Raw genomic sequence first — 109,499 nt, 5'->3', positions numbered from 1 at the left:
AGAAACACTTGCGCTGCAAACACCATCATGTTGCGCTGTCGCCCTTCATCCCGTTTGCTCGTTCTTTGCCCTGCAAGACGCTTGCTCCTGCTTCGCTTCGTGCACAAAACGGGCGCTCTGAAGGGGCAGAACTACTGGGCGACGCCTGGCGGAGGGCTGGAGCCAGGGGAAACTTTCGCAGAGGCCGCCGTGCGCGAGTTGATGGAAGAGACGGGCATACAGGTCGCGGATGTGGGGGACCCGATTGCCCGACGCGAGTTCGTGTTGCAGCTGCCAGATGGTGTAGAGGTCATTGCCGATGAACAGTTCTTCGTCGTCACCGTACCGGACCAGACCTTGCACCGGGATCGCTGGAGTGCTCAGGAAGTCGACGTCATCAACGACCACAAATGGTGGTCTGCGTCGGAACTCCAGTTGACCAGCGACGTCTTGTGGCCAGCAGACTTGCCGGAATTGCTGATGTCTCGAGGGTGTTGGGTGCGCAACTGATTTCAGCCGTCTGACGGGTGACTTTTGAGAAAGAAGAACAGTCACTCAGGGGCCAGATCCGAGCTTGTGGCGCACGTTACATTCTCGCCAGCCCAAGCTTTGCATCCTGCTTCGTTGCCCGGTTGCCGCGAAAGCGGGGCCACACAAGGCCACCCCCTATCCCTCATCAGCAAGGAAACCCATGCGTCTCATCTCCACTTTGGCTCTCGCAACGGCCGTGTTCTTGACCGGGTGCGCCGCCACAGTCACCCGCGACGCCAAGGCGCCCGCCGCTTCAGGCGCTTCGCCTGCCGCTGCCAAGACGGTGGTGCTGGAGGTTTATGGCGCACGCAACATCGGCTCTGGTGAAGACTGGGACGCTTTGCTGGAAGAGTGGCAGACCTCCATGTCTGCCGCCGCGGCCAGCAAGGGTGCCCAGTTCAAGCTCGCCAAGGCGGAGGCTGCGCGCCCCTCCGGGCCAGCCGTCCTGGTGAAGATGAAGGTGAACGACTTCCGGTATGTCTCGCAAGCCAAGCGCTACGCGGTGGGCGTGTTTGCGGGCAACGCGTTTATGGACCTCGATGTGGAGTTCGTCGAGTTGCCGCAGCTCAAGACGTTTGCCAACCGGAAGTTTCAAACCTCTTCAAGCGCGTGGCAGGGCGTGTTCTCAGCGATGACGCCCAAGCAGGTGGAAGCAGTCTCGAAGGAGATCATGTCCGAGGTCGCCGGGGACTGATGCGAACGCGGCCTGACCCAAGGCCCGGCCGTGCTCAGGTCTTGTACCCCGCATCCAGCTTCTCCACCTTGCGCAGCAGCGCCGGCCAGGCCAGTTGCGCGCCTTGTCCGGCGGTGGCGATGCGCATCACATCCGCCATGCCGGCGAGGATCTTCGGGTCGACCTGGGTGAGTTCGGTGCCGCCAGCCATGGCGTCGATCTGGATGCGGCAGGTGTTTTCGAACGTGTACATGGCCAGGAAGGCTTCGGCGATGCCGCGGCCCACGGTGAGCAGGCCGTGGTTGCGCAGCACGAGGTAGTTGGCCTTGCCCAGGTCGGCCTGCAGGCGCGGCTTTTCTTCGGGGCGGAAGGCCACGCCTTCGTAGTCGTGGTACGCGAGCGAGGCGAGCACGAAGGTGCTTTGCTGGCTGATGGGCAGGATGCCGGCCTTCTGTGCGCTCACGCCCACGCCGGCGTGCGTGTGGGTGTGCAGCACGCAGCCGGCTTCGGGCCGCGCTTCGTGCACGGCGCTGTGGATGACGAAGCCGGCGGGGTTCACCGGGAACGGCGAGTCGTGCAGCTTGTTGCACGCCATGTCGACCTTCACCAGGCTGCTGGCGGTGATCTCGTCGAACATGAGTCCGTAGGGGTTGATGAGGAACTGGTGTTCGCCGCCGGTCACGCTGTCGGGCAGCTTGGCGCTGATGTGGGTGAAGACGAGGTCGCTCCAGCCGTAGGCGGCCACGAGCCGGTAGCAGGCGGCGAGGTCGCAGCGCAGCGCCCATTCTTCGGCGCTGACGACTTCTTTCAGGGAGGGGATGTGCATGGGGTGTCTCCTGTGGCGCCCCGGGCGGGCGCGGTGTCCTGCACTGTATGCCGCTGCGGCGCGCGTGTCGTGTCCCTGTCAAGACAGCGGCGCGCGCGGGCTCACTTTTTCAGGGCGCAGGTGTTGAAGCCGAGCAGCGCGTAGGGCGGGCACCAGCCCACCAGGCCGGTGAGCAGGGGCATCACGCCCAGGTAGCCCCACAGGCCGACGGTGCCGGTGGCCGCGGCGGCCATGAGGCCGAGGCCGACGAGGATGCGAAGGGTGCGGTCGATGCCGCCGACGTTTTGGGTCATGGTGTGCTCCGGTTGGGTGGATCGCCCCGGGGCGGGGCGTGCGGCCATTGAACGCCGTTGTGCCGCGCGGGTATGTGACCTGGGTCACACAGCGGTTTCAGCGCGAGGCTGATGCGGCGGGCGAGGCGATGGCGCGCAGCGCGGCGCTGTTGCAGATGGTGATGCACTCGCGCGAGAGTTCGATGAGCCCGTCGCGCTCGAAGCGGTGCAGCAGCCGGGTGACGATTTCGCGCACGGTGCCCAGCTCGTCGGCCAGGGCCTGGTGGGTGGCGTGCACCTGTGTGCCGTGGCCGAGCAGGGTGGCGGCCAGGCGGCTGTCGAGCCGCTGGAAGGCGATGGCTTCAATGAGCGCGGTGAGGTCGGCCATGCGGGTGGCAAAGAGGCCGAGCACGAATTCGCGGAAGTCGGCCTGCGCGAGCGCGGCGCGAAAGGCGTCGGGGGCGAGCAGCGTGAGGCGCGTGGGCTTTACCGCCACGCCGTGCGCGCTCAGGGGTTGCTGCGCAAACAGGCACGACGACGACACCAGGCAGAGTTCGCCGGGCACCACGCGGTAGAGCTCGAGCTCGCGCCCGCTGCTGGCCGAGCGGGACACGCGCACTTCACCGCTGAGCAGCAGCGGGAAGCCGGCGCAGGGCGAGTGTTCATGAAACAGGGTGGTGCCGGCGGGCACCTCCATGACGGGCAGGGCCTGCGCGTCCAGCGGCGCCAGCGCGGTGCGCAGCGCGGGGTAGAGCTGGGCCAGGGTCTGCTGGTCGGCGGGGTTCATGTGGCGTGGGGCCGGGTGGCGGTTTCCAGGCGGGTGAGCCAGGCCATGGCGTGTTCGCGGCTGCTGCCGCACATCTCGGGCCCGGGGACGAGGGAGCTGCACACGGCGGGGCGTTCGGGCTGGCCAAAGAGGCAGCAGCGCAGGGCGCCGTCCAGGTGGGGGCACGGCATGCCGGCGGGCTTGCCCTGGGGCAGGCCGGGCAGGGGGCTGCTGATGGACGGGGCCGTGCAGCAGGCGGCGCAGCCGGGGCGGCAGGCCGTGGCAAGGGGGGCGGTGGGCATGGTGATGCATTGTCGCGCTGCACCCGGGCCCTACACTGTTTGCATCTCTGCCTTTTGCACCATGGCCATCACGTCTCCTACCCCTTCCACGGCTTCCGCCCCGGCGCCCGCCAGCCCCGAGACCCTCATTTCCCGGCTGAGCCAGTGGCGCCTGTGGGTGTATGCGGCGCTGGCCGTGTTGCTGGGTGCGCTGGTGGTGCAGGCGGCCCACAAGCTCATGACCGAGATGAGCTACGAGCAGATCGTGGAGGTGGTGCGCGGCACGCCGGCCACAGCGCTGCTGCTCTCGGTACTGGCCACGGCAGCGAGTTACTTCGCGCTCACCTTCTACGACCGCACGGCGCTCGCCTACGCGGGTGCGCAGCTGCCGCAGCGCGTCGTGGCCAAGACGGCGTTCATTGCGTATGCGCTGTCCAACACGATTGGCCTGGGCGTGCTCACGGGCGGTGCGGTGCGCATGCGGCTGTATGGCGCGGCGGGGCTGGAAGCGGGGTTGATTTCGCGGGCCATCGTGTTCAACGCGTTCGGCTTTGGCATCGGCATTGTGGTGGTGGGCGCGGCGGCGCTGGTGTGGGGCGCGGGCACGGTGCAGACGGTGTTTGGCACGCCGCCGGGCGTGTTGCGCGGTGTGGCGGTGGTGGTGTTGCTGGCGGCGGGTGCGTTCATCGGCTTTTGCCAGCGTGGCGGTGTGCAGCCTGTGTGGCGCGGTGTGTCGCTGCGCCTGCCGAGTGCGCCGCTGGCCGCGCAGCAGCTGCTTATTTCTGCGCTGGACGTGGTGGCCGCGGCCGCCGCGCTGTGGTTTCTGCTGCCCTCGGGCGCGATCGCGTTCCCGGCGTTTGTGGGCTTCTTCGCGCTGGCGATTGCGCTGGGTGTCATCAGCCACGTGCCGGGCGGCCTGGGCGTGTTTGAGGCGGTGATGTTGCTCGCCCTGGGCCAGCATGTGCCGGCCGAGCAGATTGCCGGTGCGCTGGTGCTGTTTCGGGTGATCTACTTTCTGCTGCCCCTGGCGCTGGCTGTGGCGATGCTGGCCGGTGCCGAGTGGCAGCGCGGCGCGGCCACGCCGGTGGTGAAGGCGGCGGCGAGCCTGTCGCCGCTGTTGTTGTCGGCGTTCACCTGGGTGGTGGGTGTGGTGCTGCTGGTGTCGGGCGTGACGCCGGCCACCGACGACGCCACCGAGCTGCTCACGCTGTACATGCCGCTGCCGGTGGTGGAGGCGGCGCACTTTCTGGGCAGCATCGCCGGGCTGGCGCTGCTGTTTGTGGCGCGCGGCATGTTCCTGCGGCTCGACGCCTCGTGGTGGGCTGGCCTGGGGCTGGCGCTGGTGAGCCTGGTGCTGTGCCTGCCCAAGGGCATTGCGGTGTCGGAAGCGGTGTTGCTGCTGGTGCTGGCGGGCGCCCTGGCGCTCTCGCGCAAGCAGTTCAACCGGCGCGCGGCGCTGTTCTCGCAGGCCTTTACCTGGGGCTGGCTGGGGGCGGTGGTCGCGGTGGTGGCGGCGGTCACGGCGCTGCTGTTTTTTGTGTACCGCGACGTGGACTATGTGGACCAGGTGTGGTGGCAGTTCGAGTTCGACGGCTACGCACCGCGCTCGCTGCGCGCGCTGGTGGCGGTGGCGCTGCTCACGCTGATGATCGCGCTGGGCCAGCTGCTGCGCCGCCCGCAGGGTGTGCTGGTGAAGCCCGACAACGGCGCGCTGGACCAGGCCGCGCGCATCGTGCGCGCGCAGCCCTCGGCGGGTGCGGGGCTGGTGATGATGGGCGACAAGAGCCTGATGGTGTCGGATTCGCAGCGCGCGTTCATCATGTTTGGGCGGCGCGGGCGCTCGTGGGTGGCGCTGTACGACCCGGTGGGGCCCGCCAGCGAGTGGACGGAACTCGTGTGGCGCTTCGTGGAGCAGGCGCGCGAATCGGGCGGGCGCGCGGCTTTCTACCAGGTGCGCCCCGAAGGCCTGCCGGTGTACCTCGACGCGGGCCTGCGCGTGCACAAGCTGGGCGAATGCGCGCTGGTGGACCTGCCCGGCTTCAGCCTGCAAGGCAAGGCGCGCTCGAACCTGCGCCACGGCGTGGCCCGGGCCCAGCGCGAGGGGCTGAGCTTCGAGGTGCTGGCGCCCGCGCAGGTGGCCGAGGTGTTTGACCAGCTGCAAACCATCTCGGATGCGTGGCTGGCCGAGCACCACACGGCCGAAAAGTCGTTTTCGCTGGGTGCCTTCAAGCGCGACTATGTGCTGCGCCAGCCGGTGGCGGTGGTGCGCCAGGGCGAGCGGCTGGTGGCCTTTGCCACGCTGCTCTGCACCGACGTCAAGCTCGAAGCCAGCGTGGACCTGATGCGCCAGCTGCCCGACGCGCCGCGCAGCGCCATGGACTTCCTGTTTGCGCAGACCATCCTGCACTTTCAGGCGCAGGGCTACCAGCGCTTCAACCTCGGCATGGTGCCGCTCTCGGGCATGGCGCAGCACCCGCTGGCGCCCAACTGGCACCGCCTGGGGCGCCTGCTGTTCAACCACGGCGAAAACTTCTACAACTTTCAGGGCCTGCGGGCGTTCAAAGAAAAGTTCGACCCCGTCTGGGAGCCGCGCTACCTCGCGTCGCCCGGCGGCTTTGCCCCCTTTTTCATCCTGACCGACGTGGCCGCGCTGATCGCCGGCGGCCTGCGCCGGGTGATCACCAAATGAAGACACTGCTCATCACCGCCAGCCTGCTCGGCGCCCTGTGGTTGCCCGGCCTGGCCAGCGCGCAGGCGCCGGCCAAAAGCCCGGCCCCGGCCGCCGCCTTCGAGACACTGTCGCACGGCAACTTCAAGAACGTGGCGCTCTACCGGCCGCAGGGCGAGGCGAAGTCGTTTGTGTTGTTCCTCTCGGGCGACGCCGGCTGGACGCCGGCCCTGGGCGCCCAGGCGCAGGCGCTCGCCGCCAACGGCGCGCTGGTGGCCGGCCTCCACACGCCCCGCCTGCTGGCCGCGCTTACCAAAGACGGCGGCGACTGCCTGTTGCCCGATGGCGACCTGGAAAACCTCTCGCACTTTCTGCAGGGCTATGCCCGTTTGCCGGGGTACTTTCCGCCGCTGCTCGTGGGCCAGGGCCTGGGCGGCACGCTGGCCTACGCCATGCTCGCGCAGGCGCCGGCCGACACGTTTGGCGGCGCGATCTCCATGGACTTCTGCCCCACGCTGGTCGTGAAGCGCCCGCTGTGCAAGGGCGACGGCGTGAACTTCAAGCGCAACGCCCCCGGCGCGGGCATCACGCTGCTGCCCTCTTCACACACGAAAGCGCCCTGGGCGGTGTTGCAGCCCGCCGAGGCCACCGCTTGCGCCCCCGCGCAGGTGCAGGACTTCGTGGCGCAGGTGCGCGGTACCGAGCTGGTGAGCGTGCCCGTGGCCGACGCCACGGCCGCGCTGCTGGAGGCGCAGCGCAAGCTCAGCCGCGCGCCCACCGCCGCGCCGCCCGCGCCCGACACCGGCGTGGCCGATCTGCCGCTGGTGCCGGTGCCGTCGGCCCGGGTGTCCGACACGTTTGCCGTGCTGCTCTCGGGCGACGGCGGCTGGGCCGGCATCGACAAGGAACTGGCCGCCAAGCTCTCGGCGGCGGGGGTGCCGGTGGTGGGTTGGGATTCGCTGCGGTATTTCTGGTCGGCGCGCACGCCCGATGGCCTGGCGCTAGACCTGGACCGCGTGGTGCGCAGCTACGCCACGCAATGGAAGAAAACGCGCGCCCTGCTGATCGGCTATTCGCAGGGCGCGGACGTGCTGCCGTTTGCGGTGAACCGGCTGCCGGCGGCGTCTCGCGGGCTGGTGGCGCACACGGTGCTGATCGGGCCGGGGGAAAAGGCGTCTTTCGAGTTCCGCCTGGGCAACTGGCTCACGCGCGACAAGAGCGGCCTGCCGCTCAAGCCCGAGCTGGCCAGGCTCACGGCTGCCCACACGCTGTGCGTGTACGGCAAGGACGACCGCGACACCATCTGCCCGCGCATCCCGGTGGAGCACGTGACGCCCGTGCCCATGGCCGGCGATCACCACTTTGACGGCATCTACCAGAAGCTGACCGAGCAGATCCTGCAGCGCACCCGCTCACCGTCGCCCTGAGTCTCGCTGAGTCGCGCTGAGGGCGCGGGTCTTCAGCCCTGGAAGCGCTGCGCCGCCCAGAGCGCCTGCTCGACCACGCCTTGCACGCCCTGGCGCGCGGGCTCCGCCACCAGATGGCCGCTGGCGTCGAAAGCGTCACCGGCCTTGCTCAGTGCAAACTGTTTCGGCGCCACCCAGCACTGCAAATTTGATAGCAATGGTGCCAAGTGAGACAAGCTCCGCAGGCCGCCCAAGGCGCCTGGTGAGGCGCTGAGCAGGCCCACCACCTTGCCGGCGAAAGGCTTGGTGCCGCTGCCCCAGGTGGCGTCGCCCTTGACGGGGCTGGACACCCAGTCGATGGTGTTTTTGAGCAGGCCGGTGTAGCTGCCGTTGTACTCGGGCGAGCAGATCACCCAGGCCGGGTGCGCGTGGAAGATTTCCTTGAGGCGGATGGCGGCGGCGGGTGTGCCGCGCGCCTCCAGGTCGGCGTTGTAGAGCGGCAGGTCGAAGTCGGCCAGCTCCAGGTGCGTGACCTGCGCGCCTTGGGCACGCGCCAGGTCGGCGGCCACGTGGGCAAGCCGGCGGTTGAAAGACTGGGCGCGTGTGCTGCCCGCGAAGACGAGGAGGGAGGGGGTGGTCATGCCGGGATTTTGGCACCCGCGCTCGTGCGCGCCCCGGCTTCAGGGGATTTCGCCGAACCCGCCGTCGGGCGGTGGGGGCGGCGTGATCACGGGCGCCGGTGGTGGCGGAGGAGGGGGCGGGCAGCGCGTGCTGGTGATGCCCCAGGCCATCTGGTAGCGCTCGTTGAGCAGGTCACGCCCCACGGTGACGGTGGTGCGCGTGAAGTTGTAGCCCACGCCCACGTCCAGACCGAGGCGCTGCGGGAAGAAGTTCACGCCCGCCGCGAGTACGGGCTTGTGGCGTTTGTCGGATGACAGGATCTTGAAGGTGACGCCGGTGTCGCCGCCGAAGTTGTGGCTGATGCCGAACATGAAGGCGGCGCCCGCGTGGGCATTCAGACAAGCCAGTGCGGCGGAGCCGGCCACGAGCCATGGGGTTTTCATTGCGGTTCCTTCCTGTGAACACCCAACGGTGGGTGGGCTCAGGTTAGGAAAAGGAGGTCCGCTCGCCCATCGGCGCGGCGCGTTAGCGCCGGCGCCGCAAGGCCCTGGTGCGATGGCGGGCAGGACACAGATCGCGCAACGGTGGGACAATCGCGGGTTGCCCGGGGCGCCGGGCGGCAGCACCCTTGAAGCGATCACCACCATGTTGTACCCACAGGAATTCGATGTCATCGTCGTCGGCGGCGGGCACGCCGGCACCGAGGCCGCGCTGGCCGCCGCGCGCATGGGCAGCACGACGCTGCTGCTCACGCACAACATCGAGACGCTGGGCCAGATGAGCTGCAACCCCAGCATTGGGGGCATCGGCAAGGGGCACCTCGTGAAAGAGGTGGACGCGCTGGGCGGCGCCATGGCGCTGGCCACCGACGAAGGCGGCATTCAGTTCCGTATCCTCAACAGTTCCAAGGGTCCGGCCGTGCGCGCCACCCGCGCCCAGGCCGACCGCGTGCTCTACAAGGCCGCCATTCGCCGCACGCTGGAGAACCAGCCCAACCTGTGGCTGTTCCAGCAGGCGGTGGACGACCTGATGGTGGAGGGCGACCGCGTGGTGGGGGCGGTAACGCAAGTGGGCATCCGCTTCCGCAGCCGCACGGTGGTGCTCACCGCCGGCACCTTCCTCGACGGCAAGATCCACGTCGGCCTGAACAACTACGCCGCCGGCCGCGCGGGCGACCCGCCGGCGGTGTCGCTCTCGGCCCGCCTGAAGGAGCTGAAGCTGCCGCAAGGCCGGCTGAAAACCGGCACGCCGCCGCGCCTGGACGGCCGCAGCATCGACTACAGCAAGTGCACCGAACAGCCCGGCGACGGCGTGCCCGGCGGCATGAACGCCGACCAACCCGTGCCGGTGTTCAGCTTCATGGGCAGCACGGCGATGCACCCGCGCCAGGTGCCTTGCTGGATCACGCACACCAACGAGCGCACGCACGAGATCATCCGCAGCGGCTTTGACCGCAGCCCCATGTTCACCGGCAAGATCGAGGGCGTGGGCCCGCGCTACTGCCCGAGCGTGGAAGACAAGATCAACCGCTTCGCCGACAAGGACAGCCACCAGATCTTTCTGGAGCCCGAGGGGCTGACCACGCACGAGGTCTACCCCAACGGCATCTCCACCAGCCTGCCGTTTGACATCCAGTACCAGCTGGTGCGCAGCATGGCCGGCCTGGAGAACGCGCACATCCTGCGGCCGGGCTACGCCATCGAGTACGACTACTTTGACCCCCGCTCGCTGAAGAACAGTTTCGAGACGCGGCAGATCCAGGGCTTGTTTTTCGCCGGCCAGATCAACGGCACCACCGGCTACGAAGAAGCGGCGGCGCAGGGCCTGTTTGCCGGCATCAATGCCGCGCTGCAATGCCGGGGCGAGCAGGCCTGGCTGCCCCGCCGCGACGAGGCTTACCTCGGTGTGCTGGTCGACGACCTCGTGACCCAGGGCGTGACCGAGCCCTACCGTATGTTCACCAGCCGGGCCGAGTTCCGCCTGCAGCTGCGCGAGGACAACGCCGACATGCGCCTGACCGAAGCGGGTCGCCGCATGGGGCTGGTGGGCGATGCGCAGTGGGACGCCTTCTGCCGCAAGCGCGACGCGGTTTCACGTGAAACCGAGCGCCTGAAAGCCACCTGGGTGAACCCGCGCAACCTGCCCGCCGAAGAAAGCGAGCGGGTGCTGGGCAAGGCCATCGAGCACGAACACAACCTGTTCGACCTGCTGCGCCGCCCGGGTGTGGCATATGCATCGCTGGTCGGCATGGACGGCGGCAAGTACCAGGCGGCCGATGTTTCACGTGAAACGCTGGCCGATCTGCTGGAGCCGGTGGTCGAGCAGCTGGAGATTGCCGCGAAGTATTCCGGCTACATCGACCGCCAGAAAAACGAGGTGGAGCGCGCTGCCCACTACGAGGGCCTGAAACTGCCCGCCGACCTGGACTACCTGCAGGTGACGGCACTTTCTTTTGAAGCCCGGCAGAAGCTGGCCAAGCACCGGCCCGAGACGCTGGGGCAGGCCTCGCGCATTTCGGGCATCACGCCGGCCAGCATTTCGCTGCTGCTGATCCACCTGAAGAAGCGTGGCTTCAAGGGGTTTGCCACGCTGCCGGTGGCGGCAGATGTGTCCTCCGACGTCGCGGCATGAGCGACCTGAAGACCACCTTGCAGGCCGGCCTGCAGTCGCTGGGGCTCGGACTCGATGCGCGGCAGGTCGATCTGCTGCTGGATTACCTGGGCCTGCTGCAGAAGTGGAACAAGGTCTACAACCTCACGGCGGTGCGCGACCCGGCCGAGATGATGACCCATCACCTGCTCGACAGCCTCGCGGCCATCCGGCCGCTGCTGGCGCAGACGCAGGGCAGGGCGCTGCAGCTGCTGGACGTGGGCTCGGGCGGCGGCCTGCCGGGTGTGGTGATCGCCATCGCCTGCCCCCACATCAACGTGACCTGCGTGGACACCGTGGCCAAGAAAGCCGCGTTCATCCAGCAGGCGGCGGCCACCCTGAAGCTGCCCAACCTGCGCGGCCTGCACGCCCGGGTGGAGACCCTCAACGCGCTTTCGGGCCCGGGTTACGACGTGGTGTGTTCGCGCGCCTTTGCCTCGCTGGTGGACTTCGTGCACTGGTCGCACGACGCCCTCAACCCCGGTGGCGTGTGGATGGCCATGAAGGGCAAGCACCCTGGCGACGAGCTGGCGGCGCTGAAAAAAGACGCAGAGGCGGTCGATGTGTTTCACGTGGAACCGCTGCATGTGCCGGGGTTGGACGCCGAGCGTTGCATCGTCTGGATGCGCCCGGGCCCCGGACCTGTTGCCTGAGCATCACAGCCGGCGGGCTGGCGGGACGATGGGGGCAGGGCGCTGAACCCCTTCACGTAAACTCGACCCTCCACTTTTCGGGGGCACCTCCATGTTCGGCATTGCAGATTACGGCGCTTTTGTGGCCGCCATCGTCGTCTTTTTGCTCATTCCCGGGCCGGGCAATCTGGCGCTGATCACCTCCACCGGCAAGGGTGGCGTGCGCGGTGGCCTGGCGGCGACCTTCGGGGTGATCGCTGGCGACCAGGTGCTGATGTGGCTGGCGGTGGCGGGCGTGGCCGCCCTGTTGACGGCTTACCCCGCCGCGTTCAGCGCGGTGCAATGGCTGGGCGCGGCCTATCTGGCCTGGCTGGGCTGGAAGATGCTGACCGCCAAACCCGGTGATGCGCCCGTGCTCAATATCCGCCCGCGCCAGTACTTCCAGCAGGCGTTCGCGATCACCTTGCTCAACCCCAAGGCCATCGTCTTCTACATGGCGTTTTTCCCGCTCTTTGTCGACCCGGCCCGCCACCAGGGCCTGCTGACGTTCGGCGCGATGGCCGTCACCGTGGCCTTTCTCACCTTTCTCTATGGCCTGACCGCCGTGCTGCTCACCCACTTTCTGGCGGAGCGCATGCGCGCCAACCCGCGGGTGGTGCGCGCGCTGGAGAAGCTGGCGGGCGTCTTCCTCATCGGCTTCGGCATCAAGCTGGCCATTTCCAAGTAAGCACCCATGGCCAAGATCTTTTGCGTTGCCAACCAGAAGGGCGGGGTCGGCAAGACCACCACCACGGTCAACCTGGCCGCCGGCCTGGCCAAGGTCGGTCAGCGGGTGTTGATGGTCGACCTGGACCCCCAGGGCAACGCCACCATGGGCTCGGGCGTGGACAAGCGCCAGATGGCGTTGTCGGTGTACGACGTGCTGCTGGAGTCCGCCTCGGTGGCCGAAGCGGCGGTGTATTCGGAGAAGTGCGGCTACCACGTGCTCGGCGCCAACCGCGAACTCGCGGGCGCCGAGGTGGAGCTGGTGGAAGTGGAGCGGCGCGAGAAGCGCCTGAAAACCGCGCTGGCCGAAGTGGCCGACGCCTACGACTTTGTGCTGATCGACTGCCCGCCGTCGCTCAGCATGCTCACCCTCAACGGCCTGTGCGCCGCGCACGGCGTGATCGTGCCGATGCAGTGCGAGTACTTCGCGCTCGAAGGGCTGACCGACTTGGTCAACACCATCAAGCAGGTGCACGCCAACCTGAACAAGGACCTCGCCATCATCGGCCTGCTGCGGGTGATGTTCGACCCGCGCATCACCCTGCAGCAACAGGTGAGCGACCAGCTCAAGGCCCACTTTGGCGACAAGGTGTTCGACACCGTGATCCCCCGCAACGTGCGCCTGGCCGAAGCGCCCAGCTACGGCCTGCCCGGCGTGGTGTTCGACCCGGCCGCGCGGGGAAGCCAGGCCTTTGTGACGTTCGCCAAGGAAATGGTCGAACGCATCGACCGCCTCTGACGCGAAGGTGTTTCACGTGAAACCCGAGAACGTCCTCATCCTCCCCGGCTGGCAGAACAGCGGCCCCGAGCACTGGCAAAGCCGCTGGGAGCGCACCCACGGCTACCGTCGCGTGGACCAGCACGACTGGATGCGCCCCAAGCGCGGCGACTGGATCGCCCGGCTCGAAGAGGTGCTGCTGGACTGCGACGAGCCGGCCGTGCTGGTGGCGCACAGCCTGGGCTGCCTGCACACGGCGGCCTGGGCCTCGCATTCGCAGAACACCGCGCGCGTGAAGGCAGCGCTGCTGGTCGCCCCCGGCGATGCCGAGCGCGAAGACATGCGCCCACTGCTGCCCAGCTGGTCGCCCATCGCCCTGCAGCGATTGCCTTTCCCCAGCGTGCTGGTGGGCAGCCGCAACGATCCGTACTGCAGCTTCGCGCGGGCACACACCCTGGCCACCGCCTGGGGCTCACGCTTCGTGGACCTGGGCGACGCGGGCCACATCAACGCCGAATCCGGCCTGGGCGACTGGCCCATGGGCCACGCGGTGTTGGCCGAACTCCTGAATCTCTGACTTTCGAAAGACGACCCATGGTCACCAAAAAACCCAAGGGCCTCGGCCGTGGACTCGAAGCCCTGCTGGGCCCCAAGGTGCAGGAAGGCGCGCCCGGCGACGCCGAGCCGCAACTCCCTTCCAGCCTGGCGCTGGACCAGCTCGTGCCCGGCATGTACCAGCCGCGCACCCGCATGGACGAAGGCGCTTTGTACGAGCTGGCCGAGAGCATCAAGGTGCAGGGCGTGATGCAGCCGATTTTGGTGCGCCAGCTGGCCGATGGGCCGAATGCGGGGCTGTACGAAATCATTGCCGGCGAGCGGCGCTTTCGCGCCTCGAAGCTGGCGGGCCTGGAGCGCGTGCCGGTGCTCGTGCGCGACGTGCCCAACGAGGCCGCCGCGGCCATGTCGCTCATTGAAAACATCCAGCGCGAAGACCTGAACCCGCTGGAAGAAGCCTTGGGTTTGCAACGCCTGGTGAAAGAGTTTGGGCTCACTCACGAACAGGCGGCGCAGGCCGTGGGCCGCTCGCGCAGCGCCGCGAGCAACCTGCTGCGCCTGCTGCAACTGGCCGAGCCGGTGCAGACCATGCTGATGGCGGGCGACCTGGACATGGGCCATGCGCGGGCGCTGCTCGCGCTGGACAAGGCGAACCAGATCACGGCTGGCAACCAGATTGCCGCGCGCAAGATGTCGGTGCGCGAGGCCGAGAGCCTGGTGAAAAAGCTCAGCGCCGAATTTGCGCTGGCGCCGCAGAAGCTCAAGAAAGAGAAGTCGCGCGATATCCGCCGCGTGGAAGAGGAGCTGGCCGACCTGCTCACCGCCGAGGTGGAGGTGCGGGTGAAGAAACGCGTGAAACGCCATGGCCGCTTCGAAGAGATGGGCGAGGTGGCGATCCAGTTCGGTTCGCTGGACGCGTTGAACGGCATCATCGAGCGGCTGCGCGCGGCGGGGCAGTAGTCCCTGGCGAAACAGGCCGGTTTCCCCCGTCTTTTCACCGTATTGACACGGGGCGCGCCCGCTTAACCTGCTGGGGCTCGGTCCGGCGGTGGTCTGACGGTTCTCTGTAAGTGGTTGCTGGACTTGGGCTCTGAGGAGATACCCATGTCACGACGCTCACAACTCGGGCAGCGGCTGCTGCTCATCAACACGTCTCTCATCGGGCTGCTGCTGCTCGTGGCCGGCACGGTCTGGACCATGATGGGCCAGCTGTCCACCGAGACGGACGAGATCAACCACACCAATGTGCCCCAGCTGCAGGTCATTGCCGAGCTGGAGCTCAATGTCACCCGCGCGTCGCTGCAGGTGCGCCATGCGATCCTCTCGCGCAACCCGACCGAGCTCGACACCACGCTGGCCGATCTCGGCCACAAGAAGCAGTTGCTTTACGAGCGCCTGAAGCAGTTTGGTGCGGCCATGACGGACGACGACGGACGCAAGGCCTTTGCCCCATTGCCGGCGTTGATGGACGAGTTCTGGCGCCACGGCGATGTCAACGTGGGCCTCATCACCGCGGGGCGCAAGGACGAGGCGTTTGCCTACTTGGTCGACAAGACCATTCCTGCGCGCAACGCGTTGCTGGGGCCTCTGGCAAGTGAGAAGAAGCGCCAGGGCGACTTGCTGGCCACGCGCATTAACGAAGTGAAATCGCTCGCGTCGATGGATCGCAACATCGTGATCGGTGCAGTGGCGTTGGTCGCGCTGGGCCTGTTCGGCTTGTCGGTGTACCTGCGCCGCGTGGTGCGTTCGCTGGGGGCCGACCCCGAGGAGCTCAAGCGCATCGCCGAGGCGGTGGCCGCTGGCGACCTGGGCGTGCAGATGCAGGTGCGCAGCGGCGACGCCGACAGCACGCTGGTGGCGCTGCGCAACATGACCGAGCGGCTCACGGCTTCGGTGCAGGCGGTGCGCGTGGGGGCCGATGCCGTCTCGCACGGCAGCGCCGAAATTGCGTCGGGCAACAGCGACCTGTCGCGCCGCACCGAGAGTCAGGCGAGTGCGCTGGAGCAAACGTCGGCGTCCATGGAACAACTCGGCAGCACCGTGAGCCAGAACGCGGACCATGCCCGCACGGCCAACCAGCTCGCGCAAGGCGCGTCCACCGTGGCCCAACAAGGCGGCGATGTGGTCAACCGCGTGGTCGACACGATGCGCGGCATCGAGACCAGCTCAAAGAAGATTGCCGACATCATCTCGGTGATCGACGGCATTGCGTTCCAGACCAACATCCTGGCGCTGAATGCCGCCGTGGAAGCGGCGCGCGCGGGCGAGCAGGGCCGCGGGTTTGCGGTGGTGGCGGGCGAGGTGCGCAACCTCGCGCAGCGCTCGGGTCAGGCGGCCAAGGAAATCAAGGACCTCATTGGTGAAAGCGTGGGCCGTGTGGAGCATGGCGTGGCGCTGGCGGACCAGGCGGGCACCACCATGCAGGAGGTGGTCGCCAGCATTCGGCGTGTCACCGATCTCATGGGCGAGATCAGCAGTGCCAGCGTCGAGCAAAGTGCGGGCGTTGCCCAGGTGGGCGAAGCGGTCACACAGATGGACCAGGCCACGCAGCAGAACGCGGCGCTGGTCGAACAGATGTCGGCATCGGCCGCCAGCCTGCGCCAGCAGGCACAGGAACTGGTGGACGCGGTGGCGGTGTTCCGGCTGCGCGCGGGCTGAGGTTTATTGCCCGGTCTTGAGCTGACCGCCCCGGCCCAGGCCGCCCTTGATCTCCTGCGCTTTGTAGTTTTTCAGGGCGCGCACCATCTGGTTGTACGAGTCCATGAAAGCGGCGGTCAGCACCTTGCCTTCCGGGGTGTTGGTGAAGGCGCTGGCGGAGCCCAGGGTTCCGCCGCCGAACAGCCCGCCAAACAGGTTGAAGTCGGTGTTGCGCGAGCTGCCTTCGGCCGCGGCCAGCTGCACGCCCGAGCGGTTGTCCACCAAGGTGAGCATCGTCGAGGCGTCGTTGAACTTCATGCCACCGGCCACCTGGCCAAACATGCCGCCCGCGAAGGACGACAGCGCCGCGCCCATGCCGCCCGTGCCTTTCTGGCTGAAGGTGACAGAAGGGCTCATCGTGTAGTCGGCCGACACCATCTGGCCCCTGCCGAAATTGCTGCCGCTGCGCATTTCGCCAGTGCGCTCCAGATCGCGCTCCTGCTGCATGTTGCGCAGGCCGGCGCCACGCTCCACCACCACGAAGCAGTTGGATTGCTGCACCAGCAGGCGCAACACGGGGATGGTGGATTGCAGCTGGTGGCTGCGCAGGGTCTGGTACCAGCCGGCCTGCTGGTCTTCGACCATGGCGATGGTGCCCAGGGTCTCGCTGCAGCGCTCCAGCTTGCTGTTGACGTTGTCGGTCTGGCTGCCTCCAGCGGAGCCCGTGGCAACGGTCCGTGCGCTGCTGTCTCCGATGCTCGGCATGGTTCCGACACAGCCCGCCAGGAACAGGCTGGAGACGAGTGCAAAAGTGTGCTTTATAAAGATATTCACCCTTCAGATTAAATCGAAGGTGTGAATATACCTGCGCCCCCTCGGCGCTTGCGGGCCGTGGCGCCGCCTGGCGCAGCGGCTAGATCGCGAAGATCTTGCCCGGATTGAGGATGTTGTCGGGGTCGAGCGCGCGCTTGATGGTGCGCATCATGTCGACCGCGCCCGCCCCGGCTTCGGTGAGCAGGAAGTCCATCTTGTGCAGACCCACGCCATGCTCGCCCGTGCAGGTGCCCTCCAGGCGCAGCGCGCGTGCCACCAGCTTGTGATTGAGCTCTTCGGCCAGCGTGTGTTCGTCGGGCTGGGTCGGGTCGATCAGGTAGCCAAAGTGGAAGTTGCCGTCGCCGACATGGCCCACCAGGAAGTAGGGCAGGCCGGCGGCGTCGGCCTCGGCCACGGAGTCCAGCAGGCAGTCGGCCAGGCGGCTGATGGGCACGCAGGTGTCGGTGGAGATGGCGCGGCAGCCGGGCTTGCTCTGGATCGCGGCGAAGTAGGCGTTGTGCCGCGCGGTCCACAGGCGGGTGCGCTCTTCGGGCGTGTCGGCCCATTCGAACGCGTTGCCACCGAAGTCGTTGGCGATCTCCTGCACGGTCTCGGCCTGCTCTTTCACGCTGGCGGGCGAGCCGTGGAACTCCATGAGCAGCATGTTTTCTTCGCGCAGGCCGAGCTTGCTGTGCGCGTTGACCATGCGCACGGTGTTGTGGTCGATCAGCTCGCAGCGCGCGATCGGCACGCCCAGCTGGATCACCTGGATCACGCAGCGCACGGCGGCTTCGATGCTGGGGAACGAGCAGGTGGCGGCCGAGATGGCTTCGGGCAGTGGGTAGAGCTTGAGCGTGATCTCGGTCATGACGCCCAGGGTGCCTTCGCTGCCCACCATGAGGCGCGTGAGGTCGTAGCCGGCGCTGCTTTTCTTGGCGCGTGTGCCGGTGCGGATCACCTCGCCGCTGGCGGTGACCACTTCGAGGGCCAGCACGTTTTCGCGCATGGTGCCGTAGCGCACGGCGTTCGTGCCCGAGGCGCGCGTGGCGGTCATGCCGCCAATGGAGGCGTCGGCGCCGGGGTCGATCGGGAAGAACAGGCCCTCGCTCTTCACGGCCTCGTTCAGCGCCTTGCGGGTCACGCCGGGCTGCACGGTCACGGTGAGGTCTTCGGCGTTGATGGTCAGCACCTGGTTCATGCGGCTGACGTCGATGCTGATGCCTCCCTGCACCGCGAGCAGGTGGCCTTCGAGCGAAGAGCCCACGCCAAAGGGGATCACCGGCACGCGGTATTGCGCGGCCAACTTCACCGCGTCGGCCACGTCTTGCGTGGCCTGCGCAAACACCACGGCCGCGGGCGGCGGCACCTCGTACACCGACTCGTCACGCCCGTGCTGCTCGCGCACCACCAGGGCGGTGGAGCACTGCGCGCCAAAGCGCGCCTGCAGGGCGGCGAGGAACTCGGCCGGTATGGCGCGCTGGGTGACTTGCGGGGCGAGGTGGCTGAGGGCGGTCGGGGCGTTCATGGCTTGTCTCCGGGCGGCAGGGTGAGCGGCCGGTCAGTTTAAGCCTTGGGGTGGGACTTGTGCGCCCCGGGTTGTGGGGCCTTCAGCGGCGTTCGGCGCCCTTGAGCGAGGTGGGCACCGTGTCCAGGCGGGTGGGGCGCGGTGCGTCGCTCAGGCGCGAGGGCGTGCACACGGAGAGCGCGTGGCGCGTGGGCGGCGACACCTGCGCGGTGGCCAGGCCGGCCAGCCCCAGGGCGCAGGCGGCGATGAGCTTCACGCTGCTGGCTTCGAAGTCGGAGAGGCGCTGTGCGGCTCGTGAACGGGACATCGGAGGACTCCTGACGCGTGGTGGAACAAGCCCGCATTACCACCCGCCTTGCCGGCACCGGCCAGCACTTTTGCCACCCGTTGCCTCCATGACAAGACCTTTGCCTGAGTCACATTTCCCAGCACCTCGTTACCCGTGCGCGGGCTTTCGCTGACAATCCCTGCACGCCGGCAGGCGCCGTCTGCCCGCCGATCGATCAGAGGAACTCCATGGGCAACCGACTCACCCAGATCGCCACCCGCACCGGCGACGCCGGCACCACCGGGCTGGGCGACAACACCCGCGTTTCCAAGGACAGCCTGCGCGTGCACGCCATGGGTGATGTGGACGAGCTCAACTCGCACATCGGCGTGCTGCTCTGCGAAGACATGGGCGACGACGTGCGCGCCTTGCTGGTGGAGATTCAGCACCAGCTCTTCAACCTGGGCGGCGAGCTGTCCATTCCCGGCTTCGAGCTGCTCAAGCCCGAGGCCGTACTCGCGCTGGACGAAGCGCTGGCCACGCACAACGAGGCGCTGCCCCGGCTGCAGGAGTTCATCCTGCCCGCGGGCACCCGGGCCGCCAGCCAGGCCCACGTGTGCCGCACCGTGGCGCGCCGCGCCGAGCGTTCGGTGGTGGCGCTGGGCAAACAGGAAGCGCTCAAGGACACGCCGCGCCAGTACCTCAACCGCCTGAGCGACCTGATGTTCGTGCTCGCGCGCGTGCTCAACCGCATGAACGGTGGCGACGACGTGTACTGGAAAAGCGAGCGCATGGCCAAGGGGGACGCGTCATGAGGCTGCGTGCGTTGGGCTGCGCAGTGGTGCTGGCCGCTGCCGGTGCGGCAGGCCCTGCCGCAGCACAGGGCAAGAAGGCGAACCCACCGACGGGCGAGGTGACGCTGGTGTGTGAAGCGTCCTACCAGCCGGCGCGCACCACCTGGACGCGCACCGTGCGCATCGGCTACGACAAGACGCGTGTGCGCTCGGTGCTCGTTGACGGTGTGCCGGTCTACACCTTCTCGGTGCGCGACACCGTGATCCTCACCGCCGTGGACAACGAACGCATCCAGATCGACACCGCCGCGCAAACCTGGACGAGCGACTTCCGCGGGCAGGCCACGGGCGAGGGACGCTGCGAGCGGCAGTGAGGATGCTACCCGTTTCTGGGTACTAAAGTGCTCAGCATCCGGGGAAAATCCAGCCCGTTGGTTTATATTTCGCCGCTTCTGCTGCGGGGCGGTGCCGCGATGCCAGCCACCTGCTCACGCGAGAGGGCCATGTCGCGTCGCTGACGACGCAACCGCCCCGTTTCCCGCCTGACCTGAACCTGGAGCGTCTGCATGGAGTCCGCCATACCCGAACACCTGCGCCGGACGCGCACGCGGCAAACCAGGATCAGCAGCAGCCACCGCCCCTTGGGCCGTGGCGTGGTGCCCCGCTTCGACGACGCACAGACACACGTCTGCACGGCTTACCTCGGCATTCAACATCGACACGGCGCATGGCCGCAGGCCGCCGACGAAGCGTGGCGGTGGCTGCTCGACAGCCTGCGTGCCGATGGTGGCGCCTTCACGATCGACAGCGCCGTGTTCGTTGACCGGACGGGCCACGGCCATCGCTTGCTCGCCTGCTACTCGGCGGGAGAGGTGTTCGATCGCTGGTGGCGACGCACGGGACACCGGTGGACGGCAGACGCCCACAGCACGCCGCAGGTGGGGCGCTTCGCCGAGATTTTTCGCCCGACCATGGACCGCCTTGAAGCGATCGCCGAAGGCGCGGTCTGGCACGGGTTGACCCGATTGGCGGGCCGTGTCAGCGGCCCGGTGCAGGAACAAGGCTACTGGGGAGCCATGCGGGATCGGCTCGCCTTGTCGCAAACCGATGCGATGGCACCAGAGGGTGAGTTCAAGTGTTGGGTGGAGGGATCGCTGATCCGGGTCCGGCCGCCCTCGAACCTGTGCCTGATGCGCACCGGACAGGACTGGTCGCAAGGCGGCGCACAGGAGCGGCAGTCGTACCTCGCCCATATCGAACCCACCATGAAAGCGAGCATGGATCTGCTGGACGCATCGGGCCCGAACCTGGGATGTCTGTGCAACCGCTATGCCTGGGTGCTGGGTGAGGAGGGGCGCACGCGCTCCGAAACGTTTGGCATGAGCGTGTGGCGCAGCCTGGAGCACCTTGAGCGGTGGGCCGAGGTGCATTACAGCCACCTGGCCTCCTACCTGGGCGCCGTTCGGCATGCCCAGCAGTTTGGTGACGATGCCGCGTTCTCGCGCTACCACGAGGTGATCGTGCCCGCCGCAGACCAGGTCACGCTCGAGTACCGCAACTGCCACGAAGAGACGGGCCTGCTGCCCGCTGCGTTGGCCGGATCGCGGCCACCGGCAGAGTGAGCGGCAGCCAGCGTCAACGCGGCGCCAGCACCGCCATCGTGATGCGCGAGACGCAGGTGAGCTCACCCGCGTCGTTGGTCAGGTCGATGTGCCAGACCTGCGTGGTGCGGCCCACGTGCACCGGACGGGTGATGCCCGTCACCCAGCCGCTGGTGGCGCCCTTGAGGTGGTTGGCGTTGATGTCCAGCCCCACCGCGCGGTGGCCCTCGGGGCAGCTGTAGGCCGCACCGCACGAGCCCAGTGTCTCGGCCAGCACCACGCTCACGCCGCCGTGCAGCAGGCCATAGGGCTGGCGGGTGCGTGTGTCCACCGGCACGCGGGCGCGAATGAAGTCGGGGCCGACTTCCAGGAACTCGATGCCCAGCCGCTGCACCGCGGTGTCATGGTGGATGGCGGTGAGTTCTTCGACCGAAATGGGTTTTTTCCAGAGGCTCAAGCGGTTTCTCCTGTCGTTGATGCCGCGACTATAGAAAACATCCGGCCCGCGTGCCCTGCAACCCACCGGACGCGGCCACCGCCTACAGACGGCGCGCCCTCTGGCGCTCACCATGGCGTCAAACGCACGCCATCCCATGACCCACCCACGCCGCTGGACCCTGGCCGCAGCCGCGCTTGTCGCGCTGCTGGCCGCGGCATGGCTGGCGCTGTGGGCATGGCTGCCGGGCGAGGACGCGCTCGCGCGGCGGATCGAAGCGGAATTTGAAGCGCGGCTGGGCCAGCCACTGAAGGTGGGCGCGGTGCACTGGCGGCTGTGGGGCGCTCCCATGCTCGAGGTGCGCGACGCCCACACCGTGCAGCCCGAGCCGATCCGCGTGCGGCGCATCGCGCTGTACCCACAGCTCCTGCCCCTGTTGCGCGGCGCGCTGGTGTTGGATCGGGTGGAAGTCGACGGCGCCTGGGTGCCGCGCGACGCCCTGGCCGCCTACCGGGGTCGGGGTGCGGGCGAAGCAAAGCGGGTGCAGGTGCGCGCCGTCGCCTTCACCGACGCGACGTACGTCTCCTACAGCGGCATCCCGGTGGCCTACGACGGCGAGATTCAGTGGGATGAAGACCGGCTGCCCGCGCGCGTGCGGCTCAGCCGCCCTGACGCCGCCGCCGAGGCTTCGCTGGAGGCCACGCGCAACGGACGCACCGAGGACGGTGCCGATCGTTATCAGCTGCGCCTGCAAGCGGGCGGGGGCTCGGCGCTCGGTCAGGCGCGCCTGACCACCACGGACAACGGAGGCATGCGGCTCACGGGCGAGCTCGAACCGCGCGAGGTGGAGATCAGCGCCCTGCTGGCCACCTTTCACCGACGTTCGCCACTGGGTGGACTGGCGTCGGGCCAGACCGAACTGCGCGCCGAGGGCGACACGCTGCAGCAGCTCTTTCGCTCCCTGCGCACACGCAGCGAGCTCCAGGTGGAAAGCGCCCGCCTTCTGCGCTTAGACCTGGACAAAGCCGTGAAGTCCCTCGGCAAGGACCGCGCGGGCGAGACGCCGCTGGAGAGCCTGCGCGGCGTGGTGGCCACACAGAACACGGCCCAAGGTCTGAGGAGCGAATTCACCGAGGTGAAGGCGGTGGCCGGCCCCTATACCGGCACCGGCCAGGCGACGCTGTACCGGCAGCAGATCGAGGCGCAGGGCGTGCTCGCACTGGCGGGCGGTGTGGTCGATGTGCCGTTTGCCGCCAAAGGCCCCACGCGGGCACCCGACGTCGATATCGCCTGGGGCAGCCTGGCGGGGGCGGCGGTGGGCACCGCCGTGTTGCCGGGCATCGGCACCGTCATCGGGGCCAAGATAGGTGGTGTCCTGGGCGGGCCACCCCAGCCAGGCCAGGGCAAGGCCTCCGGGGAGCGCGTGCGGCGCTGAGGGCATCCGCTGCCAGCGTGGCGCGGACGGCCTAGGGCTGGTTGGCCGCGGGGTGTGCGGTGTCGCTGAGGGCCGCCGGGTCCAGTTGCCCATCGCGTCCGGCAGCACGAGCGTAGGCGCTCAGGATGGCGTCGATCTTCTTTTCCCAGTCGAACTCTCGCTCGACTTTCATACGTCCCTGCGCGCCCAGCTGGTGCCGCAACACCGGATCGCGCGCCAGCGTGACCAGGGCCTTTGCCATCTCCTGTGTCAGGAACTGCGCGTTCTGCGGTGCGATCAGGATGCCGCACGATGGATCGAGGTAGTCCGCGGGGCCGCCCCAATCGACCGCAATCACGGGCAGGCTTGCCGCCATGGCCTCAAGCACCACCGCTCCGCCGCATTCGCGAATGCTGGGCAGCACCAGGCAGTCCTGCATCTTGAGGCGCCGGGCCGCATCGAGTTGGGTCATCCAGCCCGCGAAATGCACACCCGTCGCGGATTCGCCATCGGGGGCCAGAATGCCCAGCGCTGCGGCCTGCTGCTTCAGTTCGGGGAGCAAGGGGCCGTCGCCAATCACCAGCAGCGACATCGGTTGCTCGCGGGAGGCCTGTGCAAACGCCTCCAGCAAGAGGTCGACCCGCTTCACATCGACCAGCCGACCCATGAACACATAACGGGTCGGGCCTGCCGCGACCGCTTCCTGCGCGGGTTCGCGCGGTTGCCACAGCTGCAGGTCAACGCCGTTTTCGACCATGTATTCCACCCGGGGGGCATGCCCCGCGGGCAGTGCCAGCCGGGTTCTTTCATTGGCCACGAGGATCAGGGCCGCCTTGAGCTTGCCCGGGGCCAGCACATTGAGCCCGTGGGACAGCCAGCGCAGACCGCGCAGCAGGGAGCGCCCGAACACGGAGTCTGTTGACTTGAAGGCCGGAGGGAAATCCATGCCACCGTTCAGCGGGCCGATCACGACGGGCGCGCCGAGGCCGTACAACAGCGAGGGCTCTTTGGGGGAGACCGGCATGGGCTGATGAACGACATCGATCGCCAGCGACTTGACGAGCTGCCGGATCTGCCGGCGCTGGTTGATCTGCGTGGACAGTCGCGAGAGGTAGCCCGTGGTGAGGGTCTCGATTCGCGAGGGCAGCCGCTGACTCAGCCACCAGAGCACGCGATGGGACCACCGCTCTTCGACGTAGAGCACCTGGTCGGCATGCGCGTTGCCCTCGAACTCAAGCTTCACGCGCTCGTGTGTCAGCAGCCAGGCGGCAACGCCGCGCCGACGCAGATACTCGTAGTAGTGCATCGGCAAGGCCGCTTCTCCGCCGTACCGGCGCGAGGCATGCTCTGCCACGACAAGAACGCGCAACGCGGAATGGGGTGGTTGCGTCGTCATGGCGGATGGATGGGGTCAGGCGGAGGGGACTTGCGGCGGGGTCGATCAGTCGACCCGACGGATCATAGGTTCTTCGTTGTGCCTTGCGTTGCATGGCACGTGCGCAGGCGTCGCAAGCGTGGCAAACAGCGCAGATGGGGCACAGACGTGACGGCGAAAAGCCGCACCGGATGGCAGGGCGTGGCTCATTCAGCTGTGGTCCACCATGAGCAGGCCGTTGGCCGCCACCACCATGGCCAGACACAGCGCACGTTGGAAACTGCCGTCAAACCGGAAGGTTTTGAGATCGCGGTCTTCGAGGTGGGCCAGGTACTCGTGCGAACGGTTGTCTTTCAGGAGCTGTTCGTCCTCGTGGGGTACCAGCTTGTTGGTGTGAAAACCCGTCTCGCCCAGCAGGCGCTGCCACTCCGACAGGCGCAGGCGGTTGACGTAGCTGGAGCGGTTCCAGGCCATCCAGCGCCACAGGCTGGAGGAGTGCCGCAGGCAGTCGTACTGGCGCCCGCTCACAAACATGTGATAGTGGTCGCGCAGGTCGACACGGCAGATGAGCGTGCCACCCGGGCGAAGCGCGCGGTGGATTTCCTTGAGCATGGCCTGCGGGTCGCGGAAGTGCTGCATGCAGTAGCAGGCCCACACCACGTCGACGCTGCCGTCCGGCACCGGCAGGCGAACGCCGTCGAACAGCCGGTAGTCCACGCCACGGCGGTGGGCCGATTCGGGCGAGTGGTAATTGATGATGTCGGCGGCGATCACGTATTTCGCGCCGCGTTCGCGTGCGAACTGCAGCGTCTCCAGCGTCTTGCCCGGGCCCAGCTCCAGCACCACGGCGTCCTTGATGTCGGCCATGCCCTCAAAGAAGTTGAGCAGCTGGCGCGCCTGTTCTTCGTCGCCGTCGATGCCGGTGACGTGCTTGACGGTGACCAGGCGGCGCATCAGCGGGACCGCGAGCATCAGGTTGATGGCCATCGAGCGGGCGATGCCTTTCAGGTGTTGCCATCGGGACAAAGGGGGGTGCATTCGGTTTCTCCGTGGTGGGTGCCTAGGGCACCAACTGGTTCAGCATGTCGGTGAGGATCTGGAACTCGTGCGCGCTACAGCGGTAGAAGGCTTCTGCGTACTGCACCCGGTGCTGAAGTCCGCGAAAGCGGTTCAGGCCCAGTGTTCCGGCGGCGTAGTCCCGATCCGCCATTTGGGAGGCGTACAGGCCAATGAGACGTTGCTTCTCCTCGGCCTGATCGCTGATGTCGATCATCACGTTGGGCCACAAGGTGGTCCATACCTCAAAGGCATGAATTTCACCCTTCCAGCCCAGTGCCACCGTCGCACGGGCCACCGCGAGGGCGCAGGCCTGGTGGTCGGCGTGGCCATCGCCAGGAAATGGGCAATAGATCACGTCGGGTTGAAAGTCGCGGATCTGCGCCATCAGCCGCTCGCTCAATGGCGCCTCGTGCCGCACGAGTTGCCCGTCCGGCAGGTCCAGGCGCACCACCGATTCGAACGCCATGGCCTGCGCCACCTGCTCGGACTCCTTGACGCGGATGTCGCGCAGCCGCTGGGCCGCCTGCGCATCGGCAAGGCCAGCGCTGCTGTCTGTGACGAACACCACCCGTGTCGGGTTGCCCAGCTGGCGGTGGCGCAGCAGGGTGCCGCCGCAGGGAATGACCTCGTCGTCTGCATGCGGGGCAATCACGAGCACCCGCGCGCGGCCGGGTGCCACGAGCGTTGAAGGAAGCCGGTGCGTGGCCCGCTTCAGCGCCACCAGCAGCCGGCGCGCGGTGCGCCGCCGGATCGCGTGTTCCACGCGTCGTTTGAGCTGGTTCATGAAGGCGGGCATGGGCGGGCGCAGTCGGGTGTGTATCAGGGCGACGGCAGCCAGTACGCGGCGTCGCGCGCTGCATCGAAGTGCATCGGGTTGTCGGACGTGGCCTGCGTGAAGGTGCGTTTGCAATCGCCAATGGCGTCTTTGTGCCCGACCTGCGTCCAGAAGGTTTCGCAAAACGAGGTGGCGATGTAGCTGCGGCATTGCGGCAGGGTGGGGCTGGGTGCCGCGGCCGACGCCGAAACCAGTTCCCAGGCGATGGATTGCAGGGCTTGCGCTTGCGCCGCGCTCACGCCGGCGGGCGCCCACGCGCCGACCGGCGAGCGACCCTGGATGGCGCTGTAGGACACCAGGGCGAGGTAGTAGGCGCCCACGCGCGTGAGGTGCACGTCGTCGGTGAACAGCTGGTCCAGCGTTGCCTTGGCGGACGCCTGCGTGATGCCTGGCACCTGCTCGCGCGTGGCGCGCTCCACCAGCCCCGCCAGGGCCAGGCCTGCGGGCACGTGCTTGAGGCGGTCCGGGCGGCCCTCATGGGCGAGCGAGGTGTTCACGCGCGTGCTGAGGCATTGCCAGGCCTGGTCGGCCGCGCGTTCGTAACGGATCCAGGACTGCGGGTTGCTCTTGTCCTTGACGCCCATCCACGAGGCATAGAAGTGCGTCTGGACGGCCGGGTTGGCGCGGTAGGCCTGCTCGTGAAAGTGCCGCAGGTGGCGGACGGTGTCTTCCCAGATCAGCGGGCCGAGCATGTCGTGGCGCTCGGTGATGAGCACCGTTCCATAGCGGTCGCCGCCAATGGCCTTGCCCGAACGCAGCTCGGCGATGACGTCGGTGTTGGAGCCGACGCGGTTCTTGCCCTGGCGGTACCCCGACCAGTTGCCCTGACCATGGGTGCGTGCCTTGATGGTGGAGCCCAGCAGGATCTGCTGGTTGTAGCGCGCCTCTGTGCCCTGGCTGGCGGCGATGCGCACGATGTCGTCGGCGATGGGGTTGTCGGTGAGGCTGTGGCCCGAGACGAACAGCCGCAGCGCCGTCGTGGTGGCGGGTGCGGCGGTGCCCGCCGCGGGCGCGGGTTCGGCAGCGAGGCACGTCATCGACGCCGAAGCCATGGCGACCACGCCCAGGCCGCGTCGCAGTTCACGCCGCAACTGGCACAACACAGGCTCTGAAAAGCGCGAAAGGGACTTCTTCATGGTGGCAATGGCGGTCGACACGAGACCGATCAAAAAAGCATGACGACACGTGTCCCTGCCAGGCAGCGCGAGGCGGTCACGACGGCGAAAACCATGGGAGACGCCAGCGGGCACCAGCGTCCGGGTGGCATTTTGAGGGAAAAGTTTTAGCCGGGGCGGTGAATTTCACCGAAAGGCGTACATAAGCGCGCGGATCGTTAAATACGTCCTGCGCCGGAGCACCGTGCTGGCGCCGCCACGCCCCTGGGGCGGCGCCGGTACGGCTCGCGCGCGATCAGCGCTTGCGGTTGAGCAGCGCGTACAGAAAGATCGCGCCGAAGGTGGCGGTGCCGATGCCGCCCAGGGCGAACTGGCCGAACTTCAGCGTGTAGTCGCCTGTGCCCAGGATCAGCGTGATGGCGGCCACCAGCAGGTTCTTGTTGTCGGAGAAGTCGACCTTGTTGTCGACCCAGATCTTGGCGCCGGCCACGGCGATCAGGCCGAACACCACGATGGACACGCCGCCCATGACCGGCAGCGGGATCGCCTGGATCAGCGCGCCGAACTTGGGGCTGAAGCCCAGCACCACGGCCATGACGCCGGCCACCAGGAAGATCGCGGTGGAGTAGATCTTGGTCGCGGCCATCACGCCGATGTTTTCGGCATAGGTGGTCACGCCGGTGCCACCGGCGCTGCCGGCCACCATGGTCGCCACGCCATCGCCCATGAAGGCGCGGCCCATGTACTGGTCCAGATCCTTGCCGGTCATGGCGGTCACGGCCTTGATGTGGCCCAGGTTCTCCGCCACCAGAATGATCGCCACCGGCGCGATCAGCAGCATGGCGTTCATCTCGAACACCGGCGCGCTGAAGTTGGGCATGCCGACCCACGCCGCGTTGGCGATGCCCGAGAGGTCCAGCGGCTTGCCCATGCCCAGCACGTTGGTGAGCAAGGCGTAGATGAGGCTGGCGATGATCAGGCCCATGAGGATCAGCAAGCGCTGCAGCATGCCGCTGGTGAACACCGCCACCAGTGCGACGCACACGAAGGTGATGCCCTGCATCCACGCGTCAAAGCCGGTGGGTGCCATGTTCTTGATGGGGATGCCCGCGAGGTTCAGGCCAATCACCGCCACCACGGCGCCGGTGACCACGGGCGGCATGAAGCGCTCGATCCAGCCCGTGCCCACGGCCTGCACGATGGCGCCGATCAGCGTGTACACGAGGCCGCAGGCGATGATGCCGCCGAGCGCCACGCCCAGGTTGGCGTTGGGGCCGGGGCCCGCGTAGCCGCTGGCGGCGATCACCACGCCGATGAAGGCGAAGCTCGAACCGAGGTAGCTCGGCACCTTGCCGCCGGTGACGATGAAGAAGATCAGGGTGCCGATGCCGCTCATGAGGATGGCCACGTTCGGATCGAACCCCATGAGGATGGGCGCGAGCACGGTGGCGCCAAACATGGCGATCAGGTGCTGCACACCCATCACGCCGGTTTGGGGCCAGGGCAGGCGTTCGTCGGGCGCAATCACGCCGCCGTTGTGCAGCGTCGATGCGGGTTTTTCGGTCCAGTTGAACAGGCCCATGGGCGCGTCTCCTTGTCGTTGTGGGATGAAATCGGCGCCCTCGCGCCGGCACGGATTGTGCCCGCAAAGCACGAAAAACCTCCCAGACTTAAGGCACTTAAGTTTCAGGCGAAAAACGCGCTCCGCTTACGCAGAACCCCGAATGACAGGTGCCGTGTTTCGCTCCTACAGTGCGTCCTCCTTCAATACGGAACGCTGGAACGACCATGGAATTTTTGAGCACCGCCGACTTCTGGATCGGCCTGATGAAGATCATCTGGATCAACATCATTCTCTCGGGCGACAACGCGGTGGTGATCGCGCTGGCGGCCCGCGCGCTGCCGCCGGAGCAGCAACGCAAGGCGATCCTGTTTGGCTCCGGCGCGGCCGTGGTGCTGCGCATCGTGCTCACGGTGGTGGCGGCCAAGCTGCTGGAGCTGTCGTTCCTGCAAGTGATCGGCGGTGTGCTCCTGCTGTGGATCGGCTACCAGCTGCTCAGCGGCAGCGATGAGGACGACGACGCGCACCACAAGGGCACGGGCACGATGATGGCCGCCATCCGCACCATCCTGATTGCCGACCTCGTCATGAGCCTGGACAACGTGATCGCCGTGGCCGCGACCGCGCAGGGCAACATGGTGCTGCTCATCCTGGGCCTGGCCATCAGCATCCCGATCGTGGTGCTGGGCTCCACGCTGATGATCAAGCTCATGCAGCGCTTCCCCATCATCATCACGCTGGGCGCCGCGCTGATTGGCTGGGTCGGTGGCGAGACGGTGGTCAACGACAACCTGGTGCACGGCTACACCATGGCCCACCCGTGGCTGCACTACGTGGCCGCGGCCACCGGTGCGGTGCTGGTGGTGGGGCTGGGCAAGTTCATGCAGGCGCGCTCGGCGAACCGGGCTGAGGCGTCGGCTTCGCCCCAGGCGTGACGCCGGTGACCGCTTCCACCCGGTCTTCCCGCCGCCAGCTGGCCACCGTGGTCATGCTGGTGCTGGCGCTGGTGGGTGGCCTGGTGCGCTGGCTGGCGCCGCAGCCCTCGGTGGCGCGCGACCTGGGCTCGCTGCTCATGGTGCTCTGGCTGCCCATCGTGGGCAACATCATCGGGTGGCTGATCCAGCGCGCGAAGGCGCCCAGGCATGTGCTGCAGGGCTTCGCGGCCGATGCGGCGTTTGAGCCGAGCGCGCGCATCGAGCTCACGCTGCTGGCGGCCGACACGCCGCGCGAGAGCCGCCCGATTCGGGCGGGCTACTTTGACGGTGCGCTGGTGGTGGGCTCCGAGGGCTTCACCACGCGCCTGGCCGTGCCGGTCGATGGCGAACCGGTGCCCGAGGTGCCCTGCGTGCTGGCGGTGCAGTTTCTGCGGCCTGCGCTGGCGCTGGCCCGGCTCGCGCCCGGCGAGCGGTTCACCCTGCTGGCCGGGCGCAGGGTGCTGGGCACCGGCCATGTGCTGCCGGCTGCGCCGGCCGACGACCCGCGCACGGCGCTGCCCGTCGCCGCGTGAATGGACGCCTGCAGGCGCAGGCTTCCCGCTTCTCAACCCACCGCAGGCAGCACCTCGCCGCGGCTTTCGCCAAAGCCGATGCGCGCCGCGCCCGGCTTCTCGCACCAGCCGCGTAGGATCACCGTGTCGCCGTCTTCCAGGAAGCGGCGCTGCGAGCCAATGCCGGGCAGCGGCACGTCCTTTGTGCCACCCACGCTGAGCTCGACGATCGCGCCCGCTTCGGCCTGCGTCGGGCCCGAGATGGTGCCCGTGCCCAGCAGGTCGCCGGGCTGCAGGTTGCAGCCGCCCACGGTGTGCTGCGTGAGCATCTGCGCAATGGTCCAGTACTGGTGGCGAAAGCTGGTGGCCGAGAGGCGGTCGGGGGCGATGCCGCGCTCGCGGTGTTCGCGCGCTTCCAGGCGCACCTCCAGCTGCACGTCCACGCCACCGCGCTCGGCGTTGGCCGGGCTGTCCAGGTAGGCCAGCGGCTGCGGTTCATCGGCCGGGTGCGAGAACGGCACGCGGTAGGGCGCAAGCGCCTCCAGCGTCACGATCCAGGGCGAGACGGTGGTGCAGAAGTTCTTGCCCAGGAAGGGGCCGAGCGGCGCCATTTCCCAGAACTGGTGGTCGCGCGCGGACCAGTCGTTGAGCAGGCACATGCCGAAGATGTGTTGCTCGGCCTGCGCCATGGGAATGGGCTCGCCCATGGCGTTGCCCGGGCCGACGTAGAAACCCATTTCCAGCTCGTAGTCGAGCCGCTTGCACGCGCCGTACACCGGTGCGGCCGCGCCGGGAGGCATGGCCTGGCCCATGGGGCGGTGGAACGGCGTGCCGCTGATCACCACGCTGGAGGCACGGCCGTGGTACGCGATGGGCAGCCACTGGAAGTTGGGCGTGAGCGGGTCGTCCGGGCGCATCACGCGGCCCACGTTGCGCGCGTGGTGGATGGAGGTGTAGAAGTCGGTGTAGTCGCCGATGCGCGTGGGCACGCGGTGCTCGACCTCGGCCTGCGGCACGAGGCTGGCGCGCAGCGCGTTCATGCCCGGGCCGCTGGCGCCGGTCTTGAGCAGGTCGAACAGCGCGTGGCGCAGCGCGCGCCAGGCGGTGGGCCCCAGGGCCAGGAAGTCGTTGAGCGCGTCTCCTGTGCAGGCGTTGACGGCCTGCGCCGCCGGGCCCGACACGGCGCCGGCCTGCGCGATGGCGGCGAGGTCGATGACCTGGTCGCCAATGGCCACGCCGCCGCGAAAGGCCTCGCTCGATCCCTTGCGGCGGAAGACGCCGAAGGGCAGGTTCTGGATCGGGAAATCGGTGCCCGGTGCGTTGGCCGACTCGAGCCAGCTGCGGGTGTTCGCGTCGTGGGTGTGGTTCAGTTCCATGTTCATGCTGCCGTGGCTTGCAAAGCGTCGTCGAAGATGGCGACCGCGCGCGTCCAGCCGGCCGAGGCGCCGCGGATCTTGTGCGGGAAGCAGGAGATGAAGAAGCCGCTGGCGGGCAGGGCTTCCAGGTTGTGCATCTTCTCGATGTGGCAGTAGCCGATGTCGCGCCCGGCCTTGTGGCCTTCCCAGATCAGCGAGGCGTCTTTGGTCTCGCCGTATTTCGCAGCGGTGTGCACGAAGGGCGCGTCCCAGCTCCAGGCGTCGGTGCCGGTCAGGCGCACGCCGCGCTCCAGCAGGTACATGGTGGCTTCGTAGCCCATGCCGCAGCCAGCCGACACGAAATCGTTGTGGCCATAGCGCGAACCGGCGCGCGTGTTCACCACCACGATTTCCAGCGGCTTGAGGGTGTGGCCGATGCGCTTGAGCTCGGCCTCGACGTCGGCAGCAGTCACCACGTAGCCGTCGGCGAAATGGCGGAAGTCCAGCTTCACGCCGGGCTGGAAGCACCACTCCAGCGGCACGTCGTGGATGGCGATGGCGGGCTTCTTCTCGCCCAGCGCCTTGTCCATGGTGGAGTGGAAGTGGTAGGGCGCATCGAGGTGCGTGCCGTTGTGCGTGGAGAGCTGCACCAGTTCCACCGCCCAGCCTTCGCCGTCGGGCAGGTCTTCTTTCTTGAGGCCGGGGAAGAACGGCTCGATCTGCTCGAAGGTGTTGTCGTGCGTGAAGTACTGGATCTTGGGCGCGAACGCGGGCGGGTCGCTCACCACGTCGTTCTCCAGATAGATGGACAGGTCGATGAACTTGCGGGGCATGGTCGTCTCCGGTGGGGCGTTGAAGGTGTCAGGGGTGTTGCCAGCGCAACAGGGATCGTTCGGCCAGGGCGAGCAGCACGTTGCTGGCAAAGCCCATGGCGCCGAGCAGCACGATGCCGGCAAACAGCTCGCTGGCCTGGAACGAGCGCGCGGCCAGCAGGATGGCCTGGCCCAGGCCCGATTGCGAGGCGATCATTTCGCCCACCACCGAGACGATGAGCGAGACCGTCATCGACAGCCGCATGCCGGCCAGGATGTCGGGCATGGCGTTGGGCAGGCCGATCTTGAGCACGAAGGCCAGGTGGCTCAACTCCAGCGAGCGCGACACCTCGCGCAGCTGCTTGTGCACGTTGGCCAGGCCATGCAGCGTGGCCAGCAGCACCGGCCACATGGCGCCAAACGCCACCACGGCCAGCACCATGCCGCCCGAGAGGCCAAACAGCGCAATGGCCAGCGGCATCACGGCCGAGGCCGGCAGCGGGCGGATGAATTCCAGCGTGGGCGCGATCCATTCGCGGGCGCGCTCGGAGCTGCCAATGAGCGCACCCAGCGCAATGCCCAGGGCGCTGGCCAGCACCCAGCCGCTGAACATGCGGCTGAGCGTGGCCCAGGTGTAGGCAGCCAGGTCGCCACCGGCCAGCCCTTGCACCAGGCTTTGCAGCGTGGCCTGCGGCGTGGGCAGAAACGCGCGGTTGACCCAGCCACTGGTGCTGGCGGCCCACCACAGGGCAACGAGGCCGGCGAGCACGAGCACGGAGCCGGCGGCACCGCTGGCCGCCGTGAGGAATCGGTAGGTTGCGCGGGAACGGTCGGTGGCGGTGCTCATGCGGCTTGCTCCCCCATGCGGCGCGCCACCTGGCGCTGCAGCGCCAGCGCGCCGGCGTTGATGACATAGCCCACCACGCCGATCCACGCCAGCCAGGCGAGCATGAGGGCCGGGTCCAGGCTTTGCTGCGCGATCATCATCGCGTAGCCCATGCCGTGCGGGTTGGCGGCAATTTCCACCGTGACGGCCACCACCAGCGCAATCGCCACGCCCAGGCGCAGCGCCACAAACAGGCGCGGCACGATGGCCGGGCCGATGATCCAGGCAAAGCGCTGTCGCGGCGTGAGCTCCAGCGCGCGCGCCACTTCGAGCAGGCGCGGCTCCACCTGCTGCACCGCCGCCTGCGTGAGCACGAGCATGGGCCACAGGCAGGCAAAGGCCACCACGCTGAGCTCCATGCGCAGGCCAAAGCCGAACACCAGCATGGCCAGCGGAATGAGCGCCACCGAAGGAATCGGGCGGGCCACTTCCACGCTGAGAAACCCCAGCCGCGCGGCGCGCTTTGACAAGCCGAGCAGCGTGCCGAGCAGCAAGCCACCGAGCGCGCCGATCAAGAGGCCCAGCGCCGCCGTGCCCAGCGTGAACGCGGTGGCTTCGAGCAGCGAGCCGTCGTTGACCGCGCCCCAGAATGCGCGCACGGCCGCGCTGGGTGGCGCAATGGCGTCGCTGCCCTGGCCGGTGGTGCGCGCCCAGAGCTCCAGCGCGCCGATCAGCAGCGCGGGGAACGCGAGGGATTTCAGCTTCATGTCAGTGGCCGAGATAGTGGTACAGCTCGCGGCGCAGGCGCAGGAACTCGGGGTGCTCCTTGGTGCTGAGCTGGTTGCGCGGCTGCGGCAGGGGCACGTCGATCAGCGCGGCCAGGCTGGGCAGCTCGGGCGTGGGGTTGCTGCGCAACGCGATCACGCGGTCGCCGAGGTAGAGCGCTTCTTCCAGGTCGTGCGTGACGAACATGACGGTGAGGCCTTCTTCGCGCACCAGGCGCGCGAGCTCGTCCTGCAGCGTTTCGCGCGTCATCGCGTCCAGCGCGCCGAAGGGCTCGTCCATCAGCATCACGTCGGGCCGCTGCGCCAGGCAGCGCGCGATCTGCACGCGCTGCTGCATGCCGCCGGAGAGCTGCGCCGGAAACTTGTGCGCGTGCGCGCCCAGGCCCACCGTCTTGAGCACGTGCGCGATGCGCTCGGGCCGCTCGGCCGCCGGTACGCTGGCCGCTTCGAGCGCCAGGCTCACGTTGGCCTGCACGGTGCGCCAGGGCAGCAGGGCGCGCCCGTAGTCCTGGAACACGAAAGCGACCTCGCGGCTGGGCCCCGTGATGGCCGCGCCCTTGCGCTTCACGCTGCCCTGGCTGGGCGTGACGAAGCCGGCCGCGGCGCGCAGCAGCGTGGTCTTGCCGCAGCCCGACGGACCGATCACGCACACGAACTCGCCGCGCTTCACCGTGAGCTCGGTGGGCGAGAGGATCTGGCGGCCGCCGAGCTCGATGGCCACGCGGTCGAAGTGCAGAACGGTGTCGGTCATGGCGGCGGGCTCGGCGTGGGGCGTGGCGTGCCTCACTTGGCGATCAGGCGAGCAACGTCCGGTGTGGACTTGAGCATTTCCTGGTCCTTCATGAGGCCGACCCAGTAGTTCAGCTGCTTCTCGGTGACCACCGGACCGGGAGGCGAGATCTGCACCTTGGCGATCACTTCGGGCGGCAGCTTGATGTACTTGCCTATGGCCGCGCGCACCGCGCCGTCGTTCTTGGGCTGGTTCATGAAGGTGGCCGCTTCCTGCACCGCTTCGCGGAAGCCTTTGGCGGCCGCCGGGTTCTTGGCCACCCAGTCGCGCTTGGCCACGTGGATGATGGTCGGCTGGTTCTCGGGCAGGAAGGTCGAGTAGTACGACGCCACGTAGCCCACGCCGCTGTCGGTGATGCGGCTCATGAAGGGATCGGCGCTGACCACCGCGTCCACCGAGCCACCGCGCAGCAGGTCGCCATGTTGGGGGAACGAGGCCTCGACGAAGTTCACCGCCTTGTAGTCCACACCCTGGCTCTTGAGCCAGGCGCGGAAGGTCACGTGCAGGAACGCGCCCAGGCCGGGCACGCCGATCTTCTTGCCCACGCAGTCTTTGGCGGTGCGGATGCCGCTGCCGGCCTTGGCCACCAGGCCAAAGCCGGTGATGGTCTTGGAGGTGACGCCCGCGCCGGCCACCACCACGTGGTCCAGCCCGCCGTCGACCGACTGCAGGTACACGCTGGGCGTGGGGCCGCCGATTTGCAGCGAGTCGGCCTGCACGGCCGCCGGAATGGTGGAGTTGATCGGGATGAACTTGAGCTCGACGTCCAGCCCGCGCTTCTTGAAGTAGCCGTTTTCCGCGGCGACAAACACCGAGGCGAAGTCGGTCACGGCGGTGTAGCCGAACACGATCTTGGTGTTGCCCTGTGCGAAGGCGGCGGGCAGGCCGGCCACGGCAGGAACGGCGGTCAGGGCGGCCAGGGCGGTGCGTCTTTTCATCATGTCTGTCTCCTGTGGGATGGGGGGGGCGAACGCTTCTTGGGCGGGGGAACGGGCAGGGCGGCGCGCAGGCCACCCACGATGAAGCGCACCAGCCGCTCGGCGGCGGCGGGGTCGCTGGGGGTGTTGACGTGGTTGGAGAGCCGCCCGATGCGGTCGTCCACCAGGTGGTGCAGCAAGGCGCCGAGCGCGAACTGGTAGCCCCAGGCGGCGTCGGCGCGGCTGCCCTGGGGCAGCGCGTGGTGCAGCGCGTCGATGAAGCGGTGGGCCATGGGGTCGAAGAAGTCGCGCAGCACGCGGTCGGACTCCTCGCTGTTGTAGGCCAGCTCGCGGCCCACCAGCTGCGCGTAGTACTGGCCTTCGTCGCTGGATCGCATGTGGATCACGGGGTAGATGAAGGCCTCGACGATGCGCGTGAGCGTCTGCGGGTCTTGCGGGTCCTGCATCACCGCTTCGAGCGCGGCCAGGCGCTCTTCAATGGTGTGGCCCCAGTGCGCAAACACCGCGTGGAACAGGTCGTTCTTCGGGCCGTAGTAATAGGCCACCAGCGCCAGCGGCACGCCGGCCTCTTCGGCGATCTGGCGGATCGTCACCGCGTGGTAGCCGCGCTGCGCAAACAGCTTTTCGGCCGCGAGCAGGATCGCCTGCTGGCGGTCCGGGCGGGGCGCGGCCTCGCCCTTGCGTCGGGCAGGGGCGGACGCAGGCGTGGTCTTGCGGGCGGCGGCGGGCATGGCGGTATTGAACGGCTGTTCAAAAATGTTGTACACCCGTACAAACCCTTGGCGGTTGAAGGTGTGGGGGCAGGCGGGTGCGGTTACCAGTGCACCATCGGCAGGCCTGCCACGGGCGAAGTGAAGAAGGGGATGGTGGTGCCCATCAGGCTGCCGATGTAGACCGTGCGCAGGTCGGGCCCGCCGAAGGTGATGCTGGCCATCCACGGCGCCAGCGTGCCGCGCGCGCGCAGCATGTCGTCGGTGGTGAGCGTGCCGTCTTCCATCTTGCGCAGCAGCGCCTGTGAGGCGGCGGGGTCGCCGTCGTCGAGCAGCAGCAGCTCGTCGCCCTGCGGCGTGAGCGCGATGAGCTGGTCCACCATCACCAGCGTGCACCAGAGGTTGCCGTGGGCATCAAACGCGATGCCATCCGGAAAGCCGCCCAGGTGCGACGGGCCGAAGACCTCGCGCCCCGTCAGCCGCACGCCCTGCGCCGACTCCACCACCCGCATGCGGCTGATGTGCGGGCCGGTGGTCTCCACGATGTAGAGCCAGGCTTCGTCCGCATCGAAGCGGATCTCGTTGGTGAAGTGAAAGCCCTCGGCCACCACACGCAGGCCGTGCTCGTCGAGCACCGCAATGTAGCCGTCGCGCACGCGGCTGCTCGCCGCCTGCGTCCAGGGATTCACCCGCGTGGACACGGTGAGCCAGATGCGGTTCTTTGAATCGCGCAGCACGAAGTTGACCTTGCCGATGGGCTGGCCGTTGAGGGTGTCGTGCAGCGTGCGCGTGTGGCCCTCGCGCGTCATGACCTCCAGCCGGTCGGTGCCGAAGTTCGCGATCAGCACGTCGCCATTGGCGGCAAAGGCCAGCCCGTTGGGCAGCGTGCCCTGCGTGTACTGGGCTTCCACGTCTTGCGTGGACGCCTGCGCGGCGCTCGCAAAACGCGGGTCGGCTTGCTGGCCAATGAAGCGCTGCTGCCCGTCGGCGCCGATGCGGGTGACGCCGCCGCGCGCATCGGCGGCCCACAGCGTGCCGTCGCGCTCGGCCAGGATGCACTCGGGGCGCTGCAGGTCATGGCCGATGGTGCGGATCGTCGCGCGGTCCACCTGAAAGCCGTGCAGCGGGTTCGGTGTCGAAGGCATGGCGCATCTCCGGTGGGGCGGTCCGCCGGGTGGGCCGCTGCAGGCCATTGAACGGGCGCGCCCGAATCTTGTACAACCGTGCAAACCCTAGGCAGCCAGCGCGCGGCGGCGGTCTAAGCTCGCCGCATGACCGCTCCGTACGTGCCCCAGATCCGCCTCTACCAGGCTTGGCTTGCCGAGAAGCGCGGCCTGCGCTTTGACGACTACGACGCCCTGTGGCGTTGGTCCACCACCGACCTCGACGGCTTCTGGCAAAGCATCTGGGATTACTTCGAGATGCAGTCGCCCACGCCGCACACCACCGTGCTCACGCACAACGTGATGCCCGGTGCCACCTGGTTCAGCGGCGCGCGCGTCAACTACGCGCAGCAGGTGTTTCGCCATGTGCAGCCCGCGCACGCAGCGGGCTTTTCAGCCGTGGTCAGCCGCAACGAAAAAGGCCGCCGCGTCGAGCTGAGCTGGCCCGAGCTGCGCCGCCAGGTGGCATCGCTCGCGCAGCACCTGCAGGCGCAAGGCGTGCAGCCGGGCGACCGTGTCGCGGCCTACCTGCCCAACATTCCTGAAGCGATGGTGGCGTTTCTGGCCACCGTGTCGCTGGGCGCGGTGTGGAGCATCTGCGCGCCCGACATGGGCACCAACGCCGTGCTCGACCGCTTCCGCCAGATCGAGCCGGTGGTGCTCATTGCCTGCGACGGCGTGAGCTACGGCGGGCGCGACCACAACCGCCTGGCCGTGGTGGCCGAGCTGCGCGCCGCGCTGCCCACGGTGCGCCACGTGCTGCTGCACACCAACCTGGCCGAGGGCGAAGCGGCGCAGGCCGAGGCCTTGCTGGCCGCTGCGCCCTGCACCGCGTTTGCCGCGGCCACCGCGCGCGACGACGCCGCCACCGCCGCCTTCGAACCCGTGTGGTTGCCGTTCGACCACCCGCTGTGGATCGTCTATTCCAGCGGCACCACCGGCCTGCCCAAGCCCATCGTGCACGGCCACGGCGGCACCGTCATCGTGGGCCTGGCGCTCAAAAGCCTGCACAACGACATCGGCTGCAGCTACCACTCCAACAGCTGGGGCGAGCGTTACCACTGGTACAGCTCCACCGGCTGGGTGATGTGGAACGCGCAGACCAGCGGCCTGCTCAACGGCACCACCTGCGTGATTTACGACGGCAACCCCGGCGGCACCAAAGACAAGCCCGACTGGACGACCCTGTGGCGCTTCGCGGCCGAAGAGGGCGTGACCTTCTTCGGCGCCGGCGCGGCCTTCTTTGCCAACTGCCTCAAGGCGGGCGTGGACCTGTCGACCTGCGGCGACCTGTCGGCCGTGCGCGCGCTGGGCACCACTGGTTCACCGCTGTCCGAAGACGCGCAGAACTGGGGCACCGAACAGTTCCGCCGCCTGCATGCCACCCGCCCCGAGCCCACGCCCGTCCCGGCAGACGCCACGCCCGTCCCGGCAGACGCAATGCCCGTTCTGGCTGAGCCCACCACCGTTCGCCCTGAGCCTGTCGAAGGGCTCGCGGGAGCAGGGCTTCGACAGGCTCAGCCCGAACGGAGCCTCCATCAGCCCTCTCTGGGCGCAGCGACCCGCGCAGCGGCGCAGCGTGGGGGCGACATCTGGTGGTGCAACATTTCCGGCGGCACCGACTTCGCCGGCGCCTTCATCGGCGGCAACCGCGAACTCCCGCAAACCCCGGGGCGCATGCAGTGCCGCCTGCTGGGCTGCGCAGTGGAGTCGTGGAACGAGCAGGGCCAGCCGGTGATCGACGAGGTGGGCGAGCTGGTGTGCGCGCAGCCCATTCCGTCCATGCCGCTGTACTTCGTGGGCGACGTGAACCACCAGCGCCTGCTCGGCAGCTACTTCGACACGTATCCGCCAGGCAAGGGTCGCAAACCCGGAGGCGGTGACCTTGACGCGCCAGCCGGCGCCGTCTGGCGCCATGGCGACTGGCTGCGCATTCATGCCGATGGCTCGTGCGTGATCTACGGCCGCTCCGACGCCACCATCAACCGCCACGGCCTGCGCATGGGCACCAGCGAGCTCTACAGCGCGGTGGAGGCGCTGCCCGAGGTGCTGGATTCGATGGTGGTAGACCTGGAGTACCTCGGCCGCGAGAGCGACATGCCGCTGTTCGTGGTGCTGCGCGAAGGCGTGGCGCTGGACGATGCGCTCAAGGCCCGCATCAACGACCGCATCAAGACCGCGCTGTCGCCGCGCTTCATCCCCAACGGCATCTTTCAGGTGGCGGAGATCCCGCGCACGCTCTCGGGCAAGAAGCAGGAGCTGCCGATCAAGAAGCTGCTGCTGGGCCAGCCGCTGGAAAAGGTCATCAACCGTGAAGCCATGGCCAACCCGGGCTGCCTCGACTGGTACGTGGCGTTCGCGCGCCAGCGCGCCACGGCATAGTCAACCCACCGCCCGCAAGGGCGACACAGCTTCCTGGAGCAGGGCCAGCAGCCGTGGCTGGTCGTCCACGATGTCCTTGATGGGGCCGCCGATGCTCAGCGTCATGGGTTTGACGCCCCGCGGCACCGGCAGCAGGATGGCCAGCGCCGTGGCGCCGGGCACCGACGTGCCGTTGGACATGGCGTAGCCCTGGCGGCGCGTGACCTCGCGTGCGGCCAGTACGTCTTCCAGCGCCAGCGGGGGCACGATGGCCGCGTCCATTGCGTTGGCCCGCCGCAGCAGCAGGCCGATCTCGCGCTCGGGCTTGAGGGTCAGCAGCATCTTGCCGGTGGCGCTGCGAAACAGCGGGCGCAGCGAGCCGATCTTGGCCGTGAAGTGCTCCGTCCGCGTGGCCTGCAGCACATGCAGGTAGCACACGTGCAGACCCTGCTGCGCGCCAATCATCACCGTGTGGCCGGTTTGCGCGTGCACCTGCTGCATGAGCCGCAGCAGGCTGCGTTCGGACAACATCTGCTCGCCGATCCACTCGGTGGCCAGCAACAACCGCATGCCCGGGATGTACATGCCCGTGCGCGCGTCGTGATCGAAGTAGCCCGCATCGGCCAGCGTGCGCAGCAACACCGAGGTGCTCGACTGCGGGTAGCCCAGCGTTTGCGACACCTCCTTCACGCTGGCGGGCCGGCGCCATTCCGCAAAGAAGGCCAGCAACTCCATGGCGCGCAGGGCCGACTTCACCGAGGGGTTGGCCATTCACATTCCTGATGCTTGATCATGAATGTGATTTTGAGCCGCGCTGGTCTATGCCGGCATGGGGGGCATCCCTATGCTGGCCGCATGACCGACACCGCATCTGCTCCGCCCAGCCTTCACATCGAAGGCGGCCTCGCCCGCATCACCCTGCAGCGGCCGCAGCACCGCAACCGCTTGCAGAACGAAGACCTCGCTGCGCTGATGGCCGCGTTCGAGCGCATCGAGGCCGACCCCACCATCCGCGTGGTCGTGCTCAGCGCGGTTGTGCTGCCCGAGCGGCCGGTGTTCAGTGCCGGCTACAACGTGGAAGACTTCGACGCCGCCGCGCCCAGCGTGGACTTCGAGCAGGTGGTGCAGGCACTGGAGCGGCTGCGACCGGTGACGCTGTGCGCGCTCAATGGCAGCGTGTACGGTGGCGCCACCGACCTCGTGCTCGCCTGCGACATCGCGCTCGGTGCCGAGGGCATCGTGGCGCGCATGCCGGCGGCCGCGCTGGGCTTGCACTACTACCCCAGCGGGCTGGTGCGCTATGTGTCGCGCCTGGGCGTGAGCGCGACCAAGCGGCTCTTCCTCACGGCACAGCCGGTGGACGACGCAGCCTTGCTGCGCATGGGCTATGTGCAGGAGCTGCTGCCAGCGGCCTTGCTGCAGGAGCGCGTCACGCAACTCGCACACCAGGTGGCAGCCCTGGCACCGTTGGCGCTCACCACGCTCAAGCATTCGCTCAACGAACTGGCGCGGGGCGAGTTCGACCTCGGGCGCCTGCAGGCACGCGCCCAGGCCACGCGCGACAGCGATGACTTTGCCGAAGGCCGGCGCGCCATGGCCGAGCGGCGCGCACCCGTCTGGAAGGGGCACTGACATGCACACGATGCCCAGCGGCCAGGCCCTCGCTTCCCTGCGCGTTCTCGACCTTTCCCGCGTGCGCGCCGGGCCCACCTGCGTGCGCATGCTCGCGGACTTCGGCGCCGACGTGATCCGCGTGGAGCCGCCACCGGGCATCGACGCCAACGACAACATGTTCGTGGACAACCGCGAGGGTGGCGACTTCCAGAACCTCAACCGCAACAAGCGCTCGCTCACGCTCAACCTCAAGAAGCCCGAAGGCCTGGCCGTCTTCCGCGAGCTGGTGAAGACCGCCGATGTGGTGGTGGAAAACTGGCGCCCCGACGTGAAGCATCGCCTGGGGCTCGACTACGAGTCCCTGCGCGCCATCAACCCGCGCGTGATCCTCGCCAGCATCTCTGGCTACGGGCAGGACGGGCCGTACGCCAAACGCCCCGGTTTTGACCAGGTCATCCAGGGCATGGGCGGCCTGATGTCGGTCACGGGCCTGCCGGGCCAGGGGCCAGTGCGCGCCGGCATTGCGGTGGCCGATTCCAGCGCGGGCCTGTACCTGGCGCTGGGCATCTTCGCGGCCCTGTTCGAGCGCGAGCGCTCCGGCCACGGCCAGTGGGTGCATGCCTCGCTGCTGCACGCGCTCGTGGCCATGATGGACTTCCAGGCCGCGCGCTACCTCAATGAAGGCGCCACCCCCACGCAAGCCGGCAACGACCACCCCACCGCCAGCCCCATGGGCCTGTACCGCGCGCTGGATGGCTCGCTCAACATCGGCGCGGCCGGTGGCGGCAACTGGCGGCGCTTCTGCGAAGCGCTGGGCAAGCCCGAATGGCTGGCCGACCCCCGCTACGCCACCGACGCCGACCGTGTGGCCAACCGTGCCGCCCTCTCGGAAGCGATCGAGCAGGTGTTTGCCCACGCCACCGTGGCGCACTGGGTCGACGTGCTCAACCGCGCCGGCGTGCCGGCCGGACCCGTTTACACCATCCCCGAAGTGTTCGAGGACCCGCAGGTCCGGCACATGGCCATGACGGCGCAGGCGCGCGCGAGCAGCGGGCGGCTGTGCACCTTCATCACGCAGCCAGTGCGGCTGGAGCGCACGCCTGCCGAAGTGCGCACCGCGGCGCCGGATTGTGGCGAGCACACCGACGAAGTGCTGCGCGAAGCCGGGCTGGACGAGCGCGAGATTCAGGCGTTGCGGGCGGCGGGAGTGGTCTAGTGCGGCGAAGGGTGCCGCAGAGCACCCCTTCTCATATCAACAGGAGACAAACCATGAAGCGTTCTTTTTCTCGCGTGTGGCGCGCCACGTTGTGCTGCGCTGCGGTGTTGCTAGCGAGCAGCGCCACCGCACAGACCTGGCCGGATCGGCCCATCAAGCTGGTGGTGCCGTTCTCGGCGGGTGGGGGTGCCGACGTGGCTGCGCGCACCTACGGCGACAAGCTCTCGTCCCTGCTGGGGCAGCCGGTGGTGATCGAAAACAAGCCCGGTGCATCGGGCAACATCGGTGCCGAGCTGGTGGCGCGCGGCCCGGCCGACGGCCACACGCTGCTGTTCGGCAACGAGTTCCTGGCCACCAACCCGGTCATGTTCCAGAACATCCGGTACGACTCGCTCAAGGACTTCGTGCCCATCGCCAAGGTGGCGAGCACGCCGGTGGCCATTGCGGCGCATCCGTCGCTGCCGGTGAAGTCGGTGCAGGAACTGCTGGCACTCGGCCGCACCCGGGCACTGAACTACGCATCGCCCGGTGTGGGCACGGGCCCCCACCTGTTTGGTCAACTGATGGCCCTGCGTTCTGGCGCGAAGTTCAACAACATCCCTTACCGCGGTTCGGCCCCCGCCATGGCGGATGCCGTGGGCGGGCAGGTCGACTTCATCATCTCCACGCTCACGCCCATGATGGTCTACCTGCAGTCGGGCAAGCTCAATGGCCTGGCCATCACGGGCGGCAAGCGCTCGACGCACGCGCCCGACATCCCCACACTGACCGAGGTGGGCGTGGTCTCGCCGCCCTATGCGGTGTGGTACGGCGTGATGGCGCCCGCCGCCACGCCTCAGCCGGTGGTGGCGCGCCTGCAGCAGCTGTCCGCACAGATCCTGAAGGACCCCGAGGTGCTCGCCAAGTTGCGCAACGCGGGTTACGACGCCGAGTCCAGCATCGGCGACACCTTCGGCGCCGAGCTGCGCGCCGACATCGAGCGCTGGCAGCGCGTCATCCAGGACGCCAAGATCCCCAAGGAATAGGAGCGGGCATGAAGTCGTGGTGGATACAGACCGGCGCTGGGCGCATGCTGCTGGAGCAGCGCGAGGTGCCCACGCCGCAGGCGCAACCGGGGCAGCTGCTGGTGCGCATCCGTGCGGCCGCGCTCAACCGGGGCGAGTTCATTGCAGGCCACGGCCTGCATGCGGCCGGCGGCCCCGCCAGGCCCGCCGGCTTCGAGGCCGCGGGCGAGGTGGTGGGTGTGGGGGAGGGCGTCACCGCGTTCGCCCCGGGCGACCGGGTGATGGGCCGCTGCGACGGCGCCTTTGCCGACATGGGTTGCATGGCATCGGGCGAGGCGCACCCCGTGCCCGCCGGCATGCCCTGGGAGCAGGCGGCCTGCACGACGGTCGTGTATTCCACGGTGCACGACATGTTGATCGCCCAAGGCCGCCTGCTGGCGGGCGAATGGTTGCTGGTGACCGGCGTGTCGTCCGGCGTGGGTGTGGGCGCGCTGCAGGTGGCCAAGGCGCTCGGTGCGCGGGTGATCGGCACCTCGGGCTCGGCCAGCAAGCTCGCGCGCCTGCGCGAGCTCGGGCTTGACGTGGGCATCGAGACGCGCAGTGGCGATTTCGCGCCAGCGGTGCTGGAAGCCACCGGGGGCCAGGGCGTGGACCTGGTGGTGAACAACGTGGGCGGTTCGGTGTTTCCGGCGTGTCTGCAGGCCATGGCCTTTTGCGGCCGCCTGGCCACCGTGGGCTACATCGACGGCATGGTGAACCCCGAGCTCGACTTGATGGCCCTGCACAAGAAGCGGCTCACGCTGTTTGGCGTGTCCGCCAAGCTGCGCACCCTGCAGCACCGCGAGGCGGCCGCCCGCGCGTTTGCGCGCGACCTGCTGCCGCTGCTGGCCGATGGCCGTGTGGTGCCGCTGGTGGACGAGGTGTTTCCCTTCGACCGCTTGCCCGACGCGCAGCTGCGCATGGAGCGCGGCGAGGCGCTGGGCAAGCTGGTGTTGCAGATGGGCTGATACCGGCCGCGCAGCACTCAGTTCGCCACGGTGAAGCGCCGGCGCGTGTGCCGCGGTGTCTCCACCTCGTCGACGATGGCCACCGCCAGGTCGGCCACGGAAATGCCGGCCGGGGCGCTGCCTTCGCCAGGCAACAACTGGTCGCCGCCCACGCGGTACTGGCCGGTGCGCTCGCCCGCGGCGAGTGCAATCGGGGGCGAGATGAAGGTCCAGTCCAGCGCGGTCTCGGTGCGCAGGCGGGTCAACAGGTCGCGCGCGGCGAGCGCGCCGGCCTTCCATTCGGCCGGGAATTCCGGCGTGTCCACCAGCTGCAGGCCGGGGGCCACTTCCAGGCTGCCCGCGCCGCCCACGGCCAGCACGCGCTGCACGCCGGCCTGCTTCGTGCCGGCCAGGATGGCCTCGTAACCCAGGCCGAAGAGGCGCTGGATGTCGGGCTCGCCCCAGCCGGGGTTGTAGGCACTCACCACGGCGTCGTGGCCGGCCACCGCGGCGGCCACCTGTGCGGCGTCGCTCACGTCGGCCTGCGCCACTTGCAGGCCGGCTTGCGCGGCGAGCTTGCCGGGGTGGCGGGCGAGGGCGGTCACGGCGTGGCCGCGTGAGAGCAGTTCGGTGAGCACGGCGCTGCCCACGAAACCGGTGGCACCAATGAGGGCGATCTTCATGACAAGGCTCCTGAGAGGGTTTGGAAAACGAAGGGGTTGGGCAAGGTGTTCAGTGTCATGGCTACACAAAGGCGGCGGTAGCCGGCAGAATTTGCTTTCTTTTTGTAGAAAAGCTAACGAATGAGCGACGCCGCCGCCTGGACCGACAAACTCAAGCGCATGGCGCTGTTCGCGGAAATCGTGGACAGCGGCTCCATCAGCGCGGCCGCGCGCCGCGTGGGCAGCACGCCGTCGGCGGTGAGCCAGCAGCTGCGCCTGCTCGAAGGCGCGCTGGGCCTGGTGCTGCTGCACCGCTCCACCCGCCGCATCACGCTCACCGAGGCGGGCGAGCGCTACTACCCGGCCTGTGCGGCGATGGTGGCGCAGGCCCGCAGCGCCGACGCGGCGCTCGAGCGCCTGCGCGACGAGCCCGAGGGCGAGCTGCGCCTGGCCGCGCCCATCGGCTTTGGCGAACTGCTGTCGACCGCGCTGGAGCCGCTGCGCCGCCATCCGCGCCTGCGCCTGCACCTCCTGCTGGACGACACCCCGATCGACCTGATTGCCGAGCGCGTGGACCTGGCGCTGCGCGTGGGCCGCTTCACCGACTCATCGCTGGTGGCGAGGCGCCTGGGCGAGCTGCAGCGACAGCTGTGCGCGGCCCCGCGCTACCTGGCCGAGCGCGGCTGGCCGAGCCACCCGCGCGACCTCGCCGGGCACGACTGGCTGGGGATGCCACCGCGCAGCGGCACGGCGGACACGCTGGACTTTCAGGGTCCAGAGGGTGGACGAGACGCTGGGCGAGAAGGCGAGCGGTTCGAGGTGCGCGTGGAGCCGCGTCTGCTGGCTTCGCAGGTGACGGCGCTGCAGGCCATGGCACTGGCGGGCTGGGGGCTCTACGTGGGCATGAGCGACGACGTGCGACAGGCCCTGACCGCGGGCCGGCTCGTGCCCGTGCTGCCCGACTGGCGGCTGGCGCCGGCCGCCGTGTTTGCCGTCACGCCGCGCCGCAGCGAGCAGCCGGCCAAGGTGCGTCACGCGCTGCAGGCGCTGCAGCTGCACTTTGCGGCGCGCGGAGCCTGATGCCTCAGGCGCGCCGGCTCACCAGCACGATGCCCACCGCCACGCCGATCAGTGCGAGCACCAGCTGCAAGGTCAGCGGCTCGCTGAGCAGCACCACGCCAAACACCAGCGCAAAGACCGGCGTGAGGAAGGTGAAGGTCGACATTTGCGTGGCCGGGTACTGCCGCAGCATCCACATCCAGGTGAGGTAGCTCGCGAACGCGCCCACCACCGTCTGCAGGCCCAGTGAACCCCAGGCGCGCGCGGAGTAGTCGAGCGACCACACCTCGCCCAGCGCCAGCGAGATCAGCGGCGCCACCGCCGCCGTGACGGCCACCTGGTAGAACAGCGTTTTTTCGGCGCTGGCGCCCGAGAGCCGGGTGGCGCGGATGGTGAGCGTGGTCAGGCCCCAGAGCGTGCCGGCGGCCAGCGCCATGGCATCGCCCAGCCAGGCACCGGCCACCGGCGAGCCGTGCATGAAGCCTTCGCTGAACGCCAGCGCCACGGCAGCAAACGCAATCACCAGGCCCACCCACTGGATGCGCCGCAGCCGCTCGCCCGGCACCACGCGCGGCAGCAGCAGCGCCACCACAAACGGGCTGGTGTACAGAAACACCGTGAGGCGCGAGGCACTGGTGTGCAGCAGCCCGAGGTAGATGAAAGCGAACTCGCCCGCAAACAGGCTGCCTGCGAGCAGCCCGGCCTTGAGCGTGCCGTCGCGCGCAAACAGCGGCACGCCGCGCGCCCGGCTCCAGAGCCAGATCAGCACCGCCGCACCCCAGAAGCGCAGCGAGGCCTGCCACAGCGGTGGCACCTCGGCCACGGTGTCCTTGATCAGGATCTGCTGGAAACCCCAGAAGGCGCAGCACACCACGAGCAGCGTGATGGCGAGGGAGTCGAGGTGTGTCTTGCGTTGAGCCGGTGGAGTCATGCGGCGATTGTCGGCGCGCGCCGATGCCCTGGCTGTCGCGTGGGCGTGCGCCTCAGGTGCCCTGGGCGAGGCGGCGCAGCTGGTCCTTGAGCCGCTGCACCTCGGTCGCGCTCAAGGCGCCGAGCACTGCGGCCTCGTGCTCGCGGGCCAGGGCGATCAGCGGCGTCACCTTCTTCTGCCCGGTGGCGGTGATGCTCACCAGCGTGCGGCGCTGGTCGCTCGGGTCGTCGCGCAGCGTCACCCAGGCTTGCGCTTCCAGGCGTTGCACGAGTTTGGTCACGGTGGGTTGCTGGCTCAGCACCTCATGCGCGAGCTGGCCCACCGGCATGGGGGGCTGGCCACTGAGCGTGGCGAGCACGCGCCACTCGATGCTGCTGAGCCCGGCCTCGCGCACCACGGCGTCGAAGTCTTTGAACAGCGCGTGGTTGGCCTGGCCGAGCAGGTAGCCCAAGTAATCATTCACGAAGTGGCCCCCACGCTCCGCCGCTGCGGCTGGCCCGGTGCGTCCGCGCTTGGCCGCTGGGCGGGTGCTCACAAGGGGTGTTCCGTGTAGAAGCGGCCGCCGTGGAACAGGAGGGGGGAGGCTTCGGGTCGGCGGCTGCAGCGTTCGACTTCGCCGACGAAGATGACGTGGTCGCCCTCGGCGTACTGACTGCGGTTGAAGCATTCGAAGCTTGCGGCCACGCCGTCGAGCAGGGGCGCGCCGCTCATGCCGGCGGTGAAGCCCACGCCGGCCCAGCGGTCGGTGTCGCGGGCCGCAAAGCGTTCGGCCAGGGCTTGCTGGTCGGCGGCGAGCACGTTGATGGCGTAGTGGCGGCCGTTGGAGAAAGCGGCCATCGAGCCCGCCATGCGCGCCAGGCTCCAGAGCACCAGCGGTGGCGAGAGCGAAACGGAGTTGAAGGAGTTGGCCGTGAGGCCAATGAGGTCACCGCTGTCGGTGCGCGCGGTGACGATGGTGACACCCGTGGCAAACATGCCCAGCGTGGCCCGGAACTCGTGTGCCGAGAAGTCTGGAGGCCGGGCCTGGAGGCCGGCGGATCGGGCTGGGGACATGGTTGGAATTTATATGAAAATTCATGAATAATGACAAGGCCTCATCGCCTGACCCAGCGCGATGTGACCCATGACAAGGAGACACCATGCTGCAAGAGCGGATCGAACCCGCCTGGATCGACGCCTTCGAGACCTTGTTTCGCCGCTGCGCCCTGCAGTCTGGCGACGTGGTGGCTATTCTCGGTGAAACCCAGAGCCGCCCCGTGCTTCTGGAGCTGGCCCGGCTGGCGCTTTCCCGCTTCGGTGTGCGCTCGTTCACGCTGGTGTTGCCTTCCGTGTTCAGTGCGGGCGAGCCGGTGTCGCGTTCCACGGGCGCCAGCGACGCCCTCCAGCAGCTTGCCCCGGTGATCGCCGCGCTCGCCGGCAGCACGCTGGTGGTGGACTGCACGGTCGAAGGGCTGATGCACGCGCCCGAACTGCCCGCCATCCTCCAAGGCAACGGCAGCACGCAGCCGCGCGTGGTCTACGTGAGCAACGAACACCCCGAAGCGCTGGTGCGCCTCTTGCCCGACGACGCGACCGAAGCCCGCGTGAAAGACCATGTGCGGCGCGTGCGCGCGGCCCAGGCCATGCACGTGCGCTCGGCGGCAGGCACCGACCTCTCCATCTCGCTGCAGGGCGCGGTGGTGGGCGGCAACTGGGGCACCACCACACGCCCGGGCACGCTCACGCACTGGCCGGGCGGCCTGGTGCTGGCGTTCCCTGCGGCGGGCAGCGTGAACGGCACGCTGGTGCTGGCCGAGGGCGACGTGAACCTCACCTTCAAGCGCTACATCGAGCGCGCGATCACGCTCACCATTGAAAACGACCACATCACCCGCATCGACGGCCAGGGCGTGGACGCCGAGCTGCTGCGCAGCCACTACGCGGCGTGGGCCGAGCTGGACGGTACCGCCGCCCGGCCGCCAGCCTGTGCAGTGAGCCACGTGGGCTACGGCCTGAACGACGCTGCTCGCTGGGACAGCATGGCGCTCTACGACAAGCGCGACTTCAACGGCACCGAGCTGCGCGCCTTCGCGGGCAACTTCCTCTACAGCACCGGCGCCAACGAGGTGGCCGGCCGCCACACGCGTGGCCACTTCGACTTCCCCCTGCGTGGCTGCACCGTGACGCTGGACGGCGCGGTGGTGGTGGATGCCGGTCAGGTGGTGCGCCCATGATCCCGAAGTTCACCACCCTGGGCAGCGGCCCCACCACGGTGCTGATGCTGCACGGCATTGGCGGCGGCCATGTGGCCTTTGCGCCGCAGGTGGAAACGCTGGCGGGCGCGGGCTACCGTGCGGTGGCCTGGGACATGCCGGGCTACGGCCACAGCGCGCCCATCGAGCCCTACACGTTCAAGGGGCTGGCGCAAAGCTGCATCGACCTCATCGACGCGCTGCAGTGCGAGCACGTGGTGCTCGTGGGCCACAGCATGGGCGGCATGGTGGCGCAGGAGGTGGTGGCGCGCCACCCCGGACGCGTGAGCCGGCTGGTGCTCAGCGCCACCTCGGCCGCCTTCGGCAAGCGCACCGACGGCCGCAGCGCCGACGCCTGGGCGCAGCAGTTCATTGCCCAGCGCACGGCACCGCTGGACGCGGGTCAGACCATGGCCGACGTGGCGCGCAAGCTGGTGCCGCAGATGGTGGGCCCGGGCTCGCTGCCCGAAGGCGCGCGGCTGGCCGAGCACTGCATGGCCGGCGTGCCCGCGGCCACCTACCGCCGCGCGCTCGACTGCCTCGTCACCTTCGACCGCCAGGCCGCGCTCGCCGGCATCGGCGTGCCCACCCTGCTCATTGGCGGTGAGTTCGACCGCGTGGCCGCGCCGTCGGTCATGCAGCAGATGGCCGCGGCCATTCCTCGCTCGCGCTATGTGGAGCTACCCGGCATCGGCCACCTCACCAACCTGGAAGCCCCCGACGAGTTCGACGCGGCGCTGCTCGGCTTCCTGGGCGAGACCCCGCCCGACCGCACCCGCGACACGCACTGACCCGCCCGAGGAGCACCCCATGAACATGCCCCTGCCCGCCACCACCAGCCAGCTCGATTTCACGCCCGCCGTGGGCGACATGACCTTCACGCCGCTGCAGCGCGAACTGCTCAGCCGCGCGCACGCCCTGGGCCGCGACCGCTTTGCCGCGCGCGCACCGCAGTGGGACCGCGAAGCCAGCTTCCCGTTTGCCAACTACGACGACCTGCGCGAAGCCGGCTTTCTCAAGCTCTGCGTGCCCACCGCGCACGGCGGCCTGGGCGCCGACTACGCCACCTACATGATGGTGGCCGCCGAGATCGGCCGCTTCTGCGGCGCCACCGCGCTCACCTGGAACATGCACATCTGCAGCACCATGTGGACCGGCGTGCTGGCCGACGGCATTGCCATGACCGACGCCCAGCGCGCCGAACACCTCGCGCGGCGCGAGCTGCACTTTCAGCGCATCGTCGACGACGGCGCGATCTACGCCCAACCCTTCAGCGAGGGCAGTGCCGCCGCTGCAGGCCGCGCGCCGTTTGGCACCACCGCGAAAAAGGTCGATGGCGGCTGGCTCGTGAACGGCCGCAAGATCTTCGCCAGCCTCTCGGGCGCGGCGCATTACTACGGCATCCTCTGCACGGAAGACAAGGGCGACGAGCACCCCGACGCGCGCGACACGCTCTACATCAGCGTGCCGGCCAGCAGCGAGGGCGTCTCCATCAGCGGTGAATGGGACCCGCTGGGCATGCGCGGCACGGTGAGCCGCAACCTGACGTTCAAGGACGTGTTCGTGAGCGATGCCGAGCAGCTCATGCCGCGCGGCATCTACTTCAAGGGCGCGCAGACCTGGCCGGCCATGTTCTTCACGCTCGCGCCCACCTACCTGGGCCTGGCCACGGCGGCGTATGACTTCACCGTGAAATACCTGCGCGGCGAAGTGCCCGGCGAGCCGCCCGTCAAGCGTAGGCAATACCCCACCAAGCAGATCGCCGTGGCGCAGATGCGCATCCAGCTCGAGAGCATGAAGAGCCTGTTTGTGCGCGCCATCAGCGAGGCCCGGCCCAACCCGTCGAAAGACGAAAAGCTGCGCCTCTATGCCGCGCACCACAGCGTGATGGAAGGCGCCAACGACATCGCGCGGCTGGCCATCCGCACCTGCGGCGGCCAAAGCATGATGAAGCACCTGCCCCTCGAGCGCCTCTACCGCGACAGCCGCTGCGGCTCGCTCATGCTGCCCTGGACGGCCGAGCTCATCGTGGACCGCATGGGCCGCGAAACGCTGTACGAGGCCGGCGAGCGCGACGAGTGACAGCAGGGCCGCGCGCAGGCGTTGCCTAGAATGCCGCGATGCATTGCGCCCCCTGGTTTCGCCTCGCCTCGCCCCTGATCGCCACGCTGCTGGCGCTGGCCTGCACGCAGGCGCAGGCATCCCCCCCGTTGCGCGGTCCCGCACACCACCGCACGGTCGCACCGCCCGACCCCTGTGTGGCGTTCGTCGCCCGCCTGCCCAACCTCCAGCGCCCGCTGTGTGTGGCCGCCCGGCTCAAGCCCACCGTGGGCCGCTCGGTGCAGGGCCGCACGCTCTACGCGCGCGACGTGGTGGCGCCCGAGGCCCGTTTGCGCGTGCTGGTGGTGGGGGCCATCCATGGTGATGAGCTGTCCTCGGCGTCGGTGGCCTTGCACTGGATCCAGCACGCCGTGCAGACGCCGGCCAACGCGCACTGGCGCTTCATTCCTGCGCTCAACCCCGACGGCCTGCTGTCGCGCCCGGCGCGGCGCGTCAATGCCAACGGCGTGGACCTCAACCGCAACTTTCCCACGCCCCACTGGCACCGCGACGCCAAGGTCTACTGGGAACAACGCACCCGCAAGGACCCGCGCCGCTGGCCCGGCAAGGAGCCGCTGTCCGAGCCGGAGTCGCGCTACCTGCACGATGAGATGGCGCGTTTCCAGCCGCACCTGATCGTGAGCATCCATGCGCCGTACGGCGTGCTCGACTTCGACGGCCCCGGCGTGCCGCCGCCGCAGCTCGGGCGGCTCTACCTCGACCAGGTCGGCATCTTCCCCGGCAGCCTGGGCAACTACGGCGGCGTGCACCAGGGCATGCCGGTGGTGACGGTGGAACTGCCCAGCGCCCTGCGCACGCCGCTGGATGCCGAGATGCGGCAGATGTGGATGGACCTGCAGCGCTGGATGGTCGAGCGCGTGCGGCCCGACGAGGCCGCACCGGCAGTGCCCGTGAAAGCGCGCAAGACCAGCTGAACCGGGTCAGGCCGCCACCAGCGCCCACAGCGCTTCGGCCGACTCCGTCATCTCCACCGGCTGGCGGTACAGCCGGATCTGCATCTGCAGCGCCCACTCGCTGCCACCGGCCACCACCAGCTGGCCGCCCTGCAGCTCGGCGGCGATCAGGCTTTGCGGCAGCCACGCAATGCCCCGGCCTTCCAGCGCCATGCTCTTGAGCACCACCGCGTGGTGCGCGGAAAACACGGTACGGTGCGCCACGTCACCGCCCAGCAGCGGGCGCAGGCAGGCCTGCAGCATGCGCCCCAGCCCGGACGACGCGTGGTACGCAAGGATGGGCAGCTCGTCCACCGCCGCGGCACCCAGCTGGAAAGCCGGTGTGCCATCGGGCGCGGCGGCGGCCACCGGCAGCAGCGTCTCGTCGCCGATCGGGTACATCGGGTGACCCGACTCTTCCAGCCGCCCCGGCACGGCGGGGTGCCCGTAGCACAGCAAAAACTGCACGCTGCGCTGCAGCATCAGGTCTTCGCAGGCCTCCAGGTTGTTCGAATACATCTGCACCGTGCGCGGCCCCAGCGTCTGCTCCACGCGGGAGAACCAGGGGGGAAAGAACGCCAGCGAAAGCAGGTGCGTGGCCGCAAAGCGCAGGCCGATGGCGGCTTCGTCGTGCGCGGCGCGCGCCTTGATGCGCGCCGCTTCAAGCCGGGCCAGCAGGTCTTCGAGCAGTGGCTTGAAGCGCTGGCCGGCCGGGGTGAGCACCGTGGGGTGCGCGCTGCGGTCAAACAGTGCCACGCCCACCCATTCCTCCAGCGAGCGAATGTGGCGGCTGAGCGCGGGCTGGGCAATGAAGCGCGCCTGCGCCGCGCGCGAAAAGTTGCCACTTTCTGCCAGCGCCAGGAAGTCTTCCAGCCATTCGAGGTCAAGGGGTCGGTTGCCAGGGCCCATGGGGTGTTTGCGCGCAGATAGATGTATGCGATTCGGGTATTGGACGCCCCGGCGGGGCGCCGCAATCATGCGCTCTCGCCGCATTTTCATTCCACGGAGACAACGCCCATGCCATCGATCCAGAATTATCGGGGGATCATTCCCGCGATTTCCTGCCCCTTCACCCCCGACCACCGCATCGACGAGCCCGCGCTGCGCCAGCTCGCGTCCTGGCTGGCGGGTCACGACGGCGTGGTCGCCATCATGACCAACGGGCACACCGGCGAGGTGTTCTCCCTCACGCCGTCCGAGCGCGCCGAGGTCACGCGCATCGTGGCCGACGAGCTCAAGGGCCGCATGCCGGTCATCTCGTCCATCGTCTGCGAAGGCCTGGCCGAGGCCGCCGAACATGCCCGTGCCGCGCAGGCCGCAGGCGCGGTGGCGCTTGACGTCATGCCCCCGCACCACTGGCTGCGCTTTGGCTTCACGCCGGGCCACGCGCTGCAGTACTTCGAGGCCATTCACAAGGCCGCGCCCGGGCTCGATCTGGTCTGCCACGTCTACCCCGCCTGGACGCGCGCGTCCTACTCGTCGCAACTGCTCGCCGAGCTGGCGAAGCTGCCCTACCTGCAGGCATTCAAGGTCGGCCAGCGCGACATGAACAAGTACGCCCGCGACATCCAGGCGATCCGCGAGGCCGATGCCGGCAAGGCCATCCTCACCTGCCACGACGAATACCTGCTGGCCTCGATGGTGCAGGGCGTGGACGGTGCGCTGGTCGGCTTCGCCACCTTCATTCCGCAACTCATCATCGACCTGTGGAACGCGGTGAAGGCCGGCGACCTGAAGAAGGCCATGGCCGTTCAGGCCGTCATCACACCGCTGAAGGACGCGGTGTACGGCGGCGGTGAACCCACGGGCGAAGCCCACGCCCGCATGAAGGGCGGCATGTACCTGGCGGGTGTGATCGACGACGCCACGGTGCGCCCGCCCACCGAGGCGCCCAACGCGCACGAGACCGCCGTGCTGCGCGCGGCCGTGCAGCAGGCCGGGCTGCTCAAGCGCTGAGGCGCACACGGCACCGCTTTCGATTGCCTTTCCATTCAACAACAGGAGACAAGACATGCAACGCCATCACTTCATCCGGGGCCTGCTGGCCGCCGCCGTGCTGGGGGCCGCCGCCACCAGCGCGCTCGCCCAGACCTATCCCAACCGCACCGTGCGCATGGTGATCCCGTTCCCGCCGGGCGGCACGCTGGACACCGTGGGCCGCATGCTCGCGCAAAAGCTGAGCGAGCAGATGGGCCAGACCTTCATCGTGGAAAACAAGGCCGGCGGCAACGGGGTGATTGGTGGCGACGCGGTGGCCAAGGCCACGCCCGATGGCTACACCCTGTTGTTCAACGCATCGACCTTCACCACGGCGCCGATGACGATGAAGTCGGTGCCCTACACGGTGACCAAGGACTTCACGCCGGTGGCGCTGGTGGCCAAGGCGCCGCTGTCGGTGGCGATCAACAAGAACCTGCCCATCACCGACATCAAGTCCCTGCTGGCCTACGCCAAGGCGCGCCCTGGCGACATGAAGTTCGCTGTCGGCTCCATCGGCTCGGCCGGTCACCTCTCCACCGAGCTGCTCAAGCGCGCGGGCAACCTGGACTACCTCATCGTGCCGTACAAGGGCACGGCGCCGGCCTTCCAGGACCTGATCGGCGGACAGATCGACGGCTTCGTCGACCCCATCCTGGGCTCGCTGCAATACCACCGCAACGGCATGCTGCGCGTGGTGGCCGTCACCTCGGCCCAGCGCGCGGCCAGCCTGCCCGACGTGCCCACCGTGGCCGAAACGATTCCGGGCTACGAGTTCTACAGCTGGTACGGCCTGTGGGGCCCGGCCGGCCTGCCGGCCGACATTGCCCACCGTCTCAATGCCGAGGTGAACAAGGCCCTGGCCAGCGACATGCGCGAGAAGCTCACGCCCCAAGGTCTGCTGCTCACGCCCGGCAGCGTCGAGGACTTCGTGAAGTTCCAGACGGAAGACATGGCGCGCTCGCAGAAGATCGTCACCGAGGGCAAGATCCGTGTCGAATAAACATCGCCCCCGTTGCTTGCTCACTGCGTGTAGCCGCATACCCCCTTCCGGGGGCAACACCTGCGGCCCGGCGGAGCCGGTTCCGCGGTGTTTCTGGACGGGCTGCCCTTCACTCGGCGGGGGGGTGTGATGAGCAGAGCCTCCTTGGGTCATGCGGTGGTCACCGGGTCCAGTGCGGGCATTGGTGGTGCGATGGCTTCTGCGTTGCTGGCGCAGGGCTGGCGGGTGAGCGGGCTGGACGTCGCTCCCGCCTCGCTGTCGCATGCGGCGTTCACACCGCTCACCGTCAACCTGGCCGACGGCGCCGACATCGCGCCTGTGGCCGCCACGCTGGGGCCGGTGGACGCCCTGGTGCACGCAGCGGGTGTGATGCGCGTGGGCCCGCTGGGCCAGCTCGATCACGCCGGTGGTGAGCTCATGTGGCGCCTGCACGTGGACGCCGCCACGCGGCTGGCCGATGCCCTCGTGCCCGGCATGGCCGCACGCGGCTCGGGCCGTGTGGTGTTCATTGGCAGCCGCGTCGCGCAGGGCATGCCCGGGCGCGGCCAGTACGCTGCGACCAAGGCCGCCTTGCTGGCCATGGCGCGCAGCTGGGCGGCTGAAGTGGCCGCGCAGGGCGTGACGGTGAACGTGATCTCGCCGGCCGCCACCGCCACGGGCATGTTGCAAGACCCCGCACGCGCCGCCAGCGCGCCGCGCGTGCCCCCCATCGGCCGGCTCATCGAGCCGGCCGAAATCGCCGCGCTCGCGGCTTACCTGCTATCGCCTGCGGCAGCGGCCATCACCGGGCAGGACATCGCCATCTGCGGTGGCGCGTCGTTGCCCCGCTGATGCCTTTTCTGTTGTTCCTTCACTTCCCATCCTCATGAAAATCGTCGACATCGCCGAATCCACCCGTCCGATCAAGTCGGACATCCGCAACGCCTACATCGACTTCTCGAAGATGACCCTGAGCCTGGTGGCCGTGGTCACCGACGTCATCCGCGATGGCCAGCCGGTGATCGGCTACGGCTTCAACTCCAATGGCCGCTACGGCCAGGGCGGCCTCATCCGCGACCGCTTCCGCCCGCGCGTGCTCGAGGCCGACCCGGCCACCCTGCTCGACGAGACCGGCGACAACCTCGACCCGCACAAGGTCTGGGCGCAGATGATGATCAACGAGAAGCCCGGCGGCCACGGTGAGCGCTCGGTGGCCGTGGGCACGATCGACATGGCCGTGTGGGACGCGGTGGCCAAGATCGCCAACAAGCCGCTGTACCAGCTGCTGGCCGAGCGCTATGGCAGCGGCACGCCCAACCCGCGCGTGTTCGTGTACGCCGCCGGTGGCTACTACTACCCGGGCAAGGGCCTGGACGGCTTGCGCAAGGAAATGGAAAGCTACCTGGCGCGTGGCTATACGGTGGTGAAGATGAAGATCGGCGGCGCTTCGCTGGCCGACGACTGCGAGCGCATCGAGTCCGTGCTGAAGATCCTCGGCCCGGGCCAGCAGCTCGCGGTGGACGCCAACGGCCGCTTCGACCTCAAGACCGCCGTGGCGTATGGCAAGGCCCTCTCGCAGTACCCGCTGTTCTGGTACGAGGAAGCCGGTGACCCGCTGGACTACGAGCTGCAGGCCGAGCTCGGCAAGGTCTACGCCGGCCCCATGGCCACGGGCGAGAACCTGTTTTCCATGCAGGACGCGCGCAACCTCATCCGCCATGGCGGCATGCGCCCGGACCGCGACTGGCTGCAGTTCGACTGCGCACTCAGCTACGGCCTGGTGGAGTACCTGCGCACGCTGGACATGCTCAAGGACAACGGCTGGTCGCCCAGCCGCTGCATTCCGCACGGCGGGCACCAGATGTCGCTGGCCATTGCGGCCGGCCTGGGCCTGGGCGGCAACGAAAGCTACCCCGACCTGTTCCAGCCCTACGGCGGCTTCCCCGATGGCGTGAAGGTCGAGCAAGGCCACGTGACGCTGCCGCCCCTGCCGGGCATTGGCTTCGAAGGCAAGTCCGACCTGATCTCGGAGATGCGCGCGCTGGCCTCCTGAAGGCCGTGCCTACGGCGCGGGGCGGATGGTCTGCCCCGTGGCCCGACGGAACACTGAAGGCTCCCGATGCGATTGGAGTCCTGTCATGTTCCTTGTCCCCACGCGCCGCCTCGGCGCTTTTGCTGTCGCACTCGCTGCGGTGCTGGGCGGCGCCGATGCTGCCGAAATCGTGCGTGACAAGTACGGTGTGCCGCACATCTATGGCGACAGCGTGCCCGACGCCTTCTTCGGCTACGGCTACGCGGTGGCCGAAGACCGCCTCTTCCAGCTGGAGATGCGCCGCCGCCAGGCCACCGGGCAACTCGCGGCGGTGCTCGGTACCGCCAGGATTCCCTCGTCCACCGGCGGCGCCGCCGCGCTGGACCCGGTGGCCGAAGATCTGCGCAACCTCCGGGAGTACGACGCCCGGAGTCTGATGGCGCAGTTCATGCGACTGACCGACCCCGAGAAGGGGTTGATCCAGGGCTATCTCAATGGTGTCAACAAACGCATTGAGGAAGTCAAGAACAGCGGGGGCAAACTGCTGCCAAGGCAGTTCGTCGAGGTGTGGGGCCCCGAGCTGGCCAAAACCGAGCTGCGCGCCTGGACGCTCGACGACATGCTGGCGGCCACCACGAACGCCCTGAGCTCGTACACCTCACACACCGAGGCCGAGCGCAATGCGGCGCTGTACAGCGCCTTGAAGAAGCGGTACGACACACCGGCCAGGCCCCACCTGGGCCAGCAGATTTTCGACACGTTGCTGTGGGTCAACGACCCCTATGCCCCCACCACGATGGAGAACCACGCGACCCTTCCGCTGGCGCAGGCCCCCGTCTCGCTGGAGGCCACGCGGGTCGCGGCGAACACGCCATTGACCGTGGTGCCTCCCGGCCCGATGGAGGTGTCGCCCGAGGCCAGCACGACCAGCATGGCGATCCTGGTGGGCGGCCAGAAGGCCAACGGCATGTCCATTCAGCTCAATGGACCGCAGCCCGGGTGGTTCCTGCCGAGCTACTTCTACACGGTGGGGCTGTACGCGCCCGGGTACCAGGTGGTGGGTCATGCACCGGGCGGCCTGCTGGCGATCACCACCGGCGACAACGGTCATGTGGCCTGGGGCAGCACGGCGGCTGGGGGTGACCACACCACCATCTTCCAGGAGTCGCTGAGCAAGGACAAAAGCCGGTATGAAACCCAAGGCGGGTCCGAGGCGGTGATCGCGCGCGACATCGTCATTCGCGTCAAGGGCGAGAAGACCCCCAGAAAACTCACGGTCTACCGCACGCACCGGGGGCCTTTCATCACGCCGCTGGATGCGCCTGTGGTGTACAGCAAGCAGAACCTGTGGAAGGGCCACGAACTCACGTCCGTGATGGCCTGGCAGCGCGCCACGCAGGCCAGGGACTGGGCCACCTTCCACGCCGAGGGACAGCGCATGGCCATGGGCTACAACTGGTACTACTCGGACAAGGACGGCAACATCGGCTGGCTGTTTGGCGGCTGGTTCCCCAAAGACCGCACGCGCCAGGGCGGCACCGATCCGCGCTTGCCGGCGGTGGGCAAGCACGGCGAGATCGAAGGTCGCAGTTACGCCGACACGCTCTTTCTGTACAACCCGCCGTCGGGCTACCTGGTGAACTGGAACAACAAGCCGGCGGTGGACTACGCCAACATGGACCTGCACATCCCGCGCTGGGCACAAGGCGACCGGGCCAACATCCTGGTCGACCTCATGCGCGAGCGCGCCAAGTCTTCCCAGCCCATCACGCCAGAGGACGTGCGAAAGATCTACCAGCAGGCCACCACGACGGACGTCAACTTCTACCACTTCGGGCCATTGCTCAAGCGCATCGACGCCGGTCGTGCTGCCAAGGAAGACAAGGACGTGCAGCAGGCCCTGTCGCTGCTGTTGGCCTGGAAAGGCGAACGTTTGCCCGATGCGAACAACCCGGCGCTCTACGCCGACGCGGCCCTCCCGATCTTCCAGGCGTGGCTGGACCAGCTCGTCCAGATGACGGTGGGAGGCTTGCTCACGAAGGAGGCGTTTGCGGCCTGGGGCATGTACACCGGCACGCTGCAGCTGCCCTACATCAAGAACAGCGTGAACCTGTCGATGGGCACCAAGATCGCGTTGCGTGGCCTGCAGGCGCGCATGAACCTGCGGCCGCTGGATGTGCCCCCCTTCGATGTGCTGCAGGGCAAGAACCCCGACGACGTCATGCTCGCCGCCCTGAAGGGGGCCGTGAAGAAACTCAAGGACGACGCCAGGAATCCGGCGCTGAATCTGGCGGGGGTGAGGCAGCCGATGGTGCCCCAGGCCTTCTTTCCGGAGAACTACGAAGGCGTGCCGACCGCGTCGCGCACGGAGCGGCCCGCGCTCACCGCGTCGGCCAACCGGGGCGCCATGCAGCGCCTGGCCATCGGCAAGGCGGGGCAGCTCCAGAGCGTGGACGCGAACCCGCCCGGCACCTCATCCGACCCGACGAGCCCGCACTACAAGGACCAGCTCCAGATCTATGGCGAGTGGGGCTTCAAGCCCCTGCCCCTGACCGTTCAGAAATCGGGCACGGGCAAGGTGGTGAGGCCCGACGCGTCGAAGCTGTGACACCGCTGCGCACACGGCTAGCTGGCGCGGCGCAGCGCGCGGATCAGGCTGGCCAGCTGCGCGTCACGGTCAGGCTCGCGCGCGCTGGCGTGCTGCGGCTCGGGGTACACCGCGAGCTGCACCACCGCCAGGCGCTCGCGGCGATGGATGTAGATGCGCTGGCCGCAGTGGCCCAGCGCCCACATGCCACCGTCGTTGTCCAGCCACCAGCTGTAGCCGTACGCCACCAGTCCGAGCGTGCGCCGGTGCGGGCTGCGTTGCGACTCGTCGGGCAGCGCGAATGCCGGTGTGGCTGCCGCATCCACCCAGCCCTGCGGCAGCACCCGCTCGCCCTGGCTGGTCACGCCATCGTTGAGCACCAGCTGCGCGAAGCGGCCGATGTCGCGCAGCGCCATGCCTGCGCGGCTGCCACCGATCTCGGTGCCGTCGTCGCTCTCCAGCGTGTAGTAGGCGTCGAACTCCATGCCGCAGGGCTGCCAGATGCGCTGCGACATGTAGGTCGCCAGCGGCATGGCGGTGGCGGCGCACACCAGCGCGCCCAGCAGGTAGGTGTCGCCCGTGTTGTAGCGCCAGGTGGTGCCCGCCGGCTCCGCGCGCTGCAGACCTCGCATGAGCTGCAGCACGCCGCCAGGGACCTTGCCCGCGAGCGAGCGGCTGTAGCGGTTCACGTCGGAATCGCGGTCGGCGTATTCCTCCGACCAGCGCACGCCCGACGACATGGTCATGAGCTGTTGCACGGTCACGCCGTCGTAGACCGAGCCGGTCAGCTGCGGCAGGTAGTGCGTGACCGGGTCGGCGATGTCGGCAATCGCGCCATCGCCCACCGCAGCGCCCACCAGCATGGCCGTCATGGACTTGACGGTGGACATCGTGCTCCAGCGCTCGTCGGCGCGCAGCCCCAGGCCATACCGTTCCAGCACCACCGCAGCGTCGCGCATCACCAGCAGGCCGGCGACGTTGTTGCGGTCCATGAACTGGCCGAGCGACAGCGCATGGCCGCCGACGGGCACCTGCACCTGAACCTCCTGGCCACGGGCCAGCTCGCGCGGCGTGCCACGCGCAATGACACGGGTGGCAAAGAGGCGGTCCACATTGCGGTAGCCGTGCGACTGCAGGCAAGGCGGCCACATCAGGAAATCGTCGCCGTCAGGCAGGTGCTCGGTGGGCAGGGCGATGGCCTGGGCAGCGGTTGGCGGTGTGGTGTCGGGCATGGTGTGCGGGCTCATTCGTTCTGGATGTCCAGCCGCTTGATGATCGGGCCCCACACGGCGGCTTCGCGCTGCATCATGCGCGACACCGCGTCCGGTCCCGATGTTTCCATCGGCTCGATGTACATCTTGGCCATGTGGGCCTGCACCCCGGGGTCCGCCCAGAACTTCCGGGTTTCGGCGTTGAGGCGATCGATCACCGCCTTCGGGGTGCCCTTGGGTGCCATCACGCCATACCAACCGCCGATGGGAAAGTCCTTGACGCCCAGCTCCAGGATGGTGGGCACCTCGGGCAGCGCGGGTGAGCGTTTGGCGCCGATGATGGCCAGCGGGATCACCTTGCCCTGTTTGGCCTGCGTGGAGGCCGTGACGATGGCGTCCGACATGAACTGCGTCTCGCCCGCCATCACACCCATGAGTGCGGGCGCGGCGCCACGGTAGGGCACGTGCACCAGATCCAGGCCAAAGTGTTGCGCCACGAATTCGACGTAGAGGTGCGTGGAGTTCCCCTTGCCGGCGGAACCGAAGTTGATGGTCCCCGGTTTGGCCTTGGCCAGGCGCACGAGATCGTCCAGCGACTTGATGCCTGAGCCCGGGTGGGCCACCAGCACCTGGCTGGAGCTGCCGAGCATGAGCACCGGGTCAAAGTCGCGCGTCGGGTTGTAGGTCAGCGACTTGTAGGAAAACGGGTTGAGCGACATGTTCGAGGTGCTGCCGAACAACAGCGTGTAGCCGTCGGCGGGTTGCTTGGCCACATAGGTGGCCGCCACGCTGCCGTTGGCACCGGTCTTGTTGTCGACCACCACCGCCGTGCCCATGGACTTGCTCAGGTAGTCGGCCCAGGCACGGGCCAGGGCATCGAAGGCACCGCCTGCGGCCACGGGCACCACCGCGGTGATGGGTCGTTTGGGATAGTCCTGTGCAGACGACAGCGAGGGCATCAACAGACCGGCGCCAGCGCAAGCCAGCAAGAGCAGGCGCGACAGCGCGCCTTGGCGATTCGGGGTCATGACAGTTCTCCGTGGAGGTGGTGGTGAAGTTTCAGCTCGCGCGCCTGGGCGACTTCGAGTTGAACGGGAAGGGTCAGCATCAGCGACGAGAGGGTCTTGCCGTGTGCATCGAGATTGAGCGAACCGTTGACGCCGCCGTCCAGCACGTCGTCCAGCACGAAGTTCATGGCGTGCAGGCGAGGCAGCAGGTAGCGCGTCACCAGCGAGGGCCGGCGCGCCTCGAACAGCGCGCGCACCCGCTGTTCGGTGACCTGCTCGAGCAACAGGTCCCAGCAGTCGGGGTGGTAGGGGATCACGCTGATGTTGGAGCGGTTGCCCTTGTCACCGCTTCGGCTGTGGGCCAGGGCGCGCAAGGGAACGATGAGTTGGGAGGGTGTATTCATGGCACAAAACTCCAGGTCGGTTGAACCCAGTCACGCGGCACCAGGCAGGAGTCGCTCGCCAGGCGGTTGCTGATCAGTGTGCGCACGCCGCCGCCGCCAGCCGGGCCGCAGGTGTACAGGGACATCACTTCGCGTGTGACGGCTTCTGCATCGGTGCGGTTTCTGGTGTTGGCGGCCACACGCAGGCGGATGTCGTGGATGGCAAGGCTGTCGTCCATCGGCGGTCCATTCCAGTCGCCCGCGTCGTCGGCAAACACGCTGGATTGCCCGATCAGATCGATGCGCAAGGGCAGGTACATCAGGCCCACCTGGTTCAGCCGGTCGCGCACGATCCGGCCCGCAAGCCGCCCGCGTCCCACGGCGTTGGCGCCGGCGTATGAGATTTCACCCTCGGCCAGCCATCCTGCTTCAAAGCACAGCGTGGCCTTGAGCGTGGGCGGCAGCGGGTGGCCGCGCACGCCTGTGACCTCAACGCGGTCGGCACCCACCGGCCGCATGTCGGCTTCGCTCACATCCGCGATGACGTCGGGCGTGACGTAGCAGGCGGGATCGTGGATCTCGTAGAGCAGTTGTTCTTTCACGGTGCGCAGGTCCACGCAGCCGCCGGTGCCCCAGGCCTTGGTGACCACGAAGCGGCCATCGGCGCGCATCTCCACGATGGGGAATCCCACGCGTTCGAGTTCGGGCACGTCCTTGACGCCTGGATCAGCGAAGTAGCCGCCGCACACCTGCGCGCCGCACTCCAGAAGATGACCCGCCATCGTGCCGCTGGCCAGACGGTCCCAGTCGTCTTCGGCCCAGCCGAAGTGCGCGAGCATCGGGCCCAGCGCCAGCGATGGATCGGCCACCCGGCCGGTGACCACGACCTGTGCGCCGGCCTTGAGGGCCTGTGCGATTTCCACGGCACCCAGGTAGGCGTTGGCGCTCACCAGTTGCTTGCTGGTCAGGTGCTCGGGCAGCAGGCCGCGCAGGCGGTCCTTGTCGAGCGATTGCAGCAGGTCATCGCCCTCCACCACGGCAATGCGCAGCGGGGGCAGGCGCAGGCTCTTGGCCAGCTTCTGCAGGCGATCGGCAGCGGCCCGCGGGTTGGCCGCGCCGAAGTTGCCAATGATCGGGATGCCATGCAGGGTGCATTCGCGCAGGATCGGCGTGACGAAGCGCTCCAGCATGGGCTCGCATCCAGCCGTGGGGTCGGCGCGGCGCTGTTGCTGCGCCAGGGCCAGCGTGCGCTCGGCCAGCGTCTCGAAAATCAGCGCAGAGGGGCCGCCCTTGGCCACCAGTGTGCTGACCACTGCCACGGCAGCGTCCCAGCGATCGCCAGAAAAACCTGCACCGCAGCCGATGCGAAGGAGGTCGGTAGAGGGGGTGTTGGTGTGGTCCATGGATCGAATGATCGTGACCCGGGACTGACAAGTAAAATGGAAAATAACGCTAAATTCATCGAAATCATCAATGAATATTTCAACGCGCGATCTCGAGGCTTTCCTGGCGCTGGCGCAGACCCAGCACTTCACCCGTGCGGCGGAGCGATGCCACCTGTCCCAGAGCGCGTTCAGCCAGAAGATCAGCCGGATCGAGGCCGCAGCCGGGGTTCGGCTCTTCGAACGCTCAACCCGGCTGGTCACGCTCACGCCCGAAGGGGAAGTGTTCGTCGAGGAGGCGCGCCGCATTCGCAACGACATGCGGCAGGCGCTCACCGGCTTGCAGGACCTGGCCCAGCGCCGCGTCGGCCGGGTGGCCGTGGCCGCGTTGCCTTCGGTGGCCGCCGAGTGGATGCCGTCCGTCATTGCGCGTTACCGCGCGGCCAACCCGCGCATCAAGGTGGAGCTGTTCGACACACTGGCCGCCAACGGGCTGTCCATGCTGCGCGACGGCCGGGTCGACATCGCGATCACGGCGGGCGAAGAGTTGCAGGAGTTCGACTGCCAGGTGCTGCGCCAGGAGAAGTATTTCCTCGTGTGCCGCGACGACCACCCGCTGGCCAGCCGGCGCTCGGTCACGCTGGCACAGGCCATGGGGCCGGACATGATGCATCTGGCGCGCACCAGCAGCGTGCGCCAGAACCTTCAGGTGCAGCTGGGGGTGTCAGAAGGGCCGCTCGACGGGCTCGAAGTCGAACACCTGGCCACGCTGTCCGCGTTGGTCGCGCAGGGCCTGGGCGTGAGCGTGGTGCCCGAGCTCACGCTGTTCCACTTCCGGCGAGACCGCTTGCGCGCTGTCCCGGTTCGTGACCCGCAACTGCGCCGGCCGATCGTGCTGGCCCGCCTCAAAGGCAAGGCGCTGTCCATCGCCGCCCAGGCGATGGTCCTGGAAGTGGTGGCGCAGGCGAGGGGCTGAGCGCCAGCCCTCAGCTGCGCGCCGATGTCGACGAGGTTTGAAGCCGCGCTGCCGGCAGGCTCACTTTCGTGCGAGCGGCGCCGCCTTGAAAGCCGAAAGTCATCGCCGGTTGCTCGCCGTGGATGAGCTCGGCCAGCGCCTTCCCCGAGCCCGCGCCGTGTGTCCAGCCCAGCGTGCCGTGGCCCGCGTTGATCCACAGCCGGCGCAGTCGGGTGCGGCCGATCAGCGGGATGTTGGTGGGCGTGGCCGGGCGCAGGCCGCACCAGAACTGCGGGTTGCCGCCTTGTGCAGGCGTGCGCGTGTCGGCCACGCCCGGGAACACCTGCTCGATGCGGCGCACCAGCATCTCGCAGCGCTTGCGCGCCAGGGGTGTGTCCAGCGAGAGATCGAAGCCGCCCAGCTCGATGGTGCCGGCCACGCGCAGCTGGTTGCCCAGTCGCGAGATCGCGCATTTCATCTGATCGTCGATCATGCTCACCGAGGGCGCGCGCTCGGGCTGCAGCAGCGGCAGCGTAGCGCTGTAGCCCTTGCCGGGGTAGATCGGCACGTGCAGTCCGACCGACTTGAGCAGCGGCGTGGTGTAGGAACCGCAGGCCACGACAAAGGCATCGGCCTTGAGGGCGCGCGCCACCCCGGTGGCGCGGTCGCGCACGCGCACCTGGCGCACCTCGCTGCCGTCGCTCTCCAGCTGTTCGATGTCGTGGCCCCACAGCAGTTGCGCACCGCGCTGGGCACACAGCGCGGCGAGCTTCTGGGTGAACACGCGCGCGTCGCCCGATTCGTCGCTCTTTGTGTAGGTGCCGCCCACAATGCGTTCGCCAAAGGCCTGCAGCGCGGGTTCGATGGCCAGCAACTCGGCGCGCGAGACGACGCTGCGCTGCACGCCAAAGCGCTGCATCACGGCGGCCGCTTCGGCAGCGCCATCGAACGATTTCTGGTCGGTGTAGTAGTGCGCAATGCCGCGCTCCAGCCGGTGGTATTCGATGCCGGTGTCGGCCACCACGTCCTTCAGTGCGGCGTGGCTGTACGCGCCGAGCGCGACCAGCTGCGCCACGTTGCGCACGAAAGCGGCGTCGTTGCACTGGGCCAGGAACTGCAGGCCCCAGCGCCATTGCGCCCAATCCAGCTGCGGACGAAACAGCAGCGGTGACTCGTCAGAGAACATCCACTTGAGCGTCTTGAGCGGGGCGTCCTTGTTGGCCCAGGGCTCGCAGTAGCTCACCGAGATCTGCGCCGCGTTGGCGAAGCTGGTTTCCAGCGCGGCGTCGGGCTGGCGGTCGACCAGCGTGACCTCGTGGCCCCGCTGCAGCAAATGCCAGGCGGTGCTGACTCCGATGATGCCTGCGCCCAGTACCGTGACTTGCATGATCCGCTCCGAAAAAGAGGTGGGTGAATGCGCCGCAGTATGGGAAATTCCGGAGCGTAGTTGAAGTGAAATTAAACTAAAATTTCCTTCATCAGAACCGCTTATGTGTCTGTCATGCGCCGGACACGCCGCTTTTGCCGAGGTTTTCCATGAGCACATTTGACCCGGACGCCCTTGAATGCCTGGCCGCCATCATTGAAGAAGGCGGCTTCGAGCGCGCGGCGCAGCGCCTCTCCATCACCCAGTCGGCGGTGTCGCAACGACTGCGGGCGCTCGAAGCGCAGGTCGGCACAGTGCTGATCGTGCGCAGCCGCCCGCTCAAGCCGACGGCGGCCGGCCAGCTCATGCTCAAGCACGCCAAGATGATGCGGCTGCTGCGCGCCGACCTGGAAAAAGACCTGAAGGAACTCGCGCCCAGCACGACCGGCAACGGGCGCGACGAAGAGCGCATTTCGGTCGCCATCAACGCCGACAGCATCGCCACCTGGGCACTGCCCGCGCTGGACGCGCTGGCGCGAGGCGGCCTGCCGATTGAAATCATCACCGACGACCAGGAGTTCACCCACGAATGGTTGCGCGAGGGGCAGGTGCTGGGCTGCGTGACGTCGCTCGGCCAGGCTTTGCGCGGCTGCAAGATGGAGGCGCTGGGCACCATGGACTACGTGGCAGTGGCGCAGGCCGGCTACGCCGCGCAACACCTGCCCAAAGGGCTGACCGCGCACAATTTTCACAAGGTGCCGTTCGTGGCGTTCAACCGCAAGGACAACCTGCAGCACGGGTTTGTGGCCAAGGCCTTTGGCTTGCCTCGCGTGATGCTCAAGCAGTTGTTCGTGCCCTCCAGCGAAGGCCAGGTGCGCGCCACGCTGGCCGGCTGGGGTGCCAGCGTGTTGCCCGAGTTGCGGGTGCGCGATTTGCTGGAGCGGGGCGAGCTGGTCAACCTGGCCCCGCGCCACCGGCTGGGCGTGGCGCTGCACTGGCATTGCTGGAACCTCAACTCCGATGTGCTCGATGCGCTGAGCACGGCGCTGCGCGCGGCGGCAGCGCAAAACCTGCGCCCGGTCGACAAGGCCGCCGGCTGACGAAAAAAAGCCCCGCCAGGGCGGGGCTTGTGGAGGCGTGAAGCAAGCCTTACTTGGGCATGATCACCGTGTCGATCACATGGATCACGCCGTTGTCGGCAGCGATGTCGGTTTTCACCACGTTGGCCGCGTCCACCTTCACACCACCCGTGGTGGACACCGTGACCATGCTGCCCTGAACGGTCTTGACCATGCCGGGCTTGACGTCCTTGGCCATCACCTTGCCAGGCACCACGTGGTAGGTCAGTACCTTGGTGAGGGCCGCCTTGTCTTTCAGCAGCGCATCCAGCGTGGCTTTGGGGATCTTGGCAAATGCATCGTCGGTCGGGGCAAACACGGTGAACGGGCCGGGGCCCTTGAGGGTGTCCACCAGGCCGGCAGCCTGAACGGCGGTGACCAGCGTCTTGAACGAGCCAGCGGCCACGGCGGTGTCGACGATGTCGGCGGCGTGTGCCTGGGTCAGTGCGCCCAGGGCCATCAGGGAAGCGATCAGGGTCTTTTTCATGGTGAGTCCTTCATGAAATCGTGTTGACCAACGCGGGATAGCGGAGGTTGGAGCGGAGTCTAGCCTCTCAAGTTGAAAAAGATACTGAATAGTCACAAAATCAACTAAGAAGTAAGGATATCGACGCCTTCGTCAATCTCCGGCAGAATTCAGCTCCCATCCAAAGGTTGCTCATGGTCAGCGTCGCTCTCAAAGCCCCAATCGAAACGCCACCCAAACGCAGTTTTCGCGCGCAGATGCATCTGGCACGAGAAGACGCGATCGTCTCGGCGGTCAACCGCCTGCTGGCCGAAAAAGGCTTCGACGCCATGACGGTAGACGAGGTGGCGGCCGAGGTCGGCATCGCCAAGGCCAGTCTCTACAAGCACTTCCCCAGCAAGGAAGACCTCGCGGCGGCGGCCATGGTGCGCGTGATGGACCGCGCACGCGCGTTTCTCGACAAGCTGCATGACGCGCCCGCCGGCACACGCCCGATCGACCAGCTCAAGGCCGTGGCGCGCTGGACCATGGAGGTGCAGCTCGCGGGGGAAATGCCCTCCCTGCCCAGCGAAAACTCCACCCTGCGCACCGCGTTGACCACCAACAAAGCCTATGTCGATGGCTTGATGGACGTGAGCGATCGCCTCGGTGCCTGGATCACCGCTTCACAGGCCGACGGCAGCCTCAACCCAGGCCTGCCGCCGATTGCCGTGCTGTACACACTGTTTGCGCGCGCCTGCGATCCGGTGCTGGGCTTTCTCAAGGGCAGTGGGCAGTACACCAACGAACAGATCATCGACCTCGTGCTGAGCACCTGCTTTGACGGCTTGCAGTCGCGCTGAGTCAGGGGTCGTTCAACAAAAAAAGGCCGCATGCTGCGGCCTTTTTCCATTGGCAGGGCGGTTGCCGCCTGGTCAACGCACGAGCAGCACCGGCACACCGCAATGGGCCAGCACCTGCGTGGCCACGGAACCCATCACCAGATTGCCGAGCGAACCATGGCCGTGCGAGCCCATCACGACCAGATCGAACTTGCCGCTGTCGGCCGCTTTGGAGATCTGTTCGCCGGGTGCGCCCACTTTGTGCAGCGTCTTGGCGTCCATGCCGTGGCGCTTGAGGAACTTGACCACCGGGGACGTGACCTTGGCCGACTCTTCCTCGTAGTACTCATTGACCACCGAGGTTCCCACGGCAGCGCGCGCACGCGGCGGGATCGGTGCCTGCACGGTGATGAGCGTGAAGGCGTTGCCTGCGCCGAACATCTCGTTGTGCGTGGCCAGATATGCCAGCATCTTCTTGGTGTATTTGCTGCCATCGACAGCGAGCAGGATCTTCATGAGGCATCTCCTTCGGGTTGGGGTCAGCGGCCAGTGTAGGCCTTTGACCAGCCTGCACCTTGCGCTGGCTCAAACGGAGGCGTGATCGCGAGTGGGCACGTTGATCAGTTGGTGCGGGATGAAGCCGTCTTGCTCGTTCTTGTCGGCGTAGCCAAGCGGGTTGGCCACGATGCGGCAGCGACCGACCTGCACATCGGTCGCGCAGTGCAGATGGCCGTGCAGCCAGAGGTCGGCCTGCGGCAACCAGTCGTCCAGGCCGTTGCAGAAGCCCGCCGTGCCCGGGCTGCGACCGTAGCGCGGGTCCATGCTGTGCAAGGTCGGTGCGAAGTGCGTGACCACCACGGTGGTGCCGTCGAACGGCTCGGCGAGCGCCTGGCGCAACCAGCGCTGACACTCCAGTGCGAGTTCGCGCATGGCTGCGGCGTCAAAAAGCTGCCCGTGGCGTTGGCCTGCCATCTTGGTGAGGTAGTGGTTGGCGGCACGAAAGGCCTTGCCGCGGTCGCCGAGCGCGTCGTAGTCGCTCCAGAGCGTGGTGCCCAGAAACCTGATGCCCTGCACATGGTGTTGCTGGCGCTCCAGCCAGATCAGCCCCAGCCGCTCGCAGGTGTCGCGCAGCTGCGCATGCGCGGCATCGACGTCGAGCGCGTCGTATTCGTGGTTGCCCGGCACGAACAGCACCGGCACCGGCCAATTCGCAAAGCGGCCCAGACCCCAGTCGGGCTCGGCCATGGCGCTGCCGTCGCGGCGCAGCTGGTAGGAACCCACGTCGCCTGCGAGCACCAGGAGGTCTGCACCCGGTGCGGGCTGCGGAACAAAGTCGGGGTTGGCTTCGAGGTGCAGGTCGCTGAGCAGCTGGAGTTTCATGGAGGCATTGTCGGCCAGGGCATTCAGCCCGCGCGGCGGCGGGGGCGTTTCGCCGGGGCTTCGCTGGCGGGAATGCCCGGGCGGAAGTCGAGGGCGGCCGCACGCGCGATGGCCTGGCGCAACCAGCGGTGCGCCGTGTTTTGCGTGGCTTGCCGGTGCCAGAGGGAGTCCACATGCACGGCAGGCACCTGCAGGGGCAGCTCGCACAGGGCGAGCTCGTGCTCCATCCCCGTGGCGCCCACAAAATGGCGCGGCAGCACCGTGAGCAGGTCGGTGGTGGCCACCACGCGCCCGGCGGTGAAAAACTGGTTCACCGTGAGCACCACGCGGCGCTGCCGGGAGATGGCCGCCAGAGCCTCGTCCACAAAGCCAAAGGGGCGCCCCGAAAAGCTCACCAGCAGGTGGCGCGCCTCGCAGTAGGTGTCGAGGCTGAGCGGCTGGCCTGCCAACGGATGGCCGCGGCGCATCACCACCACGTACTCGCCGTCGTACAGCCGCTGGTGGTGAAAGTGGGGGTTGTGCTCCTGCAAATGCAGCGCGCCGAGCTCGGCAAGCACGCCGGGGAAGTGGCCTATGGCCAGATCGGCGGTGCCGGACTCCAGCAAATCACGGGGATCGCGGGTCGTCAGGGGCAGTACCCGCAGGTTGGCGTTGGGCGCTTCACTTTCGAAGATGTCCATCAGGCCGGGGATGAGCTTGGCGGCGGTGGCATCTGCCATGGCCAGCACAAAGGCATTGCGCGCGCTGGAGGGGTCGAACTCGCCGGGCGAGAGCGACTCGCGCAGCATGTGCAGCGCGTCGCGCACCGTGGGCCACAGTGCCAGTGCGGCGGGCGTGGGCTCCACGCCATACCCGGAGCGGCGCACGAGCTCGTCCCCCAGCACCTCGCGCAGACGGCGCAGCGCGTTGCTGACCGCCGGTTGCGTCATGGCCAGGTTGTTGGCGGCACGGGTGAGGTTGCGCTCGGTCATTACCTCGTCGAACACGCGAAGGAGGTTCAGGTCGAGGGTGCGGAAATTGAGGTTATTCATCACCGGAGTGAATGTAAGACATCACAAAGATAAAGTGGAAAGATACAAGGGTTAACCCTAGTATTGCGGTGTCCAAAAGACATTCATCCCTTTCAGGAGTTCTTCATGAGCACGTTCACATCTGTTTCCTCTGCCCCGCTGGGCTTGCGCCCGGCTTCCATGCCCGCGCACAAGGGTGTGGATGGCATTCAACGCCGCACCGAGAGTGCGCGTGGCCTGACCGCCATGTTGCTGGCCGCCGTCGTGGCCGCCATGGTCGTGGTGGCCGACCGCCTCATCAGCACCTGGGCCGATGGCCAGCTGTTCCTGGCCTGGGTGTTCCTGTGGGTCGTGGTGTTCGCCGGCATGGCACTGTTTGCCGACACCGCCCGCTCCCTGGCCCGCCGCGCTGTGGTGTCGCTGGACGGCTGGTCGCAAGCGCTGGCCGAAGCGCGCGCCGAGACCCGCATGTGGGAAATGGCCCGCATGGACCATCGCCTCATGAACGAGCTGATGGCCGCTCGCACGCACGCCGAAGAGGCTGCAGAGGAACCCGCTCAAGCGTTTGCCGAAGCCCTCGCACCCCTGGGCTTGCCAGAGGCCACGAAGACGGCAGAGCCGGAGATGGGCTACTGGGAGCGTCTGGGCACGGCCCGCGCACGCAACCGCCTGATGTACTACATCTGACACGCGTCAAGCGCCCACAAAAAAGCCACCGGGTCCGGTGGCTTTTTTTTTCGCCCTGACGGGGATGGGTCAGGAGCGGTTCGGCGGCCAGCAGATCTTGCAGGCCGCCGGTGGTCGGGCGCGGCCAGCTTCAGGCGGCCAGGCGCTTCTCGATCTGCGCTTTTGTCTCCTCGAGCTCCCGGGGCAAATGGTGGGCCAGCTGGGTGAACAGCTCGGCATGCAGCTCGAGCTCTTTGACCCAGGCGGCGCGATCAATGTGGGTGACGGTGCGGTACTGGTCGGCCGAGAAATTCAGGCCCTCCCAGTGGATGTCATCAAAGCGCGGGCTCACGCCGAACGCATGCTCGGTGCCTGCACCTGCCTGGCCTTCGAGGCGGTCGATCATCCACTTCAGAACGCGCATGTTCTCGCCAAAACCTGGCCAGACGAACTTGCCGGCCTCGTCCTTGCGGAACCAGTTCACGCAGTAGATGGCCGGCAGCTTGGCGCCCTGGCCGGCGAGCTGGTTGCCCACGTCCAGCCAGTGCTGGAAGTAGTCGCTCATGTTGTAGCCGGTGAACGGCAGCATGGCGAAGGGATCGCGGCGCACCACGCCCTGGGCACCAAAGGCCGCGGCGGTGGTTTCCGAACCCATGGTGGCGGCCATGTAGACGCCTTCGGTCCAGTTGCGGGCTTCGGTCACCAGCGGCACGGTGGTGCTGCGGCGGCCGCCGAAGATGAACGCATCGATGGCCACACCGGCCGGGTCGTCCCAGGCCGGGTCGAGTGCGGGGTTGTTGGTGGCGGCCACGGTAAAGCGGGCATTGGGGTGGGCGGCCTTGGCGCCGGTTTCCTTGGCAATCTGTGGCGTCCAGTCCTTGCCTTGCCAGTCGATAGCGTGCGCGGGCGCATCGCTCATGCCTTCCCACCACACATCGCCATCGTCGGTCAGCGCGACGTTGGTGAAGATCACGTCCTTGTCGAGGCTGGCCATGCAGTTCGGGTTGGTCAGCGTGTTGGTGCCGGGGGCGACGCCGAAGTAACCCGCTTCGGGGTTGATGGCGTACAGGCGACCGTCCTTGCCGGGCTTGATCCAGGCGATGTCGTCACCGATGGTGGTGACCTTCCAGCCTTCGAAGCCCTTGGGCGGGATGAGCATGGCGAAGTTGGTCTTGCCACAGGCGCTGGGGAAGGCCGCTGCCACGTGGTACTTCTTGCCCTGGGGGTTGGTCACGCCCAGGATCAGCATGTGTTCGGCCAGCCAGCCCTGCTGCTTGCCCATGGTGGACGCAATGCGCAGTGCGAAGCACTTCTTGCCCAGCAGCGCGTTGCCGCCGTAGCCCGAGCCGTAGCTCCAGATTTCGCGCGTTTCGGGGTAGTGGACGATGTATTTGGTGGTCGGGTTGCAAGGCCAGGTGGTCTTGTCGGCTTCGCCTTCGGCCAGCGGTGCGCCCACGGTGTGCACGCAGGGCACGAAATCGCCGTCGCTGCCCAGCACGTCGAAGACGGCTTTGCCCATGCGGGTCATGAGCTTCATGTTGACCGCAACGTACGCGCTGTCAGACAGCTCGATGCCGATGTGGGCGATGGGGCTGCCCAGCGGTCCCATGCTGAAAGGCACCACGTACATCGTGCGTCCGCGCATGCAACCGTCAAAGAGGGGTTGCAGGGTGGCGCGCATCTCGGCGGGCGCCTTCCAGTTGTTGGTCGGGCCGGCGTCTTCCTGCTTTTGCGAGCAGATGAACGTGCGGTCCTCCACGCGGGCCACGTCCGACGGGTCGGAGCAGGCCAGGAAACTGTTGGGGCGTTTGACCGGGTCCAGCTTCTTGAGGGTGCCGGCGTCCACCAGTTGCTGGCAGAGGCGCGCGTACTCTTCCTCGCTGCCGTCGCACCAGTAGATGCTGTCGGGCTTGCACAGCGCGGCCATGTCGGCCACCCAGGCGATGAGACGGGCGTTCTTGACGTAGGAAGGGGTGTTGAGGGTCAGGCCCTGCATCACGGGTGAATTCATGGAGTCGCTCCAGAAGTTTGTAAACCGGCAGCCTCAGAGACACCGACAGCCGCTGGCGTCAGGCAACTGACGGGGCGGCTGTCAAAGGGTCCCTTCGGACAAGAAGGGCGGTCGGCGCGTGGAGGCTGCGGTGCGGATGGCGGGGCAGCAGGGGAGATGAAGCTTGGGCGGATGGACCCGGGCTTGATCAGCGTGTCGGCCTATGCCCCCGATTTTAAGAAAGCGCCCGCAAAGTTACGGTCCGGTTACATGCAAAACCCGCATAACGTGATGCATTAAACGGTTGGAGCGGCCAGCGGCCCCAAAAAGAAAGCCGAAGGCCCTGGCGGGCGTCCGGCTTGTCATGAACCTGGGCGGTTCAGGCCATGTAGATGGCGATGAAGGCCAGCAGGAACATCAGCACCGCACCGGCGATGGGGAGCACGATGGGCATCATGGGAACGATGGACTCCACGACGTCCTGGGGCTGGTCGCTGGGGGTGTGGTGATCGTGGTGAGACATGTCGCGCTCCGTCGGTGGGTTCAAAAACTCCGGTGATTTTACGGGAAGTGTTTCAGAGCAGGGCGTAGGTGGTGCTGGCGCGGCACACGCTGCGGCCGTCGTTCGCCCCGCACATGTCGATTTCTCCGAAGACGAGGCTCTTGCCGGCCCGCAGCACGCGGGCCGTGATGCGGGCGTCCTGGCCAGAGAGCGGCTTGAGAAAGCTGGTGTTGAGCTGCACGGTCGTCATGGGTCGCCGGGTGCCCAGCTGTGTGACGATGGCCAGCACCATGGCGGTGTCGGCGGCCGACATCATGGCTTGCCCGCACAGCATGCCGCCAATGCGGGAGAGCTGATCGCTTTGTGGCAACCGCAGGGTGACCTCACCAGGGGCAAACGACTCGACCTGCAGGCCCATGGCCTGAATCCAGGGCGCGAACCATTCGCGGAGCAGTCCCTGGAGCAGTTCGACGCTGAGGGTGGGTTCAGGGGATGCGGTCATTGGAGCGGTCCTCACGGCGAAACTTGGAAAGCCAATGGTCCATCAGTTTGCCTGCGGCTTCCCTGCCGCCCAGGCCGAACGACAGCGCCACCGCCACCGCCACCGCCCCCAGCGTGAGACCAAAGGCCAGGTTGACGATGTCATCGGCAATGCCCATGGCGCGCAGGCCCATGGCGATGACCAGGGCCAGGATGGCGTAGCGGCCGATGCGCGCCAGGCCTTTGGTGCCGGCGCCGCTGGCGCGGTCGATCGCGTCGTGGGCCAGGTTGGCCAGCCAGAAGCCGATCACCAGGATGGCCGAGCCCAGCAGGATGTCGCCACCAAAGCGGATGAAGTTGGCCACCATGTCGCTGAGCTGGGTGAAGCCCAGTTGCGCGGCCGCCTCGACGGTGGCGAACAGCATGGCAAAGAACAGCACCACCCGGCCAACGGCGGTGGAGGCGCGGGTTTTCTCAAAGGCATGCGCCATCTGCACGCGAGCGGGCAGCGTGTCAAAGCCGAGGCTGGCCAGCAGGCTGGCGAGCAACTGGCTCGCGAAGGACGCCACCAGCCACGTGACGACCAGGATGAGCGCGGCTGCAATCAGGTGCGGCACCGCTTGCATCAGCGTGGAGAGCATGTCGGTCGCCGGGCGCGAGATGGCTTCGATCTTGAGCGCGTCCAGCGCGGCCACCAGCGAGGGCAGAAACACGGCGATGAAGACCAGCATGCCGATCACGCGCGAGAGCTGGACCGCATCGGTCAGGCCGGCGCGGTGACCGAGCCTGTCCACCCCGGCGGTGCGGCTCAGGTGGGTGGTGAGGTTGCGCAGCACGGTGGCCACGATCCAGCCGACACCGCCGATCACGACCGCGGCCAGCGCGTTGGGCAGGATGTCCAGGGTCTTGGTCACCATCGAACGCAGCGGATCGAGCAAGCCTTCCATCTGCAGCGCACCCAGGATGCCGGGCACAAAGAGCAAGATCACCAGCCAGAACAGCGCGCCGGAGAGGCTGTCGCTGATGGGCGCCATGTCTGCGTGCTCCGACAGCTTCTCGTCGAGTGTGGTTTTGTCGAGCAGGCGCTGGGAGAGCGCGCGCACGACGCTGGCGACCAGCCACGCCAGCAATGCCAGCAACAAGCCGCCCAGGATGCGCGGCGCGTACACAAAGATCTGCGTGGTGAAGGCCGAGAACGGGCCAGAGACGATAGCCAGGTTGAGGGAGTTGAACACCGCAATGAGGGTGAGCAGGATCACCACCCAGAACAGCGCGAGCCCGACCGCGCCCTCGATGTCCACGTGCGTGCTGGTGAGCTTGCCAAAGCGGTGGTTGACGCCGACGAAGCCCAGCGTCTTGCGGGCGGCAGCGCGCACCAGCACCGCAATGAACCACCCCAGAATGAAGATGGCCAGAGCGCCCAGCAGCTGGGGGATGTGCGTGCCCAGCGTGTTCTGCAGCGAGTTCCACAAGGTGTTGGTGTCCATGCTCATCCCCCGTGCGCGTTGAAAGACCGACCGATGATGTCAGAGCGGCCGCCGCAGCGTCAACCGACGCCAGGCCTCAGAGCAGCGTGGCTTCGAACCCGGCCTCGCGCAGGCGTTCGATGACCTGCGCGATGTGTTCGCGCCCTCGAGTCTGGAGCACGAGCTCGATGGCCACGTTCTGCGCTGCCAGCAGTGTGAACGCGCGCTGGTGGTGCACCTCGTCGATGTTTGCGCCGGCTTCCGCCACGGTGGCGGTGATGCGCGCCAGGTTGCCCGGCACGTCGCGTGCGTTGACCTGAATACGCGCCAGGCGACCCGCGCGCACCATGCCGCGCTCGATGATCGAGGCCAGCAGCAGCGGGTCGATGTTGCCGCCACACAGCACCAGCCCCACCCGCTTGCCCGCGAAGCGCTGCGGATGCTTGAGCAGCGCGGCCAGGCCGGCGGCACCGGCGCCTTCGACCAGCGTTTTCTCGATCTCCAGCAGCATCACGATGGCCTGCTCGATATCGCCTTCGTCCACGAGCAGCAGATCGTCCACACGCTGGCGGATGATGGCCTCTGTGATCACACCGGGAGTGCCCACCGCGATGCCTTCGGCAATCGTGCTGGAGCCCTGGGGCAGGTGGGTGCCCTTGATGGCATTGACCATGGCCGGGAAACGCTCGGTCTGCACGCCCACGATCTCGATACCCGGCCGCAGGGCCTTGGCCGCCGTGGCCATGCCGGCGATCAAGCCGCCGCCGCCGATGGCGACCACAAGGGTGTCCAGATCGGGCTGCACGCGCAGCATCTCCAGGGCCACGGTGCCCTGTCCGGCGACGATCGCCTCGTCGTCGTACGGATGCACGAACACCAGGCCCTGCTGCTGGGCGAGCTCGCGGGCATGGGCGCGCGATGCCTCCAGCGTGTCGCCGTGCAGCACCACCTCGGCGCCGAAGCCGCGCGTGCGCTCCACCTTCACCCCGGGGGTGAAGCGCGGCATGACGATGACGGCGCGCAGCCCCAGGCGTTGCGCGTGGTAGGCCACGCCCTGGGCGTGGTTGCCGGCGCTCATCGCGATCACGCCGCGCGCCCGTTCGTCGGCGCTGAGCTGCGCGAGCTTGTTGCAGGCGCCACGCTCCTTGAAGGACGCCGTGTACTGCAGGTTCTCGAACTTGAGGAACACCTGGCAACCGGTGAGCTGGGAGATCGTGCGCGATTCGACGAAGGGGGTGTCCAGCACATGGCCCGAGAGGCGACCGGCGGCGGTTTCGATGTCATGAAGTTGCAGCATGGCGCGATTGTGAACTGGCCTGCCCGACCGCGCGCGGCGTGAAAGCCCGACAAATTGCTCAGACAGGCTGCATCACTCTCTTCCATGATTGATCAAGCTGGGTTATGGTCCGCTGCAATGTCGGCTCTACCCCGACTGGAGGTGTCTGGATGACCAAGCGCTTGCCGCAAGCAGCGGTACCGGCGGCCCGCACTGTTCTTGACGCACGCGATGGGCGCAGCCCGGGCGTGGGTGAGGGGCGCGTGTTCGTGCCGCATGGGCTGCGCCAGGCGCCGGTGCTCGACCTCATGTGCTCGCACTTCGTGCTCACGCTCGCTGCCCGCCAGGGCCCGCGTTTCAATGTGCGCCGCGATCTCAACACGCTGCTCTCGCTCGCCGGGCGCCATCTCGTGTGGCCGCACACCGTGCTGCTGCGCTTGCGCGAGTTCCTGCAGCGCCGCTGCAAGGACAACGAGCTCTGGAGTGGACACGACCGCCTGGCCACCAACGCCTTCATGGAGCGCTACGGTGTGTGGCGCGGCCCCTACGAAGAAGGCACGCTGTTCTTCTATCTGGACGAATACGCCAAGGAGTCGCCCAAAGACCTGCTCTCGGTGCTGGCCGTCACCGGTGAATGGCTCAGCCATTCGCTGAAGAAGCAGTCCACCCTGGTGGAAAAAAACATCGACGCGCTGGCCAGCCTGCTGCAGCTCAACCGCGCCGAGCGCGCGCTGCTGCTCTACGGCACGCTGGCCCGTTACCAGCGCGACCTGCGATCCATCCTGGTCGAGTTCAAGGTGAACAACGCGCCCGAGGCGTACGCGGCGATTGCCGATGTGGCCGGCGTGAAGGCCAGCGAAGTCGGCGAAGCACTGCGCGCCGGCTCTCGCCTGGAGCGCATCGGCATGGTCGAGAACCTGATCTCCGAGCACAACATCACCGACCTGGCCGACCTGATGAAGGTCAGCGAAAAACTCCCGCCGGTGCTCATGCGCGAGTACCGCACACAGAGCGAGCTGATGGCGGTGTTCACGCGGCCGGCCGCGCGCTCGGCGTTGACGGCGAAAGACTTCGACTATGTGGGCGAAGACGTGCGCCTGCTGTGTGGTTTGCTGCGCGAAGCCGTGGCCCGCAAGGAACTCGGGGTGAACGTGCTCATGTACGGCCCGCCTGGCACCGGCAAGACCGAGCTCGCGCGCGTGGTCGCGCAGGCCGCGGGCCTGGAGCTCTTCGAGGTCGAATACGCCGACCGCGACGGCAATGCGCTCAGTGGGCGCGACCGCTACCGCTCGCTGCAGATCGCCCAGGTGTTCCTCAAGGGCACTGCGCACTCCGCGCTCCTGTTTGACGAAGTGGAGGACGTGTTTCCGCCCATCTCCAGCGAGGCCGCGCAGATCATGGCGCGCGCCGAGCACGTGGCCGCTTCACACACCAGCAGCGTCAGCGGCAAGGCCTGGGTGAACCAGATCCTGGAAACCAATGCGGTCCCCACCCTTTGGGTCACCAACCGCATTGAACAGATCGACCCGGCGTTTCGCCGCCGCTTCGCTTACCACCTGGAGCTCAAGAGCCCGCCTCCAGGCGCGCGTGAGCAACTCGTGCGCAAGACGCTGGAAGGCGCGCCGGTGTCCGACGCGCTGGTGGCGCGCCTGACCGAGCGCAAAGGTCTCACGCCCGCGCAGATCCGCACCGCGCTGCGCTTCGCGCAACTCGCGGCCAGCCCCGCCAAACCGGCGGCACGGCGGGCCCGCGCGCCGGCGCAGCCCGCGCCCATGCTGGACGAGCTGATCGAACGCCAGCTGAAGAACGCCGACCTGGCCCTGGGGCGAAAACCCGACCTGGTGCAGCGCCCCAGCGCCACGCAGTACAGCCTGGACATGCTCAATGTCGAGTCGCGCTACGAGCTGCCGCGCGTGATTGCAGCGCTCAAGGCGCGCGGCCACGGCTGCCTGTGTTTCCACGGCGCGCCGGGCACGGGCAAGACGGCGCTGGCCGAGCACCTGGCGCAGCAGCTGGAGCGCCCGCTCATGATCCGCCGCGCCAGCGATCTCGTGAGCAAGTTCGTGGGCGAGACCGAACAGCAGATGGCCGCGATGTTCCGGGAGGCGGAAGCGGAGAAGGCGGTGTTGCTGCTGGACGAGGCCGACAGCTTCCTGCAAGACCGCCGGGGCGCGCAGCGCACGTACGAGGTGACCGAGGTCAATGAGATGTTGCAGGGCATGGAGCGCTTTGCCGGCATCTTCATCTGCACCACCAACCTGATGGACAGCATCGATCAGGCGGCACTGCGGCGCTTCACTTTCAAGATCCGCTTCAAGCCGCTCACGCTGGCGCAGCGCGAGAGGATGTTCGTGGTGGAGGCCCTGGGCGGAGACGCCACGCGGCTGGATGCGGCGCTGGCCGCGCGGCTGGCCAAGCTGGAACAGTTGTGCCCGGGTGACTTCGCGGCGGTGAAGCGCCAGGTCGAGATCCTCGCCGAAGCACTCGCTCCCGAGGAATTCATTGCCCAGCTGGAAGCCGAGCACCGCATCAAGCCAGAGGTGCGTGAGGCGCGGCCCATGGGCTTTACACACTGACGACCGACCCTCCAAACAAAAAGGCCACCCGAAGGTGGCCTTTTTGTTTATCCGGGGCCGCAGCTGCCGCCCCCTGGGGGATGACGCCGCAGGCGGCGCGGGGGGGATCAATGCAACAACGCCATCGGCCCGGTCGGCAGTTCGTCGGGCGAGTAGTCGGGGTGGTTGCTCACGAAGAAGCGCAGCTTCTGGTCGAGGCGGCCCACACGCACGGTGGCCACGCTTTCGCAATGGTGTTTGGAGATCAGGTTGAACAGCTTGCTGCGCAGGAACCAGAGGTCCTTGGGGGTTTGGCAGGACATCAGCGCCGCGTGCATGCGCTGGCGCACCGGGTCCTTGATGTCGGCCATGGCTTCATGGAACTCGTCCACCAGAAAGTCGAGCTCCAGCACCTGGGTGTCGTGGTACTGCGGCTGCATCGGCCGGGATTTGCCAAACCATGGCAATCTGAAAAACATGACGCGCTCCGTTTCGTGGGATCTTGGCTGGGAGAACACATCCCCCGCTTCACCAGAAACATCGGCAGTGCGCCTCGGGTCTTGAGCTGACCGGGCGGTCAAAAGAGGGTGTGCCGACGGGCGGTCGACGCTGTCACACCTTGGTTGACACGCGATGACCTTGGCGCGATGTCAGCTCACACGAAAGCACTCACCACCCGGACCACGTCCGCACCGTAGGCCTCGCGTTTTTTCTGCCCGATACCCGCAATGCCGTCCAGATCGGCCAGGCTTTCGGGTTTGCGGGCCGCGATGGCGCGCAGCGTGGCGTCGTGAAAGATCACGAATGCCGGCAGGTTGTGCTCGCGCGCCACGCCGGCGCGCCAGGCCTTGAGCGCTTCCAGGCACTCGCGCTCCGACAGGCTCAGCGGCACGCCGTCGTCCTTCACGGTGGCACGTGCGGCGCGCTGGCGCCCGCTGCGCACCGAGCCGGACGCCTTGTCGGCCAATGATTTCAGGCGCACCGTGCTGTGGCCTTTGAGGATGTCGCGCGCGGCGTCGGCCAGGTGCAGGGTGTTGTAGGGCGCGTCGTGCACCTGCACCGCTTCGCGCGCGATGAGCTGGCGCAGCAGCGCGCGCCATTGCGTCTCGGAGAGGTCGGCGCCGATGCCGAAGGTGGAGAGCTTGTCGTGCTGGTACTGCGTGACCTTGTCGGTGACCTTGCCGCGCAGGATGTCCATGATATGGCCCGCGCCAAACGCCGTGCCGCTGGCTTGCTGCACGCGGTAGATGCACGAGAGCAGCTTGCGCGCCGATTCGGTCGCGTCAAACATCTCGGGCGGCGTGAGGCAGTTGTCGCAGTTGCCGCAGGGCTGGCTGCTCTCGCCGAAGTACTGCAGCAGCCGCACGCGGCGGCAGTCGCTGGCCTCGGCCAGGGTGAGCAGGGCGTCGAGCTTGCCGCGGAGCACGTTCTTGAACTCGTCGGCCGCCGGGCTTTCGTCGATCATGCGGCGCTGGTTCACCACGTCCTGCAGACCGTAGGCCATCCAGGCGTTGGCGGGTTCGCCGTCGCGCCCGGCGCGCCCGGTTTCCTGGTAATAGCCTTCGATGTTCTTGGGCATGTCCAGGTGGGCGACAAAGCGCACATCGGGCTTGTCGATGCCCATGCCGAAGGCGATCGTGGCCACCATGATCAAGCCCTCTTCGCGCAGGAAGCGGTCCTGGTGGCGCTGGCGCACCGCCGCGTCCAGCCCGGCGTGATACGGCAGGGCGTTAAAGCCGGCTTCGTTGAGCAGGGACGCCACCTCTTCCACGCGGCGGCGCGACTGGCAGTAGACGATGCCCGCGTCATGGCCTTCGGCGCTGGTGTGCTCGTCGCGAATGAAGCGCTGCAGCTGCGCGGTGGCGTCCTTCTTTTCCACCAGCTGGTAGCGGATGTTGGGCCGGTCAAAGCTGCTGATGAAGGTGCGGGCTTCCTGCAGCTGCAGGCGCTCGACGATGTCGGCGCGGGTGAGATCGTCGGCGGTGGCGGTGAGCGCCACGCGGGGCACGCCGGCGTAGCGTTCGTGCAGCACCACCAGCGCGCGGTATTCGGGGCGGAAGTCGTGGCCCCACTGGCTCACGCAGTGCGCTTCGTCGATGGCGAAGAGGCTGAGCTTGCCGCGCTCGTGCAGCGAATCCAGCAGTGCCAAAAAGCGCGGCGTGGTCAGGCGCTCAGGGGCGGCGTAGAGCAGGGTGAGCTCGCCGCGCAGCATCTGCTTTTCCACCTGCTGCGCGTCTTCCAGCGACAGGCTGGAGTTGAGGAAGGCGGCGGCCACGCCGGCTTCGATCAAGGCGCCCACCTGGTCGTGCATCAAGGCGATCAGGGGCGACACCACCACGGTAAGGCCCTGGCCAGCGCGCTCGCGCACGATGGCTGGCACCTGGTAGCACAGCGATTTGCCACCGCCCGTGGGCATGAGCACCAGCGCGTCGCCGCCCGCGCCCACGTGCGAGACGATGTCGGCCTGCGGGCCGCGGAAGGCGTCGTAGCCGAACACCTCGTGCAGCACGTCCAGGCTGCTCTCCAGGATCTCGCTGCCGGGGGCGATGTCGATGGCTTCGGTCACGCGGACACCTCTGGCGCGGCGAGCTTCACATCTGCTCCCAGGGCAGGCCGTCAAACCGCCAGCCGTTGAGGCTGGAGCGCTTGAAGTCCTCGTTGAGTTCGCCCTCAAAGCCGTGCAGCACGTGCGCCACGTTGGTGAAGCCGGCCGCTTCCAGTGCCTTGCCTGCGTCCTGCGTGCGCTTGCCGCTGCGGCAGATGAGCAGCACCGGGCGGCTCTTCTGGCCGGCCTCGCGCTCCACGGCCTGCGCAAAGCGCACGGGGTCGGGTGTGAGGTCGGGGTACTCGTACCAGGGGATGTTCTCCACGCCGGGCGGGCGGCCCACGTAGAGCGACTCGATCTCCATGCGCACGTCGACAAACAGCGGGGGCTCCTCGCCACGGGCCGCGCGTTGCTCGCGTTCGGCCTGCAGCCAGGCCCAGGCCTGCTGGGGCGTGAGGTGTTTCATGCCCGGTATTGTCGGGGAATTCGAAGGGCCGCCGGTCTGGCGCGCGGGGCCGCGCCGAGGGGGCTTCTTACAATCCGGGCATGAACGCTCCTGCCTACACCCGCGCCCAGTCGCTGCCCGACATCCTCAAGCACCGCATTGCCATCCTGGACGGCGCCATGGGCACCATGATCCAGCGCTTCAAGCTGGGCGAGGCCGAGTACCGGGGCGAGCGCTTCAAGGACTTTCACAAGGATGTGAAGGGCAACAACGAGCTGCTCAGCCTCACGCGCCCCGACGTGATCCGCGACATTCACGAAGGCTACCTGGCCGCCGGCGCCGACCTGATCGAGACCAACACCTTCGGTGCCACCACCATCGCACAGGACGACTACGAGATGGGTCACCTGGCGCGCGAGATGAACCTGGCATCGGCCCGCCTGGCGCGTGCAGCCTGCGACAAGTTCAGCACACCCGACAAGCCGCGCTTCGTGGCCGGCGCCCTGGGCCCAACGCCCAAGACCGCGAGCATCAGCCCCGATGTGAACGACGCAGGTGCGCGCAACGTCACCTTCGAGCAACTGCGCGCGGCGTACCTCGAGCAGATCGAGGCGCTGGTGGAAGGCGGGGCCGACGTGCTGCTGGTCGAAACCATCTTCGACACGCTCAACGCCAAGGCCGCGCTGTTTGCCATCGACGAGTTCTTCGAGACCAGCGGCCAGCGCCTGCCGCTGATCATCAGCGGCACCGTGACGGACGCATCCGGCCGCATTCTGAGCGGCCAGACCGTGACCGCCTTCTGGGCGAGCGTGCGCCACCTGCAGCCGATGGCTGTGGGGTTGAACTGCGCGCTGGGCGCGGCGCTGATGCGGCCGTACATCCAGGAGCTGGCCAAGGCCGCGGGTGACACGTTCATCAGCTGCTACCCCAATGCCGGTCTGCCCAACCCGATGAGCGACACCGGCTTTGACGAGACGCCCGAAGACACCAGCCGCCTGCTGCGCGAGTTCGCCGCGGAAGGCCTGGTCAACATCGTCGGCGGTTGCTGTGGCACCACGCCGCAGCACATCGAAGCGATCCGCCTGAGCGTGGAGCCGCTGGCGCCACGCGGCCTCAAGCGCGACTACTTCTACAAGGAAGCGGCCTGAGCCGACGGCACCACGCAGGACGTGGTGACCCGGCAATCTGTCGATGACGCCAAGACCTTCAGGTTTTTCCTGAAGGTCTTTCAGTTTGCGGGGCTTGCCGGCTCGAAGACAATCGCGGTTCCCTTCAAGGGGAGTAGTCAGCCTGCCGCCCGACGCCCAGTCGGTGTCCGGCAGGAGGAGTTTTCGTCAATACGCGACCTGCCGGTCGCCGGAAACTCCCCGCCGCATTGCGTGGCCGTGGCAAGACCTTGGGGTGTTTGTTCAACACCAACCTGAGGTTTCTCAATGGATAGCATTGCCCCGCTGTGGCTGTGGGTCGTCTTCGTCGTGTTCGTCGTGGCGGCCTTGTTTGTCGACTTTGTGGTGCTCAAGAAGCAGGGCTCCCATGCCGTGGGCGTGAAGGAAGCGCTGAACTGGTCGATCATCTGGGTCGCCTTGAGCTTCGTGTTCAACGCGCTGTTCTGGTGGGCCATCAAGGACAGCACCGGGTCCAGCGAACTTGCCACCGAAAAGTCGCTGGAGTTCCTGACGGGCTACCTCATCGAGAAGAGCCTGGCGGTGGACAACATCTTCGTCTTCCTGCTGATCTTCACGTACTTCGCGGTGCCGCCAGAGTTCCAGAAGCGCGTGCTGATGATCGGCATCCTGGGCGCCATCGTGCTGCGCACCGTGATGATTCTGGTCGGCGGCTGGCTGATCTCGGAGTTCCACTGGGTGCTCTATGTGTTCGGTGCCTTCCTGGTGCTGACCGGCGTCAAGATGTGGTGGGCCGCTGGCCAGGAACCCAACCTGGACGACAACCCCGCGCTCAAGCTGCTGCGCAAGGTGCTGCCCGTGAGCAAGGGTTTTGACGGCGAGAAGTTCTTCACCATGGAAAACGGCAAGCGCATTGCCACGCCGCTGTTCATGGTGATCTGCCTGGTGGGCCTGACCGACGTGATCTTTGCGGTGGACTCGATCCCCGCCATCTTCGCAATCACCAAGGACCCGTTCATCGTGCTGACCAGCAACGTGTTTGCCATCCTGGGCCTGCGCGCCATGTTCTTCCTGCTGCAGGCCGCTGCCAGCCGCTTCCACCTGCTGAACTACGGCCTGGCCGTGATCCTGGTCTTCATCGGCACCAAGATGCTGCTGATCGACATCTACAAGATTCCGGTGGCCGTGTCGCTGGGCGTGGTGTTCGCCATCCTGGTGGTCACCATGCTGTGGAGCAACCGCACCGCCGAGAAGAGCAGCTGATCAGGATTCGTCCGGCACCAGCCGGTTGATCTCCTGCTGCATGCTCTGCACCAGCTGGCTGTAGAGCTGCAGTTTGCTGTCGGCCTCGCGCAGGCGGCGGCTCAGGCGCAGGGCCACCGCGCTCAGCAGCTTGGCGGCGGTGGCGGGCTCCTCGGCCATGAGGGCCTCCAGCGCCTCCCGCGTGAGCACCGCGCAGCGCACCTCGGTGCTGGCAGTGCAGGTGGCCGAGCGGGCCGCGCCGTCCATCAGCGACATCTCGCCCATCAGGTGGCCTGGGCCGAGCACGTTGATGGTCAGCGGCGAGGTGCGGCTGACCGTCACGGCCTCCACCGTGACCTCGCCTTCGACCACCAGCGCCATGAAGCCGTCGTCGCCGCTGCCCCCGCTGTCGCCCTGGCGGATGATGGCCTCGCCCTCCGCGCAGCGGCGCAGCTGCATGTAGCCCACCACCGTGAGGGCTTCTGCCTCGCTCAGCTGGATCAGCGCCGTGGACGAGCGCAGCAGGTCGGCCGCGCGCACGGCGGTGCCTGAAGCGCTCACACGCTCGCGCAGCGCGACCGAGCGGCGCTTGCGCGCGCTGGCGGTGTCGTCGCGGGTACCAAACAAGGTGTGGAACAGGGCCATGGCGGTGGGGCGGGCAGAAAACACGCGATTGTCATGCGTTTGCGCGCAATGATCCACCCCGCGTGCACCGCTTTGGCACATCCATTGCTTGGGCACCACCATGCACCTGGACGCCTCCACCCATCTGGTCAGCCGCCCGCAGACGCCGTCTGCCGGTGCCTGGCGCGACCCGCTCGCGCTGCTGCTGGCGTCCACCGGCGAGGGCGTGTTCGGCGTGGACCTGGACGGCCTGTGCGTGTTCATCAACCACGCGGGCGCCCGCATGATCGGCTTCGAGCCCGCGGAGCTGCTGGGCTGCAACATGCACGACCTCACCCACCACTCGCACGCCGACGGCGCGCACTACCCGGTGGAAGATTGCCCGATCTTCAACGCCTTTCGCCAGGGCCTGCCGTGCCGCATCGACAGCGAGGTGTTCTGGCGCCGCGACGGCTCGGCCTTTCCGGTGGAGTATTCGAGCCACCCCATCCTGGACGGTGGCGAGGTGCGCGGCGCGGTGGTCACCTTCGTCGACATCACCGAGCGCAAGCGCGCCGCCGATGCGCTGCAGCGCGCCAAGGACGAGCTGGAAGAACGTGTGGGTGAGCGCACGCTCGCGCTGGCCACAGCGCTCAAGCAGGTGCGCGAACTCGCTGCGCGGTCCGAGACGGTGCGTGAAGACGAGCGCACCCGCATCGCCCGCGAGGTGCACGATGAGCTCGGCAGCCTGCTGGTGGCGCTCAAGATGGACGTGAACTGGATGGACAAGCGCCTGGCCGAGCAGGAGCAGCGCACCGCCGAAGCCGCCCACGACATGCGCGAGCGCATGCGCTGCAAGTGCCAGAACATGAGCCGGCTGATCGAGACCGCGGTGGACAACGTCGGGCGCATCATCACGGACCTGCGCCCCAGCATCCTGGACCACCAGGGCCTGTGGGCGGCGCTCGAATGGCAGGCGCAGGAATTCGTGCAGTCCGCCGAGATGGCGCTGGACTGGTGCATGGAGGTGGCCGACGCCCCCGAGCCGCCCGAACCGCTGGCCATGGCGGTGTTTCGCATCTTTCAGGAAATGCTTAGCAACGTGGGGCGCCACGCGCGTGCCAACCGCCTGGGGGTGCACATCGTCGTGCAGGGGACTGCACTGCAACTGACCGTGCAGGACAATGGCGTGGGCGCACCGCCGCAAGCCTTCGAGGCCGCGAATGCCTACGGCGTGATGGGCATGCGCGAGCGGGCGCGCCATTTCGGCGGCCATATTCAAATCGACAGCGCACCAGGTCAGGGCACGCGCATGTGCCTGGCGGTCGCGCTGCGTGGAGACCTAGCTTGAACACCAGTTTTGATGTGCTGGCAGAGACCATTCGCGTGCTGATCGGCGACGACCACCGCATCGTGCGCGAAGGCCTCAAACAGATCCTGGCCGATGCGCCCGACGTGCAGGTGGTGGCGGAAGCGCAAACCGGTGAAGAGGTGCTGGCGCAGGTGAACGAACTCGGCGGCAGCCTGGGGCTGGACCTCGTGTTGCTCGACATCGCCATGCCCGGCCTCGATGGCCTGGACGTGCTGCAGGCCATCAAGCGCGACCACCCGCGCCTGCCGGTGCTCATGCTCAGCACCTACCCCGAGAAGCAGTACGCGGTGCGCTGCATCCGCCTGGGTGCCTGCGGCTACCTCAACAAGAGCGCCGACCCCGACGACATGCTGGCCGCGGTGCGCAAGGCCGCCGGTGGCGCGGTGTTTGTGAGCCAGGCCACGGCCGAGGCGCTGGCCGCCGCCGTGGGCAGCGCGGCCGCGCAGGCGGGGCCGGAGGCGCTGTCGCACCGCGAGTACCAGGTCTACCGCCTGCTCACGCAGGGGCGCACCGTGAGCGAAATTGGTGCGCAGCTGGGCCTGGCGCCCAACACCGTGAGCACTTACCGTGCACGCGTGCTGGAGAAGACCGGCACGAAGAACGATGTGGAGCTCGCGCTGTACGCCGAGCGCCACGCCCGCGCGCCCAAAAACGGCTGAAAGCGCGCCGTATGTAGGGCTGGCCCTACACCGCGTGGGAAAGCGCTGCACGACTTGCGCACCCAGGGCGCTCAAAGCGGCTGCGGGCGGCTTGGTTGGCCCGGTGCTTGCAAAGACCTCCTCGTCTTCAACACACGAGGTGCGCCATGTCCGAATTCTTCGACCCCTACAACGCCGATCGTCCGCTCATGATGAAGTGCAGCTGCGGGCGCGACCACACCGTGGCCGACCACCACGCCGAGGTGGCCGCAGACAGCGCGGCGATCGAGCTGCGCCGCCGCAGCGAGACGGCCGAGTTCGAGGCCTACAGCAACGAGTTCATTGAAGCAACGCTGGTGAAAGCGCTGTTCCCGCACGACGAAGTGCGCCGCCGTTTCCTGCGCGCGGTGGGCAAGGGCACGGCCATGGCCGCCATTGCGAGCGTGCTGCCCGTGGGCACCATGCAGGCCATGGCGCAAGAGGCGGGCAAGCCCGGCACGCTGGAGAAGACCAACCTGAAGATCGGCTTCATTCCGATCACCTGCGCCACGCCGCTGATCATGGCGCACCCGCTGGGCTTCTACAGCAAGCAGGGCCTCAACGTCGAGGTCACCAAGACCGCAGGCTGGGCGCTGGTGCGCGACAAGATGATCAACAAGGAGTACGACGCGTCGCACTTCCTCTCGCCGATGCCGCTGGCCATCTCGCTGGGCCTGGGCAGCAACGCCACGCCGATGAACGTGGCCACGATCCAGAACATCAACGGCCAGGCCATCACGCTCGCGCTCAAGCACAAGGACAACCGCGACCCGAAGAACTGGAAGGGCTTCAAGTTCGGCATCCCGTTTGACTACTCGATGCACAACTTCCTGCTGCGCTACTACCTCGCAGAGAACGGCCTGAACCCGGACACCGACGTGCAGCTGCGCGTGATCCCGCCCGCCGAGATGGTGGCCAACCTGCGCGCCGGCAACATCGACGGCTTCCTCGGCCCCGATCCGTTCAACCAGCGCGCGGTGTTTGACGAAGTCGGCTTCATCCACGTGCTGACCAAGGACCTCTGGAACGGCCACCCCTGCTGCGCCTTCGGCACCAGCACCGAGTTCATCCAGAAGAACCCCAACACCTTCGCGGCGCTGTACCGCGCGGTGCTCACTTCGGCCGCCATGGCGCGCGACCCGAAGAACCGCGAGCTCATTGCCAAGGTGATTGCACCCACGCAGTACCTCAACCAGCCCGAAGCCGTGCTCACGCAGGTGCTCACCGGCCGCTTCGCCGACGGCCTGGGCAAGATCCAGACGGTGCCCGACCGCGCCGACTTCGACCCGATGCCGTGGCAGAGCATGGCGGTGTGGATGCTCACGCAGATGCAGCGCTGGGGCTACATCAAGGGCGACGTGAACTACAAGCAGATTGCCGAGCGGGTGTTCCTCATCACCGACGCGCGCAAGTACATGAAGGACCTCGGTCAGCCTTTCGCCGCAGGGCCGGGCTACACCAAGCACACCATCATGGGCAAGCCGTTTGACGCCGCCAAACCGGCCGAGTACCTCAAGAGCTTTGCCATCAGCAAGGCCGCGTGACCATGAAGACCGCCACCCTCAACCTGCGCGCGGCCCTGGTGTCGCTGCTCATCTTCGTCTTCTTTGTCGGGGCGTGGCAGCTCTCCACCAGCGGGCCGAGCATTGGCGGCGCCTCCGCCGGCATGACGGCCGAGGAAATCGAGTACGCCAAGATGATGGGCAAGGACCCCGGTGCGGCCAAGAGCACCGGCTTCCCGCCGCCCATCGAAGTGGCCAAGGCGACCTGGGCGCAGCTCTCTGATCCGTTCTACGACAAGGGACCGAACGACAAGGGCATCGGCATCCAGCTCGCGCATTCGCTGGCGCGCGTGGGCCTGGGCTTTCTGCTCGCCATGGCCGTGGCCATTCCGCTGGGCTTTCTCATCGGGATGTCGCCGCTCATGCGCAAGGCGTTCGACCCGTTCGTGCAGGTCTTGAAGCCGATCAGCCCGCTGGCCTGGATGCCGCTGGCGCTCTACACGCTCAAGGACAGCGACGTGAGCGGCATCTTCGTCATCTTCATCTGCTCGGTCTGGCCCATGCTGATCAACACCGCCTTTGGCGTGGCGTCGGTCAAGCGCGAGTGGCTTAACGTGGCCAGCACGCTGGAGGTGAACCCGATCCGCAAGGCCTTCCAGGTGATCTTGCCGGCGGCTGCGCCCACCATCCTCATCGGCATGCGCATCAGCATGGGCATTGCCTGGCTGGTGATCGTGGCCGCCGAGATGCTGGTGGGCGGCACCGGCGTGGGCTACTTCGTGTGGAACGAGTGGAACAACCTCTCGCTCACCAACGTGATCTTTGCCGTTCTGCTGATCGGCGTGGTGGGCATGTTGCTCGACCTGATGTTTGCCCAACTGCAGAAGGCGGTGACCTATGTGGAGTGACACCAGCGTGCGCGAAAGCGCCTTGCCCCAAGCCATTGCAGCGGCCCCAACGAAAGCGCCCAAGATGACCGGTTTCCTCCAGGTTGAACAACTCGCCAAGGCCTACCAGGCCGACAAGCCGGTGTTCGCCGACGTGTCCTTCGCCATCGACAAAGGCGAGTTCGTCTGCATCATCGGCCACAGCGGCTGCGGCAAGACCACCATTCTCAACGTGCTCGCGGGGCTGGACACCGCCACCTCCGGCCACTGCTTCATGGACGGCCGCGAGATCGCCGGCCCCAGCCTGGAGCGCGGCGTGGTGTTCCAGAGCCACGCGCTCATGCCGTGGCTCACCGTGCGGCAAAACATCGCGTTTGCCGTCAAGTCGCGCTGGCCCGACATGCCGCGCGCCGAGCTCAGCGCGCATGTGGAAAAGTTCGTGGCGCTGGTGGGTCTGTCGCCGGCCATCGACAAGAAGCCCAGCCAGCTCTCGGGCGGCATGAAGCAGCGCGTGGGCATTGCGCGGGCGTTCGCCATCCAGCCCAAGATGCTGCTGCTCGACGAGCCCTTTGGCGCGCTCGATGCGCTCACGCGCGGGACCATCCAGGACGAACTGATGGGCATCGTGCGCGAGACGCAGCAAACGGTGTTCATGATCACGCACGACGTGGACGAAGCCATCCTGCTGGCCGACCGCATCCTGCTCATGAGCAACGGCACGGACACGCCCGGCGGCTACAAGCCCGGTGGCATGGCCGAGGTGGTGGTGAACCCGCTGCCCCGCAGCCGCACGCGCGCGCAACTCCATCACCTCGATGGCTACTACGACTTGCGCAACCACATCGTGGACTTCCTGGTCTCGCGTGCGCGAGCCCATTGAACCCCCCGCGTCGCCTTCGGCGCCACCCCCCTCGGGGAGGGGGGCGACACCTGGGGCCGGCGGAGCCGGACCCGCGGTGTCCCTGGACCACTTCCCTTCACTCAACCGTTTCATCAACAAAGAGGCAACACCATGAGCCGACTCGACGTCACCGAAAAAATCATCAACACCAAAGTCACCAAGGGCCTGAGCTGGGCCGATGTGGCCAAGAAGGTGGGCCAGTCCAAGGAATGGACCACCGCGCTGTGCCTGGGCCAGATGACGGCCACACCCGCACAAGCCAAGGCCCTGGGCAAGATCTTCGGCCTGTCCACCGAAGAGCAGAAGTGGCTGCAGGTCGTGCCCTACAAGGGCTCGCTGCCCACGTCCGTGCCCACCGACCCGCTGATCTACCGCTTCTACGAGCTGGTGAGCGTGTACGGCACGACCTTCAAGGAACTGATCCACGAAGAATTCGGCGACGGCATCATGAGCGCGATCGACTTCAAGATGGACATGCAGCGCCAGGCCGACCCCAATGGCGACCGCGTGCAGATCGTGATGTCGGGCAAGTTCCTGCCCTACAAACAGTACTGATCGAGGCGCGCCCTGCGGATCACCCTGGGCTGTGTGCGCTGGGCTTGCAGGCAACCGCCAGCGAGGCATGCGTTGTGCTTAGATACCCGCATGCCCACCACACCCCTGATCCGCCTGTCCCATTCCTGGCTGGACGATGGCCACGCGCTGGTCGCCGGTTCGCTCTTTGTGGCGCTGGGCATGACCATGTTTGCCCACGCGGGCCTGCTCACGGGGGGTGTGGCGGGCGTGGCGTTTCTGGTGAGTTACGCCACCGGGCTGAGCCTGGCGTTGTGCTTCTTCCTGTTCAGCCTGCCGTTCTTCTGGCTGTCGTGGCAGCGCCTGGGCGTGGCGTTCACGCTCAAGAGCTTGTGCGCGGTCACGCTGGTGTCGCTGTGCACCGCGCTGGCGCCGCAGGTGGTGCGCTTCGAGCTGCTCAACCCTTGGGTGGCCTCGGTGCTGGGCGGCTTTCTCATTGGTTTTGGTTTGCTCGCCCTGCTGCGCCACCAGGCCAGCGTGGGCGGCGTGAACATCGTGGCGCAGTGGCTGCAGCAGAGCCGCGGCGTGCGCGCGGGCCATGTGCAGATGGGCGTGGACGTGCTGGTGGTGCTGGCCGCGCTCGCGGTGGTGCCGCCGCAGCGCGTGCTGCAGTCGGTGGTGGGTGCGGTGGCCATTGGCGCCATCCTCACGCTCAACCACCGGCCCGGGCGCTACCTCGGCGTGTAGCCACCCCGAGGCTCAAGGCAGCGGAATCCACTCCTGGTTGTCGTCGGGGGGCAGCGCAAAGCGGCCCGCGGCCCAGTCGGCCTTGGCTTGCTCGATGCGCTCCTTGCGCGAGGACACGAAGTTCCAGAACACGTGGCGCTCGCCCACCGGCTCACCGCCAAACACCATGAGCGTGGCCTTGGTGTGGGCCTTCAGGGTGGCGTCGGTGTCGTTGCCGAACACCAGCAGCTGGCCCGGCACGTAGGTGACGCCGTCGTACTCGACTTCACCGCGCGCCACGTAGGCGGCCTGTTCGCTGTAGCCGCCGGGCAGCGCCAGGCGGGCGCCAGGTTGCCACTCGGTGTGCAGGTAAAACAGCGGCGAGTGCGTGCGCACGGGGCTCTTCATGCCGTAGGCCTCGCCGGCGATCAGGCGCATCCACACGCCGCCCTCGTCGCGCACCGGCAGGTCGGCCGACGGGTAGTGGGTGAAGGCGGGGTCGGTCTCTTCGTCGGCCTCGGGCAGGGCCACCCACAGCTGCATGAGTTCGAGCCCGCCACCCGCGAACGAGTCGGGGTGCTTGAAGCGCTCCGAATGCGAGATGCCGCGCCCGGCGGTCATCCAGTTCACGTCGCCGGGGTTGATGAGCTGGTGCACGCCCAGGCTGTCGCGGTGCGACACCTGCCCGCTGAGCAGGTAGCTCACCGTGGACAGGCCGATGTGCGGGTGCGGCCGCACATCGGCCGCGCGCGTGTCTTCGGCGGCCAGCGTCACGGGGCCGGCGTGGTCCACGAAGATCCACGGGCCGACCATGCGGCGCTTGGCATACGGCAGCACGCGCCGCACCTTCAGGCCGTGGCCCAGGTCCGCCTCGCGGGCGGTGATCACCATCTCAAGCATCGTGAACTCCTGTTCAGGCTTCAGCCGTAATTCGACCCATCTTGCCGCTCTGGAAATCGGCGAAGGCCTGGTGGATCTCGGCCTCGGTATTCATCACGAACGGACCATACCCCACCACCGGCTCGTCGATGGGTTCGCCGGTGAGCCACAGCACGGTGGCGTCTTCCAGCACCTCGAAGCGCACGTCCTGCCCATCGCGTGAGAACACCGGCATTTGCGCCGGGCCCACTTCCTGGCCATCGGCCAGGCGCAGGCGGCCGCGCAGCACCAGGGGTGCCGTGGTGTGGCCCTCGGCGGCGGGCAGCGTCACGCTGTGGCCCGCCTTCAGGCGCAGGTCCCACACCTGCATGGGCGTGAAGGTGCGGGCCGGTCCCGTCTGGCCCTGGAATGCGCCCGCGATGATGCGCGCCACGCCGGCGCCGTCGGCCAGATCCACCTGCGGGATCTGGTCGCGCGTGATGCCCTGGTAGCCGGGTGCGGCCATCTTGTCGCGCGCGGGCAGGTTCACCCAGAGCTGCACCATTTCAAACGCGCCACCGGTCTTGGCAAAGCGCTCGCCGTGGTACTCCTCGTGCACGATGCCGGCCGCCGCCGTCATCCACTGCACTTCACCGGGGCCGATGGTGCCGCCACCGCCGCTGGAGTCGCGGTGCGAGACCTCACCGTCGTAGACGATGGTCACGGTTTCGAAGCCCCGGTGCGGGTGCTGGCCCACGCCGCGCTGCTTCGTGGTGGGCTCAAAGCGCGTGGGGCCGCCGTAGTCGAGCATGAGGAAGGGCGAGAAGCGCTCGGGCCGGTCGTTGTACGAAAACATGTTGCGCACGGGGAAGCCATCGCCGACCCAGTGGCCGCCGGCGTTGCGCTGGATGAAGGAAACGGTTTTCATGCGGTGATCTCCTGGTTGAAGGTGCACTGTACCGGGCATGGCGGCGGGTGATAAGTCGGTAAGATCGCAAATCATTTTTCAATGAGCTGAACAATCACACCATGGACCTGAACGACACGCTGGTGTTTGTGCGCGTGGCGCAGGCCGGTGGCTTCAGCGCCGCCGCGCGGCTGCTGGGCATGCCCACCTCCACCCTGAGCGTGCGCGTGTCGCGGCTGGAAAAGCGCCTGGGCGTGACGCTGCTGCAGCGCACGACGCGCCGCCTGCGCCTGACCGAGGCCGGCCAGGCCTACCTGCACCAGGCCGCGCGCGGGCTCGAGGACATCCTGCAGGCCGAGGCCCAGATCGATGCCGGCCGGCACGAGGCGCAAGGCCTTTTGCGCATCACGCTGCCCATCGACATGGGCGACGAGCAGCTGCTGGGCATCCTCAGCACCTACCGCGCGCGGCATCCGGGCGTGTCGATCGAACTGGTGTTTTCCGACGCGCGCCTGGACCTGGTGGCGCAGGGGCTGGACGTGGCGCTGCGCACCGGTGAACTGGCCGACTCCAGCCTGGTCGCGCGCCAGATCGGGCAGGCGCGCTGGGCGCCCTTTGCCCACCCCGACTACCTGGCGCGCGCCCCCGCCCTGCGAGTGCCCAAAGACCTCACACAACACGCCACGCTGTGCTTCAGCCCGCTGGGGCGCGACCGCTGGACGCTCACCCGAGGCAAGGCGCGTGCACAGGTGCCGCTGCGCAGCGCCTTTGCCGCCAACGACATGCGGCTCATCCGCCAGCTCGCGCTCGACGGCCAGGGCGTGGCCCTGCTGCCCGACTACGTGTGCCGCCGCGACGTGGGGCATGGCCAGCTGGTGCCGCTGCTGCCCGGCTGGCACGCGCGCACCGACCCCATCCACCTCGTGTACCCCGGCCAGCGCTTCGTGCCGGCCAAGCTGCGCCATTTCATCGATGAGGCGGGGCCAGCGCTGTCTGCCCTTTTCGAGCGCTGAGGCGGCTAAGCTCGTGGCCCGCGTCCCTCTGCCGAGTCCTTTCATGAACCCTGTTGTGCCCTCTTTCCCGCGCCGCCGCGGCGCCACCTGCCATGGCTGATCACGTCCAAACCGTTGTCATTGGCGCCGGTGTGGTGGGACTGGCGATCGCGCGCGAACTCGCGCCCCACGGCCCGCTGCTCGTGCTGGAGCGCGAAGACGCCATCGGCACCGGCACCTCGTCGCGCAACAGCGAAGTCATTCATGCCGGCATGTACTACGCGGCGGGCACGCTCAAGGCGCGCAGCTGTGTGCAGGGACGGCGCCAGCTGTACGACTACTGCGTCGAGCACGGCGTGGCGCACCGCCGCACGGGCAAGCTCATCGTGGCCACCGAAGCCGCGCAGCTGCCCGCGCTCAAGACCATTGCCGAGCGCGCGCACGCCAACGGCCTGACCACGCCCGACGACGCCCTGCAGTGGCTGGACGCTGCGCAGGTGCAGGCGATGGAGCCCGCCCTGCGCTGCGTGGGCGCGCTGTGGTCGCCGTCCACCGGCGTCGTCGACACGCACGCGCTCATGCTGTCGCTGCAGGGCGAGGCCGAAGCGCAGGGCGCCGCCCTGGCGCCCTGCACCGAGTTCGTGGGCGCCGAGCGCGTGGGCCCGCACTGGCGGGTGCGCACGCGCGGCAGCGACGGCGAAGCGTTCGAGGTGGACTGCACCTGGCTCGTGAACGCCGCGGGCCTGCAGGCGCAGCACGTGGCCGCGCGCATCGAAGGCCTGGACGCCGCGCACATTCCGCCCGCGCTGTGGCTCAAGGGCAGCTACTTCTCGCTCAGTGGTTGCCGCGCGCCTTTCAGCCGGCTGATCTACCCCGTGCCCTCTGGCGGTGGGCTGGGCGTGCACCTCACGCTGGACATGGGTGGCCAGGCGCGCTTTGGCCCCGACACCGAAGCGCTCGACCCCGCGCTGGCCGCACACGACCAGCCCGACTACCGCGTGGACCCGCAGCGCGCCGACGCCTTCTACGACGCCATCCGCCGCTACTGGCCCGAGCTGCCCGACGGCGCGCTGCAACCCGCGTACAGCGGCATCCGGCCCAAGCTGGCGCAAGGCGGGCCGGGGCTGGACGCCAACGACTTCGAGGTGAGCGGCCCGCCGCGCCATGGCCTGCCGGGTCTGGTGCAGCTGTTCGGCATCGAGAGCCCGGGTATCACGGCCAGCCTCGCGCTGGCCAGCGAGGTGGCGCAAGTGCTCGCGGGCGACCGCGCCACCGGGTCGTGACCATGCGCATCGAACACCTCCGCGAGCGCCTGCAGGCCCTGGGCGCCAACCCGCGCCACGCGCAGCGCGTGCTGCGGCTGTGGTCGCAGGCGCTGCCGCAAACGAGCGGGCGGCGCGAGGTGTCGCACTTTCTGCCGGCCACGCTGGTGGCCGCGCTGCCGGCCTTGAGCGACGAGCTCGCGGGCCTGGCGCGCCTGGTGTCCGAGCACCCCGGTGACGACGGTTCGGCGCGCCTGCTGGTGGCGCTGGCCGATGGGCAGACGGTGGAGAGCGTGCTGCTGCCGCGCGACGGCCTGTGCGTGTCCACGCAAGTGGGCTGCGCGGTGGGCTGCGTGTTCTGCATGACGGGGCAGGGCGGTCTGGTGCGGCAGGTGGGCAGCGCCGAGATCGTGGCGCAGGTGGCGCTGGCGCGCACGCGGCGCGTGGTGAAGAAGGTGGTGTTCATGGGCATGGGCGAGCCCGCGCACAACCTGGACAACGTGATGGAGGCCATCGACCTGCTGGGCACGGTGGGCAACATCGGCCACAAGAACCTGGTGTTCTCCACCGTGGGCGATCCGCGCGTGTTCGAGGCCTTGCCGCAGGGCCGCGTCAAGCCGGCGCTGGCGCTCTCGTTGCACACCACCCGGGCCGACCTGCGCGAACAGCTGCTGCCGCGTGCGCCGCGCATGACACCCGAAGAACTCGTGGACGCGGGCGAGCGCTATGCGCGCGCCACCGACTACCCCATTCAGTACCAGTGGACGCTGCTCGAAGGCATCAACGATGGCGACGACGAGATCGAGGGCCTCGTGCGCCTGCTGCACGGCAAGTACGCCATCCTCAACATGATTCCGTACAACACCGTGGACGAGCTGCCGTACCGCCGCCCGAGCGGCGAGCGCGCCGCCGACATCGCGCGCCGCCTGCACCGGCGCGGCATCCTCACCAAGTTGCGCCAGTCCGCCGGGCAGGACGTGGACGGCGGCTGCGGCCAGCTGCGCGCGCGGGCCGAGAAGCCGGCGCGGCGCGTGATCGCGCTGCGGTCGACCCCGGCGGGCCACTGACGCGCCAGGCCCTCAGCGCCCCGCCAACACCACATGCAGGCCATGCCCCTCGCGCGTGGCCAGCATGCGGTGAAGCTGCTCGCGCCAGGCGCAAGGCGAGAAGCCACGGGCGCGCGCGGGCCGCACGCCGCTGTCGTCGTCCAGCACCATCAGCTGTGGCCAGCGCGCGAGGCACTCCAGCGCGTCGAGCCGACCGCCGGTGATGGCGATGACGCCTTCGTCGGCAGCATGACTGGCGATGCGCGTGCCGCTGCAGACGCTGGCGCACACCAGGCGCCATACGGTGTCACGGCGGTGGGGCGGCAACAGCAGCTCGGCCATGCGCACCCAATCCGATGCGCCGAAGTCGCGCGCGCCGTGGCCACCGGGCAGCGGCTGGCCGCACAGAGCGACGAGGAGACGCTCGTGCGTGGCCGGATGCGGTGCGACCACCATGAGGTGGCGCGTGAAGCGCGGATCGTCGACGCCCGAGGCCTGCGCGTCGTGCTGGTTGAGCAGTTGCCATGACAACAGCGCGAGCAGCACCCGCACCCGGCCTTCGCCCGCGCGCAGGGGCACCGTCAGCGCCCCGGGTGGCGGCGCCCGGCCGATGCCCAGCTCGTGTGCCACGATGACGCCCAGCAGGGCGCGCCGTTGCGCGGGCGAGAAGTTCAGGCCGGCACGCGCTTGCACCGGGGCACGGCCGAACCACCAACGCAGCAGTTCTGCCGTCGCCGGCGTGGCGCGCTGGAGCACCTCGGCCGTGCCCGCCTCCAGACCGGTGCACAGGTCTTTGATCGAAATGGTCATGCTGCCCTCCCTGGGCGGGGTCCGGTCATGAGCGCCGGCCCTTGGTTGATGAATTCAATCAATTCGTGAATTCATCGTACAACATGACGTTGACGCACTGTGGCGCCGAAAACTAGCGTTCGGTGCATGGAACACAAGCTCGAATTCGCCCAACGCCTGCGCCACGCCATGGAGGCGGCCGGCCTGGAGCCGCGGCCCGGTGTGCTGCTGAACGTGTTCAACGCCCACTACTGGGGGCGCTCGGTGTCGTTCCAGGCGGCTTCGCGCTGGCTGCGGGGCGAGGCCATTCCCGCGCAGGACAAATTGCTGGTGCTCGCCGAAGTGCTGAAGGTGGAGCCGGAGGTGCTGCGCTTTGGGCAGGCCGTGCGCCACCGCGTGGAGGAGCACCGCCAGCGCTGGGACGCCGGTGCGGGGTATCAGGAGCGCGAGGTGTTTGACGCGTTCCTGAGCCTGCCCGCGCCGCAGCGCAAGCTGGTGCGCGAGATCGTCATGGCGCTGGCGCAGGTGCACGCCAAACCCAAGGGCTGAGGCGTTCGGCGCGCTCAGTGCAGCGTCAGCGGCCTCGACGTGGTCTTGACGCGCACCACCGCCGCGCGCGGCTCGTAGGGCGCGGGTGAAGCGCCGCAGATGTGGGCGGCGATGGCGCGGGCTTGCCGGCCAATGGGTTCGATGAAGCGGCTGGGCTGGCCGTCGATGGCGATGCAATCGCCCATGGCGTGGATGCGGTCGTTGCTGGTGCGCAGCGTGGCGGCGTCCACCGCAATGCCGTTGTGCCACGCCAGCTGTGCGCTTTCTGCCAGGCGCGGCGGCGTCTGCAGGCCGGTGGCGGCAATCACCTGGTCGGCCGCGAAGCGCTGGCCGCAGGTGGTGGTGAGGCGGTAGCGGCCCGCCACCTGTTCGAGCTGCGCCACCTGCACGCCGCCCACGAAGCGGATCGCGAGGTCTTTCCAGGCGTCCAGCAGCGGCGCACCGGCCTGCTCGGCGGGCCAGCGCGCTAGGGGCGCGGCCTGCACGTCGAGCAACGTGATGCGGTGGCCACCGAGTGCGAGGTCGTTGGCGAGCTCGCTGCCGATGAGGCCCGCGCCGACGATGACCACGTCTCTGGGCGAGTCGCCCAGCGCGGCGCGCAGGCGCTGGTACGCGCCCAGGTGGTTGATGCGCCAGCACAGTTCAGCGGGCAGCGCGGGTGGCAAGGCCGCCTGCGCGCCGTGCGCGAGCACCAGCCGGTCGTATTTCAGCGTGCCGCGCGTGGTGCGCAGCGTGCGCGTGTCGGTGCAGATGCGCACGGCCTGCGTGTGGGCGAGCAGGCGCACGCGCAGGCGAGCGGCAGCGTCGGTGCCGCGTTCGCGGGCGAGCGATTCGGGCGCCAGGCCGCGCGCCATCGCGATCGACAACATGGGCTTGTCGTACACGTCGCCGGCGCAGTTGGTCACCACGGTGATGGGCAGGTGCGCGTCGAGCGCGCGCAGGGCTTCGGCCATCTGCCAGCCTGCTCGGCCCGCGCCCACGATCACCACGCCGGCTGCGCCGCGTGCGGCCACCGGCGCGCTGTGGGTGATGCCGGCGCGCAAGGCGTCGAGCGAGGGCGGGGTGTAGGGCGAGAAGTCGGCCTTGGTCACGCCGCACAGCGGGCAGGCCCAGTCGTCGGGAATGTCGGCGTAGCGCGTGCCGGGGGGCAGGCCGCCGTCGGGGTCGCCGTCGGCCTCGTTGTAGATGTAGCCACAGGCGTCGCAGATGTATTGCTGGTACGGGGCGAGCGCCGCCTCGGCCACGTCTGGCGAAGGCTTCGACAGGCTCAGCCCGAACGGCGGGGTGGGCTGGGGTTCGGCAAGAAAGGTGTTCATGCGGGCATCACCTCGGCCGACAGCCGCGCGATTTCCTTGCGCAGGTGCTTGATGGCGGGCGTGACGATGGCCACAAAGTGCGACTCGCGCACGCGGCGCTGCACGTCCGAGCTCATGAGGTAGCCGCGCGCGCCCTGGTGCAGCAGCGCCGACTGCGCGGCACGCAGGCTCAGCTCGGCGCCGTGGGCGCGCGCGTCGAGCACGTCGATGAAGAACTCCACCGAGGTGTTGAAGGGCGTCTGGGCCAGCGTCATCACGCGCTCGGTGAGCGCGTCGAGCTCGGCTTGCAGGGCATCGGGCCGGTCTTCCAGAAACTGGTTCACGTGGCCCAGTTGCGCCTCCACCGCCCACATGGAATCGATGGCGCCTTGCGTCACGCCCACGGCCATGCCGCACTGGAGCATGACGAAGGCGGCGCGGATGCGCGCAATGAACGGCTTGGCCGGCTCGGCCATGAGCTCGCCCGCGCCGATGAACACGTCCTTGAGGCGCAGGGCGTAGGTGCCCGTGCCCTCCATGGCCGAGAAGCTGGGGCACTCGCGCAGCTCCACGCCGGGCGCGTCGCAGCGCAGCAGGAACATGGCTTCGCGGCCCAGCGGTTGCCCGTCTGCGTCCACCACGGCGGCGAGGGCGCCGCAGGCGTGGCCCGGGCCGAGGTTGCTCACCCAGGGCAGGCTGCCGCTCACGAGGTAGCCGCCTTCCACGGGCGTGGCCTTGAGCAGCAGGCTTTCGATCTGCGCGTAGCTCTTCATGGGGTTGGACATGGCCGTGCCGCCCAGCGACACGCCGCTGGCCAGGGCCTTCAGCGCATCGCCACCGAGCGCGGGGTTGCCGCTGGCCTGCATGTACAGGCCACACACCAGCTGGCACCACACCATGAACCCGGTGGCGCCGCACACGCGCGAGACCTCGGCCATGGCGCGGATCGCCAGGCCGTAGTCGGCCCGGCCCGCGGGTGCGTCCAGGTGCGCGCTGAACGCGCCCAGCGCGCCCAGCTGTTGCAGCACCTCGCGCGGGTACACGCCGTCGCGGTCGCAGGCTTCCACCACGGCGGCCAGCGGACCTTGCGCCACGGCGCGCACGGCAGCGATCAGCTCGTCGGCCGATGTTTCGTGGGTCAGCTCGCGGGGCAGGTCGTTCGGGTTCATGCAGGCTCCAAGGTGGGTGAGCCCTTCGACAGGCTCAGGGCGAACGAGGAAGGGCTCAGGCCAGCGCGATCTCGAAAGGAATCGGGTTGCGCATGCTGTTGGCCACGGGCGAATAGAAGTTGGCGTGCTGCACGATTTCGTCGAGCACCTCGCGCGTCGCATCGCCTTCCACCAGCACCTTCACGCGGATCGCCTGAAAGCCCATCTCGGGCGGCGTTTTCTCCAGCGCGCCACCAGCGCCCCACGCGGCGGGGTTGCCGATGTCGCCTTCCAGAAACACCTCGAGCTTGCTCAGCTTCACGCCCTTCCAGGTCGCCACCGCCGTGATGCCCACCGCCAGGCAGCCGCCCAGCCCGGAGAGCACGATCTCGCCTGGCGCCGGCGCGGTGTCTTCACCGAACAGGTGCAGGGGCTCGTCCACCACCACCGGCGCGTGCTGGCCCACATACGACAGCGAGCGGTACTGGCCCTCCATCACGGTGTGGACCTTGTTGGTGCCGCGGCTGGCCGGGTTGGCTTTGCCTTTGGCGGCAAAGGCAGCCAGGCCGGTGCCATCGATCGGGCGCAGGTAGGCCTTCACGGTGGTCACGGGGGCGGTGGGTTCGAGGGTGTCGGTGGCGGACATGGGGTCTCCAGGGTGTTGAACGGGAAAGGGCGTGGGGCCGGGCTCAGGCAGCGAGTGCCAGCGCGGGTTTCTTGGTGGACTTGGCCACGGGCAGGCCGGTCTCGATGGGCAGGCTGTCGTCGCGCGACCACTCGTTCCAAGAGCCGAAGTACATGCGCACGTCGCTGAAGCCGGCCTGCTTGAGCGCGAGGAAAGTGTTGGACGCGCGCGCGCCCTTGAAGCAGTAGAGGTACACGGTGTCGTCGGGCGCGATGCCGGCGGTGGCGCACTCGGCCTTCACTTCGTCGGGCGTCTTGAACACCGGGCCTTGGGCCGACGGTTTCATGAAGCGGTACCACTCCACCCACTTCGCGCCGGGCAGGCGGCCTTTGCGCGGGGCGAAGTCTTTGCCGTAGGGCGAGGAGCTGTCGCCGATCCACTCGTCCACGTCGCGCACGTCCAGCAGCACGGTGTCGGTGCCCAGCGCGGCCTGCACGTCGGCCTGGGTGAGCATCACGTCGGCGGTGGGCAGCTCGGGGAAGGTGGCGGGCGTGGGCGTGACCGCTTCGGTGGACACGGGCAGGCCCGAAGCCTTCCACGCGCTGAAGCCGCCGTTGAGCACCTTGATCTTGGGGTAGCCCAGCCAGGTCAGCAGGTAGTAGCCACGGCACGACTGGCCGTAGCCGCTGTTCATCGCGTCTTCGTAAAACACGGCCGTTTCCTTGCCTGAGAGGCCGGCGGCGCCGAGTGCGCTGGCAAAGGTCGCCTTGAGCGCCTCCAGCCCTTCGGGTGTGGAAGTGGCCAGATACGTGAACACCTCGCGCAGGTTCACGGCACCGGGAATGTGACCGGCGGCAAAGGTGTCCGCATCGCGCGTGTCGATGACGACCACGGATTCGGACGACTGCAGGGCAGCAAGCTGTGCGGGGGCGATCAGGGTGGCTTCAATGCTCATGGAGACCTCGCGGAAGTGGCGGAAGGCGGGATTGCCTGAGGTCTCTACCGCAACCTGCGTGCCAGGTGGCTGGTATCGCCTTGCAAACCTTTAAAGGCGTTGTTTCTATTGACGAAATTGCTATTAAGTAGATAGCAAAACATCGGACTCAGCGGTGCTGGAGACGCTCTGCACTTCGCAATGTGTCGACACTTTGTCAACACATTGGCCGCTTGCTCAGCGCAGCCCGGCCTTGCGCAGGCGGTAGGCGAATTGCCGCAGTGTGAGCCCCAGGCTCTGCGCCGCGCGCGACTGGTTGCCCTGGTGCTGCGCCAAGGCGTTCTGCAGCGACTGCGCACTGTGCGATTGCGCGCTCTGGTAGCCGCGCACCAGCGCACCCGCGTCGGCGGGCGCTGGTGCGTGGTGGCCCAGTGCCGCGTTGGGCGCTTGCGTGGCCTGCGGCATGAACCGCTCCAGCGTGGCCGCGGTCACCAGCGTGTGGTCGGCCAGCAGCACCAGCCGCTCGATCAGGTTGCCCAGCTCGCGGATGTTGCCGGGCCAGTCGTGCGCCTGCAGGCGCGCCAGCGCGTCGGGGGCGAGGTTCACGTTGCGCTGGTGCGTCTGGTTGGCGCGGTTCACGAAATGCAGCGCCAGCGCGCGGATGTCTTCACCGCGCTCGCGCAGGCTGGGCAGGCGGATCGGGATCACGTTGAGGCGGTAATAAAGGTCCTGGCGGAAGCGCCCGGCCTGCACCTCTTGCGCCAGGTCGCGGTTGGTGGCGGCCACCAAGCGCACGTTCACCTTCACCTCGCGCGTGCCGCCCAGGCGCACCAGCGTGCCTTCCTGCAGCGTGCGCAGCAGCTTGCTTTGCATGGCCAGCGGCAGCTCGCCGATCTCGTCCAGAAAGATGGTGCCGCCGTTGGCCTGCTCAAACCAGCCGGCGCGCGCGGAGTGTGCCCCGGTGAAGGCGCCGCGCTCGTAGCCGAACAGCTCGGACTCGAACAGCGTGTCAGGAATCGCCGAGCAGTTGACCTTGATGAACGGCTGGTCGTGCCGGCCGCTGGCCAGGTGCACCGCGCGCGCAAACAGCTCCTTGCCCGTGCCCGACTCGCCCAACAGCAGCACCGTGGCCTGCGACTGCGACACGCGCTCCAGCTCGCCCAGCGCCTGCAGCAGCGCGGGCGATTGGCCAATGAGCCCGTAGCGTGCGCTGGCGGTCTCCAGCGCGCGGGCCAGCGCGGCGTTGCGCGCGACCAGCTGGCGCGTCTGGTCAGCCACCAGTTGCTCCAGCTGCAGCAGCTGGCCCGAGAGCGTGGCCAGGATGCGCAGCACGGCCAGGTCGTCGTTGAGGTGGCGCTGGCGGCTGCGGATGCGGTGGCAAGCCAGCACCCCGATGGTGGCGCCGTTGACGTCGATCGGCAGCGCGATGAACGACACCGTTTGCGGCGGCAGCCGGTCGCGCGGCACGGTGCGAAACAGAAACAGCGGCTCGGCGTCCACGTCTTGCACGATGGCGGGCAGCCCCGTGGCCAGCACGCGCCCGGTGATGCCTTCGCCCCACTTGAAAATGCCGCGCTGCACCTCTTCGGCCGTGAGGCCATAGGCGTGGCGCACCGCCGCCGTGCGCTCGCCGCCATCGCGCACCTCACCGGCAATCACCATACGGCCCCGGTTCAGGCCGAGCAGCTCGCTCATCAGGTGCAGCATTTCGCGCAGCACAAAGGCTGGCGCCAGGCTGCGGCCCACCAGCTTCATCACCTCGCGCATGAGCAGCAGCTCCTGGGCGTGCCAGTCGGTGCCGTGGGCGTCGGGGTCGGAGCGGTGGGACATGTGTTTCGGGCAAGCAAACATCACACCAGCGCCATGCCCGGCGCGCTGCCGGGCTAAAATCGCCGCTTCTCAAGGAGCGTTGCAGCGCCGGCGGGCTTTTACAGCCCCCACCGTGCGTCAGGCTTGAGTGGGCGCGAACAGGCCCAAACGGCGCTCACCGGTCTGTTTTTCGCAAACTGCCTTGGTGAGTCCCATGTCCGATACCGCTTCCCCGTCGTCCGTCCACGTTCCGCCCATGCTGCTCTCCGGCCTGGAGCCCCTGCGCGTGGACACCGGCAGCCTGTTCGTCAACGTGGGCGAGCGCACCAACGTCACTGGCTCCAAGGCCTTCGCCCGCATGATCCTGGAGGGGCGCTTCGAAGACGCGCTGGCCGTGGCGCGCCAGCAGGTGGAAAACGGCGCGCAGATCATCGACGTCAACATGGACGAGGCCATGCTCGACAGCAAGGCCGCCATGGTGCGCTTCCTCAACCTGATCGCGGGCGAGCCCGACATTGCGCGCGTGCCGGTGATGGTGGACAGCTCCAAGTGGGACGTGATCGAGGCCGGGCTGCGCTGCGTGCAGGGCAAGGGCGTCGTCAACTCCATTTCCATGAAGGAAGGCCTGGACGAATTCAAGCGCCAGGCGCGGCTCGTCAAACGCTACGGCGCGGCGGCCGTGGTGATGGCCTTCGATGAAAAGGGCCAGGCCGACACCTACGAACGCAAGGTCGAGATCTGCGAGCGCGCGTACCGCGTGCTGGTGGACGAGGTGGGCTTCCCGCCCGAAGACATCATCTTCGACCCCAACATCTTCGCGATTGCCACCGGCATCGAGGAGCACAACAACTACGCGGTGGACTTCATCAACGCCACGCGCTGGATCAAGCAGAACCTGCCCGGCGCCAAGGTGAGCGGCGGCGTGTCCAACGTGTCGTTCAGCTTCCGCGGCAACGACCCGGTGCGCGAGGCCATTCACACCGTGTTCCTGTACCACGCCATCCAGGCGGGCATGGACATGGGCATCGTCAACGCCGGCATGGTGGGCGTGTACGACGAGCTGGAGCCCGAGCTGCGCGAGCGGGTGGAAGACGTGGTGCTCAACCGCAGGCCCGATGCCGGCGAGCGCCTGGTGGAAGTGGCCGAGAACGCCAAGGGCTCGGCCAAGGACGACACCAAGAAGAACGAGTGGCGCGCGCTGCCGATCCGCGAGCGCTTGTCGCACGCGCTGGTGCGCGGCATCAACGACCACATCACCCAAGACACGGAAGAAATGTGGCGCGAGATCGAGGCCGGTGGCGGCCGTCCGCTGCACGTGATCGAAGGCCCGCTCATGGACGGCATGAACGTGGTGGGCGACCTGTTTGGCCAGGGCAAGATGTTCCTGCCGCAGGTGGTGAAGAGCGCGCGCGTGATGAAGCAGGCCGTGGCCCACCTGCTGCCGTACATCGAAGCCGAAAAGCTGGCGCTGCAAGCGGCCGGCGGCGACGCCAAGCCCAAGGGCAAGATCGTGATCGCCACCGTCAAGGGCGACGTGCACGACATCGGCAAGAACATCGTCACCGTGGTCTTGCAGTGCAACAACTACGAGGTGGTGAATATGGGCGTGATGGTGCCCTGCCACGAGATCCTGGCCATGGCCAAGGCCGAGGGCGCGGACATCGTGGGCCTGTCGGGCCTGATCACGCCCAGCCTGGAAGAAATGCAGTACGTGGCCGGCGAGATGCAGAAGGACGCGCACTTCCGCGAGCGCCGCATTCCGCTGCTGATCGGTGGCGCCACCACCAGCCGCGTGCACACGGCGGTGAAGATCGCGCCGCACTACGAAGGCCCGGTGGTCTATGTGCCCGACGCCTCGCGCAGCGTGAGCGTGGCGCAGGGCCTGCTGTCCGACCAGGCCGCCACCTACATCGCCGAGCTGCGCGCCGACTACGAGAAGGTGCGCACCCAGCACGCCAACAAGAAGCAGGTGCCGCTGTGGCCGCTGGAGAAGGCGCGCGCGAACAAGACACCGATCGACTGGGCCGCCTTCACGCCGGCCAAGCCGAAGTTCATCGGCAAGCGCGTGTTCAAGAACTTCGACCTCCACGAGATCGCGAAGTACATCGACTGGGGCCCGTTCTTCCAGACCTGGGACCTGGCCGGTCCGTTCCCCGAGATCCTGAAAGACGAGATCGTGGGCGAAGAAGCGCGCCGCGTGTTCAGCGATGGCAAGCGCATGCTGCAGCGCCTGATCGAAGGGCGCTGGCTGAGCGCGAGCGCGGTGGTGGGCCTGTACCCGGCCAACAGCGTGCGCGACGACGACATCGAGCTCTACACCGACGAGAGCCGCAGCGAAGTGGCGCTGACCTGGCACGGCCTGCGCCAGCAGACCGAGAAGCACGAGTTCGAAGGCGTGATGCGGCCCAGCCGTTGTCTGTCGGACTTCGTTGCACCCAAGGGCGTGGCCAACGACTACGTGGGCGTGTTCGCCGTCACGGCGGGCCTGGGGGTGGAGAAGAAGGAAAAGCAGTTCATCGACGACCTCGACGACTACTCCGCCATCATGCTCAAGGCCCTGGCCGACCGCATGGCCGAGGCGCTGGCCGAATGCCTGCACCACCGCGTGCGCACCGACCTCTGGGGCTACGCGGCGGACGAAGCGCTGAGCAACGAAGACCTCATCCAGGAAAAGTACCAGGGCATCCGCCCGGCACCGGGCTACCCTGCCTGCCCAGACCACCAGGTCAAGCGCCCCCTGTTCGACCTGCTGCAGTGCGAAGACATCGGCATGGGCCTCACCGAGAGCCTGGCCATGACGCCGGCGGCCAGTGTGAGCGGCTTCTACCTTTCGCATCCGCAGAGCACGTATTTCAACGTCGGCAAGATCGGCGAAGACCAGGTAGACGACCTGGCCGAGCGCAGCGCCGTGGCGCGCAACGAGCTCGAACGCTGGCTCGCGCCGAACCTGTGAGGACGGGCAAGATGAACGCGAAAAAGCCGCGGCCCAACGACGACCTGCTGTGGAAAGCCGCGCTGTTTGCTTTCATCGGCCTGTTCGTGCTGATCGCGCCCCACCGCCTGCAGTCGCCCGAACTGCGGGACATCATTGCGGGCTCCGCAGGCCTGGGCTGGTTGTCGCTCGTGCTGGGGGCCGGGTGCGTGGCGTTGTGGGGATGGCGCGGGTACCAGGACTGGAAGCGGCGGCAAGGCCGCTGATCGTTCACCGCTGACGCGCTGCCGGGCCACACACCGGGAACCTCTTACCGGGAACCTCTTCGCGCGGCAGTGGCTCTGCCTTCGGTACGTCCCTTTTTGCTGCGGACGCTTTGACTATTTCTCCCACATGAACGCACTCAACAACCTGTTCAACCAACCCCGCTTCGGCGTCCTTCTGCTGCGCTGGACGCTGGCCATCCTGATGATCTTTCACGGTTGGGCCAAGGTCACCGGCGGCGTGAGCGGCATCGAAGGCATGCTGGTGGGCAAGGGCCTGCCCGGCCTGCTGGCTTATGGCGTGTACATCGGTGAGCTGGTGGCCCCGCTGCTGCTGCTCGCGGGCGTGTGGGTGGTGCCGGCGGCGCTGATCATCGCCATCAACATGGCCGTGGCTGTGGGCCTGGCGCACATGGGCCACTGGTTCGACATCACCAACACCGGCGGCTGGCGCCTCGAACTGCAGGCCTTCTTCTTCATGACCGCGCTGGTGGTGGCCTTCACCAACCGACTGGGCCCGAACAAAGGGTAAACACCGCAGCGCGGCGACTCGCCAAGGAGGCAGCGACCTCCAGGGACACCAAGGGTCCGGCTCCGCCTGCCCAAGGTGTCGTCCCCCCTCGCAGCGCCGCAGGCGCGCCACAGAGGGGGGAAGCCGCGTCAGCGGCGCAGGGGGGTGACTCCCTCAAACATTCATGATGGAAACGGCGCGGGCGTTCAGGTAGGCCTCCATCGCCTCCGGGCCGCCCTCGGAGCCGTAGCCCGAATCCTTGATGCCGCCGAACGGCATTTCTGCCGACGGCATGGCGGGCATGTTCACCCACAGCATGCCCACCTCGACGCGGCGCGCCAGCAGATCGGCATTTTTCAGCGAGCGGGTGAATGCGTAGCCGGCCAGGCCGTAGGGCAGGCGGTTGGCCTCGGCGATGGCTTCGTCCAGCGTGTTGAAGCTGCGCACCGCGGCCATCGGTCCGAAGGGCTCGTCGTTGAACACGCGCGCGTTCAGCGGCACGTCGGTCAGGATGGTGGGCTGCCAGAAGTTGCCCGCTTCGCCAATGCGCCCACCGCCGGTGGCCAGCGTGGCGCCGCGCTCCACGGCGTCCTGCGTGAACTCGGCCATGGCCGTGACGCGGCGCGGGTTGGCCAGCGGGCCCATCTGCGTGCCCTCGGTCAGGCCGTCGCCC

Annotated in this window: 109 protein-coding genes and 1 riboswitch; of the genes, 53 read left to right on the top strand and 56 right to left on the bottom strand. The window is 67.9% G+C overall.

Annotated features, from left to right (window positions below):
• The first annotated feature begins 27 nt into the window (after positions 1–27).
• Positions 28–489, top strand: coding sequence for an NUDIX domain-containing protein (locus KXJ60_RS12310; RefSeq protein ID WP_291127795.1), 462 nt, complete (start codon positions 28–30; stop codon positions 487–489).
• A gap of 181 nt (positions 490–670) precedes the next feature.
• Positions 671–1,204, top strand: a complete 534-nt coding sequence (locus KXJ60_RS12305) for a DUF4410 domain-containing protein (protein WP_291127793.1) — start codon at positions 671–673, stop codon at positions 1,202–1,204.
• A gap of 34 nt (positions 1,205–1,238) precedes the next feature.
• On the opposite strand, the gene KXJ60_RS12300 is transcribed toward KXJ60_RS12305, so the two are convergent.
• The 4 genes from KXJ60_RS12300 to KXJ60_RS12285 form a co-directional block, all read right to left on the bottom strand.
• Positions 1,239–2,009, bottom strand: coding sequence for a class II aldolase/adducin family protein (locus KXJ60_RS12300; protein ID WP_291127791.1), 771 nt, complete (start codon positions 2,007–2,009; stop codon positions 1,239–1,241).
• 101 nt (positions 2,010–2,110) lie between these two features.
• Entirely contained in the window at positions 2,111–2,302 is a 192-nt protein-coding gene (locus tag KXJ60_RS12295; RefSeq protein WP_291127788.1) for a DUF2892 domain-containing protein, read from the bottom strand.
• 97 nt (positions 2,303–2,399) lie between these two features.
• The gene (locus tag KXJ60_RS12290) at positions 2,400–3,068 is read right to left on the bottom strand and encodes a Crp/Fnr family transcriptional regulator (RefSeq protein ID WP_291127786.1); all 669 of its coding nucleotides are present in this window, start codon (positions 3,066–3,068) and stop codon (positions 2,400–2,402) included.
• Positions 3,065–3,349 (bottom strand): YkgJ family cysteine cluster protein, encoded by a 285-nt coding sequence (locus tag KXJ60_RS12285; protein WP_291127784.1) that lies wholly within the window; start codon positions 3,347–3,349, stop codon positions 3,065–3,067. The genes KXJ60_RS12290 and KXJ60_RS12285 overlap by 4 nt, the downstream gene beginning before the upstream one ends.
• Positions 3,350–3,410: 61 nt before the next feature.
• Here KXJ60_RS12285 and mprF point away from each other — a divergent pair, with 61 nt between their 5' ends.
• Both mprF and KXJ60_RS12275 read left to right on the top strand, forming a co-directional pair.
• The gene (gene mprF, locus KXJ60_RS12280; protein ID WP_291127781.1) at positions 3,411–6,017 is read left to right on the top strand and encodes a bifunctional lysylphosphatidylglycerol flippase/synthetase MprF; all 2,607 of its coding nucleotides are present in this window, start codon (positions 3,411–3,413) and stop codon (positions 6,015–6,017) included.
• Positions 6,014–7,423, top strand: a complete 1,410-nt coding sequence (locus tag KXJ60_RS12275; RefSeq protein ID WP_291127778.1) for an AcvB/VirJ family lysyl-phosphatidylglycerol hydrolase — start codon at positions 6,014–6,016, stop codon at positions 7,421–7,423. Before mprF ends, KXJ60_RS12275 begins: the two co-directional genes overlap by 4 nt.
• Positions 7,424–7,455: 32 nt before the next feature.
• Here the strand turns inward: KXJ60_RS12275 and KXJ60_RS12270 are convergent, their stop codons facing one another.
• Both KXJ60_RS12270 and KXJ60_RS12265 read right to left on the bottom strand, forming a co-directional pair.
• On the bottom strand, positions 7,456–8,043 hold the full coding sequence (locus KXJ60_RS12270; RefSeq protein WP_291127775.1) for an NAD(P)H-dependent oxidoreductase: 588 nt from the start codon (positions 8,041–8,043) through the stop codon (positions 7,456–7,458).
• 39 nt (positions 8,044–8,082) lie between these two features.
• Positions 8,083–8,466: a hypothetical protein gene (locus tag KXJ60_RS12265; protein ID WP_291127773.1), complete on the bottom strand. Its 384-nt coding sequence runs from the start codon at positions 8,464–8,466 to the stop codon at positions 8,083–8,085.
• Between the two features lie 202 nt (positions 8,467–8,668).
• On the opposite strand from KXJ60_RS12265, the gene mnmG reads away from it, so the two are divergent.
• The 7 genes from mnmG to KXJ60_RS12230 all read left to right on the top strand — a co-directional run bounded on the left by mnmG (position 8,669) and on the right by KXJ60_RS12230 (position 16,000).
• Complete coding sequence (gene mnmG, locus KXJ60_RS12260) at positions 8,669–10,654, top strand: tRNA uridine-5-carboxymethylaminomethyl(34) synthesis enzyme MnmG (RefSeq protein WP_291127770.1); 1,986 nt, start codon at positions 8,669–8,671, stop codon at positions 10,652–10,654.
• A complete protein-coding gene (rsmG, locus tag KXJ60_RS12255) occupies positions 10,651–11,325 on the top strand; it encodes a 16S rRNA (guanine(527)-N(7))-methyltransferase RsmG (RefSeq protein WP_291127767.1) in 675 nt (224 codons plus the stop codon). The genes mnmG and rsmG overlap by 4 nt, the downstream gene beginning before the upstream one ends.
• Positions 11,326–11,416: 91 nt before the next feature.
• Positions 11,417–12,031: a LysE family transporter gene (locus KXJ60_RS12250; protein WP_291127764.1), complete on the top strand. Its 615-nt coding sequence runs from the start codon at positions 11,417–11,419 to the stop codon at positions 12,029–12,031.
• Positions 12,032–12,037: 6 nt separating this feature from the next.
• Positions 12,038–12,808 (top strand): AAA family ATPase, encoded by a 771-nt coding sequence (locus tag KXJ60_RS12245; protein WP_291127761.1) that lies wholly within the window; start codon positions 12,038–12,040, stop codon positions 12,806–12,808.
• A gap of 16 nt (positions 12,809–12,824) precedes the next feature.
• Positions 12,825–13,364, top strand: coding sequence for an alpha/beta fold hydrolase (locus KXJ60_RS12240; RefSeq protein WP_291127759.1), 540 nt, complete (start codon positions 12,825–12,827; stop codon positions 13,362–13,364).
• Between the two features lie 17 nt (positions 13,365–13,381).
• On the top strand, positions 13,382–14,302 hold the full coding sequence (locus KXJ60_RS12235) for a ParB/RepB/Spo0J family partition protein (protein ID WP_291127756.1): 921 nt from the start codon (positions 13,382–13,384) through the stop codon (positions 14,300–14,302).
• A gap of 144 nt (positions 14,303–14,446) precedes the next feature.
• Positions 14,447–16,000, top strand: coding sequence for a methyl-accepting chemotaxis protein (locus KXJ60_RS12230; protein ID WP_291127753.1), 1,554 nt, complete (start codon positions 14,447–14,449; stop codon positions 15,998–16,000).
• Positions 16,001–16,003: 3 nt separating this feature from the next.
• On the opposite strand, the gene KXJ60_RS12225 is transcribed toward KXJ60_RS12230, so the two are convergent.
• The 3 genes from KXJ60_RS12225 to KXJ60_RS12215 form a co-directional block, all read right to left on the bottom strand.
• On the bottom strand, positions 16,004–16,744 hold the full coding sequence (locus KXJ60_RS12225) for a CsgG/HfaB family protein (protein WP_291127750.1): 741 nt from the start codon (positions 16,742–16,744) through the stop codon (positions 16,004–16,006).
• Positions 16,745–16,892: 148 nt separating this feature from the next.
• Positions 16,893–18,317 (bottom strand): FAD-linked oxidase C-terminal domain-containing protein, encoded by a 1,425-nt coding sequence (locus KXJ60_RS12220; RefSeq protein ID WP_291127748.1) that lies wholly within the window; start codon positions 18,315–18,317, stop codon positions 16,893–16,895.
• Between the two features lie 82 nt (positions 18,318–18,399).
• Positions 18,400–18,624, bottom strand: a complete 225-nt coding sequence (locus KXJ60_RS12215; protein WP_291127746.1) for a hypothetical protein — start codon at positions 18,622–18,624, stop codon at positions 18,400–18,402.
• A 209-nt stretch (positions 18,625–18,833) separates the two neighbouring features.
• On the opposite strand from KXJ60_RS12215, the gene KXJ60_RS12210 reads away from it, so the two are divergent.
• From KXJ60_RS12210 to KXJ60_RS12200, 3 genes are all read left to right on the top strand, one after another.
• Complete coding sequence (locus KXJ60_RS12210; protein ID WP_291127743.1) at positions 18,834–19,400, top strand: cob(I)yrinic acid a,c-diamide adenosyltransferase; 567 nt, start codon at positions 18,834–18,836, stop codon at positions 19,398–19,400.
• Positions 19,397–19,753 (top strand): hypothetical protein, encoded by a 357-nt coding sequence (locus KXJ60_RS12205; RefSeq protein ID WP_291127740.1) that lies wholly within the window; start codon positions 19,397–19,399, stop codon positions 19,751–19,753. Before KXJ60_RS12210 ends, KXJ60_RS12205 begins: the two co-directional genes overlap by 4 nt.
• Before the next feature lie 192 nt (positions 19,754–19,945).
• Complete coding sequence (locus KXJ60_RS12200; RefSeq protein WP_291127738.1) at positions 19,946–21,001, top strand: phenylacetaldoxime dehydratase family protein; 1,056 nt, start codon at positions 19,946–19,948, stop codon at positions 20,999–21,001.
• A 13-nt stretch (positions 21,002–21,014) separates the two neighbouring features.
• Here the strand turns inward: KXJ60_RS12200 and KXJ60_RS12195 are convergent, their stop codons facing one another.
• On the bottom strand, positions 21,015–21,437 hold the full coding sequence (locus tag KXJ60_RS12195) for a hotdog fold thioesterase (protein ID WP_291127735.1): 423 nt from the start codon (positions 21,435–21,437) through the stop codon (positions 21,015–21,017).
• Between the two features lie 136 nt (positions 21,438–21,573).
• Between KXJ60_RS12195 and KXJ60_RS12190 the strand changes: the two genes are divergently transcribed.
• Complete coding sequence (locus KXJ60_RS12190; protein ID WP_291127732.1) at positions 21,574–22,851, top strand: AsmA-like C-terminal region-containing protein; 1,278 nt, start codon at positions 21,574–21,576, stop codon at positions 22,849–22,851.
• Between the two features lie 31 nt (positions 22,852–22,882).
• Here KXJ60_RS12190 and KXJ60_RS12185 read toward each other — a convergent pair whose 3' ends face one another.
• The 5 genes from KXJ60_RS12185 to KXJ60_RS12165 form a co-directional block, all read right to left on the bottom strand.
• Complete coding sequence (locus tag KXJ60_RS12185) at positions 22,883–24,226, bottom strand: glycosyltransferase family 4 protein (protein WP_291127729.1); 1,344 nt, start codon at positions 24,224–24,226, stop codon at positions 22,883–22,885.
• A 189-nt stretch (positions 24,227–24,415) separates the two neighbouring features.
• Entirely contained in the window at positions 24,416–25,243 is an 828-nt protein-coding gene (locus tag KXJ60_RS12180) for a class I SAM-dependent methyltransferase (RefSeq protein ID WP_291127726.1), read from the bottom strand.
• 22 nt (positions 25,244–25,265) lie between these two features.
• Positions 25,266–26,048: a PIG-L family deacetylase gene (locus KXJ60_RS12175; RefSeq protein WP_291127724.1), complete on the bottom strand. Its 783-nt coding sequence runs from the start codon at positions 26,046–26,048 to the stop codon at positions 25,266–25,268.
• Positions 26,049–26,083: 35 nt separating this feature from the next.
• On the bottom strand, positions 26,084–27,235 hold the full coding sequence (locus KXJ60_RS12170; RefSeq protein WP_291127721.1) for a hypothetical protein: 1,152 nt from the start codon (positions 27,233–27,235) through the stop codon (positions 26,084–26,086).
• 274 nt (positions 27,236–27,509) lie between these two features.
• Entirely contained in the window at positions 27,510–28,796 is a 1,287-nt protein-coding gene (locus tag KXJ60_RS12165) for a solute carrier family 23 protein (protein ID WP_291127719.1), read from the bottom strand.
• Between the two features lie 206 nt (positions 28,797–29,002).
• Here KXJ60_RS12165 and KXJ60_RS12160 point away from each other — a divergent pair, with 206 nt between their 5' ends.
• Entirely contained in the window at positions 29,003–29,710 is a 708-nt protein-coding gene (locus KXJ60_RS12160; protein WP_291127716.1) for a TerC family protein, read from the top strand.
• A gap of 5 nt (positions 29,711–29,715) precedes the next feature.
• Positions 29,716–30,282: a hypothetical protein gene (locus tag KXJ60_RS12155; RefSeq protein WP_291127714.1), complete on the top strand. Its 567-nt coding sequence runs from the start codon at positions 29,716–29,718 to the stop codon at positions 30,280–30,282.
• A gap of 32 nt (positions 30,283–30,314) precedes the next feature.
• Here KXJ60_RS12155 and fahA read toward each other — a convergent pair whose 3' ends face one another.
• The 8 genes from fahA to KXJ60_RS12115 all read right to left on the bottom strand — a co-directional run bounded on the left by fahA (position 30,315) and on the right by KXJ60_RS12115 (position 37,622).
• Entirely contained in the window at positions 30,315–31,643 is a 1,329-nt protein-coding gene (gene fahA / locus KXJ60_RS12150; protein WP_291127712.1) for a fumarylacetoacetase, read from the bottom strand.
• Positions 31,640–32,449 (bottom strand): cyclase family protein, encoded by an 810-nt coding sequence (locus KXJ60_RS12145; RefSeq protein ID WP_291127709.1) that lies wholly within the window; start codon positions 32,447–32,449, stop codon positions 31,640–31,642. The genes fahA and KXJ60_RS12145 overlap by 4 nt, the downstream gene beginning before the upstream one ends.
• A gap of 28 nt (positions 32,450–32,477) precedes the next feature.
• Positions 32,478–33,275, bottom strand: coding sequence for an ABC transporter permease (locus KXJ60_RS12140; RefSeq protein WP_291127706.1), 798 nt, complete (start codon positions 33,273–33,275; stop codon positions 32,478–32,480).
• On the bottom strand, positions 33,272–34,021 hold the full coding sequence (locus KXJ60_RS12135; protein ID WP_291127704.1) for an ABC transporter permease subunit: 750 nt from the start codon (positions 34,019–34,021) through the stop codon (positions 33,272–33,274). Before KXJ60_RS12135 ends, KXJ60_RS12140 begins: the two co-directional genes overlap by 4 nt.
• 1 nt (position 34,022) lies before the next feature.
• Positions 34,023–34,790: an ABC transporter ATP-binding protein gene (locus tag KXJ60_RS12130; protein ID WP_291127703.1), complete on the bottom strand. Its 768-nt coding sequence runs from the start codon at positions 34,788–34,790 to the stop codon at positions 34,023–34,025.
• Positions 34,791–34,822: 32 nt separating this feature from the next.
• On the bottom strand, positions 34,823–35,770 hold the full coding sequence (locus KXJ60_RS12125) for an ABC transporter substrate-binding protein (protein ID WP_291127700.1): 948 nt from the start codon (positions 35,768–35,770) through the stop codon (positions 34,823–34,825).
• The gene (locus KXJ60_RS12120; RefSeq protein ID WP_291127697.1) at positions 35,767–36,498 is read right to left on the bottom strand and encodes a TetR/AcrR family transcriptional regulator; all 732 of its coding nucleotides are present in this window, start codon (positions 36,496–36,498) and stop codon (positions 35,767–35,769) included. Before KXJ60_RS12120 ends, KXJ60_RS12125 begins: the two co-directional genes overlap by 4 nt.
• An 83-nt stretch (positions 36,499–36,581) precedes the next feature.
• The gene (locus KXJ60_RS12115; RefSeq protein WP_291127694.1) at positions 36,582–37,622 is read right to left on the bottom strand and encodes an SMP-30/gluconolactonase/LRE family protein; all 1,041 of its coding nucleotides are present in this window, start codon (positions 37,620–37,622) and stop codon (positions 36,582–36,584) included.
• A 126-nt stretch (positions 37,623–37,748) separates the two neighbouring features.
• Between KXJ60_RS12115 and KXJ60_RS12110 the strand changes: the two genes are divergently transcribed.
• Complete coding sequence (locus KXJ60_RS12110) at positions 37,749–40,022, top strand: acetoacetate--CoA ligase (protein ID WP_291127691.1); 2,274 nt, start codon at positions 37,749–37,751, stop codon at positions 40,020–40,022.
• On the opposite strand, the gene KXJ60_RS12105 is transcribed toward KXJ60_RS12110, so the two are convergent.
• Positions 40,023–40,772: a helix-turn-helix domain-containing protein gene (locus KXJ60_RS12105; RefSeq protein ID WP_291127689.1), complete on the bottom strand. Its 750-nt coding sequence runs from the start codon at positions 40,770–40,772 to the stop codon at positions 40,023–40,025.
• A gap of 84 nt (positions 40,773–40,856) precedes the next feature.
• Here KXJ60_RS12105 and KXJ60_RS12100 point away from each other — a divergent pair, with 84 nt between their 5' ends.
• Genes KXJ60_RS12100 through KXJ60_RS12085 form a run of 4 tightly spaced genes read left to right on the top strand, consistent with a single transcriptional unit; the run spans position 40,857 to position 44,842 of the window.
• Positions 40,857–41,633, top strand: coding sequence for an enoyl-CoA hydratase-related protein (locus KXJ60_RS12100; RefSeq protein WP_291127687.1), 777 nt, complete (start codon positions 40,857–40,859; stop codon positions 41,631–41,633).
• A gap of 10 nt (positions 41,634–41,643) precedes the next feature.
• Complete coding sequence (locus tag KXJ60_RS12095; protein WP_291127805.1) at positions 41,644–42,831, top strand: CaiB/BaiF CoA-transferase family protein; 1,188 nt, start codon at positions 41,644–41,646, stop codon at positions 42,829–42,831.
• A 53-nt stretch (positions 42,832–42,884) separates the two neighbouring features.
• Positions 42,885–43,856 (top strand): tripartite tricarboxylate transporter substrate binding protein, encoded by a 972-nt coding sequence (locus KXJ60_RS12090; RefSeq protein ID WP_291127685.1) that lies wholly within the window; start codon positions 42,885–42,887, stop codon positions 43,854–43,856.
• An 8-nt stretch (positions 43,857–43,864) separates the two neighbouring features.
• Positions 43,865–44,842, top strand: coding sequence for a zinc-binding dehydrogenase (locus tag KXJ60_RS12085; protein WP_291127683.1), 978 nt, complete (start codon positions 43,865–43,867; stop codon positions 44,840–44,842).
• A 17-nt stretch (positions 44,843–44,859) separates the two neighbouring features.
• Here the strand turns inward: KXJ60_RS12085 and KXJ60_RS12080 are convergent, their stop codons facing one another.
• A complete protein-coding gene (locus KXJ60_RS12080) occupies positions 44,860–45,504 on the bottom strand; it encodes an NAD(P)-dependent oxidoreductase (protein WP_291127680.1) in 645 nt (214 codons plus the stop codon).
• A 120-nt stretch (positions 45,505–45,624) separates the two neighbouring features.
• Between KXJ60_RS12080 and KXJ60_RS12075 the strand changes: the two genes are divergently transcribed.
• Entirely contained in the window at positions 45,625–46,563 is a 939-nt protein-coding gene (locus KXJ60_RS12075; protein WP_291127678.1) for a LysR family transcriptional regulator, read from the top strand.
• Positions 46,564–46,567: 4 nt separating this feature from the next.
• Here KXJ60_RS12075 and KXJ60_RS12070 read toward each other — a convergent pair whose 3' ends face one another.
• From KXJ60_RS12070 to KXJ60_RS12060, 3 genes are all read right to left on the bottom strand, one after another.
• The gene (locus KXJ60_RS12070; protein WP_291127675.1) at positions 46,568–47,473 is read right to left on the bottom strand and encodes a DMT family transporter; all 906 of its coding nucleotides are present in this window, start codon (positions 47,471–47,473) and stop codon (positions 46,568–46,570) included.
• A gap of 52 nt (positions 47,474–47,525) precedes the next feature.
• Entirely contained in the window at positions 47,526–47,936 is a 411-nt protein-coding gene (locus KXJ60_RS12065; protein ID WP_291127673.1) for a MarR family winged helix-turn-helix transcriptional regulator, read from the bottom strand.
• A gap of 68 nt (positions 47,937–48,004) precedes the next feature.
• Complete coding sequence (locus KXJ60_RS12060; protein WP_291127671.1) at positions 48,005–48,526, bottom strand: flavin reductase family protein; 522 nt, start codon at positions 48,524–48,526, stop codon at positions 48,005–48,007.
• An 86-nt stretch (positions 48,527–48,612) separates the two neighbouring features.
• On the opposite strand from KXJ60_RS12060, the gene KXJ60_RS12055 reads away from it, so the two are divergent.
• Genes KXJ60_RS12055 through KXJ60_RS12040 form a run of 4 tightly spaced genes read left to right on the top strand, consistent with a single transcriptional unit; the run spans position 48,613 to position 52,739 of the window.
• The gene (locus tag KXJ60_RS12055) at positions 48,613–49,686 is read left to right on the top strand and encodes a peptidase M29 (protein ID WP_291127668.1); all 1,074 of its coding nucleotides are present in this window, start codon (positions 48,613–48,615) and stop codon (positions 49,684–49,686) included.
• Positions 49,683–50,495, top strand: a complete 813-nt coding sequence (locus tag KXJ60_RS12050; RefSeq protein ID WP_291127666.1) for an alpha/beta hydrolase — start codon at positions 49,683–49,685, stop codon at positions 50,493–50,495. Before KXJ60_RS12055 ends, KXJ60_RS12050 begins: the two co-directional genes overlap by 4 nt.
• Before the next feature lie 19 nt (positions 50,496–50,514).
• Complete coding sequence (locus KXJ60_RS12045) at positions 50,515–51,786, top strand: acyl-CoA dehydrogenase (protein ID WP_291127663.1); 1,272 nt, start codon at positions 50,515–50,517, stop codon at positions 51,784–51,786.
• Positions 51,787–51,824: 38 nt separating this feature from the next.
• Positions 51,825–52,739: a M14 family zinc carboxypeptidase gene (locus KXJ60_RS12040; RefSeq protein WP_291127660.1), complete on the top strand. Its 915-nt coding sequence runs from the start codon at positions 51,825–51,827 to the stop codon at positions 52,737–52,739.
• 6 nt (positions 52,740–52,745) lie between these two features.
• Here KXJ60_RS12040 and KXJ60_RS12035 read toward each other — a convergent pair whose 3' ends face one another.
• Entirely contained in the window at positions 52,746–53,666 is a 921-nt protein-coding gene (locus KXJ60_RS12035) for a LysR family transcriptional regulator (RefSeq protein WP_291127657.1), read from the bottom strand.
• A 108-nt stretch (positions 53,667–53,774) separates the two neighbouring features.
• On the opposite strand from KXJ60_RS12035, the gene KXJ60_RS12030 reads away from it, so the two are divergent.
• From KXJ60_RS12030 to KXJ60_RS12010, 5 genes are all read left to right on the top strand, one after another.
• Complete coding sequence (locus KXJ60_RS12030; RefSeq protein WP_291127654.1) at positions 53,775–54,713, top strand: dihydrodipicolinate synthase family protein; 939 nt, start codon at positions 53,775–53,777, stop codon at positions 54,711–54,713.
• Positions 54,714–54,768: 55 nt separating this feature from the next.
• The gene (locus tag KXJ60_RS12025; RefSeq protein WP_291127649.1) at positions 54,769–55,737 is read left to right on the top strand and encodes a tripartite tricarboxylate transporter substrate binding protein; all 969 of its coding nucleotides are present in this window, start codon (positions 54,769–54,771) and stop codon (positions 55,735–55,737) included.
• 129 nt (positions 55,738–55,866) lie between these two features.
• Positions 55,867–56,568: an SDR family oxidoreductase gene (locus tag KXJ60_RS12020; RefSeq protein WP_291127647.1), complete on the top strand. Its 702-nt coding sequence runs from the start codon at positions 55,867–55,869 to the stop codon at positions 56,566–56,568.
• A 34-nt stretch (positions 56,569–56,602) separates the two neighbouring features.
• The gene (locus KXJ60_RS12015; protein ID WP_291127644.1) at positions 56,603–57,769 is read left to right on the top strand and encodes a mandelate racemase/muconate lactonizing enzyme family protein; all 1,167 of its coding nucleotides are present in this window, start codon (positions 56,603–56,605) and stop codon (positions 57,767–57,769) included.
• An 85-nt stretch (positions 57,770–57,854) separates the two neighbouring features.
• Complete coding sequence (locus tag KXJ60_RS12010) at positions 57,855–60,356, top strand: penicillin acylase family protein (RefSeq protein WP_291127641.1); 2,502 nt, start codon at positions 57,855–57,857, stop codon at positions 60,354–60,356.
• A gap of 17 nt (positions 60,357–60,373) precedes the next feature.
• Here KXJ60_RS12010 and KXJ60_RS12005 read toward each other — a convergent pair whose 3' ends face one another.
• Genes KXJ60_RS12005 through KXJ60_RS11990 form a run of 4 tightly spaced genes read right to left on the bottom strand, consistent with a single transcriptional unit; the run spans position 60,374 to position 64,339 of the window.
• On the bottom strand, positions 60,374–61,582 hold the full coding sequence (locus KXJ60_RS12005) for a serine hydrolase (RefSeq protein WP_291127638.1): 1,209 nt from the start codon (positions 61,580–61,582) through the stop codon (positions 60,374–60,376).
• Positions 61,579–62,574 carry a tripartite tricarboxylate transporter substrate binding protein gene (locus KXJ60_RS12000; RefSeq protein ID WP_291127635.1) on the bottom strand — a complete coding sequence of 332 codons (996 nt, stop codon included), beginning with the start codon at positions 62,572–62,574 and terminating at the stop codon, positions 61,579–61,581. Before KXJ60_RS12000 ends, KXJ60_RS12005 begins: the two co-directional genes overlap by 4 nt.
• The gene (locus KXJ60_RS11995) at positions 62,571–62,957 is read right to left on the bottom strand and encodes a hypothetical protein (RefSeq protein ID WP_291127633.1); all 387 of its coding nucleotides are present in this window, start codon (positions 62,955–62,957) and stop codon (positions 62,571–62,573) included. Before KXJ60_RS11995 ends, KXJ60_RS12000 begins: the two co-directional genes overlap by 4 nt.
• Positions 62,954–64,339: an acyclic terpene utilization AtuA family protein gene (locus KXJ60_RS11990; protein WP_291127630.1), complete on the bottom strand. Its 1,386-nt coding sequence runs from the start codon at positions 64,337–64,339 to the stop codon at positions 62,954–62,956. The genes KXJ60_RS11995 and KXJ60_RS11990 overlap by 4 nt, the downstream gene beginning before the upstream one ends.
• Before the next feature lie 70 nt (positions 64,340–64,409).
• On the opposite strand from KXJ60_RS11990, the gene KXJ60_RS11985 reads away from it, so the two are divergent.
• Positions 64,410–65,294, top strand: coding sequence for a LysR family transcriptional regulator (locus KXJ60_RS11985; RefSeq protein WP_291127627.1), 885 nt, complete (start codon positions 64,410–64,412; stop codon positions 65,292–65,294).
• Positions 65,295–65,304: 10 nt separating this feature from the next.
• Here the strand turns inward: KXJ60_RS11985 and KXJ60_RS11980 are convergent, their stop codons facing one another.
• Positions 65,305–66,660, bottom strand: coding sequence for a D-amino acid dehydrogenase (locus KXJ60_RS11980; protein ID WP_291127625.1), 1,356 nt, complete (start codon positions 66,658–66,660; stop codon positions 65,305–65,307).
• 149 nt (positions 66,661–66,809) lie between these two features.
• Between KXJ60_RS11980 and KXJ60_RS11975 the strand changes: the two genes are divergently transcribed.
• Positions 66,810–67,739 (top strand): LysR family transcriptional regulator ArgP, encoded by a 930-nt coding sequence (locus tag KXJ60_RS11975; protein WP_291127624.1) that lies wholly within the window; start codon positions 66,810–66,812, stop codon positions 67,737–67,739.
• 49 nt (positions 67,740–67,788) lie between these two features.
• Here the strand turns inward: KXJ60_RS11975 and KXJ60_RS11970 are convergent, their stop codons facing one another.
• A complete protein-coding gene (locus tag KXJ60_RS11970) occupies positions 67,789–68,244 on the bottom strand; it encodes a fasciclin domain-containing protein (protein ID WP_291127621.1) in 456 nt (151 codons plus the stop codon).
• Between the two features lie 173 nt (positions 68,245–68,417).
• Here KXJ60_RS11970 and KXJ60_RS11965 point away from each other — a divergent pair, with 173 nt between their 5' ends.
• Positions 68,418–69,065 (top strand): TetR/AcrR family transcriptional regulator, encoded by a 648-nt coding sequence (locus KXJ60_RS11965; RefSeq protein ID WP_291127619.1) that lies wholly within the window; start codon positions 68,418–68,420, stop codon positions 69,063–69,065.
• A 72-nt stretch (positions 69,066–69,137) separates the two neighbouring features.
• Here the strand turns inward: KXJ60_RS11965 and KXJ60_RS11960 are convergent, their stop codons facing one another.
• The 3 genes from KXJ60_RS11960 to KXJ60_RS11950 all read right to left on the bottom strand — a co-directional run bounded on the left by KXJ60_RS11960 (position 69,138) and on the right by KXJ60_RS11950 (position 71,455).
• A complete protein-coding gene (locus KXJ60_RS11960) occupies positions 69,138–69,560 on the bottom strand; it encodes a universal stress protein (protein ID WP_291127617.1) in 423 nt (140 codons plus the stop codon).
• A gap of 69 nt (positions 69,561–69,629) precedes the next feature.
• Positions 69,630–70,424, bottom strand: coding sequence for a metallophosphoesterase (locus KXJ60_RS11955; RefSeq protein WP_291127614.1), 795 nt, complete (start codon positions 70,422–70,424; stop codon positions 69,630–69,632).
• Between the two features lie 23 nt (positions 70,425–70,447).
• Positions 70,448–71,455 carry a LysR family transcriptional regulator gene (locus tag KXJ60_RS11950; protein ID WP_291127611.1) on the bottom strand — a complete coding sequence of 336 codons (1,008 nt, stop codon included), beginning with the start codon at positions 71,453–71,455 and terminating at the stop codon, positions 70,448–70,450.
• A gap of 105 nt (positions 71,456–71,560) precedes the next feature.
• On the opposite strand from KXJ60_RS11950, the gene KXJ60_RS11945 reads away from it, so the two are divergent.
• Positions 71,561–72,121 (top strand): hypothetical protein, encoded by a 561-nt coding sequence (locus tag KXJ60_RS11945; protein WP_291127608.1) that lies wholly within the window; start codon positions 71,561–71,563, stop codon positions 72,119–72,121.
• Positions 72,122–72,251: 130 nt separating this feature from the next.
• Here KXJ60_RS11945 and KXJ60_RS11940 read toward each other — a convergent pair whose 3' ends face one another.
• The 5 genes from KXJ60_RS11940 to KXJ60_RS11920 all read right to left on the bottom strand — a co-directional run bounded on the left by KXJ60_RS11940 (position 72,252) and on the right by KXJ60_RS11920 (position 77,835).
• Positions 72,252–74,111, bottom strand: coding sequence for a phosphoenolpyruvate carboxykinase (GTP) (locus KXJ60_RS11940; protein WP_291127606.1), 1,860 nt, complete (start codon positions 74,109–74,111; stop codon positions 72,252–72,254).
• 358 nt (positions 74,112–74,469) lie between these two features.
• The gene (locus KXJ60_RS11935; protein ID WP_291127603.1) at positions 74,470–74,613 is read right to left on the bottom strand and encodes a hypothetical protein; all 144 of its coding nucleotides are present in this window, start codon (positions 74,611–74,613) and stop codon (positions 74,470–74,472) included.
• Positions 74,614–74,665: 52 nt separating this feature from the next.
• Complete coding sequence (locus tag KXJ60_RS11930) at positions 74,666–75,094, bottom strand: PaaI family thioesterase (protein WP_291127599.1); 429 nt, start codon at positions 75,092–75,094, stop codon at positions 74,666–74,668.
• Positions 75,078–76,559: a mechanosensitive ion channel gene (locus tag KXJ60_RS11925; protein WP_291127595.1), complete on the bottom strand. Its 1,482-nt coding sequence runs from the start codon at positions 76,557–76,559 to the stop codon at positions 75,078–75,080. The genes KXJ60_RS11930 and KXJ60_RS11925 overlap by 17 nt, the downstream gene beginning before the upstream one ends.
• A gap of 76 nt (positions 76,560–76,635) precedes the next feature.
• On the bottom strand, positions 76,636–77,835 hold the full coding sequence (locus KXJ60_RS11920) for a threonine ammonia-lyase (protein ID WP_291127592.1): 1,200 nt from the start codon (positions 77,833–77,835) through the stop codon (positions 76,636–76,638).
• Positions 77,836–77,984: 149 nt separating this feature from the next.
• Between KXJ60_RS11920 and KXJ60_RS11915 the strand changes: the two genes are divergently transcribed.
• Positions 77,985–80,390, top strand: a complete 2,406-nt coding sequence (locus tag KXJ60_RS11915) for an AAA family ATPase (protein WP_291127589.1) — start codon at positions 77,985–77,987, stop codon at positions 80,388–80,390.
• Positions 80,391–80,497: 107 nt separating this feature from the next.
• Here KXJ60_RS11915 and KXJ60_RS11910 read toward each other — a convergent pair whose 3' ends face one another.
• The 3 genes from KXJ60_RS11910 to KXJ60_RS11900 all read right to left on the bottom strand — a co-directional run bounded on the left by KXJ60_RS11910 (position 80,498) and on the right by KXJ60_RS11900 (position 83,380).
• A complete protein-coding gene (locus KXJ60_RS11910; protein WP_291127586.1) occupies positions 80,498–80,848 on the bottom strand; it encodes a hypothetical protein in 351 nt (116 codons plus the stop codon).
• A gap of 176 nt (positions 80,849–81,024) precedes the next feature.
• Positions 81,025–82,935, bottom strand: a complete 1,911-nt coding sequence (recQ, locus tag KXJ60_RS11905; RefSeq protein ID WP_291127583.1) for a DNA helicase RecQ — start codon at positions 82,933–82,935, stop codon at positions 81,025–81,027.
• Positions 82,936–82,960: 25 nt separating this feature from the next.
• Complete coding sequence (locus KXJ60_RS11900; protein WP_291127580.1) at positions 82,961–83,380, bottom strand: rhodanese-like domain-containing protein; 420 nt, start codon at positions 83,378–83,380, stop codon at positions 82,961–82,963.
• Positions 83,381–83,460: 80 nt separating this feature from the next.
• Between KXJ60_RS11900 and KXJ60_RS11895 the strand changes: the two genes are divergently transcribed.
• Together KXJ60_RS11895 and KXJ60_RS11890 are read left to right on the top strand one after the other, a co-directional pair.
• Complete coding sequence (locus tag KXJ60_RS11895) at positions 83,461–84,507, top strand: homocysteine S-methyltransferase family protein (protein ID WP_291127577.1); 1,047 nt, start codon at positions 83,461–83,463, stop codon at positions 84,505–84,507.
• A 285-nt stretch (positions 84,508–84,792) separates the two neighbouring features.
• A complete protein-coding gene (locus KXJ60_RS11890) occupies positions 84,793–85,746 on the top strand; it encodes a TerC family protein (RefSeq protein ID WP_291127575.1) in 954 nt (317 codons plus the stop codon).
• Here KXJ60_RS11890 and KXJ60_RS11885 read toward each other — a convergent pair whose 3' ends face one another.
• Positions 85,747–86,394: a cyclic nucleotide-binding domain-containing protein gene (locus tag KXJ60_RS11885; RefSeq protein ID WP_291127572.1), complete on the bottom strand. Its 648-nt coding sequence runs from the start codon at positions 86,392–86,394 to the stop codon at positions 85,747–85,749. It abuts the gene before it with no gap.
• A gap of 76 nt (positions 86,395–86,470) precedes the next feature.
• Here KXJ60_RS11885 and KXJ60_RS11880 point away from each other — a divergent pair, with 76 nt between their 5' ends.
• The 7 genes from KXJ60_RS11880 (at position 86,471) to KXJ60_RS11850 (ending at position 92,927) form a co-directional block, all read left to right on the top strand.
• A complete protein-coding gene (locus KXJ60_RS11880; RefSeq protein WP_291127803.1) occupies positions 86,471–87,679 on the top strand; it encodes a PAS domain-containing sensor histidine kinase in 1,209 nt (402 codons plus the stop codon).
• A 17-nt stretch (positions 87,680–87,696) separates the two neighbouring features.
• Positions 87,697–88,359 carry a response regulator transcription factor gene (locus KXJ60_RS11875; protein WP_291127800.1) on the top strand — a complete coding sequence of 221 codons (663 nt, stop codon included), beginning with the start codon at positions 87,697–87,699 and terminating at the stop codon, positions 88,357–88,359.
• 146 nt (positions 88,360–88,505) lie between these two features.
• Positions 88,506–89,921, top strand: coding sequence for a CmpA/NrtA family ABC transporter substrate-binding protein (locus tag KXJ60_RS11870; protein ID WP_291127569.1), 1,416 nt, complete (start codon positions 88,506–88,508; stop codon positions 89,919–89,921).
• A gap of 2 nt (positions 89,922–89,923) precedes the next feature.
• The gene (ntrB, locus tag KXJ60_RS11865; protein ID WP_291127566.1) at positions 89,924–90,787 is read left to right on the top strand and encodes a nitrate ABC transporter permease; all 864 of its coding nucleotides are present in this window, start codon (positions 89,924–89,926) and stop codon (positions 90,785–90,787) included.
• On the top strand, positions 90,777–91,646 hold the full coding sequence (locus tag KXJ60_RS11860) for an ABC transporter ATP-binding protein (protein ID WP_291127563.1): 870 nt from the start codon (positions 90,777–90,779) through the stop codon (positions 91,644–91,646). Before ntrB ends, KXJ60_RS11860 begins: the two co-directional genes overlap by 11 nt.
• A 132-nt stretch (positions 91,647–91,778) precedes the next feature.
• Positions 91,779–92,222 carry a cyanase gene (gene cynS, locus KXJ60_RS11855; RefSeq protein WP_291127560.1) on the top strand — a complete coding sequence of 148 codons (444 nt, stop codon included), beginning with the start codon at positions 91,779–91,781 and terminating at the stop codon, positions 92,220–92,222.
• A gap of 90 nt (positions 92,223–92,312) precedes the next feature.
• Positions 92,313–92,927, top strand: coding sequence for a YitT family protein (locus tag KXJ60_RS11850; RefSeq protein WP_291127557.1), 615 nt, complete (start codon positions 92,313–92,315; stop codon positions 92,925–92,927).
• A gap of 12 nt (positions 92,928–92,939) precedes the next feature.
• Here the strand turns inward: KXJ60_RS11850 and KXJ60_RS11845 are convergent, their stop codons facing one another.
• Together KXJ60_RS11845 and KXJ60_RS11840 are read right to left on the bottom strand one after the other, a co-directional pair.
• On the bottom strand, positions 92,940–93,806 hold the full coding sequence (locus KXJ60_RS11845) for a pirin family protein (RefSeq protein ID WP_291127554.1): 867 nt from the start codon (positions 93,804–93,806) through the stop codon (positions 92,940–92,942).
• Positions 93,807–93,819: 13 nt separating this feature from the next.
• Positions 93,820–94,692, bottom strand: coding sequence for a pirin family protein (locus tag KXJ60_RS11840; protein ID WP_291127551.1), 873 nt, complete (start codon positions 94,690–94,692; stop codon positions 93,820–93,822).
• A gap of 101 nt (positions 94,693–94,793) precedes the next feature.
• Here KXJ60_RS11840 and KXJ60_RS11835 point away from each other — a divergent pair, with 101 nt between their 5' ends.
• The 3 genes from KXJ60_RS11835 to KXJ60_RS11825 all read left to right on the top strand — a co-directional run bounded on the left by KXJ60_RS11835 (position 94,794) and on the right by KXJ60_RS11825 (position 97,992).
• Positions 94,794–95,684, top strand: a complete 891-nt coding sequence (locus tag KXJ60_RS11835; RefSeq protein WP_291127548.1) for a LysR family transcriptional regulator — start codon at positions 94,794–94,796, stop codon at positions 95,682–95,684.
• 92 nt (positions 95,685–95,776) lie between these two features.
• Positions 95,777–96,946: an NAD(P)/FAD-dependent oxidoreductase gene (locus tag KXJ60_RS11830; RefSeq protein WP_291127545.1), complete on the top strand. Its 1,170-nt coding sequence runs from the start codon at positions 95,777–95,779 to the stop codon at positions 96,944–96,946.
• 2 nt (positions 96,947–96,948) lie between these two features.
• Positions 96,949–97,992: an RNA methyltransferase gene (locus KXJ60_RS11825; protein WP_291127543.1), complete on the top strand. Its 1,044-nt coding sequence runs from the start codon at positions 96,949–96,951 to the stop codon at positions 97,990–97,992.
• 12 nt (positions 97,993–98,004) lie between these two features.
• On the opposite strand, the gene KXJ60_RS11820 is transcribed toward KXJ60_RS11825, so the two are convergent.
• Complete coding sequence (locus tag KXJ60_RS11820; RefSeq protein WP_291127540.1) at positions 98,005–98,781, bottom strand: hypothetical protein; 777 nt, start codon at positions 98,779–98,781, stop codon at positions 98,005–98,007.
• Positions 98,782–98,907: 126 nt separating this feature from the next.
• Here KXJ60_RS11820 and KXJ60_RS11815 point away from each other — a divergent pair, with 126 nt between their 5' ends.
• Positions 98,908–99,309 (top strand): transcriptional regulator, encoded by a 402-nt coding sequence (locus KXJ60_RS11815; protein ID WP_291127537.1) that lies wholly within the window; start codon positions 98,908–98,910, stop codon positions 99,307–99,309.
• Between the two features lie 14 nt (positions 99,310–99,323).
• Here KXJ60_RS11815 and KXJ60_RS11810 read toward each other — a convergent pair whose 3' ends face one another.
• The 5 genes from KXJ60_RS11810 to KXJ60_RS11790 form a co-directional block, all read right to left on the bottom strand.
• The gene (locus KXJ60_RS11810; protein ID WP_291127533.1) at positions 99,324–100,625 is read right to left on the bottom strand and encodes an FAD-dependent oxidoreductase; all 1,302 of its coding nucleotides are present in this window, start codon (positions 100,623–100,625) and stop codon (positions 99,324–99,326) included.
• Positions 100,622–101,773 carry an acyl-CoA dehydrogenase family protein gene (locus KXJ60_RS11805; RefSeq protein ID WP_291127529.1) on the bottom strand — a complete coding sequence of 384 codons (1,152 nt, stop codon included), beginning with the start codon at positions 101,771–101,773 and terminating at the stop codon, positions 100,622–100,624. The genes KXJ60_RS11810 and KXJ60_RS11805 overlap by 4 nt, the downstream gene beginning before the upstream one ends.
• A 55-nt stretch (positions 101,774–101,828) precedes the next feature.
• On the bottom strand, positions 101,829–102,398 hold the full coding sequence (locus tag KXJ60_RS11800; protein WP_291127526.1) for an OsmC family protein: 570 nt from the start codon (positions 102,396–102,398) through the stop codon (positions 101,829–101,831).
• Between the two features lie 43 nt (positions 102,399–102,441).
• Positions 102,442–103,332: a sulfurtransferase gene (locus KXJ60_RS11795; RefSeq protein WP_291127523.1), complete on the bottom strand. Its 891-nt coding sequence runs from the start codon at positions 103,330–103,332 to the stop codon at positions 102,442–102,444.
• A 216-nt stretch (positions 103,333–103,548) separates the two neighbouring features.
• Positions 103,549–105,141 carry a sigma 54-interacting transcriptional regulator gene (locus KXJ60_RS11790; RefSeq protein WP_291127520.1) on the bottom strand — a complete coding sequence of 531 codons (1,593 nt, stop codon included), beginning with the start codon at positions 105,139–105,141 and terminating at the stop codon, positions 103,549–103,551.
• Between the two features lie 65 nt (positions 105,142–105,206).
• Positions 105,207–105,304, top strand: a riboswitch (S-adenosyl-L-homocysteine riboswitch).
• A gap of 30 nt (positions 105,305–105,334) precedes the next feature.
• Here KXJ60_RS11790 and metH point away from each other — a divergent pair.
• From metH to KXJ60_RS11775, 3 genes are all read left to right on the top strand, one after another.
• On the top strand, positions 105,335–108,073 hold the full coding sequence (metH, locus tag KXJ60_RS11785; RefSeq protein WP_291127517.1) for a methionine synthase: 2,739 nt from the start codon (positions 105,335–105,337) through the stop codon (positions 108,071–108,073).
• An 11-nt stretch (positions 108,074–108,084) separates the two neighbouring features.
• Positions 108,085–108,318: a hypothetical protein gene (locus KXJ60_RS11780; RefSeq protein ID WP_291127514.1), complete on the top strand. Its 234-nt coding sequence runs from the start codon at positions 108,085–108,087 to the stop codon at positions 108,316–108,318.
• A gap of 127 nt (positions 108,319–108,445) precedes the next feature.
• Positions 108,446–108,847 carry a DoxX family protein gene (locus tag KXJ60_RS11775; RefSeq protein WP_291127511.1) on the top strand — a complete coding sequence of 134 codons (402 nt, stop codon included), beginning with the start codon at positions 108,446–108,448 and terminating at the stop codon, positions 108,845–108,847.
• Positions 108,848–109,000: 153 nt separating this feature from the next.
• Here KXJ60_RS11775 and KXJ60_RS11770 read toward each other — a convergent pair.
• On the bottom strand, positions 109,001–109,499 hold a 499-nt coding region (locus KXJ60_RS11770), incomplete at its 5' end, for an aldehyde dehydrogenase family protein (protein WP_291127508.1).

Source organism: Hydrogenophaga sp. (assembly GCF_019264445.1).
Lineage (GTDB): Bacteria > Pseudomonadota > Gammaproteobacteria > Burkholderiales > Burkholderiaceae_C > Hydrogenophaga.
Note: the sequence above shows the minus strand (reverse complement) of the source record. Positions and strands in the feature narration are given on the sequence as shown.

Excerpts from the sequence above, each read along its gene's own strand:
- KXJ60_RS12310 (WP_291127795.1), top strand. The coding sequence starts at position 28 with ATGTTGCGCTGTCGCCCTTCATCCCGTTTGCTCGTTCTTTGCCCTGCA.
- KXJ60_RS12305 (WP_291127793.1), top strand. The coding sequence starts at position 671 with ATGCGTCTCATCTCCACTTTGGCTCTCGCAACGGCCGTGTTCTTGACC.
- KXJ60_RS12300 (WP_291127791.1), bottom strand. The coding sequence starts at position 2,009 with ATGCACATCCCCTCCCTGAAAGAAGTCGTCAGCGCCGAAGAATGGGCG.
- KXJ60_RS12295 (WP_291127788.1), bottom strand. The coding sequence starts at position 2,302 with ATGACCCAAAACGTCGGCGGCATCGACCGCACCCTTCGCATCCTCGTC.
- KXJ60_RS12290 (WP_291127786.1), bottom strand. The coding sequence starts at position 3,068 with ATGAACCCCGCCGACCAGCAGACCCTGGCCCAGCTCTACCCCGCGCTG.
- KXJ60_RS12285 (WP_291127784.1), bottom strand. The coding sequence starts at position 3,349 with ATGCCCACCGCCCCCCTTGCCACGGCCTGCCGCCCCGGCTGCGCCGCC.
- mprF (WP_291127781.1), top strand. The coding sequence starts at position 3,411 with ATGGCCATCACGTCTCCTACCCCTTCCACGGCTTCCGCCCCGGCGCCC.
- KXJ60_RS12275 (WP_291127778.1), top strand. The coding sequence starts at position 6,014 with ATGAAGACACTGCTCATCACCGCCAGCCTGCTCGGCGCCCTGTGGTTG.
- KXJ60_RS12270 (WP_291127775.1), bottom strand. The coding sequence starts at position 8,043 with ATGACCACCCCCTCCCTCCTCGTCTTCGCGGGCAGCACACGCGCCCAG.
- KXJ60_RS12265 (WP_291127773.1), bottom strand. The coding sequence starts at position 8,466 with ATGAAAACCCCATGGCTCGTGGCCGGCTCCGCCGCACTGGCTTGTCTG.
- mnmG (WP_291127770.1), top strand. The coding sequence starts at position 8,669 with ATGTTGTACCCACAGGAATTCGATGTCATCGTCGTCGGCGGCGGGCAC.
- rsmG (WP_291127767.1), top strand. The coding sequence starts at position 10,651 with ATGAGCGACCTGAAGACCACCTTGCAGGCCGGCCTGCAGTCGCTGGGG.
- KXJ60_RS12250 (WP_291127764.1), top strand. The coding sequence starts at position 11,417 with ATGTTCGGCATTGCAGATTACGGCGCTTTTGTGGCCGCCATCGTCGTC.
- KXJ60_RS12245 (WP_291127761.1), top strand. The coding sequence starts at position 12,038 with ATGGCCAAGATCTTTTGCGTTGCCAACCAGAAGGGCGGGGTCGGCAAG.
- KXJ60_RS12235 (WP_291127756.1), top strand. The coding sequence starts at position 13,382 with ATGGTCACCAAAAAACCCAAGGGCCTCGGCCGTGGACTCGAAGCCCTG.
- KXJ60_RS12230 (WP_291127753.1), top strand. The coding sequence starts at position 14,447 with ATGTCACGACGCTCACAACTCGGGCAGCGGCTGCTGCTCATCAACACG.
- KXJ60_RS12225 (WP_291127750.1), bottom strand. The coding sequence starts at position 16,744 with ATGCCGAGCATCGGAGACAGCAGCGCACGGACCGTTGCCACGGGCTCC.
- KXJ60_RS12220 (WP_291127748.1), bottom strand. The coding sequence starts at position 18,317 with ATGAACGCCCCGACCGCCCTCAGCCACCTCGCCCCGCAAGTCACCCAG.
- KXJ60_RS12215 (WP_291127746.1), bottom strand. The coding sequence starts at position 18,624 with ATGTCCCGTTCACGAGCCGCACAGCGCCTCTCCGACTTCGAAGCCAGC.
- KXJ60_RS12210 (WP_291127743.1), top strand. The coding sequence starts at position 18,834 with ATGGGCAACCGACTCACCCAGATCGCCACCCGCACCGGCGACGCCGGC.
- KXJ60_RS12205 (WP_291127740.1), top strand. The coding sequence starts at position 19,397 with ATGAGGCTGCGTGCGTTGGGCTGCGCAGTGGTGCTGGCCGCTGCCGGT.
- KXJ60_RS12200 (WP_291127738.1), top strand. The coding sequence starts at position 19,946 with ATGGAGTCCGCCATACCCGAACACCTGCGCCGGACGCGCACGCGGCAA.
- KXJ60_RS12190 (WP_291127732.1), top strand. The coding sequence starts at position 21,574 with ATGACCCACCCACGCCGCTGGACCCTGGCCGCAGCCGCGCTTGTCGCG.
- KXJ60_RS12185 (WP_291127729.1), bottom strand. The coding sequence starts at position 24,226 with ATGACGACGCAACCACCCCATTCCGCGTTGCGCGTTCTTGTCGTGGCA.
- KXJ60_RS12180 (WP_291127726.1), bottom strand. The coding sequence starts at position 25,243 with ATGCACCCCCCTTTGTCCCGATGGCAACACCTGAAAGGCATCGCCCGC.
- KXJ60_RS12175 (WP_291127724.1), bottom strand. The coding sequence starts at position 26,048 with ATGAACCAGCTCAAACGACGCGTGGAACACGCGATCCGGCGGCGCACC.
- KXJ60_RS12170 (WP_291127721.1), bottom strand. The coding sequence starts at position 27,235 with ATGAAGAAGTCCCTTTCGCGCTTTTCAGAGCCTGTGTTGTGCCAGTTG.
- KXJ60_RS12165 (WP_291127719.1), bottom strand. The coding sequence starts at position 28,796 with ATGGGCCTGTTCAACTGGACCGAAAAACCCGCATCGACGCTGCACAAC.
- KXJ60_RS12160 (WP_291127716.1), top strand. The coding sequence starts at position 29,003 with ATGGAATTTTTGAGCACCGCCGACTTCTGGATCGGCCTGATGAAGATC.
- fahA (WP_291127712.1), bottom strand. The coding sequence starts at position 31,643 with ATGAACATGGAACTGAACCACACCCACGACGCGAACACCCGCAGCTGG.
- KXJ60_RS12145 (WP_291127709.1), bottom strand. The coding sequence starts at position 32,449 with ATGCCCCGCAAGTTCATCGACCTGTCCATCTATCTGGAGAACGACGTG.
- KXJ60_RS12140 (WP_291127706.1), bottom strand. The coding sequence starts at position 33,275 with ATGAGCACCGCCACCGACCGTTCCCGCGCAACCTACCGATTCCTCACG.
- KXJ60_RS12135 (WP_291127704.1), bottom strand. The coding sequence starts at position 34,021 with ATGAAGCTGAAATCCCTCGCGTTCCCCGCGCTGCTGATCGGCGCGCTG.
- KXJ60_RS12130 (WP_291127703.1), bottom strand. The coding sequence starts at position 34,790 with ATGACCGACACCGTTCTGCACTTCGACCGCGTGGCCATCGAGCTCGGC.
- KXJ60_RS12125 (WP_291127700.1), bottom strand. The coding sequence starts at position 35,770 with ATGATGAAAAGACGCACCGCCCTGGCCGCCCTGACCGCCGTTCCTGCC.
- KXJ60_RS12120 (WP_291127697.1), bottom strand. The coding sequence starts at position 36,498 with ATGCCCGCCGCCGCCCGCAAGACCACGCCTGCGTCCGCCCCTGCCCGA.
- KXJ60_RS12115 (WP_291127694.1), bottom strand. The coding sequence starts at position 37,622 with ATGCCTTCGACACCGAACCCGCTGCACGGCTTTCAGGTGGACCGCGCG.
- KXJ60_RS12110 (WP_291127691.1), top strand. The coding sequence starts at position 37,749 with ATGACCGCTCCGTACGTGCCCCAGATCCGCCTCTACCAGGCTTGGCTT.
- KXJ60_RS12105 (WP_291127689.1), bottom strand. The coding sequence starts at position 40,772 with ATGGCCAACCCCTCGGTGAAGTCGGCCCTGCGCGCCATGGAGTTGCTG.
- KXJ60_RS12100 (WP_291127687.1), top strand. The coding sequence starts at position 40,857 with ATGACCGACACCGCATCTGCTCCGCCCAGCCTTCACATCGAAGGCGGC.
- KXJ60_RS12095 (WP_291127805.1), top strand. The coding sequence starts at position 41,644 with ATGCCCAGCGGCCAGGCCCTCGCTTCCCTGCGCGTTCTCGACCTTTCC.
- KXJ60_RS12090 (WP_291127685.1), top strand. The coding sequence starts at position 42,885 with ATGAAGCGTTCTTTTTCTCGCGTGTGGCGCGCCACGTTGTGCTGCGCT.
- KXJ60_RS12085 (WP_291127683.1), top strand. The coding sequence starts at position 43,865 with ATGAAGTCGTGGTGGATACAGACCGGCGCTGGGCGCATGCTGCTGGAG.
- KXJ60_RS12080 (WP_291127680.1), bottom strand. The coding sequence starts at position 45,504 with ATGAAGATCGCCCTCATTGGTGCCACCGGTTTCGTGGGCAGCGCCGTG.
- KXJ60_RS12075 (WP_291127678.1), top strand. The coding sequence starts at position 45,625 with ATGAGCGACGCCGCCGCCTGGACCGACAAACTCAAGCGCATGGCGCTG.
- KXJ60_RS12070 (WP_291127675.1), bottom strand. The coding sequence starts at position 47,473 with ATGACTCCACCGGCTCAACGCAAGACACACCTCGACTCCCTCGCCATC.
- KXJ60_RS12060 (WP_291127671.1), bottom strand. The coding sequence starts at position 48,526 with ATGTCCCCAGCCCGATCCGCCGGCCTCCAGGCCCGGCCTCCAGACTTC.
- KXJ60_RS12055 (WP_291127668.1), top strand. The coding sequence starts at position 48,613 with ATGCTGCAAGAGCGGATCGAACCCGCCTGGATCGACGCCTTCGAGACC.
- KXJ60_RS12050 (WP_291127666.1), top strand. The coding sequence starts at position 49,683 with ATGATCCCGAAGTTCACCACCCTGGGCAGCGGCCCCACCACGGTGCTG.
- KXJ60_RS12045 (WP_291127663.1), top strand. The coding sequence starts at position 50,515 with ATGAACATGCCCCTGCCCGCCACCACCAGCCAGCTCGATTTCACGCCC.
- KXJ60_RS12040 (WP_291127660.1), top strand. The coding sequence starts at position 51,825 with ATGCATTGCGCCCCCTGGTTTCGCCTCGCCTCGCCCCTGATCGCCACG.
- KXJ60_RS12035 (WP_291127657.1), bottom strand. The coding sequence starts at position 53,666 with ATGGGCCCTGGCAACCGACCCCTTGACCTCGAATGGCTGGAAGACTTC.
- KXJ60_RS12030 (WP_291127654.1), top strand. The coding sequence starts at position 53,775 with ATGCCATCGATCCAGAATTATCGGGGGATCATTCCCGCGATTTCCTGC.
- KXJ60_RS12025 (WP_291127649.1), top strand. The coding sequence starts at position 54,769 with ATGCAACGCCATCACTTCATCCGGGGCCTGCTGGCCGCCGCCGTGCTG.
- KXJ60_RS12020 (WP_291127647.1), top strand. The coding sequence starts at position 55,867 with ATGAGCAGAGCCTCCTTGGGTCATGCGGTGGTCACCGGGTCCAGTGCG.
- KXJ60_RS12015 (WP_291127644.1), top strand. The coding sequence starts at position 56,603 with ATGAAAATCGTCGACATCGCCGAATCCACCCGTCCGATCAAGTCGGAC.
- KXJ60_RS12010 (WP_291127641.1), top strand. The coding sequence starts at position 57,855 with ATGTTCCTTGTCCCCACGCGCCGCCTCGGCGCTTTTGCTGTCGCACTC.
- KXJ60_RS12005 (WP_291127638.1), bottom strand. The coding sequence starts at position 61,582 with ATGAGCCCGCACACCATGCCCGACACCACACCGCCAACCGCTGCCCAG.
- KXJ60_RS12000 (WP_291127635.1), bottom strand. The coding sequence starts at position 62,574 with ATGACCCCGAATCGCCAAGGCGCGCTGTCGCGCCTGCTCTTGCTGGCT.
- KXJ60_RS11995 (WP_291127633.1), bottom strand. The coding sequence starts at position 62,957 with ATGAATACACCCTCCCAACTCATCGTTCCCTTGCGCGCCCTGGCCCAC.
- KXJ60_RS11990 (WP_291127630.1), bottom strand. The coding sequence starts at position 64,339 with ATGGACCACACCAACACCCCCTCTACCGACCTCCTTCGCATCGGCTGC.
- KXJ60_RS11985 (WP_291127627.1), top strand. The coding sequence starts at position 64,410 with ATGAATATTTCAACGCGCGATCTCGAGGCTTTCCTGGCGCTGGCGCAG.
- KXJ60_RS11980 (WP_291127625.1), bottom strand. The coding sequence starts at position 66,660 with ATGCAAGTCACGGTACTGGGCGCAGGCATCATCGGAGTCAGCACCGCC.
- KXJ60_RS11975 (WP_291127624.1), top strand. The coding sequence starts at position 66,810 with ATGAGCACATTTGACCCGGACGCCCTTGAATGCCTGGCCGCCATCATT.
- KXJ60_RS11970 (WP_291127621.1), bottom strand. The coding sequence starts at position 68,244 with ATGAAAAAGACCCTGATCGCTTCCCTGATGGCCCTGGGCGCACTGACC.
- KXJ60_RS11965 (WP_291127619.1), top strand. The coding sequence starts at position 68,418 with ATGGTCAGCGTCGCTCTCAAAGCCCCAATCGAAACGCCACCCAAACGC.
- KXJ60_RS11960 (WP_291127617.1), bottom strand. The coding sequence starts at position 69,560 with ATGAAGATCCTGCTCGCTGTCGATGGCAGCAAATACACCAAGAAGATG.
- KXJ60_RS11955 (WP_291127614.1), bottom strand. The coding sequence starts at position 70,424 with ATGAAACTCCAGCTGCTCAGCGACCTGCACCTCGAAGCCAACCCCGAC.
- KXJ60_RS11950 (WP_291127611.1), bottom strand. The coding sequence starts at position 71,455 with ATGAATAACCTCAATTTCCGCACCCTCGACCTGAACCTCCTTCGCGTG.
- KXJ60_RS11945 (WP_291127608.1), top strand. The coding sequence starts at position 71,561 with ATGAGCACGTTCACATCTGTTTCCTCTGCCCCGCTGGGCTTGCGCCCG.
- KXJ60_RS11940 (WP_291127606.1), bottom strand. The coding sequence starts at position 74,111 with ATGAATTCACCCGTGATGCAGGGCCTGACCCTCAACACCCCTTCCTAC.
- KXJ60_RS11935 (WP_291127603.1), bottom strand. The coding sequence starts at position 74,613 with ATGTCTCACCACGATCACCACACCCCCAGCGACCAGCCCCAGGACGTC.
- KXJ60_RS11930 (WP_291127599.1), bottom strand. The coding sequence starts at position 75,094 with ATGACCGCATCCCCTGAACCCACCCTCAGCGTCGAACTGCTCCAGGGA.
- KXJ60_RS11925 (WP_291127595.1), bottom strand. The coding sequence starts at position 76,559 with ATGGACACCAACACCTTGTGGAACTCGCTGCAGAACACGCTGGGCACG.
- KXJ60_RS11920 (WP_291127592.1), bottom strand. The coding sequence starts at position 77,835 with ATGCTGCAACTTCATGACATCGAAACCGCCGCCGGTCGCCTCTCGGGC.
- KXJ60_RS11915 (WP_291127589.1), top strand. The coding sequence starts at position 77,985 with ATGACCAAGCGCTTGCCGCAAGCAGCGGTACCGGCGGCCCGCACTGTT.
- KXJ60_RS11910 (WP_291127586.1), bottom strand. The coding sequence starts at position 80,848 with ATGTTTTTCAGATTGCCATGGTTTGGCAAATCCCGGCCGATGCAGCCG.
- KXJ60_RS11900 (WP_291127580.1), bottom strand. The coding sequence starts at position 83,380 with ATGAAACACCTCACGCCCCAGCAGGCCTGGGCCTGGCTGCAGGCCGAA.
- KXJ60_RS11895 (WP_291127577.1), top strand. The coding sequence starts at position 83,461 with ATGAACGCTCCTGCCTACACCCGCGCCCAGTCGCTGCCCGACATCCTC.
- KXJ60_RS11890 (WP_291127575.1), top strand. The coding sequence starts at position 84,793 with ATGGATAGCATTGCCCCGCTGTGGCTGTGGGTCGTCTTCGTCGTGTTC.
- KXJ60_RS11880 (WP_291127803.1), top strand. The coding sequence starts at position 86,471 with ATGCACCTGGACGCCTCCACCCATCTGGTCAGCCGCCCGCAGACGCCG.
- KXJ60_RS11870 (WP_291127569.1), top strand. The coding sequence starts at position 88,506 with ATGTCCGAATTCTTCGACCCCTACAACGCCGATCGTCCGCTCATGATG.
- ntrB (WP_291127566.1), top strand. The coding sequence starts at position 89,924 with ATGAAGACCGCCACCCTCAACCTGCGCGCGGCCCTGGTGTCGCTGCTC.
- KXJ60_RS11860 (WP_291127563.1), top strand. The coding sequence starts at position 90,777 with ATGTGGAGTGACACCAGCGTGCGCGAAAGCGCCTTGCCCCAAGCCATT.
- cynS (WP_291127560.1), top strand. The coding sequence starts at position 91,779 with ATGAGCCGACTCGACGTCACCGAAAAAATCATCAACACCAAAGTCACC.
- KXJ60_RS11850 (WP_291127557.1), top strand. The coding sequence starts at position 92,313 with ATGCCCACCACACCCCTGATCCGCCTGTCCCATTCCTGGCTGGACGAT.
- KXJ60_RS11845 (WP_291127554.1), bottom strand. The coding sequence starts at position 93,806 with ATGCTTGAGATGGTGATCACCGCCCGCGAGGCGGACCTGGGCCACGGC.
- KXJ60_RS11840 (WP_291127551.1), bottom strand. The coding sequence starts at position 94,692 with ATGAAAACCGTTTCCTTCATCCAGCGCAACGCCGGCGGCCACTGGGTC.
- KXJ60_RS11835 (WP_291127548.1), top strand. The coding sequence starts at position 94,794 with ATGGACCTGAACGACACGCTGGTGTTTGTGCGCGTGGCGCAGGCCGGT.
- KXJ60_RS11830 (WP_291127545.1), top strand. The coding sequence starts at position 95,777 with ATGGCTGATCACGTCCAAACCGTTGTCATTGGCGCCGGTGTGGTGGGA.
- KXJ60_RS11825 (WP_291127543.1), top strand. The coding sequence starts at position 96,949 with ATGCGCATCGAACACCTCCGCGAGCGCCTGCAGGCCCTGGGCGCCAAC.
- KXJ60_RS11820 (WP_291127540.1), bottom strand. The coding sequence starts at position 98,781 with ATGACCATTTCGATCAAAGACCTGTGCACCGGTCTGGAGGCGGGCACG.
- KXJ60_RS11815 (WP_291127537.1), top strand. The coding sequence starts at position 98,908 with ATGGAACACAAGCTCGAATTCGCCCAACGCCTGCGCCACGCCATGGAG.
- KXJ60_RS11810 (WP_291127533.1), bottom strand. The coding sequence starts at position 100,625 with ATGAACACCTTTCTTGCCGAACCCCAGCCCACCCCGCCGTTCGGGCTG.
- KXJ60_RS11805 (WP_291127529.1), bottom strand. The coding sequence starts at position 101,773 with ATGAACCCGAACGACCTGCCCCGCGAGCTGACCCACGAAACATCGGCC.
- KXJ60_RS11800 (WP_291127526.1), bottom strand. The coding sequence starts at position 102,398 with ATGTCCGCCACCGACACCCTCGAACCCACCGCCCCCGTGACCACCGTG.
- KXJ60_RS11795 (WP_291127523.1), bottom strand. The coding sequence starts at position 103,332 with ATGAGCATTGAAGCCACCCTGATCGCCCCCGCACAGCTTGCTGCCCTG.
- KXJ60_RS11790 (WP_291127520.1), bottom strand. The coding sequence starts at position 105,141 with ATGTCCCACCGCTCCGACCCCGACGCCCACGGCACCGACTGGCACGCC.
- metH (WP_291127517.1), top strand. The coding sequence starts at position 105,335 with ATGTCCGATACCGCTTCCCCGTCGTCCGTCCACGTTCCGCCCATGCTG.
- KXJ60_RS11780 (WP_291127514.1), top strand. The coding sequence starts at position 108,085 with ATGAACGCGAAAAAGCCGCGGCCCAACGACGACCTGCTGTGGAAAGCC.
- KXJ60_RS11775 (WP_291127511.1), top strand. The coding sequence starts at position 108,446 with ATGAACGCACTCAACAACCTGTTCAACCAACCCCGCTTCGGCGTCCTT.